Source organism: Actinosynnema sp. NPDC023794 (assembly GCF_040639675.1).
GTDB classification, from domain to species: domain Bacteria; phylum Actinomycetota; class Actinomycetes; order Mycobacteriales; family Pseudonocardiaceae; genus Actinosynnema; species Actinosynnema luteola.
This window is the reverse complement of the sequence record NZ_JBFAFR010000008.1, coordinates 170974-284392: the sequence shown is the minus strand read 5'-3', so window position 1 is coordinate 284392 and position 113419 is coordinate 170974. Positions and strand designations below refer to the sequence as shown.

At 71.9% G+C, this 113419-nt stretch carries 109 protein-coding genes and 3 pseudogenes (2 of these 112 running past the window's edge); 50 read left to right on the top strand and 62 right to left on the bottom strand.

Features of this window, described 5'->3' with window-relative positions; all coding sequences use genetic code 11:
• From AB0H12_RS20220 to AB0H12_RS20170, 11 genes are all read right to left on the bottom strand, one after another.
• On the bottom strand, positions 1-321 hold the beginning of the coding sequence (locus AB0H12_RS20220; protein ID WP_499624388.1) for a DUF885 domain-containing protein. Its footprint begins 1308 nt before the window's first position; the window shows 321 of its 1629 coding nt (coding positions 1-321); it begins with the start codon at positions 319-321; its stop codon lies beyond the left edge, outside the window.
• Between the two features lie 53 nt (positions 322-374).
• Entirely contained in the window at positions 375-1022 is a 648-nt protein-coding gene (locus AB0H12_RS20215; protein WP_230567391.1) for a LuxR C-terminal-related transcriptional regulator, read from the bottom strand.
• The gene (locus AB0H12_RS20210) at positions 974-2251 is read right to left on the bottom strand and encodes a sensor histidine kinase (RefSeq protein ID WP_499624387.1); all 1278 of its coding nucleotides are present in this window, start codon (positions 2249-2251) and stop codon (positions 974-976) included. Before AB0H12_RS20210 ends, AB0H12_RS20215 begins: the two co-directional genes overlap by 49 nt.
• A 58-nt stretch (positions 2252-2309) precedes the next feature.
• Positions 2310-3185 (bottom strand): pyrroloquinoline quinone biosynthesis protein PqqB, encoded by an 876-nt coding sequence (pqqB, locus tag AB0H12_RS20205; RefSeq protein ID WP_499624386.1) that lies wholly within the window; start codon positions 3183-3185, stop codon positions 2310-2312.
• Positions 3186-3354: 169 nt separating this feature from the next.
• Complete coding sequence (gene pqqE, locus AB0H12_RS20200) at positions 3355-4425, bottom strand: pyrroloquinoline quinone biosynthesis protein PqqE (protein ID WP_499624385.1); 1071 nt, start codon at positions 4423-4425, stop codon at positions 3355-3357.
• Positions 4418-4687, bottom strand: coding sequence for a pyrroloquinoline quinone biosynthesis peptide chaperone PqqD (pqqD, locus tag AB0H12_RS20195; RefSeq protein WP_499624384.1), 270 nt, complete (start codon positions 4685-4687; stop codon positions 4418-4420). Before pqqD ends, pqqE begins: the two co-directional genes overlap by 8 nt.
• Positions 4684-5385 carry a pyrroloquinoline-quinone synthase PqqC gene (pqqC, locus tag AB0H12_RS20190; protein ID WP_499624425.1) on the bottom strand — a complete coding sequence of 234 codons (702 nt, stop codon included), beginning with the start codon at positions 5383-5385 and terminating at the stop codon, positions 4684-4686. The genes pqqD and pqqC overlap by 4 nt, the downstream gene beginning before the upstream one ends.
• 104 nt (positions 5386-5489) lie before the next feature.
• Positions 5490-5585, bottom strand: coding sequence for a pyrroloquinoline quinone precursor peptide PqqA (pqqA, locus tag AB0H12_RS20185; RefSeq protein WP_077008179.1), 96 nt, complete (start codon positions 5583-5585; stop codon positions 5490-5492).
• A 78-nt stretch (positions 5586-5663) separates the two neighbouring features.
• Entirely contained in the window at positions 5664-6833 is a 1170-nt protein-coding gene (locus AB0H12_RS20180; protein ID WP_499624383.1) for a polysaccharide deacetylase family protein, read from the bottom strand.
• Positions 6834-6894: 61 nt separating this feature from the next.
• Positions 6895-7596 carry a class F sortase gene (locus tag AB0H12_RS20175; protein WP_499624382.1) on the bottom strand — a complete coding sequence of 234 codons (702 nt, stop codon included), beginning with the start codon at positions 7594-7596 and terminating at the stop codon, positions 6895-6897.
• Positions 7597-7610: 14 nt separating this feature from the next.
• A complete protein-coding gene (locus AB0H12_RS20170) occupies positions 7611-9032 on the bottom strand; it encodes an MSCRAMM family protein (protein WP_499624381.1) in 1422 nt (473 codons plus the stop codon).
• 249 nt (positions 9033-9281) lie between these two features.
• Between AB0H12_RS20170 and AB0H12_RS20165 the strand changes: the two genes are divergently transcribed.
• Entirely contained in the window at positions 9282-10082 is an 801-nt protein-coding gene (locus tag AB0H12_RS20165) for a Bax inhibitor-1/YccA family protein (protein ID WP_499624380.1), read from the top strand.
• 177 nt (positions 10083-10259) lie between these two features.
• On the opposite strand, the gene AB0H12_RS20160 is transcribed toward AB0H12_RS20165, so the two are convergent.
• From AB0H12_RS20160 to AB0H12_RS20150, 3 genes are read right to left on the bottom strand one after another with little or no spacing between them, the layout of a single operon-like run.
• The gene (locus AB0H12_RS20160; RefSeq protein WP_499624379.1) at positions 10260-10472 is read right to left on the bottom strand and encodes a hypothetical protein; all 213 of its coding nucleotides are present in this window, start codon (positions 10470-10472) and stop codon (positions 10260-10262) included.
• Between the two features lie 55 nt (positions 10473-10527).
• On the bottom strand, positions 10528-11748 hold the full coding sequence (locus AB0H12_RS20155) for an acetyl-CoA C-acetyltransferase (protein ID WP_499624378.1): 1221 nt from the start codon (positions 11746-11748) through the stop codon (positions 10528-10530).
• 56 nt (positions 11749-11804) lie between these two features.
• Positions 11805-12584: an SGNH/GDSL hydrolase family protein gene (locus AB0H12_RS20150; protein WP_499624377.1), complete on the bottom strand. Its 780-nt coding sequence runs from the start codon at positions 12582-12584 to the stop codon at positions 11805-11807.
• Between the two features lie 98 nt (positions 12585-12682).
• Here AB0H12_RS20150 and AB0H12_RS20145 point away from each other — a divergent pair, with 98 nt between their 5' ends.
• From AB0H12_RS20145 to AB0H12_RS20135, 3 genes are all read left to right on the top strand, one after another.
• Positions 12683-14053, top strand: a complete 1371-nt coding sequence (locus AB0H12_RS20145; protein WP_499624376.1) for a cystathionine beta-synthase — start codon at positions 12683-12685, stop codon at positions 14051-14053.
• 161 nt (positions 14054-14214) lie between these two features.
• Entirely contained in the window at positions 14215-15294 is a 1080-nt protein-coding gene (locus AB0H12_RS20140; RefSeq protein ID WP_499624375.1) for an RDD family protein, read from the top strand.
• Positions 15295-15380: 86 nt separating this feature from the next.
• Positions 15381-16532, top strand: a complete 1152-nt coding sequence (locus AB0H12_RS20135; RefSeq protein ID WP_499624374.1) for a cystathionine gamma-synthase — start codon at positions 15381-15383, stop codon at positions 16530-16532.
• Positions 16533-16756: 224 nt separating this feature from the next.
• Here the strand turns inward: AB0H12_RS20135 and AB0H12_RS20130 are convergent, their stop codons facing one another.
• The 3 genes from AB0H12_RS20130 to hppD all read right to left on the bottom strand — a co-directional run bounded on the left by AB0H12_RS20130 (position 16757) and on the right by hppD (position 18667).
• Complete coding sequence (locus tag AB0H12_RS20130; protein WP_230567376.1) at positions 16757-17029, bottom strand: DUF2277 domain-containing protein; 273 nt, start codon at positions 17027-17029, stop codon at positions 16757-16759.
• Between the two features lie 31 nt (positions 17030-17060).
• Positions 17061-17291 (bottom strand): hypothetical protein, encoded by a 231-nt coding sequence (locus AB0H12_RS20125; RefSeq protein ID WP_230567375.1) that lies wholly within the window; start codon positions 17289-17291, stop codon positions 17061-17063.
• A gap of 194 nt (positions 17292-17485) precedes the next feature.
• Positions 17486-18667: a 4-hydroxyphenylpyruvate dioxygenase gene (hppD, locus tag AB0H12_RS20120; protein ID WP_499624373.1), complete on the bottom strand. Its 1182-nt coding sequence runs from the start codon at positions 18665-18667 to the stop codon at positions 17486-17488.
• 75 nt (positions 18668-18742) lie between these two features.
• On the opposite strand from hppD, the gene AB0H12_RS20115 reads away from it, so the two are divergent.
• Positions 18743-19237: an Lrp/AsnC family transcriptional regulator gene (locus tag AB0H12_RS20115; protein ID WP_499624372.1), complete on the top strand. Its 495-nt coding sequence runs from the start codon at positions 18743-18745 to the stop codon at positions 19235-19237.
• Positions 19238-19322: 85 nt separating this feature from the next.
• Here AB0H12_RS20115 and greA read toward each other — a convergent pair whose 3' ends face one another.
• Entirely contained in the window at positions 19323-19817 is a 495-nt protein-coding gene (gene greA / locus AB0H12_RS20110; protein WP_053719387.1) for a transcription elongation factor GreA, read from the bottom strand.
• Between the two features lie 185 nt (positions 19818-20002).
• A complete protein-coding gene (locus tag AB0H12_RS20105; protein ID WP_499624371.1) occupies positions 20003-20413 on the bottom strand; it encodes a DUF4307 domain-containing protein in 411 nt (136 codons plus the stop codon).
• Between the two features lie 110 nt (positions 20414-20523).
• On the opposite strand from AB0H12_RS20105, the gene mca reads away from it, so the two are divergent.
• Both mca and AB0H12_RS20095 read left to right on the top strand, forming a co-directional pair.
• Positions 20524-21405 (top strand): mycothiol conjugate amidase Mca, encoded by an 882-nt coding sequence (gene mca, locus AB0H12_RS20100; protein WP_499624370.1) that lies wholly within the window; start codon positions 20524-20526, stop codon positions 21403-21405.
• A complete protein-coding gene (locus tag AB0H12_RS20095; RefSeq protein WP_499624369.1) occupies positions 21402-21701 on the top strand; it encodes a hypothetical protein in 300 nt (99 codons plus the stop codon). The genes mca and AB0H12_RS20095 overlap by 4 nt, the downstream gene beginning before the upstream one ends.
• Here the strand turns inward: AB0H12_RS20095 and AB0H12_RS20090 are convergent.
• Both AB0H12_RS20090 and AB0H12_RS20085 read right to left on the bottom strand, forming a co-directional pair.
• Entirely contained in the window at positions 21698-25171 is a 3474-nt protein-coding gene (locus AB0H12_RS20090; RefSeq protein WP_499624424.1) for a S1 family peptidase, read from the bottom strand. The two genes, AB0H12_RS20095 and AB0H12_RS20090, sit on opposite strands and share 4 nt — an antisense overlap.
• A 32-nt stretch (positions 25172-25203) precedes the next feature.
• Positions 25204-25976, bottom strand: a pseudogene (locus AB0H12_RS20085) (metallophosphoesterase); the annotation flags it as partial.
• A 68-nt stretch (positions 25977-26044) separates the two neighbouring features.
• On the opposite strand from AB0H12_RS20085, the gene AB0H12_RS20080 reads away from it, so the two are divergent.
• Together AB0H12_RS20080 and abmR are read left to right on the top strand one after the other, a co-directional pair.
• Positions 26045-28012 (top strand): thioredoxin domain-containing protein, encoded by a 1968-nt coding sequence (locus tag AB0H12_RS20080; RefSeq protein ID WP_499624368.1) that lies wholly within the window; start codon positions 26045-26047, stop codon positions 28010-28012.
• A 75-nt stretch (positions 28013-28087) separates the two neighbouring features.
• Complete coding sequence (abmR, locus tag AB0H12_RS20075) at positions 28088-28645, top strand: ATP-binding transcription factor AbmR (protein ID WP_499624367.1); 558 nt, start codon at positions 28088-28090, stop codon at positions 28643-28645.
• Positions 28646-28696: 51 nt separating this feature from the next.
• On the opposite strand, the gene trhA is transcribed toward abmR, so the two are convergent.
• Positions 28697-29368 carry a PAQR family membrane homeostasis protein TrhA gene (gene trhA, locus AB0H12_RS20070; RefSeq protein WP_499624366.1) on the bottom strand — a complete coding sequence of 224 codons (672 nt, stop codon included), beginning with the start codon at positions 29366-29368 and terminating at the stop codon, positions 28697-28699.
• An 82-nt stretch (positions 29369-29450) separates the two neighbouring features.
• Between trhA and AB0H12_RS20065 the strand changes: the two genes are divergently transcribed.
• Complete coding sequence (locus AB0H12_RS20065; protein ID WP_499624365.1) at positions 29451-30230, top strand: isoprenyl transferase; 780 nt, start codon at positions 29451-29453, stop codon at positions 30228-30230.
• Between the two features lie 107 nt (positions 30231-30337).
• Here AB0H12_RS20065 and AB0H12_RS20060 read toward each other — a convergent pair whose 3' ends face one another.
• Together AB0H12_RS20060 and AB0H12_RS20055 are read right to left on the bottom strand one after the other, a co-directional pair.
• Positions 30338-30697 carry a hypothetical protein gene (locus AB0H12_RS20060; RefSeq protein WP_499624364.1) on the bottom strand — a complete coding sequence of 120 codons (360 nt, stop codon included), beginning with the start codon at positions 30695-30697 and terminating at the stop codon, positions 30338-30340.
• 330 nt (positions 30698-31027) lie between these two features.
• Positions 31028-31345 carry a hypothetical protein gene (locus tag AB0H12_RS20055; RefSeq protein WP_499624363.1) on the bottom strand — a complete coding sequence of 106 codons (318 nt, stop codon included), beginning with the start codon at positions 31343-31345 and terminating at the stop codon, positions 31028-31030.
• 233 nt (positions 31346-31578) lie between these two features.
• Between AB0H12_RS20055 and AB0H12_RS20050 the strand changes: the two genes are divergently transcribed.
• The gene (locus AB0H12_RS20050) at positions 31579-32817 is read left to right on the top strand and encodes a DUF885 domain-containing protein (protein WP_499624362.1); all 1239 of its coding nucleotides are present in this window, start codon (positions 31579-31581) and stop codon (positions 32815-32817) included.
• 494 nt (positions 32818-33311) lie between these two features.
• Positions 33312-34601 carry an RNA 5'-3' helicase PhoH2 gene (phoH2, locus tag AB0H12_RS20045; protein ID WP_499624361.1) on the top strand — a complete coding sequence of 430 codons (1290 nt, stop codon included), beginning with the start codon at positions 33312-33314 and terminating at the stop codon, positions 34599-34601.
• On the opposite strand, the gene AB0H12_RS20040 is transcribed toward phoH2, so the two are convergent.
• From AB0H12_RS20040 to pdxR, 4 genes are all read right to left on the bottom strand, one after another.
• Positions 34589-35311 carry a Pr6Pr family membrane protein gene (locus AB0H12_RS20040; RefSeq protein WP_499624360.1) on the bottom strand — a complete coding sequence of 241 codons (723 nt, stop codon included), beginning with the start codon at positions 35309-35311 and terminating at the stop codon, positions 34589-34591. The genes phoH2 and AB0H12_RS20040 overlap by 13 nt on opposite strands.
• A 154-nt stretch (positions 35312-35465) precedes the next feature.
• Complete coding sequence (locus AB0H12_RS20035; RefSeq protein WP_499624359.1) at positions 35466-36905, bottom strand: GuaB1 family IMP dehydrogenase-related protein; 1440 nt, start codon at positions 36903-36905, stop codon at positions 35466-35468.
• 375 nt (positions 36906-37280) lie between these two features.
• Positions 37281-38816 carry an ATP-dependent DNA ligase gene (locus AB0H12_RS20030; protein ID WP_499624358.1) on the bottom strand — a complete coding sequence of 512 codons (1536 nt, stop codon included), beginning with the start codon at positions 38814-38816 and terminating at the stop codon, positions 37281-37283.
• A gap of 37 nt (positions 38817-38853) precedes the next feature.
• Positions 38854-40224: a MocR-like pyridoxine biosynthesis transcription factor PdxR gene (gene pdxR, locus AB0H12_RS20025; RefSeq protein ID WP_499624357.1), complete on the bottom strand. Its 1371-nt coding sequence runs from the start codon at positions 40222-40224 to the stop codon at positions 38854-38856.
• Positions 40225-40271: 47 nt separating this feature from the next.
• Between pdxR and AB0H12_RS20020 the strand changes: the two genes are divergently transcribed.
• Positions 40272-41186 (top strand): DMT family transporter, encoded by a 915-nt coding sequence (locus AB0H12_RS20020; RefSeq protein WP_499624356.1) that lies wholly within the window; start codon positions 40272-40274, stop codon positions 41184-41186.
• Between the two features lie 55 nt (positions 41187-41241).
• On the opposite strand, the gene AB0H12_RS20015 is transcribed toward AB0H12_RS20020, so the two are convergent.
• Positions 41242-42633 (bottom strand): class II fumarate hydratase, encoded by a 1392-nt coding sequence (locus AB0H12_RS20015; RefSeq protein WP_499624355.1) that lies wholly within the window; start codon positions 42631-42633, stop codon positions 41242-41244.
• A 79-nt stretch (positions 42634-42712) separates the two neighbouring features.
• Between AB0H12_RS20015 and AB0H12_RS20010 the strand changes: the two genes are divergently transcribed.
• Positions 42713-43684: an NAD(P)/FAD-dependent oxidoreductase gene (locus tag AB0H12_RS20010; protein WP_499624354.1), complete on the top strand. Its 972-nt coding sequence runs from the start codon at positions 42713-42715 to the stop codon at positions 43682-43684.
• On the opposite strand, the gene AB0H12_RS20005 is transcribed toward AB0H12_RS20010, so the two are convergent.
• The 8 genes from AB0H12_RS20005 to AB0H12_RS19970 form a co-directional block, all read right to left on the bottom strand.
• Positions 43681-44112 (bottom strand): L,D-transpeptidase, encoded by a 432-nt coding sequence (locus AB0H12_RS20005; protein WP_499624353.1) that lies wholly within the window; start codon positions 44110-44112, stop codon positions 43681-43683. The two genes, AB0H12_RS20010 and AB0H12_RS20005, sit on opposite strands and share 4 nt — an antisense overlap.
• Before the next feature lie 56 nt (positions 44113-44168).
• Positions 44169-44534, bottom strand: coding sequence for a L,D-transpeptidase (locus tag AB0H12_RS20000; RefSeq protein WP_499624352.1), 366 nt, complete (start codon positions 44532-44534; stop codon positions 44169-44171).
• A gap of 355 nt (positions 44535-44889) precedes the next feature.
• On the bottom strand, positions 44890-45657 hold the full coding sequence (locus AB0H12_RS19995; RefSeq protein ID WP_499624351.1) for a S1 family peptidase: 768 nt from the start codon (positions 45655-45657) through the stop codon (positions 44890-44892).
• A gap of 154 nt (positions 45658-45811) precedes the next feature.
• On the bottom strand, positions 45812-46867 hold the full coding sequence (gene glpX, locus AB0H12_RS19990; protein ID WP_499624350.1) for a class II fructose-bisphosphatase: 1056 nt from the start codon (positions 46865-46867) through the stop codon (positions 45812-45814).
• Positions 46868-46921: 54 nt separating this feature from the next.
• A complete protein-coding gene (locus AB0H12_RS19985) occupies positions 46922-47131 on the bottom strand; it encodes an exodeoxyribonuclease VII small subunit (RefSeq protein WP_053719410.1) in 210 nt (69 codons plus the stop codon).
• The gene (locus AB0H12_RS19980) at positions 47128-47535 is read right to left on the bottom strand and encodes a sugar ABC transporter substrate-binding protein (RefSeq protein ID WP_499624349.1); all 408 of its coding nucleotides are present in this window, start codon (positions 47533-47535) and stop codon (positions 47128-47130) included. The genes AB0H12_RS19985 and AB0H12_RS19980 overlap by 4 nt, the downstream gene beginning before the upstream one ends.
• Positions 47516-48817: an exodeoxyribonuclease VII large subunit gene (xseA, locus tag AB0H12_RS19975; RefSeq protein ID WP_499624348.1), complete on the bottom strand. Its 1302-nt coding sequence runs from the start codon at positions 48815-48817 to the stop codon at positions 47516-47518. Before xseA ends, AB0H12_RS19980 begins: the two co-directional genes overlap by 20 nt.
• Positions 48814-49311: a lipid droplet-associated protein gene (locus AB0H12_RS19970; RefSeq protein ID WP_499624347.1), complete on the bottom strand. Its 498-nt coding sequence runs from the start codon at positions 49309-49311 to the stop codon at positions 48814-48816. Before AB0H12_RS19970 ends, xseA begins: the two co-directional genes overlap by 4 nt.
• Positions 49312-49375: 64 nt before the next feature.
• On the opposite strand from AB0H12_RS19970, the gene AB0H12_RS19965 reads away from it, so the two are divergent.
• Positions 49376-50320 carry a 4-hydroxy-3-methylbut-2-enyl diphosphate reductase gene (locus AB0H12_RS19965; protein ID WP_230567347.1) on the top strand — a complete coding sequence of 315 codons (945 nt, stop codon included), beginning with the start codon at positions 49376-49378 and terminating at the stop codon, positions 50318-50320.
• Here AB0H12_RS19965 and AB0H12_RS19960 read toward each other — a convergent pair.
• Together AB0H12_RS19960 and AB0H12_RS19955 are read right to left on the bottom strand one after the other, a co-directional pair.
• Positions 50317-50661, bottom strand: a complete 345-nt coding sequence (locus AB0H12_RS19960) for a hypothetical protein (RefSeq protein ID WP_499624346.1) — start codon at positions 50659-50661, stop codon at positions 50317-50319. The two genes, AB0H12_RS19965 and AB0H12_RS19960, sit on opposite strands and share 4 nt — an antisense overlap.
• Positions 50662-50685: 24 nt before the next feature.
• Complete coding sequence (locus tag AB0H12_RS19955; protein WP_499624345.1) at positions 50686-51012, bottom strand: hypothetical protein; 327 nt, start codon at positions 51010-51012, stop codon at positions 50686-50688.
• Positions 51013-51441: 429 nt separating this feature from the next.
• Here AB0H12_RS19955 and AB0H12_RS19950 point away from each other — a divergent pair, with 429 nt between their 5' ends.
• Positions 51442-53325 carry an ABC transporter ATP-binding protein gene (locus tag AB0H12_RS19950; protein ID WP_499624344.1) on the top strand — a complete coding sequence of 628 codons (1884 nt, stop codon included), beginning with the start codon at positions 51442-51444 and terminating at the stop codon, positions 53323-53325.
• Between the two features lie 286 nt (positions 53326-53611).
• Complete coding sequence (locus tag AB0H12_RS19945; RefSeq protein ID WP_499624343.1) at positions 53612-56482, top strand: AfsR/SARP family transcriptional regulator; 2871 nt, start codon at positions 53612-53614, stop codon at positions 56480-56482.
• A 71-nt stretch (positions 56483-56553) separates the two neighbouring features.
• Here the strand turns inward: AB0H12_RS19945 and AB0H12_RS19940 are convergent, their stop codons facing one another.
• From AB0H12_RS19940 to AB0H12_RS19930, 3 genes are all read right to left on the bottom strand, one after another.
• Positions 56554-57516: a PLL family lectin gene (locus AB0H12_RS19940; RefSeq protein WP_499624342.1), complete on the bottom strand. Its 963-nt coding sequence runs from the start codon at positions 57514-57516 to the stop codon at positions 56554-56556.
• 146 nt (positions 57517-57662) lie between these two features.
• Positions 57663-60542: an AAA family ATPase gene (locus AB0H12_RS19935; protein WP_499624341.1), complete on the bottom strand. Its 2880-nt coding sequence runs from the start codon at positions 60540-60542 to the stop codon at positions 57663-57665.
• The gene (locus tag AB0H12_RS19930) at positions 60539-61681 is read right to left on the bottom strand and encodes a metallophosphoesterase family protein (protein WP_499624340.1); all 1143 of its coding nucleotides are present in this window, start codon (positions 61679-61681) and stop codon (positions 60539-60541) included. Before AB0H12_RS19930 ends, AB0H12_RS19935 begins: the two co-directional genes overlap by 4 nt.
• A gap of 97 nt (positions 61682-61778) precedes the next feature.
• On the opposite strand from AB0H12_RS19930, the gene AB0H12_RS19925 reads away from it, so the two are divergent.
• Both AB0H12_RS19925 and AB0H12_RS19920 read left to right on the top strand, forming a co-directional pair.
• On the top strand, positions 61779-62717 hold the full coding sequence (locus AB0H12_RS19925) for a DNA recombination protein RmuC (RefSeq protein ID WP_499624338.1): 939 nt from the start codon (positions 61779-61781) through the stop codon (positions 62715-62717).
• Positions 62718-62754: 37 nt separating this feature from the next.
• Positions 62755-63552, top strand: a complete 798-nt coding sequence (locus AB0H12_RS19920; RefSeq protein WP_499624336.1) for a DUF6542 domain-containing protein — start codon at positions 62755-62757, stop codon at positions 63550-63552.
• Positions 63553-63589: 37 nt separating this feature from the next.
• On the opposite strand, the gene AB0H12_RS19915 is transcribed toward AB0H12_RS19920, so the two are convergent.
• Entirely contained in the window at positions 63590-64096 is a 507-nt protein-coding gene (locus AB0H12_RS19915; protein WP_499624334.1) for a methylated-DNA--[protein]-cysteine S-methyltransferase, read from the bottom strand.
• Positions 64093-65361 carry a bifunctional transcriptional activator/DNA repair enzyme AdaA gene (locus tag AB0H12_RS19910; protein ID WP_499624332.1) on the bottom strand — a complete coding sequence of 423 codons (1269 nt, stop codon included), beginning with the start codon at positions 65359-65361 and terminating at the stop codon, positions 64093-64095. The genes AB0H12_RS19915 and AB0H12_RS19910 overlap by 4 nt, the downstream gene beginning before the upstream one ends.
• Before the next feature lie 80 nt (positions 65362-65441).
• On the opposite strand from AB0H12_RS19910, the gene ychF reads away from it, so the two are divergent.
• On the top strand, positions 65442-66521 hold the full coding sequence (ychF, locus tag AB0H12_RS19905; RefSeq protein ID WP_499624330.1) for a redox-regulated ATPase YchF: 1080 nt from the start codon (positions 65442-65444) through the stop codon (positions 66519-66521).
• A gap of 193 nt (positions 66522-66714) precedes the next feature.
• Positions 66715-66840: pseudogene (locus AB0H12_RS19900) on the top strand (Fic family protein); the annotation flags it as partial.
• A gap of 23 nt (positions 66841-66863) precedes the next feature.
• On the opposite strand, the gene AB0H12_RS19895 reads toward AB0H12_RS19900, so the two are convergent.
• Positions 66864-67157: a hypothetical protein gene (locus tag AB0H12_RS19895; RefSeq protein ID WP_499624428.1), complete on the bottom strand. Its 294-nt coding sequence runs from the start codon at positions 67155-67157 to the stop codon at positions 66864-66866.
• Positions 67158-67596: 439 nt separating this feature from the next.
• On the opposite strand from AB0H12_RS19895, the gene AB0H12_RS19890 reads away from it, so the two are divergent.
• Positions 67597-68811 carry a mannosyltransferase gene (locus tag AB0H12_RS19890; protein ID WP_499624328.1) on the top strand — a complete coding sequence of 405 codons (1215 nt, stop codon included), beginning with the start codon at positions 67597-67599 and terminating at the stop codon, positions 68809-68811.
• Here the strand turns inward: AB0H12_RS19890 and AB0H12_RS19885 are convergent.
• Positions 68767-69060, bottom strand: coding sequence for a 4a-hydroxytetrahydrobiopterin dehydratase (locus AB0H12_RS19885; RefSeq protein ID WP_498774268.1), 294 nt, complete (start codon positions 69058-69060; stop codon positions 68767-68769). The two genes, AB0H12_RS19890 and AB0H12_RS19885, sit on opposite strands and share 45 nt — an antisense overlap.
• A 137-nt stretch (positions 69061-69197) precedes the next feature.
• On the opposite strand from AB0H12_RS19885, the gene AB0H12_RS19880 reads away from it, so the two are divergent.
• The 3 genes from AB0H12_RS19880 to AB0H12_RS19870 are packed head-to-tail and all read left to right on the top strand — an operon-like array spanning position 69198 to position 72768.
• The gene (locus AB0H12_RS19880; protein ID WP_499624326.1) at positions 69198-70232 is read left to right on the top strand and encodes a thiamine ABC transporter substrate-binding protein; all 1035 of its coding nucleotides are present in this window, start codon (positions 69198-69200) and stop codon (positions 70230-70232) included.
• The gene (locus AB0H12_RS19875; protein WP_499624324.1) at positions 70208-71797 is read left to right on the top strand and encodes an ABC transporter permease; all 1590 of its coding nucleotides are present in this window, start codon (positions 70208-70210) and stop codon (positions 71795-71797) included. Before AB0H12_RS19880 ends, AB0H12_RS19875 begins: the two co-directional genes overlap by 25 nt.
• Positions 71797-72768, top strand: coding sequence for an ABC transporter ATP-binding protein (locus AB0H12_RS19870; protein ID WP_499624322.1), 972 nt, complete (start codon positions 71797-71799; stop codon positions 72766-72768). The genes AB0H12_RS19875 and AB0H12_RS19870 overlap by 1 nt, the downstream gene beginning before the upstream one ends.
• Positions 72769-72825: 57 nt before the next feature.
• On the opposite strand, the gene AB0H12_RS19865 is transcribed toward AB0H12_RS19870, so the two are convergent.
• The 4 genes from AB0H12_RS19865 to AB0H12_RS19850 are packed head-to-tail and all read right to left on the bottom strand — an operon-like array spanning position 72826 to position 76387.
• A complete protein-coding gene (locus tag AB0H12_RS19865; RefSeq protein ID WP_499624320.1) occupies positions 72826-73380 on the bottom strand; it encodes a GNAT family N-acetyltransferase in 555 nt (184 codons plus the stop codon).
• A gap of 15 nt (positions 73381-73395) precedes the next feature.
• On the bottom strand, positions 73396-74229 hold the full coding sequence (locus AB0H12_RS19860; RefSeq protein WP_499624318.1) for an ABC transporter permease: 834 nt from the start codon (positions 74227-74229) through the stop codon (positions 73396-73398).
• Positions 74226-75251, bottom strand: coding sequence for an ABC transporter ATP-binding protein (locus AB0H12_RS19855; protein WP_499624316.1), 1026 nt, complete (start codon positions 75249-75251; stop codon positions 74226-74228). Before AB0H12_RS19855 ends, AB0H12_RS19860 begins: the two co-directional genes overlap by 4 nt.
• The gene (locus AB0H12_RS19850; RefSeq protein ID WP_499624314.1) at positions 75248-76387 is read right to left on the bottom strand and encodes a LolA family protein; all 1140 of its coding nucleotides are present in this window, start codon (positions 76385-76387) and stop codon (positions 75248-75250) included. The genes AB0H12_RS19855 and AB0H12_RS19850 overlap by 4 nt, the downstream gene beginning before the upstream one ends.
• A gap of 139 nt (positions 76388-76526) precedes the next feature.
• Here AB0H12_RS19850 and AB0H12_RS19845 point away from each other — a divergent pair, with 139 nt between their 5' ends.
• From AB0H12_RS19845 to AB0H12_RS19835, 3 genes are read left to right on the top strand one after another with little or no spacing between them, the layout of a single operon-like run.
• Positions 76527-77261: a response regulator transcription factor gene (locus AB0H12_RS19845; protein WP_053723208.1), complete on the top strand. Its 735-nt coding sequence runs from the start codon at positions 76527-76529 to the stop codon at positions 77259-77261.
• Positions 77258-78544: a sensor histidine kinase gene (locus tag AB0H12_RS19840; RefSeq protein WP_499624312.1), complete on the top strand. Its 1287-nt coding sequence runs from the start codon at positions 77258-77260 to the stop codon at positions 78542-78544. Before AB0H12_RS19845 ends, AB0H12_RS19840 begins: the two co-directional genes overlap by 4 nt.
• 25 nt (positions 78545-78569) lie before the next feature.
• Positions 78570-79388, top strand: coding sequence for a (deoxy)nucleoside triphosphate pyrophosphohydrolase (locus AB0H12_RS19835; RefSeq protein ID WP_499624310.1), 819 nt, complete (start codon positions 78570-78572; stop codon positions 79386-79388).
• A gap of 152 nt (positions 79389-79540) precedes the next feature.
• Here the strand turns inward: AB0H12_RS19835 and trpS are convergent, their stop codons facing one another.
• Positions 79541-80506, bottom strand: coding sequence for a tryptophan--tRNA ligase (trpS, locus tag AB0H12_RS19830; protein ID WP_499624308.1), 966 nt, complete (start codon positions 80504-80506; stop codon positions 79541-79543).
• Positions 80507-80699: 193 nt separating this feature from the next.
• Here trpS and AB0H12_RS19825 point away from each other — a divergent pair, with 193 nt between their 5' ends.
• Positions 80700-80999 carry a YciI family protein gene (locus tag AB0H12_RS19825; RefSeq protein ID WP_499624306.1) on the top strand — a complete coding sequence of 100 codons (300 nt, stop codon included), beginning with the start codon at positions 80700-80702 and terminating at the stop codon, positions 80997-80999.
• A gap of 46 nt (positions 81000-81045) precedes the next feature.
• Here AB0H12_RS19825 and AB0H12_RS19820 read toward each other — a convergent pair whose 3' ends face one another.
• Positions 81046-81264, bottom strand: a complete 219-nt coding sequence (locus tag AB0H12_RS19820) for a hypothetical protein (RefSeq protein WP_499624304.1) — start codon at positions 81262-81264, stop codon at positions 81046-81048.
• A 147-nt stretch (positions 81265-81411) separates the two neighbouring features.
• On the opposite strand from AB0H12_RS19820, the gene typA reads away from it, so the two are divergent.
• On the top strand, positions 81412-83313 hold the full coding sequence (gene typA / locus AB0H12_RS19815; RefSeq protein ID WP_499624302.1) for a translational GTPase TypA: 1902 nt from the start codon (positions 81412-81414) through the stop codon (positions 83311-83313).
• A gap of 615 nt (positions 83314-83928) precedes the next feature.
• On the opposite strand, the gene AB0H12_RS19810 is transcribed toward typA, so the two are convergent.
• Positions 83929-84135 (bottom strand): hypothetical protein, encoded by a 207-nt coding sequence (locus AB0H12_RS19810; RefSeq protein ID WP_499624427.1) that lies wholly within the window; start codon positions 84133-84135, stop codon positions 83929-83931.
• Here AB0H12_RS19810 and AB0H12_RS19805 point away from each other — a divergent pair.
• The 9 genes from AB0H12_RS19805 (at position 84050) to AB0H12_RS19765 (ending at position 93928) form a co-directional block, all read left to right on the top strand.
• Entirely contained in the window at positions 84050-85438 is a 1389-nt protein-coding gene (locus AB0H12_RS19805) for an ABC transporter substrate-binding protein (RefSeq protein WP_499624301.1), read from the top strand. The two genes, AB0H12_RS19810 and AB0H12_RS19805, sit on opposite strands and share 86 nt — an antisense overlap.
• Before the next feature lie 291 nt (positions 85439-85729).
• Entirely contained in the window at positions 85730-87550 is a 1821-nt protein-coding gene (locus tag AB0H12_RS19800) for an ABC transporter family substrate-binding protein (protein WP_499624299.1), read from the top strand.
• Positions 87551-87704: 154 nt separating this feature from the next.
• Positions 87705-88703 (top strand): ABC transporter permease, encoded by a 999-nt coding sequence (locus tag AB0H12_RS19795; protein WP_230567456.1) that lies wholly within the window; start codon positions 87705-87707, stop codon positions 88701-88703.
• Positions 88696-89649: an ABC transporter permease gene (locus tag AB0H12_RS19790; protein ID WP_230567317.1), complete on the top strand. Its 954-nt coding sequence runs from the start codon at positions 88696-88698 to the stop codon at positions 89647-89649. The genes AB0H12_RS19795 and AB0H12_RS19790 overlap by 8 nt, the downstream gene beginning before the upstream one ends.
• Positions 89646-90833: an ABC transporter ATP-binding protein gene (locus AB0H12_RS19785; RefSeq protein WP_499624297.1), complete on the top strand. Its 1188-nt coding sequence runs from the start codon at positions 89646-89648 to the stop codon at positions 90831-90833. Before AB0H12_RS19790 ends, AB0H12_RS19785 begins: the two co-directional genes overlap by 4 nt.
• Positions 90830-91897, top strand: coding sequence for an ABC transporter ATP-binding protein (locus tag AB0H12_RS19780; protein ID WP_499624296.1), 1068 nt, complete (start codon positions 90830-90832; stop codon positions 91895-91897). The genes AB0H12_RS19785 and AB0H12_RS19780 overlap by 4 nt, the downstream gene beginning before the upstream one ends.
• A gap of 78 nt (positions 91898-91975) precedes the next feature.
• Positions 91976-92815: an N-acetyl-1-D-myo-inositol-2-amino-2-deoxy-alpha-D-glucopyranoside deacetylase gene (gene mshB, locus AB0H12_RS19775; RefSeq protein WP_499624294.1), complete on the top strand. Its 840-nt coding sequence runs from the start codon at positions 91976-91978 to the stop codon at positions 92813-92815.
• On the top strand, positions 92812-93204 hold the full coding sequence (locus AB0H12_RS19770) for a hypothetical protein (protein WP_499624293.1): 393 nt from the start codon (positions 92812-92814) through the stop codon (positions 93202-93204). Before mshB ends, AB0H12_RS19770 begins: the two co-directional genes overlap by 4 nt.
• On the top strand, positions 93185-93928 hold the full coding sequence (locus tag AB0H12_RS19765; RefSeq protein WP_499624291.1) for a hypothetical protein: 744 nt from the start codon (positions 93185-93187) through the stop codon (positions 93926-93928). Before AB0H12_RS19770 ends, AB0H12_RS19765 begins: the two co-directional genes overlap by 20 nt.
• On the opposite strand, the gene AB0H12_RS19760 is transcribed toward AB0H12_RS19765, so the two are convergent.
• Positions 93904-94641: a GNAT family N-acetyltransferase gene (locus AB0H12_RS19760; protein ID WP_499624290.1), complete on the bottom strand. Its 738-nt coding sequence runs from the start codon at positions 94639-94641 to the stop codon at positions 93904-93906. The two genes, AB0H12_RS19765 and AB0H12_RS19760, sit on opposite strands and share 25 nt — an antisense overlap.
• A 145-nt stretch (positions 94642-94786) precedes the next feature.
• On the opposite strand from AB0H12_RS19760, the gene fdxA reads away from it, so the two are divergent.
• From fdxA to AB0H12_RS19745, 3 genes are all read left to right on the top strand, one after another.
• On the top strand, positions 94787-95113 hold the full coding sequence (gene fdxA, locus AB0H12_RS19755) for a ferredoxin (RefSeq protein ID WP_053716290.1): 327 nt from the start codon (positions 94787-94789) through the stop codon (positions 95111-95113).
• A complete protein-coding gene (gene dapC, locus AB0H12_RS19750; protein WP_499624288.1) occupies positions 95110-96204 on the top strand; it encodes a succinyldiaminopimelate transaminase in 1095 nt (364 codons plus the stop codon). The genes fdxA and dapC overlap by 4 nt, the downstream gene beginning before the upstream one ends.
• A gap of 215 nt (positions 96205-96419) precedes the next feature.
• The gene (locus tag AB0H12_RS19745) at positions 96420-98879 is read left to right on the top strand and encodes a tetratricopeptide repeat protein (RefSeq protein ID WP_499624287.1); all 2460 of its coding nucleotides are present in this window, start codon (positions 96420-96422) and stop codon (positions 98877-98879) included.
• Positions 98880-99026: 147 nt separating this feature from the next.
• On the opposite strand, the gene dapD is transcribed toward AB0H12_RS19745, so the two are convergent.
• Positions 99027-99998, bottom strand: a complete 972-nt coding sequence (dapD, locus tag AB0H12_RS19740; protein ID WP_499624286.1) for a 2,3,4,5-tetrahydropyridine-2,6-dicarboxylate N-succinyltransferase — start codon at positions 99996-99998, stop codon at positions 99027-99029.
• Positions 99999-100023: 25 nt separating this feature from the next.
• Here dapD and dapE point away from each other — a divergent pair, with 25 nt between their 5' ends.
• On the top strand, positions 100024-101112 hold the full coding sequence (gene dapE, locus AB0H12_RS19735) for a succinyl-diaminopimelate desuccinylase (protein WP_499624285.1): 1089 nt from the start codon (positions 100024-100026) through the stop codon (positions 101110-101112).
• A complete protein-coding gene (locus AB0H12_RS19730) occupies positions 101109-101873 on the top strand; it encodes an LOG family protein (RefSeq protein ID WP_499624284.1) in 765 nt (254 codons plus the stop codon). The genes dapE and AB0H12_RS19730 overlap by 4 nt, the downstream gene beginning before the upstream one ends.
• A gap of 73 nt (positions 101874-101946) precedes the next feature.
• On the opposite strand, the gene AB0H12_RS19725 is transcribed toward AB0H12_RS19730, so the two are convergent.
• The 3 genes from AB0H12_RS19725 to AB0H12_RS19715 all read right to left on the bottom strand — a co-directional run bounded on the left by AB0H12_RS19725 (position 101947) and on the right by AB0H12_RS19715 (position 104967).
• Positions 101947-102990, bottom strand: a complete 1044-nt coding sequence (locus AB0H12_RS19725) for a DNA glycosylase AlkZ-like family protein (protein WP_499624283.1) — start codon at positions 102988-102990, stop codon at positions 101947-101949.
• Complete coding sequence (locus AB0H12_RS19720) at positions 102983-103354, bottom strand: DUF3224 domain-containing protein (RefSeq protein WP_499624281.1); 372 nt, start codon at positions 103352-103354, stop codon at positions 102983-102985. Before AB0H12_RS19720 ends, AB0H12_RS19725 begins: the two co-directional genes overlap by 8 nt.
• A gap of 101 nt (positions 103355-103455) precedes the next feature.
• Entirely contained in the window at positions 103456-104967 is a 1512-nt protein-coding gene (locus AB0H12_RS19715; protein WP_499624280.1) for a CocE/NonD family hydrolase, read from the bottom strand.
• 132 nt (positions 104968-105099) lie between these two features.
• Between AB0H12_RS19715 and folP the strand changes: the two genes are divergently transcribed.
• Both folP and AB0H12_RS19705 read left to right on the top strand, forming a co-directional pair.
• On the top strand, positions 105100-105969 hold the full coding sequence (gene folP, locus AB0H12_RS19710) for a dihydropteroate synthase (RefSeq protein ID WP_499624279.1): 870 nt from the start codon (positions 105100-105102) through the stop codon (positions 105967-105969).
• Complete coding sequence (locus tag AB0H12_RS19705) at positions 105969-106871, top strand: glucosyl-3-phosphoglycerate synthase (RefSeq protein ID WP_499624278.1); 903 nt, start codon at positions 105969-105971, stop codon at positions 106869-106871. Before folP ends, AB0H12_RS19705 begins: the two co-directional genes overlap by 1 nt.
• A 197-nt stretch (positions 106872-107068) precedes the next feature.
• On the opposite strand, the pseudogene AB0H12_RS19700 reads toward AB0H12_RS19705, so the two are convergent.
• From AB0H12_RS19700 to AB0H12_RS19685, 4 genes and pseudogenes are all read right to left on the bottom strand, one after another.
• Positions 107069-108193 (bottom strand): annotated as a pseudogene (locus tag AB0H12_RS19700) (ATP-binding cassette domain-containing protein); the annotation flags it as partial.
• A 59-nt stretch (positions 108194-108252) separates the two neighbouring features.
• Positions 108253-109758 carry a thiol reductant ABC exporter subunit CydD gene (cydD, locus tag AB0H12_RS19695; RefSeq protein ID WP_499624276.1) on the bottom strand — a complete coding sequence of 502 codons (1506 nt, stop codon included), beginning with the start codon at positions 109756-109758 and terminating at the stop codon, positions 108253-108255.
• Entirely contained in the window at positions 109745-110590 is an 846-nt protein-coding gene (locus tag AB0H12_RS19690) for a cytochrome d ubiquinol oxidase subunit II (RefSeq protein WP_499624275.1), read from the bottom strand. The genes cydD and AB0H12_RS19690 overlap by 14 nt, the downstream gene beginning before the upstream one ends.
• Before the next feature lie 10 nt (positions 110591-110600).
• Positions 110601-111767 (bottom strand): cytochrome ubiquinol oxidase subunit I, encoded by a 1167-nt coding sequence (locus AB0H12_RS19685; RefSeq protein WP_499624274.1) that lies wholly within the window; start codon positions 111765-111767, stop codon positions 110601-110603.
• An 89-nt stretch (positions 111768-111856) separates the two neighbouring features.
• On the opposite strand from AB0H12_RS19685, the gene AB0H12_RS19680 reads away from it, so the two are divergent.
• The 4 genes in view from AB0H12_RS19680 to AB0H12_RS19665 are tightly spaced (at most 28 nt apart) and all read left to right on the top strand, a layout consistent with a single transcriptional unit that may run on beyond the window.
• Entirely contained in the window at positions 111857-112195 is a 339-nt protein-coding gene (locus AB0H12_RS19680) for a PadR family transcriptional regulator (RefSeq protein ID WP_053716277.1), read from the top strand.
• Positions 112177-112854, top strand: a complete 678-nt coding sequence (locus AB0H12_RS19675; protein WP_499624273.1) for a permease prefix domain 1-containing protein — start codon at positions 112177-112179, stop codon at positions 112852-112854. Before AB0H12_RS19680 ends, AB0H12_RS19675 begins: the two co-directional genes overlap by 19 nt.
• 28 nt (positions 112855-112882) lie before the next feature.
• The gene (locus AB0H12_RS19670) at positions 112883-113251 is read left to right on the top strand and encodes a DivIVA domain-containing protein (protein ID WP_499624272.1); all 369 of its coding nucleotides are present in this window, start codon (positions 112883-112885) and stop codon (positions 113249-113251) included.
• A protein-coding gene (locus AB0H12_RS19665; protein WP_499624271.1) for an SRPBCC family protein crosses the window boundary here: on the top strand, positions 113238-113419 show its beginning. 232 nt of this gene lie beyond the right edge of the window; 182 of the gene's 414 nt are visible here — the first part of the coding sequence; its start codon is at positions 113238-113240; the stop codon falls past the right edge of the window. The genes AB0H12_RS19670 and AB0H12_RS19665 overlap by 14 nt, the downstream gene beginning before the upstream one ends.

Below are 113419 nucleotides of genomic sequence, written 5' to 3'. Positions count from 1 at the left end.
CATGATCGACAGCAACTCGCCCGCCGGTGCGAAGAACGAGTCGGTGATCGTGTACTCGACGCCGAGCGCGTCGATCTCGTCCACGATCGCCTCGGCCTGTTGCACGACCACCGCACGCGTCACCGGGTCGTCGTCCGCGGGCAGGGCGCGCGCCCGGTCGGCGATGTCCACCGCCCGTGCCCGCGCGGACTCCTCGGCCTCCGCCCGGTGGTCGGCGAGCAGGTGGTCGTACCCCGGCACGCCGTAGGCGGTCGCGCCCAACGGCGCCCGCGAGAACATCAGGTCGAGCAGTTCGTCGGCCAACTCCGCCGTCGTGCCCATGCGCACCCCCTGGTCGTCGTGAAACCAAGATGGTACTTAGCCTAAGAAACGATTTACACCCGGTCCAAATAGGCCAGCACGGCGAGCACCCGCCGGTTGTCGTCCTCGGACATCGGCAGGTCCAACTTGCCGAAGATGTTCGCGATGTGTTTGCCGACCGCTTTCTCGGTGACGAACAGCCGGCCCGCGATCGCGCCGTTCGAACGGCCCTCCGCCATCAACGACAGCACTTCCCGCTCACGCGGGGTCAACGTGGTCAGCGGCTGGTCACGAGCGCCGCGCGCGAGCAGTTGGTCGATGACCTCGGGGTCCATCGCGGTGCCGCCCGCGGCGACCCGGCGAATGGCGTCCACGAACTGCTTGACGTCCGACACCCGGTCCTTGAGCAGGTATCCCACCGCGCCACCCCGGTCGGACAGCAGTTCCCGCGCGTAGAGCTGCTCCACGTACTGCGAGAGCACCAGGACCGGCAGGCCCGGCACCCGCTTGCGGGCCTCGATCGCGGCGCGCAGCCCCTCGTCGGTGAACGTCGGCGGCAGCCGGACGTCGACCACCGCCACGTCCGGGCGGTGGTCGACCAGGGCCTTGAGCAGGGCGGGACCGGAGTCGACGGCCTCGACCACGTCGAAGTCGTAGGCCTCCAGGAGCCGGATCAGCCCGTCCCGGAGGAGGACGAGGTCTTCACCGAGGACAACTCGCACGGCAGCTCCATGGTCACGATGGTCGGCCCGCCCACCGGGCTCGCGATGCCGAGTGTGCCGTCGAACGCGGCGAGCCGGCGCTCGATCCCGCGCAACCCACCGTTCTCCGACGGCTCCGCGCCGCCGCGCCCGTTGTCCCCGATCATCAACGACAACCGGCCGTCGTCGTGCCGCACCCGCACCCACGCGCTCGTCGCCCCGCTGTGCTTGGCCACGTTCGTCAACGTCTCGGCCACCGCGAAGTACGCGGCCGACTCGACCGGCGCCTCCGGCCGGCCGGTCAGCTCCAGGTCGACCTCCACCGGCAGCGGGTGCGCCAGCGCCAACGCGCGCAGCGCGCCGTCCAGCCCGCGATCGGCCAGCACCGGCGGGTGGATGCCGCGCACCAGGTCCCGCAGCTCGGCCAACGCCTGGGAGGACGACTGGCGCGCCTCGGCCAGCAGCTCCTGCGCCGCCTGGGGGTCACGGGCCAGCAGCTCCTCGGCCATGCCGAGGCTCAGCCCGAGCGCGACCAGCCTGGCCTGCGCGCCGTCGTGCAGGTCCCGTTCGATCCGGCGCAGCTCGGCGGCCTGCGCGTCGACCGTGTCGGCCCGCGTGTCGGCCAGCACGCGCACCCGGTCGGTGAGGGCGGCGTTCGCGCTGGGCGCGAGCAGCCACTTGGCGACGGTCGCGTGCAGCCGGGCGGCGCGGGGCGTGGCCCACCACGCCAGCACCAGGAAGCCGATGCCCAGCAGCGGCGCGAGCACGAAGTTGCCCGGGGTGTCGCGGTCGATCACGACGTACTCGGCATTCCCTTGGTCCAGCCAGATCAGCGGCATCACGAACCCCAGCACGCCGTTGATCCAGAACCCGGCCGGCAGCACGCCGCAGAGGATCCCGGTGATCGCGTTGACGGGCAGGAACGCCAGGTCGCGCCACGTCGCCGGGTCGGTCGCCACGGTGCGGACCCTGGTCATCGGGCCCCGGTTCGCCGGCACCCGGTACGGCGCCGGGATCTCCACCTCCAGCACCCGCGAGGCCCACCAGCGGAAGAAGCCCGCGTAGCGGCGGGCCAGCGCGGTGAACAGCAGCAGCAGCGGCACGCCGACGGTCACCAGGATCAGCGGGTAGGCGTAGAGCTGGAGCGGGATCAGCAGCAGCCCCGCCACGCACAGCGGCGTCCGAGCCAGCCCCAACCCGGCCTGCGTCAGCCGGGTGCGGGCGGCTCGTACCAGGTCGCGGTCCGTCATGGCGTCGATTCTTGCGGCTGCCCCCCGGCAAATCGGTGGGTTTAACCCCCCAATGCGCTCAGAGATCGATCACGGTCCCGTCCGCGACGACCTCCACGCCCGCCTCGGCGATCTTCGCGTGCTCCGGCGACGCCGGGTCCAGCACCGGGTTGGTGTTGTTGAGGTGGGTGTAGATCCGCCTGGTTGATGGATGCCCGCGCAGCTCCGGCAGGCTGTGCGCGATCGGCAGGTGGCCCATCGCGGCCTGCCCGCTCGGCCTGCCGGTGGCCGCGCCCATCTCCGACGGCGCGTAGAACGTGCCGTCCAGCAGCACCACATCGGCTTCCGCCACCAACGCGTCGAACCCGGACGGCCAGGACGCCAGGCAGGGGGCGTACAGCAGCACCCCGCCGGTGGCCGGGTCCTGGAACCGGTAGGCCACCACCCAGTGGCCCGCCACCGGCGAGTCGACGGCGTAGCGCGGGCGCTTGCCGCTCACCGGGAAAGCGGTGACCTCCAGCCCACCCGCGAGCACGACCGCCTGCTCCGGCTCCACCTGCCGCCACGACCACTCGCCGTACGTGGCCAGGACGGCACGCGTGGGCGCGAGGGCGTGCAGCACGGTCGCGGGGGCGTGGACCCGCAGTCCCGGCGCGCCGCGCAGCACCGCCAAGCCCAGCGTGTGGTCCAGCTCGGCGTCGGTGAACAGCACCCCGCGCACCGGCGTGTCCCGCGGGCCGGGGCCGGGTGCGAGCTCGGGCGTGGCGGCGAGCTGCGTGCCGATGTCCGGCGAGGCGTTGACCAACCACCAGTCCGCGCCGTTCGCGCTCACCGCCAACGCGTCCTGCGTGCGCACCGGCAACCGACCAGCCCGCACCGCCTCGCACGGCCCGCACGCGCAGTTCCACTGCGGCGCACCACCCCCGGCGGCCGTCCCGAGCACAACCGCCTTCACCGCTCACCTGCCCGCTTCTCTCCCGCCGGGCGCGGTCCGCACCCTCGGAAGTGCCCGAAATGTCGTACCCCTCGGGCAGGATAAGAGCAGGGGTCCCCTTGGCGAGGACCCCTGCGGAGCGCGCCCGAGACCGCCGCGTCCGAGACCGCCGTGCCCGAGACCCGCACCCTCACCGCACGACCGCCCGGTGCTCCACGTCGGCGGGAGGGCCCGCGAGGATCAGGTCGACCAAGCCCCGGTGCGGCGAGAGCGTGCACACCGGGTCGGTCGCCGACGCGTCGCCCGTCAGCTGGAACGCCTGGCAGCGGCACCCGCCGAAGTCCAGCTCACGGCGCGCGCACGAACGGCACGGGTCGCGCATCCAGTCGAAGCCCCGGAACGCGGTGAACGCGGGCGAGGTGTGCCAGATGTCGGCCAACGACCGGTCCTTCACGTTCTCCACCCCGAGCCCGTCGATCACCCCGGCCGCCGGGCACGGCAGCACGTCGCCGTTCGGCGCCACGGTCAGCTGCCGCGCCCCCCACCCGTGCATGCACGGCTTCGGGTGCGCCTCGTGGTAGTCGGCGATCACGTACACGATCTCCATCGCCGACCGCGCCTGCGCGGCGGCCACCACCTCACCCGCCCGCGCCAGCTGCTCCCTCGTCGGCAGCAGCGCGGCCCGGTTGCGCAGCGCCCAGCCGTAGTACTGGGTGTTGGCCAGCTCCAACCGGTCCGCCCCCATGCGCTCCGCGAGCGCGACGATCTCGCCCACGTGGTCGAGGTTGAGCCGGTGCAGCACCACGTTCACGGTCAGCGGCAGCCCCGCGTCCCGGATCGCCTCGGCGGCGCGGAGCTTCGGCTCGAACGCCTTCACCCCGGCGATCCGGTTCGCACCGGCCTCGCTCGCGTCCTGCACGGACAGCTGCACGTGGTCGACACCGCGCAACCCCGCGAGCCGCTCGGGGGTCAGCCCGAGCCCGCTGGTCACCAGGTTCACGTAGCAGCCGAGCCCGGCCGCGTGCTCGACCAGCTCCGGCAAGTCCTTGCGCGCCAACGGCTCGCCGCCGGACAGGTGGACCTGCAGCACGCCCAACGCGCGGGCCTGGTCGAACACCTCGCGCCACGACGCGGTGTCCAGCTCGTCACCCCGGCCGACCAGGTCGACCGGGTTGGAGCAGTACCCGCAGCGCAGCGGGCACCGGTGGGTCAGCTCGGCGAGCAGCCCGAACGGCGCGTCCGTCCTGGGCGCCTCACCCATCGACGTCCACCACCCGGCGCGCCACCAGCCGTGCGACGAGCTCGGCCACGTCGTCGGCCTCCACCCCGTCGAACTCCTCGGTCAGCCGGCGCGCGATGCCCTCGACGGACGTGCGCCCGTCGCACAGCGCGACCACCGCCGCCGCGGTCTCGTTGAGCACCAGCACGCCTTCCGGGAACAGCACCACGTGGCTGTCCCGCGTCTCGTCGTACGCCGTCTTCACGCCCCGGCGCAGGCGCGGCACCGCGTCGAGAGCGGTCATGAGTAGTAGTCCACGGCGTCCAGCACCGCTCGCAGCACGTCGCACTTGAACGCCAGCGCGGCGACCGCCGCCTCCTGCTGCTCCCGCGTGCGGCAGTTGCGCACCACGATGTCCACAGTGGACTTCCCTTCGTCGGCGATCACCTCGAGCCGGGCGGTGAAGTATGCGAAGCCCTCCTCGGCGATCCACGGGTAGTGCTCGCGCATGTCCACCAGCCGGCGCGCCATCAGCCCGCGGGAGAACATCTCGGTCAGGCCGGACGCCACCGCCTCCACCCACGGACGCGTGCGGGCGAACGTCACGTAGGCGTCCACGGCGAACCGCACGCCCGGCAGCACGTGCCGCTCGTCCAGCACCTCCTCGCGGGTCAGCCCGACGGCCTCCGCCAGGCGCAGCCAGTTCTCGACACCGCCTTCTCCGGGCCGGCCCTCGCCGTGTCCGCCTTCTCCGGGCGCGCCGCCGTCGTGCCAGACGATCCGCTCCCGCCACGCCCGCCGGACCTCGACGTCGGGGCAGTTGGCCAGGATCGCGGCGTCCTTGCGCGGTATCGCCTGCTGGTAGTACCAGCGGTTGGCCGCCCAGAGCTGCAGCTCGTGCTTGCTCAACCGGCCCTCGTGCAGCCGGAGGTGGAAGGGGTGGCGGTCCCAGTAGCGGGGCGCCAGGGCGTGCAGGCGCGCGGTGAACTCGTCCGGCGTCAACGTCGACGAGCCGGACGTCTCGGGTGTGGGCACGGCGGCGGGCACCTCTCGGTACGCGGGCGCCGCGCCCGCCGACGCGCGGCCGGCGGGACGCGGCGGCGGGCTCAACTGCGAGCGGCGTAAGCGGTGACTTCCATGGGGGTGTCGACGTCCCGGAAATCGGGCTTGACCCAGGTGCGCTTCTCGGGCTCGGTGGTCATGCGCTCTACTCCTCGGATGGGTGGTGCTTCTCCGTGGGGCGGCGGTAACCCACCGTAGAGCTTGCGGCGGCTACCGCGCTAGTTCCAGTTCCGCGCGGCGGGCATGCGCCTCAACTGTTCCAGCACCACCGGATCTTGCAACTGCATCCACTGGATCACCTCCGTGTAGGTGGCGCACACCGTTTCGGGCTTGACGCACACCTCGCCGAGGAACCCCTCCACCGCGTTGCTGAACGCGCCGCCGGCCCACTCGTTGAAGTGGTTGCCGATCACGATCGGCGCGCGGTTGCCGTTGAACGCGGACTGGTACACCGAGCGGTACGTGTCCAGCACGATCCGGGTGTAGTCACCGGCCTTGTCGGGCTCCTCCTTGGCGCCGTTGAGCGCGAACCAGAGGTTGAAGTCCATCATCACGACCTGCTTGCCCAGCGCGGGCACGCGGACCTCCGGCATGGGGAACTCCCACAGGCCCTCGTGCACGAACGGCCACACCACCCCGAGGCTCACGTGGCTGGTGTCGTAGGCCAGGCCGTGACCGAGCATCGCCGGGAACGCCTGGCCCCACTGGCCCTCCAGGCAGGGCGTGCGCCCGCCGCGCACGGCCGCCGGGTCCAGCTTGAACCCGCGCTGCCTCGCCTTCTCCACGATCGCGAAGAACTGGTCGAGCTCCCGGTTCCACTGGTCGGTGTTCCAGGTGCCGACGTTCGGCTCGTCGCCGAGGCAGTAGTGGCCGTTGTAGTGCGTGCCGATCTCGTGGCCCGCGTCGATGGCCGCGTTGAGGTAGCCGATCCGCAGGTCCACGTCCGCGCGGCTGCCGCCGAACCCGATGGAGGAGTAGCCCGTCCGGTGGCCGGGGCCGGTGTAGGTGCGGCCGTCCTCGTCCGGCACCAGGTACACGCCCGACAGCAGGCCGGTGACGTGCGCGTTCGCCTGCTTGGCGATCGGCATGATCCGGTCCCAGTGCGGCTTGGAGGCGGCGCCGTCGAACGAGAACAGCACGAACTGCGGCGGCTTCTCACCGGGCTGCATGCGCCGCATCCACGCCGGGGGAGAGGCCGCGGCGGGCACGGCCGGCGCGGCGGCGGCGCTGGTGCTGCTGGTCGCGCGCGGCGCCATCGGCAGCGGCGCGGCCAGGTCGCCCACGTCGTTGCCCGGTCTGGGTTCGCGGGCTCCCAGGACGGCCAGCACCACCAGGGTGAGTGCCAGCGCGACGCCCGTGCTCAGCCAGCCCCATCGCTTCACAACCACAAGACGACGGGACGTAGCCGGAGGTTGCCTCTTCGTGACGTGACTACCAGGCGTGGCCGCGTCACGACACGGGCGTCGCGGTCACGACCTGGTTCTCCTCGTAGCCGGTGTCGCCGCCGACCCACCGCCCGCCGCACGTCACCAGCACCAGCCGGTGCCCGCCGCGCGGACCGAACAGCTCGACCGCCCGCGACGGCAGGGCGTCCTTGCGGACCGCCTCGACCCGGCTGACCCGGAACTTGAACGTCCGGCCCGCCGTGTCGACCACGGTCACCTCCTGACCGACCGCCATGCGCCACAGCTCGTCGAACGGCCCGGTCACGCCCTTCCAGTCCACGTGCCCGGCCAGCACCGTCGCGCCCTCCACCGCGCCGAGGTCGACGCCCCACCACGTGGCCTCGCCGACGCCCTCCGGGATCGGCAGCGCGCCGTCCGCGGTGACCTCCTCGCGCACCAGCGTCGCCAACCCGCCCTCGGGCAGCCGCACGGTCCCCGGCTGCTGCTTGGGCGGTTCGGCGGGCGGCGGAGGAGCCGTGGTGGTGGTCGTCGCCGGCGGAGGTGACGCGGGCGGGTTCGCGCCGGCCGGCATGCCCGCCAGGTCGACGCCGCGCCCGGAGCGCGCGCTGTCGCCCAACGGGTGCGGCACGACCGCGTCACCGGGGATCGGCAGGCCGGCCGCCACGACGTCCGGCGGCCGGGTGGCGACGAGCGCGGCGGAGGCGAGCAGGGCCGCCACCGCCGCACCCGTCAGCAGAGCCTTCATCACGGACGTGGACCTCACCGGCGGGCGGTCGCCCGTCGCCGCACGAGCAGGCCGACCAGCGTCGCGCCGATCAGGACCACACCGCCGAACCCGACCAGCGCGCCAGTCGACACCTCGGTGGTGTACGCGGCCTTCGCGACCACGCCGGTGCCCTGGGAACCGGCGGGGATCGTGATCGGGACGACCGGTTTGTCCGGTTTGTTGGTCAATGCCAACGCCAGCGTCTGGCCCGCTTCGACGGTCCCGCACACCTTGGGCGGCGCGTTGGGGTCGAAGAACTCCTCGTAGCCCTTGACCGGTGCGACCTCGACCACGCAGATCTCCTGAGGCGTGCGCAGGTCGGGCACGGCCGCGGTGCCGTCGGCGGCGGTCTGGAGCACGACCGGCGTGCCCTCGGGCCCGGTCAGCGCGGTGTCGTCCTGCCGCTTCGCGGGCGTCTGGCCGTCGGCCCCGGTCACCTTCAGCGCCACGCCCGCGATCGCCTTGCCGGTCTCGGCGTCGGTCTTGGCGACCTTCACCGCGCCCGGCGCGGTCTTCGCGGTCGTCGACGCGTTCGCGGTCAGCTTCTTCTCGCCGCCGGTGGTGACGATCCGCTGCATGTCGTTGTCGGCCGGCACGTGGACCTTGGGCCGGTCGGCCGGGCTGTCCAGCTTCACCGTGACCGACGGGTTCGGCCCGGTCGGCACGACCTGCACCGCCAGCGCCTTGCCGTCGGTGGAGGTGGTGAGCTCACCGGTGGCGGCGCCGGACTCCAGCGTCGCGTCGGCCAGCTCCACGCTCACCGGCGCGCCGGCCACCTGCCCGCCGTCGCCCTTGGTGATGTCCACCACCCACGTGTCGGGCGTGCCGATGACCTGCTCCTTCTCCGGAGCGCTCACCTTGGCCGCCCACGGGCCGCGGTTGGCCGCCGCCTCCTCCTCCAGCCGCTTCACCGCCTGCTGGGCCTGGCCGAAGCGCCCGAGCTGCTGGAAGTGGAAGTCGGCGTTGTAGGCGATGTGCCGGAAGTCGCTGTTCGGGTCGAGGGAGATGCCCTTGGCGGGGTCCTCGTAGGCCGTCCACGTGTGCAGCAGGTGGGCCAGCGCCGCCGCCTCGTCATTCGACTGGGTGTTCGCGTACCTCAACAGGAGGTACGAGATGCTGCCCGCCACGTCGTCGGACAGCCGTGCGCCGCCCTTGGAGAGCAGTTCGTCGCCCTCCTTGTACTCCACCTTGCTGTCCGGCGCGAGCAACGAGTACTGCACGCACCACACCAGCTGGCCACGCCACTTGTACGCGCCGAGCCAGTCGCCGCCCGCCGGTTTGTTGCGATACCCCTGCGCGTCGGTCTCGTGCCCCGGACCCTTCTCCACCAGCGAGGGCTGCGCGCCCGCGGCGGGTGCGGCGAGCAGGGCCAGACCGGTCGCGAGCACCGCGCCGGCGAGTCGTCTCCACACCATGATGTCCTGAACCCCTCGGGCGCGCCGGTGGGCGTCGCCGGTCGGTGAGAGCTGCCGGCACTGAGCCTTACGGGTCCGAGATCACGTCGACAAGCCACCAGCGGGGTGGAACGCCGACTACCCTCCGCAGCGCGGGGTGTGGATTCGAGATCGACAGCCCGAGTAAAGTCGCTTTTACCCGACGGGAACCGATCGACTCGTGTGGTCGTTGAACCCCGTGACGGCGTCAGCACGCCACAGGAGGACGAGGTGCGTACCACCAGCAACCCCGCGTTCCGCAACCTGCCGACCAGCGGCGGTGGCGGTAACTACGCAGGCTTCGGCCAGCCCTACGAGGCGCAGCAGCACGGCGGCTACCAGGGCGCGCCGCCGACCACCGGCGAGCGCCCCATCACGATCGACGACGTGGTCACCAAGACCGCCACGACGCTCGGTGTGGCCATCCTCACCGGGTTCGTCTCGGCGTGGCTGGTGCTCTCCGGCCAGGTCGCGCCGTTCGCGCTCGCCGTGCCCGGCATGCTCATCGGGCTGGTCCTGGCCCTGATCATCATCTTCAAGCGCACGCCCAGCGGTCCGATGGTGCTCGCCTACTCGGCGGCGGAGGGCGTGTTCCTCGGCGCCATCACCGGCGTGTTCGAGGCGATCTTCCCCGGCATCGCCTGGCAGGCGATCCTGGGCACGTTCGGCGTCTTCGGCGCGATGCTCGTGGTCTACAAGACGGGCGCGATCCGCGTCACCCCGCGCCTGACCAAGTGGATCATCGGCGCCACCGTCGGCGTGGTCGTGCTCATGCTCGGCAACCTGGTCATGGGCCTGTTCGGCGTGAACATGGGCCTGCGTGACGGCGGCACCCTGGCGATCATCTTCAGCCTGGTGGTCATCGGCATCGCGGCGTTCAGCTTCCTGCTGGACTTCGAGGCGGCCAACGAGATGATCCGCGGCGCGATGCCCGCCAAGTACGCCTGGCTCGCCGCGTTCGGCCTGATGACCACGCTCGTCTGGCTGTACCTGGAGATCCTGCGCCTGCTGTCCTACTTCCAGAACGACTAGCACCACCCCGCACGCGCGAAGGGCGCCCCGGCCACCGCCGGCGGCGCCCTTCGCGCGTGTCGAACCTCCATGCCCCGAGAGTCCTACGTTCAGGCCCCGAGAGTCCTACGTTCAGGCCCCGAGAGTCCTACGTTCAGGACCCCCGAGTTCAACGCTCAGAACGCGCGGGCCGGGTGATCAGTCGCGCCAGGTGTGGTCGTCCTCCAGCGCCGAACCGACCTCGACCAGGCACGGCACGCACAGCGTCCCGGCCCGCGACCGCAGCACGTGCTCCGGCGGCACGGAGTGGGCGCAGGCCGCCTCGAAGTACGCCTCCGAGGCCTGTTCCACGGCGAACGCGTGGCACAGCCGGTCGTACCCGCTGTGCCACCACACGTACGGCATCGTCACCCGCGACCTCCCTACTCAAGGGTAGGACGACGGGTAACGGTAACTGTGACGCGGTTCAGCTCAACCGTTCGACGACCATCGCCATGCCCTGGCCACCGCCGACGCACATGGTCTCCAGGCCGAACTGCTTGTCGTGGAACTGCAGCGAGTTGATCAACGTCGTGGTGATCCGCGCGCCGGTCATCCCGAACGGGTGACCCACGGCGATCGCGCCGCCGTTGACGTTGAGCCGGTCCAGGTCGATGCCGAGGTCCCGGTACGACGGGATGACCTGCGCCGCGAACGCCTCGTTGATCTCCACCAGGTCGATGTCCGAGACCGACATCCCCGCCAGCGCCAACGCCCGCTTCGACGCCTCGACCGGTCCGAGCCCCATGATCTCCGGCGACAGCCCGGACACGCCGGTCGACACGATCCGCGCCAACGGCGTGATGCCCAGCTCCTTCGCCTTCACGTCGCTCATGATCACGAGCGCCGCCGCGCCGTCGTTCAACGGGCAGCAGTTGCCCGCCGTCACGCGGCCGTCCGGCCGGAACACCGGCTTGAGCCCCGACACGCCCTCGATCGTCACGCCGGGACGCGGGCCGTCGTCGGCCGACACGACCGTGCCGTCCGGCAGCGTCACGGGCGTGATTTCGCGCGCCCAGAAGCCGTTGGCGATGGCCTTCTCGGCGAGGTTCTGCGACCGCACGCCGAACTCGTCCATCTCCTGCCGCGTCACGCCCTTGGCCAGCGCCAGGTTCTCCGCCGTCTGACCCATGGCGATGTAGATGTCGGGCACCTGCCCGTTCACCCTGGGGTCGACCCACTCCGACGCGCCGGACTCCGCCACGGCCGCCGTGCGGGCCGCCGCGTCGGCGAACACCGGGTTGTGCGTGCCCGGCCACGAGTCGGACGACCCGCGCGCGAAGCTCGACACCGTCTCCACGCCGGCGCTGATGAACACGTCGCCCTCGCCGGCCTTGATCGCGTGCAGCGCCATCCGGGTCGTCTGCACGCTCGACGCGCAGTAACGGGTCACCGTCGTGCCGGGCACGTTGTCGTACCCCGCCAGCACGGACACCACGCGGCCCATGTTGAAGCCCTGCTCGCCGCCGGGCAGGCCGCAGCCGAGCATGAGGTCGTCGATGTCGTTCGGGTCGAGCTGCGGCACCTTCGCCAGCGCGGCTTTGAGGACCTGCACGGTCAGGTCGTCGCCACGCACGTCCTTGAGCGAGCCCTTGCCCGCGCGCCCGATGGGCGACCGGGCGGTGGAGACGATCACGGCCTCAGGCATTACGGAACTCCTTTGTTTCGCCGCAACGTGTGACGTGCAGCCTAGTTAACGCCCGTTCAGCGCGGCCACCACTCGTGACGAAGGACGCCGCACAACGGCGCCAGCAGGATCGAGGTCGCCGCCTCGTACCCGGCCGCGCTCGGGTGGAACCGGTCCCGGCTGAAGTAGTCGGCGTGCCGCGCCCGGAACTCCGCCGCGAGCAGGTCGCCCATCGCCACCGCCACGCCGCCCGCCCGTTCCACCTCGACCCGCTGCGCCCGCGCCAACCGCCGCGACCACTCCCGCGCCACCGACCGCGCCGGTTCCGCGATCGGCCGCACCGTGCCCAGGTCGGGACACGTGCCGACGACCACGCCGACCCCCGCCGCACGCAGCCGCCGCACCTGCGCGCCCAGCAACGCCGCCGACCCCGCGATCGACAGCCGCGTCGTCACGTCGTTCGCGCCGATGATCACCAGCGCCACGTCCGGCGGGTCGGCCACCACCCGGTCCACCTGCGCCGCCAGGTCACGGGACGTGGACCCGGAGATCGCGTACGTCTCCAGCCGCACGGGCACGCCCACCTCGTCGGCCATCCCGGTCGCCAGCACCACGCCCGGCAGCTCGGCCGGGTCGTCCACCCCCAGCCCGGCCGCCATCGAGTCGCCGAGCACGGCGAACCGCACCGGCGTCCCGTCGCCGTCCCCGTACACGGCGTCGGCGCGCAACGGCGGCGCGTGGGGCGCCCCGATCACCACCCGCGCCCGCCGCGACTGCTCCGTGACCAGCCCGTACGCCACACCGGTCAACCCGCCCAACGCCCCCGCGACCACCGCGAGGAGCCGAAACCCCCGCATCGGACCCTCCGCTCTCCCGATGCCCATCGTCCACCCGGCCGAACACCGCGCCACCCATATACGCTCAGCGAGTCATCTCAAGAAGTGGAAGGTCCGTCGTGGAGTACGTCGAGAGCGTCGTAGACCTGGTCGGCAACACGCCGCTGGTGAAGCTGAACGCGGTGGCCGAGGGCCGCCGGCCGCTCATCCTCGCCAAGGTCGAGTACCTCAACCCCGGCGGCAGCGTGAAGGACCGCATCGCGCTGCGCATGGTCGAGGCGGCGGAGCGCAGCGGCGAGCTCAAGCCCGGTGGCACGATCGTCGAGCCCACCTCGGGCAACACCGGCGTCGGCCTCGCGCTCGTGGCCCAGCAGAAGGGCTACAAGTGCGTCTTCGTCTGCCCGGACAAGGTCAGCGTGGACAAGCGCAACGTGCTCAAGGCCTACGGCGCCGAGGTCGTGGTGTGCCCGACCGCGGTCGCGCCGGAGCACCCCGACTCCTACTACAACGTCTCCGACCGCCTGGTCGCCGAGATCCCCGGCGCGTGGAAGCCCAACCAGTACGCCAACCCCGAGAACCCGGCCAGCCACTACCACGGCACCGGTCCGGAGGTGTGGCGGCAGACCGAGGGCCGGATCACGCACTTCGTCGCGGGCGTCGGCACCGGCGGCACGATCTCGGGCACGGGCAAGTACCTCAAGGAGGTCTCCGAGGGTCGGGTGAAGATCATCGGCGCGGACCCCGAGGGCTCGGTCTACTCCGGAGGCACCGGCCGGCCCTACCTGGTGGAGGGCGTCGGCGAGGACTTCTGGCCGGACGCCTACGACCGGGACGTGTGCGACGAGATCGTCGCGGTGAGCGACGGCGACTCGTTCGAGATCACCCGGCGCCTGGCCCGTGAGGAGGGGCTGCTCGTCGGCGGCTCGTGCGGCATGGCCGTCGCGGCGGCGCTGCGGGTCGCCGAGACCGCGGGCCCGGACGACGTGATCGTCGTGCTGCTGCCCGACGGCGGGCGCGGCTACCTGTCGAGCGTGTTCAACGACAAGTGGATGGCGCAGTACGGCTTCCTGTCGCCCGACACGTCCGGCGCGACGGTCGGCGACGTGTTGCGGCGCAAGGACGGCACCGTGCCCGACCTCGTGCACGGCCATCCCAACGAGACGGTCGCCGAGGCGGTCGCGATCATGCGCGAGTACGGCGTCTCCCAGATGCCGGTCGTCAACGCCGAGCCGCCCGTGATGGCGGCCGAGGTGGCGGGCGCGGTCAACGAGCGCGACCTGCTCGACGCGCTGTTCACCGGCAAGGCGCAGCTGACCGACCGGCTCGACCGGCACATGTCGTTGAAGCTGCCCACGATCGGCGCCGGCGAGTCGATCAGCTCCGCCATGTCGGCACTGTCCTCAGCGGACGGTGCGCTGGTGCTGGAGGACGGCAAGCCGGCCGGAGTCGTCACCCGGCAGGACATCCTGGGTTTCCTCGCCGGTCGCTGATCGGCCGCCGGCCGGCTCCCGGAACGCGGTCGACGTGTCCTGTTCCTCATCGCGGATCGGGACAGGTTGACCGGTTGTGCGTGGCCGGGGGGGCGGCATCCGCTAGCGTTGGCCACCGACTCATACACCTACGGCCCGTGCCAAGGGGGTTGGAAACTCCGATGAACGCTCCGCAGCCGCCAGGGAACCAGCAGTTCGGCGGTCAAAACCAGCAGGAGCAGGGGCAGGGTGCCCAGCCCCCGAACGCCGACGCGACGCAGGTCGTGCCAGGCGGCGGCCAGCCCCCTGCTTTCCCGCCGCCGGAGGCGACCCAGGTCGTGCCCTCCGGACCGCAACCCCAGTCGAACCCGGACGCGACCCAGGTCGTGCCGCCGGGCGCGACGCAGCAGCCCGGGTCCAACCCGTACGGTCAGCCGGCGCAGCAGCCCGGCTCCGGCGCGTTCCCGGCCCAGCAGCCGCCCCAGTACGGCCAGCAGCAGCCCGCCCAGTACGGCCAGCAGCAGGCGTACGGGCAGCAGCCGCCGTCCAACCCGTACGGCCAGCCGCAGCAGCCGCAGCAGTACGGCCAGCAGCAGCCCAACCCGTACGGCCAGGCGCCCGCGTCGAACCCGTACGGCCAGCCGCAGCAACAGCAGCAGGCGTGGGGCGCCCAGCAGGCGTACGCCGCGCAGCCCGCTTACGGTGCGCCGTCAGGGGGTTACGCGGAGTGGGGTAGCCGGGCGGTCGGCGCGCTGATCGACTACGTCGCGCCGGGCGTGATCGTCGGCATCCTGGCCGGCATCGGCGCGGCCAGCGGTGACCCGACGCTCGCGTTGATCCTCAGCGGCATCGGCTACGTCGGCCTCATCGGCTTCATGATCTACAACTCCTGGTACCTGGCCGGCACCACCGGCCAGTCGATGGGCAAGAAGGTCGCGAAGATCAAGCTCATCAAGGAGGAGACGGGGCAGCCGATCGGTTTCGGCAACGCCTTCGTGCGCCACCTGTGCCACTTCGTCGACTCGCTTCCCTGCTACGCGGGCTGGTTCGCGCCGTTGTGGGAAGCGAAGAAGCAGACGTGGGCCGACAAGATCCTGGGCACCATCGTGGTCAACGCCCCCGCGGGCGCGGCTCCCGGCGGCTACCCGGGCGGCTACGGCCAGCAGCAGGCCAACCCTTACGGCCAGGCGCCCGCGTCGAACCCGTACGGCCAGCCGCAGCAGCAGAACCCGTACGGCCAGCAGCCGCCGCAGCAGTGGTGACTTAGGTCGGACACCGATTCACCCAACCGCCCGTCGGCCTTCCGGTCGACGGGCGGTTGCGTTTTCGGCCGCCGTACCCTAGACGCATGACGGACACCGGCCACTACGGTTTCGCGACCAGGGCTATCCACGCCGGGCAGGACCCCGACCCGACCACGGGCTCGGTCATCGTGCCGATCCACGCCACTTCCACGTACGCGCAGGACGGCGTCGGGGGGCTGCGCGGCGGTTTCGAGTACTCCCGCACCGGCAACCCGACCCGTGCCGCGCTGGAGGAGTGCCTGGCGGCGCTCGAGGGCGGGCGGCACGCGCGCGCGTTCGCCTCGGGCATGGGCGCGACCGACACGGCCCTGCGCGCGATGTGTCGTCCCGGCGACCACGTCGTCATCCCGAACGACGCGTACGGCGGCACGTTCCGCCTGATCGACAAGGTGATGTCGCACTGGGGCGTCGAGCACACGCCGGCCGCGCTGTCCGACGTCGACGCGGTGCGCGCGGCGATCCGGCCGAACACCAAGGTCGTCTGGATCGAGACGCCGACCAACCCGTTGCTCAACATCGCCGACATCGCGCTGCTCGCGCAGGTGGCGCACTCGGCGGGCGCGCTGCTCGTGGTCGACAACACGTTCGCCTCGCCGTACCTGCAGAGCCCGATGGAGCTCGGCGCGGACGTCGTGCTGCACTCGACGACCAAGTACGTCGGCGGGCACTCGGACGTCGTCGGCGGGGCGTTGATCACGTCGGACGACGAGCTCGACGCGCAGTTCGGCTTCCTGCAGAACGGCGCGGGCGCCGTGCCGGGGCCGTTCGACGCGTGGTTGACGTTGCGGGGCATCAAGACGCTCGAAGTGCGCATGGAGAAGCACTCGGACAACGCCGAGAAGGTCGTCGAGGCCCTGGTCCGGCACCCGAAGGTGACGCGCGTGTACTACCCGGGCCTGCCCGAGCACCCCGGCCACGAGGTCGCGGCGAAGCAGATGCGCCGGTTCGGCGGGATGATCTCGTTCTGCGTGGCGGGCGGCGAGCAAGCGGCCCTCGACGTCTGCTCCCGCACCCGCCTGTTCACCCTGGCCGAGTCGCTGGGCGGTGTCGAATCCCTGATCGAGCACCCCGGCCGCATGACCCACGCCAGCACGGCCGGCTCGCTCCTGGAGGTCCCCGCCGACCTGATCCGCCTCTCCGTGGGCATCGAATCGGCCGACGACCTGGTCGCCGACCTCCTGACCGCCCTCGACTAACCGCGAGAGTCCAACCTCCGGCCCTCGAGAGTCCTACGTTCAGCACGCGCGTGTCCTACGTTCAGCACACCCGAACCCCGCGCTCAGCCACCGCGGGCGCGGGGTTCGCGCTGTGCTGAGCGTTCAACTCGGGGGTCCTGAACGTAGGACTCTCGCGTGCTGGACGTAGGACACGCGCGCTCTGAACGTAGGACTCTCGCGGGGTGAACGTAGGACTCTCGCGATCAGCGGGGGCCGAAGCGGGCGGCCGAGCGTTCCTTGGCCTTGGCGGCCTCGACCTCGCGGTCACGGGGTGGAGCCTGCGTGACCAGCGATTCGAGCAGCACGCGAGTGGCCTCTGCCACCGCCTCGACGGCCGCGTCGAACGCCGCCTGGTTCGCCGCCGACGGCCGCGTCGACCCGCTCACCTTGCGCACGTACTGAACGGCCGCCGCACGGACCTCGTCCTCGGTGGCGGGCGGTTCGAAGTTGTGGAGCACCCTGATGTTGCGACACATGGGTCCACTATCGCCCACGCGCCCGCGAACGTCAGGGCTTGACGTCGTACCGCGCGTTCTCCACCCGCGGCACGGCGGGCAGGTCGTGCCCGTCCACGCACCCGCCGACGAACTCCACCACGCCGTCGCGCTCCACGAACCGGCCCGTGTCCGCGCACCCCGCGTGGGCCACGGTGAAGAACGCCGCGCCGGTCAACGCCACGGCCGTGGCCACCGCTCCGACGAGCGGGAGCACCGCGGTGACCCGTGCCGCGAGCGCCATGCCACCCTCCAGGTGAATGCTGTGTGAGCTAGCCCCGCACCGAGAGTACCGGTCCCGGCGCGTGCGGTACGGGCATCGTCAGCGTTCCGACAGGATCCGACGCGAAAGGCCGGCCCGGGGGTGCCCGGACCGGCCCGTCGCCGTCACAACGCGAGACGTCGCCCGACGGTTCCCGCCGCGGCGTCGCCGAGGGGTCAGAGGTTGCCCCGACGCTCCTGCTCACGCTCGATCGCCTCGAACAGCGCCTTGAAGTTGCCCTTGCCGAAGCCGAGCGACCCGTGCCGCTCGATCAGCTCGTAGAACACGGTCGGCCGGTCGCCGATCGGCTTGGTGAAGATCTGGAGCAGGTAGCCGTCCTCGTCCCGGTCGACCAGGATCCGGTGCTCCTTGAGCACCTCGATCGGCACGCGCACCTCACCGATGCGCGCCCGCAGCTCCGGGTCGTCGTAGTACGAGTCGGGCGTCTCCAGGAACTCCACACCCGCCGCGCGCATCGCGGTCAACGTGGCCACGATGTCGTTGGTCGCCAGCGCGATGTGCTGCACGCCGGCGCCCTCGTAGAACTCCAGGTACTCGTCGATCTGCGACTTGCGCTTGGCCACGGCGGGCTCGTTGAGCGGGAACTTCACCCGGTGGTTGCCGTTGGAGACGACCTTGCTCATCAACGCCGAGTAGTCGGTGGCGATGTCGTCGCCGATGAACTCCGCCATGTTCACGAAGCCCATCACCCGGTTGTAGAACTCCACCCAGTGGTCCATCCGGCCGAGCTCGACGTTGCCCACGCAGTGGTCGACCGCCTGGAACAGGCGCTTCGGCGCGCCCGCCGGTCGCACGACCGTGCTCTTCCGCGCCTCGTACCCGGGCAGGTACGGCCCGCGGTAGCCCGACCGGTCGACCAGCGTGTGGCGGGTCTCGCCGTAGGTCGCGATGGCCGCGACCCGGACGGTGCCGTGCTCGTCGGTGAGGTCGTGCGGCTCTTCGAGGACGGTCGCGCCCTGTGCACGCGCGTGCTCGACGCACCGGTCCACGTCGACGACCTCCAGCGCGAGGTCCACCACGCCGTCACCGTGCTTGCGGTGGTGGTCGAGCAGCGGGCTGTCCGGCCGCACGCCGCCGTTGATCACGAACCGCGCCGAGCCGGACTTGAGCACGAAGGACTTGTGGTCCCGCTGCCCGGTCTCCGGCCCGGAGTACGCGACGAGCTGCATCCCGAAGGCGACCTGGTAGAACCAAGCGGTCTGGGTCGCGTTGCCGACCACGAAGACCACGGCGTCCATCGAGCGGACGGGGAACGGGTCGCGCGTCCCGTCGTAGTCGACCAGGCCCACGAGTTGGCGGAGCTGGTCGTAGCTCACGTCGTCAAGCTGCTGCGTCATACCTCACAGCATGTGGAATGCTGGTCAGGGTGAGCAACAGTCCGGTGTTCCACTGGTCATCTTGTACAGTGGTTCATGGCTTCGGACCCGCAAACTGAACACTCTGACCAGGCCGTCGACGCTCTGGACGCACGGCTGTTGCTGCTGCTCACCGACGAGCCCAGGCTGGGGGTGCTGGAGTGCTCACGGCGCCTCGGCGTGGCTCGCGGCACGGTGCAGGCCCGGCTGGACCGGCTGGTGGCGCGCGGCGTGCTGACGGGCTTCCCGCCCGCGCTCGACCTGGCCGCGATGGGCTACGGGCTGACCGCGTTCGCCGTGCTGGAGATCGCCCAGGGACGGCGGCACGAGGTGTCGCAGGGGTTGGCCGCGATCAACGAGGTGTGCGAGGTGCACGCGACGACCGGCCCGGGTGACCTGTTCGCGCGGGTCGTGGCCCGGTCCAACGCCGACCTGCAACGGGTGATCGACTCGATCGTGGACGTGCCGGGCGTGCAGCGGCTGTCCACGTCGATCGCGCTCTCCACACCCGTCCCGCCCCGCGTGCGGCCCCTGCTGGAACGCGTCACGTGACCGGGTCAGGTGACACGACAACAGGTGACACGACAGCAGAAGGGCGGCCACCCCGCGTGGTGGCCGCCCTCCTGGTGTCTGGGGGTCAGCCGGCGTACGGCACGGCCTTGATCAGCGTGACTTTCATCGTGCTGCCGTTGGGCAGCTCGTACTGACGCGCCTCGCCCTCCTTCGCGCCGAGCAACGCCTTGCCCAGCGGCGACGACGGGGAGTAGACCTCGAGGGCGCCGTGCGCGCCCTCCTCACGGGTGGCGAGCAGGAACTCCTCGGTCTCGTCATCACCGTCGTAACGCACGGTGAGCACCATGCCGGGCGCCGCGACGCCCGTCACCGTGGGCGCCTCGCCGACCTTGGCGACCCTCAGCAGCTCCTGCAGCTGGCGGATGCGGGCCTCCTGCTTGCCCTGCTCCTCGCGGGCCGCGTGGTACCCGCCGTTCTCGCGGAGGTCACCCTCTTCGCGACGCGCGTTGATCTCCGCAGCAATGACCGGGCGATTCTCGATCATCTCGTCCAGCTCCCCCTTGAGCCGGTCGTAGGCCTCCTGGGTCAGCCAGGTCACCTCAGTGTCGCTCACGGTCACCAACTCCTCGTCTTGCTCCGGCCCACGGCGTGGGCTGGCAGTTCCCGGGCGCACCAGCCCGGAACGGAAAAACACGGCCCGCGTCGGGGCCGTGCTGAAAGGCCAGAGTAACAGACCCAGAACGTTCGGCGACGGCGTTTTGTTCCCGGATCCGCCACTAAACCCGCAGATCACCCGCTTGGCCGCTACCTCGTGGACAGGTACGCCGGAACCTGGTAGGAGCAGCCGAAGACCTCACCGGTGACCGGTGGTTTGGACGTCCGCAGCACGGTCGTCGCGCGCACCGTGTCGGCTCCCGGCGCGATCAGGACCTCCCGCCGCCCGGCCTCGTCGCCGTCCTGGGAACGCGCGCGCACGATGCACACCACGGGCTGCTCCGGAGTCTGCCTGACCACCTCGAACGTGATCTCGACCGTGCTGTCGTCGACCACGGTGAACGCGGTCTGCTTGGCCTCGACGGGCATCGTGCCGAGGTTGCGGTAGCCGACCCACGCGACGACCCCGCCCACCAGCACTGCGATCACGGGGAGTGACCACCGCGCCCACCTGGGCAGGGACCTGCGCGGTGTGCCGTACCGACCCTCCGGCAGTGCCACTGTCCAAGACCTTCCCGCCCGTGGGGAACAATGTCCCTCGACCACCGCGTTGAGTGTCGCAGGGGCTGGACCAGACAGGTTCGGCAGGGGCGAGGAGGAGCACCACCGTCATGGTTGAGAAGCTGCGCCTGATGGCGGTGCACGCGCACCCCGACGACGAGTCCAGCAAGGGCGCCGCCACGATGGCCCGCTACGTGGCCGAGGGCCACGAGGTCATGGTCGTGACCTGCACGGGCGGTGAGGCGGGCAGCATCCTCAACCCCGCCATGGAGCGCCCGGACGTGCTGGAGAACATCGCCGAGATCCGCCGCGACGAGATGGCCCGCGCCGCCGAGATCCTCGGCGTGCAGCACCGCTGGCTCGGTTTCGTCGACTCGGGCCTGCCCGAGGGCGACCCGCTGCCGCCGCTGCCCGAGGGCTGCTTCGCGCTCGTGCCGCTGGAGGAGTCCACGCCGCCGCTGGTCGAGGTGATCCGCGAGTTCCGCCCGCACGTGATCGTCACCTACGACGAGAACGGCGGCTACCCGCACCCCGACCACATCCGCTGCCACGAGGTGTCGGTCGCCGCGTTCGACGCGGCCGGCGACCCCGAGCGCTACCCCGAGCTGGGCGAGCCGTGGCAGCCGCTGAAGCTGTACTACTCGCACGGCTTCTCCCGCGCGAAGCTGATGGCGTTCCACGAGGCCCTGATCGCCGTGGGCGAGGAGTCCCCGTACGCCGAGTGGCTGGCGGGCTGGGACGCCGACAAGCCGGACGTGATCGAGCGGGTCACCACCCGCGTCGAGTGCGCCGACTTCTTCCCGGTGCGCGACGAGGCCCTCAAGGCCCACGCCACCCAGATCGACCCTGAGAGCCGCTGGTTCGCCGTGCCGCTGGAGATGCAGCGGTCGGTGTGGCCGACGGAGGAGTACGAGCTGGCGCGGTCGCTGGTCGACAGCACGGTGCCGGAGGACGACCTGTTCGCGGGCGTCCGGGAAAGGGTGACCGCGTGACCTCGTTCGACCCGATCCCGTGGGAGCAGACCACGGCGATCGTCCTGGCCCAGCAGCCGCCCTCCACGGACAAGGACCCGGGCGGCCAGCAGGAGGACTTCGGCAAGTCCTCCCCGCTGGGCCTGCTGGTGCTGGTGCTGTTCTTCATCGCCGTGGTGTTCCTGGTCAAGTCGATGAGCAAGCACCTGAAGAAGCTGCCCGCGTCGTTCGACGAGCCCGAGCCCGACGCCAAGCCGGAGGCCAAGCCCGAGGCGAAGGCGGGCAACGGCAACGGCGGCGCGAAGAAGGACGACTAGCCGAAGTCGAACCGGAGCACCCCGGACCGGCACCACACCACGAGCGTGCCGTCCGGGTGCCAGATCAGGTCGGTCACCGGCGAGTCCAGGTCGACCGCCGCGAGGGTGCGGGCCCGGCCACCGGGCGGGCAGGACCACACGGCCACCCTCCCGCCGTCGTCGCCGATCGCGACGAACGCCCGACCGCCGCGCAACGCCGTCGCCGCCTTGGTGCTCGGCCCGGCGACCCCCGCCCACGGTGGAGCCCACGGCGTCAAGTCGTGGCCGGTCCACGTGCACAACGCGATCCGCGCGGTGACGGGGATCCAGTCGGGGTCGACGGCGGCGAAGTCCACGTGCTCCGCCAAGGGGACGAGTTCGCGCGGCCGGCCGTGGTCGGGCAGGGCGAACAGCCGGAGTTCCGGCCCGCCGCGGTGCGAGCGCGGCCCTGCGACGTCTCGTCGCATGAACCGCCGCCACGACGCCGTGCGCAGCGGCGGCAGCCCCGGCTCGGCCAGGACGGCGTGCGAACCGTCCCACCAGGGGGTCGGCGCCGCCGCGACCCGTCCGTCGTCGGTCGTGAAGAGCACCACCGATGGGAGCATCGCCGTCGGCGGCAGGGGAGGGCGGCGCTCGTCCGGCTCCGGTGGGTCGTCGTCCACTTCCCACAGGTGGACCCGGTGGTCCGCGTCCACCGACAGCACCACGGGACGTCCGCCCGGGCCGAGGCCGGCCGCGATCTTGCCGACGCCGATCGCGTCGTTGCGCCAGACCGGGCCGACCTGGCTCAGGTCGTCGCCCAGCGCCCAGACCGAGATGGCGCCGAACTCGTCCCGGATCGCCACGACCACCCGCCCGTCGGCCAACCGCGCGTCGGCGAACTCGCCCGCGAACAGCCCTGGGACCGCCGATTCGTGGATCAGGCCGCGGTCGCCGACCCCGTAGCAGGTCACGCGCGCCTCTCCCGCCCACAGGAGCAGCAGGCGACCGTCGGGGCGGGTGACGAACCGCAGCGGGTACGGCCGCCACGTGCTGTCGAGCGGCTCCCCGACCGGCGTCAGCCGGTCGTCCGCCACCCGGTACAACCGCAGCGCGGTGTCGCCCTGGTGCACCACGAACACCGCGCCGTCCTGGACACTCATCGCGACGAGCCCGGACACCGCGTCGCGGACGACGACCCGGTCCACGACGACCGGCGCGTCGGCGGTCCAGTCGACCAGGAGCACCCCCTCCCGCTCGGCGACGACCGCGAGCAGCCGGTCGCCCGAGCAGGCCGCGGCCAGGCTCCGCGCGTGGACGGCGTCCAGCGAGCCGCGCACCCGCAGGCCGCCGGCGAACGACCACTTGCGCAGCTCTCCGCCGAAGGAGGCCGTCAGGGCGAACTCCGCCCCGTCCTCGCGCACCACGTGAGCGGTCGCGCGGGGCAGGATCCCGACGTGCGCGGGCGCTTCCGACACCGGGACCAGCCGGTGATCGCGGAACCGGTGGAGCACCGCGCGGTCGCGGTGGAGGGAGAACGCGGCCGGCTCACCGGAAGCGTCGAGCCACAGCATGACGTCGTCGGCGGCCGGCAACCGGGCGAGCACCTGCTGGGAGCCCTCGGCCGCCCACCCCAGCACGTCCGCCCGCCACGGCGGCTCGAACCGCTCCACGAGCCGGTCGGCGAAGCTCCGGTACCCCGACTGCCGGGCCGTCAGCGCGAGACGTGCCGCGCGCTCACGCGGGTCGAGGTCGGCGAGGTGGTGACTGGCCTTGCGGTAGACGCGCCCGTGCACGCGCGCACGCTCGGAGGTCACGCGCGCCAGGTGCGGCACGAGCCGTTCCGGCGGCACGACGACCAGGAACCCGGGGTCCTCCACCAGTTCGTCCAGCCGGCCGGCGGCGACGGCGTGCTGGGCCAGGTGCGTCCGCACGTACTCCGGCGCGTCCTCCCACTCGGTGACCTGCGCGCGCAGCGTCCGGTAGACCACCGGCTCCACTCCCGGCCGCTCGGCGCGGAACGCGTCGTCCAACGCCTGGTGGAACAGCCGGTACGAGCCACCCACCTGCTCCACCAGGTAGCTCGCCGCCGACGTCAGCACGGCACGCAGGTCCCGGGGCGTGTAGTCGGCCGCACCCAGGGCATTGGCCAGCGCCAACCACAACGGACCTTCGGGCAGGCCGCCGCCCTCGGCGTGGGCGAGGGGCAGCAGCAGGTCACGCGCCACCTGCGGCTCCTCGAAGCGCACGGTCAGGTAGTCGTCCACGGCCGCGCCGACGCTGGTCGGCAACCGGTCGGAGTCGGTCAGGCACGCCAGCTGCGCGATCAGGAAGTTGCCGCCCGCGTGCGCCGCGATCGCCGCCGCACGCACCGGGTCGCCGACCCGCCGTTGCGCGTAGGCGACCACGTCCCGGTGGTCGAGGTAGGTCTCGGAGTCGAGGTCGAGCACCACCGGGTTGCCGAGCCTGGCCTGCAACGCGTGCGACGCCGACCCCCGCGCGCCCACCCGCGTGCCCACGACGACGTGCCGTTCGGGGTGCGCGGCCAGCCGGTCGAGCAGGGTGGCGATGGCCGTCGGCGCGGTGCCGGCGGCCTCGTCCAGCGCGTCGACCACGACCGACACCGGTCCGCAGCGCTGGAGCAGCTGGGCCGCGTCGACGGCCTCCACCTCGGCCGCGTCGGCGATCGCCCGCACCACGTCGGCCAACGTCCTGCCGCGCGCGTGCACGGCCACCGTCACGCTGCCGACCGGCGGCAGCGCGACGTCGGGCGGCAGGCTGTCCGGCGGCACGAGGGGCCGGCCCGTGCGGTCGGCCAGCACGACGGTCCGGGCGATCACGGCGCTCTTGCCGCTGCCCGGGGCGCCGACCACCGCGCGCACCCGGCCGTCGGGCGGTCCGCCCAGGTAGCGCGCCAGCTCGGTCAACGCCCGGCGCCTGCCGACGAAGTGCCACACGTCCGTCGGCTCGTGCGGTTCGACGCCCCGCGCCCGCGGCAGCCAGTGCGTGTCGAAGGCGTCGTCCAGGTCGACCCGCCAGCCGGTGAACCCCGCGGCGGGCGGCCACCTCCGGGTGATCTCCTCGACCGGGACCAGGTTGCCGCCGCCCACGGCCGCGTGCGCCGTCACGACGATGCCCACCACGGCGCGCAGCACGTCGTCCCACACCGGCGCGCCGGAGAACCCGCGGTCGATCCGGTGGCCGGACGTGTGCTCCAGCTGCACCCAGCCCGGACCGACCCGGCCGCCCAGCCGCCCGCGCGACTCGGTGTGGTGGCCGCCCGCGAACCCCTGCACCACGTACGGGTGGTCGCTCAACGCGGACGGCGCGCGCAGCGGCGCGCACACCGCGTCCACCGGCCGGTCCAGGCGCAGCACGGCCAGGTCACCGTCGTCGTCCCGGAACTCGACCGACGCGGCGACCGCCACCCCGGCGTGGACCAGCGTCACGTCCACCTGGTCCTGCGGCACGACGTGCGAGCAGGTGAGCACCAGCTCCGGTGCGACGAGCACGCCGGCGCCGATGTCACCCACCCGGGCCAACCAGGGCGGGCGCTCCCGGTAGCTCGCGCGCACCCCGTCGACCTTACTGCTCGTACCAGGTCCGACGGGCGGGAACGGAGACCAGTTCCCGCTCGGGGTAGCGCAGCGCGGTGAGCCTGCCGCCGAACACGCAGCCCGTGTCCAGGCACAGCGTCCCGTTCACCCACTCCGGTTCCTCGACCGGCGTGTGTCCATAAAGGACCATGGCGGCGCCGCGGTAGTCCTGCGCCCACGGGTAGCGGACGGGGAAGCCGCGCGAATCGCGCTCGCCCGTGCTGACGCCCCACAGCGCCAGCGACCGCATCCGCGCCGACTCGCGGCCGTGGTAGCGCTCGGGCAGCCCCGCGTGGGCGATGACGAGCTTGCCGCCGTCCAGGACGTAGTGCGGCACCAGGGAGTCGCAGAACGCCAGCACCTCGGCCCGGAACTCCGCGGTCTCCCGCGCCAGTTGGTCCAACGAGTGCTCCAGGCCGTGGCTGACCTGGACCTGGTGCCCCTTCAACGCGCGCACCAGCTTCTCCTCGTGGTTGCCGCGCACGGAGACGGCGTTGCCGGCCGCCACCATGGCCATCACGAGCCGCAGCACGCCCGGCGTGTCCGGGCCCCGGTCCACGAGGTCGCCGAGGAACGCCACCTTGCGCCCCTCCGGGTGCGTCCCTTCGGCGGAGTAGCCCAGTTCGCGCAGCAGGTGGACGAGCTCGGTGTGGCACCCGTGCACGTCGCCGACCACGTCGAACGGTCCGGTCTCGTGGCGCAGGTCGTGCGGCGGCGGCTCGGGGGAGGGCTCCATGACCCCAGTCTGATCGACGAGTCCGGCGGTTGTCCGGGATTTACTGTGGAGCCATGACGAACCGGCTCGCGTCCTCGACCAGCCCGTACCTCCTCCAGCACGCCGACAACCCGGTGCACTGGCGCCCTTGGTCGCCGGAGGCGTTCGAGGAGGCGCGCGAACGGGGCGTGCCGGTGCTGCTCTCGGTCGGGTACGCGGCGTGCCACTGGTGCCACGTGATGGCGCACGAGTCGTTCGAGGACGAGGCCACCGCCGCGTACATGAACGAGCACTTCGTGAACGTGAAGGTGGACCGCGAGGAGCGGCCGGACGTGGACGCGGTCTACATGGCCGTCACGCAGGCGCTCAGCGGGCACGGCGGCTGGCCCATGACGTGCTTCCTCACGCCCGACGGCGAGCCGTTCTACGCGGGCACGTACTACCCGCCGTCGCCGCGCCAGGGCATGCCGTCGTTCCGCCAGGTGCTGGAGGCCATCGACCACGCGTGGCGCGAGCAGGGCGACGAGGTGCGCGAGTCGGCGGCGGGGATCGTGGCGCAGTTGGCGTTCAAGCCGCTGCCGCAGTCCACAGTGGACGATGAAGTGCTCTCCGGCGCGGTGGTGTCGTTGCTCGGGCACTTCGACCGGACCAACGCCGGTTTCGGCGGCGCGCCGAAGTTTCCGCCGTCGATGGTGCTGGAGTTCCTGCTGCGCCACCACGAGCGGACCGGGTCGGTCGAGGCGCTGTCGATGGCGCGGACGACGTGCGACGCGATGGCGAACGGCGGGCTGTACGACCAGCTGGCGGGCGGGTTCGCGCGGTACGGCGTGGACGCGGCGTGGGTGGTGCCGCACTTCGAGAAGATGTTGTACGACAACGCTTTGCTGCTGCGCGTGTACACGCATTTGAGTCGCCGTGACGACAACCCGCGTTACCGCCAAGTGGTCCGTGAGACGGCCGAGTTCCTGATCCGCGACCTCGGCACGGCGGAGGGCGGGTTCGCGGCGTCGTTGGACGCGGACACCGACGGCGTCGAGGGGTCGACGTACGTGTGGACGCCCGCGCAGCTGGTCGAGGTGCTGGGGTTGGCGGCCGGGGCGCGCGCCGCCGAGCTGTACGGCGTGACGGACGAGGGCACGTTCGAGCACGGCACGTCGACGTTGCGGATGCTCGGGGTGCCGGACGACGGGATCGCGGCGAAGCTGCTGGCGGCCCGCGACCGCCGGCCGCAGCCGGGACGTGACGACAAGGTCGTGACGGCGTGGAACGGCATGGCGATCGTGGCGCTGGCGGAGGCGGGCGCGGTGTTCGGCGAGCCGCGGTGGGTGGTGGCGGCCGTGCGGGCGGCGTCGCTGGTCCTGGACGTGCACCTGGTCGACGGTCGGCTCCTGCGCACGTCGCGCAACGGTGTCGCGGGCACGGCGGCGGGAGTGCTGGAGGACTACGGCTGCTTCGCCGACGGCCTGCTCGCCCTGCACCAGGCGACCGGCGACGTCGAGTGGTTCACCGCCGCCTGCGGATTGCTCGACACCGCGTTGGCCCGGTTCACGGGGGAGGAGCCCGGCGTCTACTACGACACGGCGGACGACGCGGAGGCGTTGGTGCAGCGGCCGTCGGACCCGTCGGACAACGCGAGCCCGTCCGGCGCGTCGGCGCTGGCCTCGGCGCTCGTCACGGCGTCCGCGCTGGGCGGGCCGTCGAGCTACCGCGACGCCGCCGAGGCCGCTCTCGGCCGCGCCGGCCTGCTGGCCGCTCGTGAACCCCGGTTCGCCGGGCACTGGCTGAGCGTGGCCGAGGCGTTGGCGCTCGGACCGGTGCAGGTCGCCGTCGTCGGTGACGCGTCGGAGCTGGTCAGCGCGGCGTGGACCGGTGTGCACGGCGGTGGCGTGGTGGTGGCGGGCGCGCCGGGCTCGGCGCCGTTGCTGGCCGACCGGCCGTTGGTGGACGGGGGTGCGGCGGCCTACGTGTGCCGTGGGTACGTGTGCGACCGGCCCGTGACGTCGGTGGCCGAGCTGACCGAGGCCCTGGCCGTCCACCGGTAGCGAACCGCTCTTCCGCTGCCTCGTCACCGGCGTAACGTCTACATCGTCGTAATCATGTAATCGAGGTGGTGCGAGATGCGACGTGGATGGGGAGGCCGGGGCGGCTGGCAGCAGGCCGAGCAGCCGCCGGCGGACGACGCGGCGGGTTGGTTCGGCGGCAGGCTGCCCGACGGCTGGTTCACCGAGGCGCCGGTCGTGACGGTGGACCGGGAGGAGATCCTGGTCGTCGGCACGCTGCCCGCGCTGGAGGGCACGTTCGCGGACGACGCCGAGCGCGCTGCGGCCGAGTCGGGCCGGATCAGCCGGTTCCGCGAGCAGACCAGGGACGAGCGGATCGAGATCGCCCGCCAAGCCGAACACCGCTACCGGCGCAAGGTCGCGTGGGGCGCCCGGCTCGGTGGCACGGAGGAGCTGTTCACCACGTTGTCGGTGCCCGTGATGACGCGCCTGCGGCAGCCCGAGCGGATGGTGCTGGACACGCTCGTCGCGGCGGGTGTCGCGCGGTCGCGGTCCGAGGCGCTGGCGTGGGCCGTGCGGCTGGTCGGCGAGCACGCGGACACGTGGCTGACCGAGCTGCGTGCGGCGATGACCAGGGTGGACGACCTGCGAGCCCAAGGCCCCGACCTGGCGTGACGAACACCCGTTTCCCGGCGGCTCGGGAAACGGGTGTTCTCGAATCGCGGGTCAGGAGTAAATGGCGAACCAGATGGCGATGTAATGGCACAGCGCCGCCAGCACGGTGGCCGCGTGGAAGAACTCGTGGTAGCCGAAGACCTCCGGCCAGGGGTTCGGCCAGCGGGAGGCGTAGAAAACGGCGCCGACGGTGTAGAGCAGGCCGCCCACCAGGAGCAGGACCAAGGCCGCCACGCCGACGTGGTGCAGCAGGTCGGGCAGGACGAAGACCGCCACCCAGCCCAGGGCGATGTAGATCGGCACCCCGAGCCACCTCGGGGCGTGCGGCCACGCCAGTTTCAGCGTCACGCCGCCCAGGGCGCCGAGCCAGACCACGAGCAGCACGACGGTGCCCGTGTCCGGCGGCATCGCCAGCAACGCGAACGGGGTGTAGGTGCCGGCGATGAAGACGAAGATCATCGAGTGGTCGAGGCGCTTCATCCACGTCCGCGCCCGCACGCTGACCCAGTTCACGCGGTGGTAGAGGGCGCTCACGCCGAACAGGCCGAGCACGGTCGCCCCGTACACGGACGTCGCCAGCGCCGCCTTCGCCGACACGGTGGCCGCCGCCAGCGCGATCAGCGTCGCGCCGGTCGCCACGGACACCACGAACGACCAGAGGTGCAGCCACCCCCGCAGGCGGGGCCGCAGCGCGGCCTGCGGGCTATGAGTCGACGCGGTCACGCACCTGAGGTTACGGGAGCGTAGGTGACCCGGTCAGCACACGACGGCGTGACCGCGCCCACCCGGCGTACGCTCTTCCAGCGTGGGTCTTCGCGAACAGGTCAAGAGCGTCCTGCTCAAGGGTTACGAGTTCCGCCTCAACCGATGGCTCGACGGCAAGCAACGACCACGTCACGTCGGCGTCGTGCTCGACGGCAACCGCCGGTGGGCCAAGGAGGCGGGCTTCGACGACGTCGCGCACGGCCACCGGGCCGGCGCGCGCAAGATCCTCGAACTGCTGAGCTGGTGCCGCGAGGCCGAGGTCGAGGTCGTCACGCTGTGGATGCTATCCACGGACAACCTCAACCGGCCGGCCGAGGAACTGGACCCGTTGCTCGGCATCATCGCCGACATCGTCGACGAACTCGCCGAGCCCGGTAACCCGTGGCGCATCCGGCACGTCGGCGCGCTGGACATGCTGCCGACCGAGACCGCCGCCCGGCTGTCCGCGGCGGCACTGCGCACCAAGGGCCGCACCGGCCTGGAGGTCAACGTCGCGGTCGGCTACGGCGGCCGGCAGGAGATCGCCGACGCGGTCCGCAAGCTGCTGCAGAAGCACGCCGAGTCCGGCGGCACGATCGAGGAGCTCGCCGAGGTCCTGGACGTCGACCACATCGCCGAACACCTCTACACCTCCGGCCAACCCGACCCCGACCTGCTCATCCGCACCTCGGGCGAGCAGCGGCTGTCCGGCTTCATGCTGTGGCAGTCGGCGCACTCGGAGTTCTGGTTCACCGAGGCCTACTGGCCCGAGTTCCGCCGCACCGACTTCCTGCGCGCCCTGCGCGACTACGCCGTCCGGCACCGCCGCTTCGGCTCCTAGCGCCGGGCCGGGCGACGCCTGGTCGCCGCCCGTGCGCTCGTGGGGAACGCCCGAGGGCGGCACCCCCCGACTGGGAAGTGCCGCCCTCGAGTGCACCGGTGTGGGACTCAGTCCTCCGAGTGGTTGTCCCCGGCGTCTTCCGAGTCGTTGTCGTCGTTGTCCGTCGCGATGCAGTAGTTCTCGTCGTTGTTCGAGAGGATCGGGATCGCCAGGATGTTGACCTCGACCTCGCAGATGTTGACCTGGCTCAGCAGGTCGGAGTCGTTGCCGAAGTTGATGAGACCGAACTGGTCGGCGACGGTGTCCTCGTCCGAGTCGTCCTCGAAGTACTGCTGGTTGTGGTACTCGCCGACGGCGGTGTAGTGGCCGTCGTCGTAGTCCCCGCCGTGCGGCGTCGCGAACGCGGGGGAGCCCAACAGCATCAGACCGGCCGCGGCGATGGCGACGGCACCTGCCTTCTTGAACATGTGAACACACTCCTCTAGTGGGGAATTGATGTGACGCCCATAACCTTGCTCGCGCGATCCGAGCATTCGGGGAGTCTGCGGCTCAGGCGGTTTGCCCTCGCTCAGGTAATTTACTGGCTGGCGTTGTGGATTGCATCCGGATGAACACCATCGTGTGAATGATGTGTATTCGGCATGGCGTTCGGGCTCGAAATCCGGACATCGCGCCCACGTACTCGCGTCGACGTATCAACGGTATTGCGCGCTATCCGGTTATTCGGCGGTGCGCCCGCCGTCGGTCGTCGCACGGCGACCTCGACGCGCCCGTCGGCTTGGCGGCAGGGAAGAGCGTCAGCTGCCGTCGTCGTCCGCGACGGCGCACAGGCTCTCGTCGTTGTTCGACAGGATCGGGATGCCGAGCACGGCGTTGACCTCGATCTGGCAGACGTTCAGGCCGCTCGCGGCATCGGAGTCGTTGCCGAAGTTGAGCAGGCCGAACTGGTCGACGACGTTCCCGCTGCCGTCGTCGTCGTTCACGAGGGTGAAGCCCTGCTCGGATCCGTGGCCGTGCTCCTCCTCGTGGGGTTCGCCGCTCACGGCGAACGCCGGGGCGCCGACCAACGTCAATCCGGCCACGATCGCGGTGAGCGTACCTGCCTTCTTCAGCACTTCACACTCCTCTTTGCGGGTTTCCCCGGTCGATCCAGCGCTGTTCGGAAGCCCGGACTCGCTGTCTGATCGGCAAAACTACCGAACATCCGCCCCCGTGTGGATCTCGATAACACGATTGTGTGATCCACCGAACGTGGGTGTCCCCCATTGTGGTGTCTTTTCGGGTCAGAATTCGTCGGCACGGTTCGGCTGTGGTAAACCAGCCGGTCATCTCGTATGGTCTTCAGTCCGTGGACGGCGACCGGATCGTGCGTGAGTACCTGCTGCTCGGGCTGAGGCTGGACCGGCTGTCGCCGGGGCTGGTCGACTCGTTCACCGGTGACCGGGCGCTGCGCCGGGCCGTCGACGTCGAGCCGAGGCCGCACCCCGTGGCGTTGACCGAGCGAGCCGCGCTGCTGCGCCGCGAGCTGCCCGGCGCCGACTTGGACCCGGCGCGCAAGCGCTTCCTGGACGCCCACCTGGTGGCGGCCGAGACGATCGCGCGCAAGCTCGCCGGCGTGCGCGTCGGCTTCGTCGAGGAGGTCCGGGCGTACTTCCAGGTCGACATCCGCCCCGGTCACCCGGACAACTACCGCCGCGCGCACGCCGCGCTGGACGAGCTGCTGCCCGGCTCCGGCTCGCTGGCCGAACGGCTCGCCGACCACCGCGCGCTCGACGAGGTGCCCCCGAGTCGGCTCAAGGACACGGTGCACGCGCTGTCCAGCGCGCTGCGCGACCTCGTTCGGCAACGGTTCGAGCTGCCCGCGAACGAGGTGGTGGAGTACGAGGTCGTCACCGACAAGCCGTGGAGCGGCTTCAACTACTACCTGGGCGGCTTCCGGTCACGCGTGGCGATCAACGCCGACCTCGGCCACCGGATGTCGAACCTGCCGCACCTGGTCGCCCACGAGTCCTACCCCGGCCACCACACCGAGCACTGCCGCAAGGAGGTGGGCCTGGTCGGCAAGCGCGGGCACGCCGAGCAGGCGTTGTTCCTGATCAACACGCCGCAGTGCCTGATGGCCGAGGGCATGGCCGAACTCGGCCTGCACGCGGTGGTCGGCGCCGGCTGGGGCCGCTGGGCCGAGGAGATCATGGCCGACCTGGGCCTGCGGATGGACGGCGACCTGGCCGAACGGGTGGAGAACGCCCTCTCCGGGCTGCTCACCGTGCGTCAGGACGCCGCCCTGATGCTGCACGACCGGCGTGCCCATCCGGATGACGTGGTCGACTTCCTGTGCCGGTGGCTGCTGGTTCCCGAACGCCGTGCCCGCCACATGCTGCGCTTCCTCGGTGACCCTCTGTGGCGGGCGTACACGACGACGTACGTCGAGGGTGTGCGGCTGGTCCGCGCGTGGCTCGACCTCCGCGCCCGCACGGACACCTTGAGCGACCGGTATCTGAGACTTCTTGACGAACCACTGGTGCCGGCGGCGTTGGCGGAGGAGGTCGCGGCCGGGGTGCCCTGGTTGTCCCGCGACCCTGGGTGACGGACCGTGCCACGTCCGGCCGCAAGTGCTCTGAGCTGCGTGGACGACGTCGTGCTGCGCCGATGCGACGGCCCGGGGTCGTCCGCGCGCACCCGCTGAGCCCGTCTTTCGCCAGTTTGCGACGGGGTGACGAATTGACGAATCACCTGTGTGGCTGCCTGCATAAGAGGGACCTGCGGAGGTAACTTCCGGTTGGCGGGACGCGTCCACTGCGGACCGCGCAGGGAGGCCCTGATCGTGGCTGTCGTCGTATCGCCGGTTCCGCCGGCGGTGATGAGCGCGAGGGGGCCGGCACCCGGCCCTCGTGACCGGCGCGCCTCCAGCTAGCGGAGGCGGTCCGGTCGATCGGGGTGGTGCCTGGCCCAGCGAGGAGCGGACGCGGGTGCCGCGTTCGTGAGGGAGTTGCCGTGAACGCACGACGACCCGCGAGCCGTTCCTCAGGCTCATCGCGCAGCACTTCCCGGCGCCGTGGCGCGCCGACGACCAACACGTACGTGGTGGACACGTCCGTGCTGCTCTCCGACCCCCTGGCCACGACGCGGTTCGCCGAGCACGAGGTCGTGCTGCCGCTCGTGGTGATCAGCGAGCTGGAGGGCAAGCGGCACCACCCGGAGCTCGGTTGGTTCGCGAGGGAGGCGTTGCGCCTGCTCGACGACCTGCGACTGCGGCACGGCCGGCTGGACCACCCGGTCCCGATCGGCGAGAGCGGCGGCACGCTGCGCGTGGAGCTCAACCACTCCGACCCGGAGGTGCTGCCCGCGGGTTTCCGCACGGACTCCAACGACGCCCGCATACTGGCCTGCGCGCTCAACCTCGCGGCCGAGGGCAACACCGTCACGCTGGTCACCAAGGACATGCCGCTGCGGGTCAAGGCGGGCGCGGTCGGCCTGGCCGCCGAGGAGTACCGGGCGCACGACGTCACGCTGTCCGGTTACTCCGGGATGTCCGACGTGGACGTCGACCAGGCCGTGGTGGACGCGCTCTACCGCGACACCGTGATCGACCCGGCGCTGTTCGACCTGGCGCACGTGGCCGAGCTGCCGTGCCACAGCGGGTTGCGGCTCCTGGCGGGCACGTCGAGCGCGTTGGGCCGGGTCACGCCGGACAAGCAGCTGCGGCTGGTGCGCGGCGACCGCGAGGCGTTCGGGCTGCACGGTCGGTCGGCCGAGCAGCGCGTGGCGCTGGACCTGCTGCTGGACACCGAGGTCGGCATCGTCTCGCTGGGCGGACGAGCCGGCACCGGCAAGTCGGCGCTCGCGCTGTGCGCGGGCCTGGAAGCGGTCATGGAACGCCGCCAGCACCGCAAGGTCGTGGTCTTCCGCCCGCTGTACGCGGTGGGCGGCCAGGAACTGGGCTACCTGCCCGGTTCCGAGAGCGAGAAGATGCAGCCGTGGGCGCAGGCGGTGTTCGACACCCTCGGCGCGCTGGTCAGCCAGGACGTCGTCGAGGAGATCATGGACCGCGGCATGCTGGAGGTCATGCCGCTGACCCACATCCGCGGCCGGTCCCTGCACGACTCGTTCGTGATCGTGGACGAGGCGCAGTCGCTGGAGCGCAACGTGCTGCTGACCGTGCTGTCGCGGTTGGGCGCCAACTCGCGGGTGGTGCTCACGCACGACGTGGCGCAGCGTGACAACCTGCGCGTCGGGCGGCACGACGGCGTGGCGGCGGTCATCGAGAAGCTGAAGGGCCACCCGCTGTTCGCGCACGTCACGTTGACGAGGTCGGAGCGCTCGCCGATCGCCGCGCTGGTCACCGAGATGCTGGAGGACTACGCCTCCTGACGGCTCGACGACGAGGCCGCCCCGGTCGCCGTGACCGGGGCGGCCTTCAGCTTGTGGTCGACGACCTTCGCGAGCCAGGCCAGCACCGCGGCGGCGAGCAGCACGAACAGGGCGTTGCGCAGCGCGGCGCCGAAACCGAGCTCGGTGACGTCGAGGAACGGGTACGGGTACCAGTCCGAGATCGCGCCGTGGGCGAACGTGTAGGCGATCCACAGGACCGGCCAGATCAGCAGCGCCTTGGCGACGGTGGCGCGGTCGACGCGCGGTCGGGGGCCGAACAGCAGCCAGCCGAGCACCGCCAGCACCGGCGACAGCTGGTGGAAGCCGAGGTTCACCCACCAGGCGACGCCGACGGGGTTCGTCAGCGGGGCGAGCACGAGGGCGAACACGATGCCGGTGATCGCGATGCCGAGCAGCGCGTCCAGGCGGGCCACCCGCCAGCCGGGGCCGTCCCGGGTGGGGTTGGACGCCAGCGTGATGGCGACGACGAGCACGAACAGGTTGCTCTGGATGGTGAAGTAGCTGAACAGGCGGACGAGGCGGACACCGAGCGTCACGTGGGTCGTGGTTTCGTCGGCGTTGACGTCCGTCCCACCGGTGAACAGCAACACCAGTTGGGTGATCAGGGACGCGGCGATCACGGCCGCCAGCACGCCGTGCCACACCCGTGAGCCGGTGTGCCAGGCGGTGGGGCGCGATGCGGTGCTCATCGCCAGATCATCGGGTCGGGGCCGCGGTCCCGCTGGTCGAGCCGGCCGCGCTTCCCACCAGGGCCGCGCCGGACGTCGGCGGGCCCTGGTGGTCAGCGTGCTCCGCGGTGGTCGTCCACGGCGGTAGCGGTCGACCCGATCGGGTGGGGCGGGATCACCAGCCCGAGGGGAGCGGGCGGCCTTCGGCGAAACCGGCGGCGCTCTGCACGCCGAGGGTCGCCTTGGCGTGGAACTCCTCCAGGGTCTGGGCGCCGGCGTAGGTGCAGGAGCTGCGGACGCCCGCCGTGATGGCGTCGAGCAGGTCCTCCACGCCGGGGCTCGTCGGGTCCAGGCGCATGCGCGAGGTGGAGATGCCCTCCTCGAACAGGCCCTTCTTGGCGCGGTCGAACGCGTTGTCGGTGCGGGTGCGGGCGGACACGGCGCGCTTGGACGCCATGCCGAACGACTCCTTGTAGAGGCGACCCTGCTCGTCGCGCTGGAGGTCGCCGGGTGACTCGTAGGTGCCGGCGAACCAGGAGCCGATCATGGCGCTGGACGCGCCGGCGGCGAGGGCGAGGGCGACGTCGCGCGGGTGGCGGACGCCGCCGTCGGCCCAGACGTGCTTGCCGAGCCTGCGCGCTTCGGCGGCGCACTCGGCGACGGCGGAGAACTGAGGGCGGCCGACGCCGGTCATCATGCGGGTGGTGCACATCGCGCCCGGGCCGACGCCGACCTTGACGATGTCCGCGCCCGCTTCGACCAGGTCGCGGACGCCTTCGGCGGTGACGACGTTGCCGGCGACGACCGGGACGGTGGGACGTGCCTCGCGGACGGCTTTGAGGGCGGCGAGCATCTTCTCCTGGTGGCCGTGGGCGGTGTCGACGACGAGGGTGTCGACGCCGGCTTGGAGGAGGTGCTCGGCCTTGGCGGTGACGTCGCCGTTCACGCCGATGGCGGCGGCGACGCGGAGCTTGTTCGCGTGGTCGAGGGCGGGTTGGTAGACGTCGGCGCGCAGGGCGCCCAGGCTGGTCATCACGCCGCGGAGGCGTCCGTCGGCGTCGACGCCGAGCGCGACCCGCTGGGTGCCGCCGTGGAGCCGGTCGAAGACCTCACGCGGACGGGTGTCCAACGGAAGGGTGACGATGCGGTCGTCCGCCACGTCGTGCAACCGGGTGAACCGGTCGACGCCCGCGCACGCCGCCTCGTCCACGACCCCGATGGGCCGGCCGTCGTCGTCGATCACGACGACCGCGCCGTGCGCCCGTTTGTGGAGGAGGTTGACCGCGTCGGCGACCGAGTCGCCGGGGTGCAGCGTCAACGGGGTGTCCCACACGGTGTGCCGTGCCTTCACCCACTGCACGATCTCCGCGACCGCTTCCGGCGCGACGTCCTGCGGGAGGATCACGAGCCCGCCACGTCGCGCCACGGTTTCCGCCATCCGGCGTCCCGCCACCGCGGTCATGTTCGCGACCACGATCGGGATCGTCGCCCCCGTTCCGTCGGAGGTCGACAAGTCGACGCCGAACCTCGAGTCGACGGCCGATCGGCCGGGCACGAGGAAGACGTCGTCATAGGTCAGGTCGTAGCTGGGCCGATGCCCTTCGATGAACCGCACGAGGACTTAACGGTACTCGCGTCGGGGGGAGTTCGCCCTGGTTGTCCGCACCATCGGGGGGATCGATACGTGGTCTGCGGTTGTAGCTTCCTCCAAGCCCGCGGTCCTGCGGCCGTCTGTCACCTGCCTCGGGCCGTCCGTCACCTGCCGGCGGGCGTTCGCCACTTCCCGGCGGGCGTTCGTCACCTGCCGGCGGGGACGCCCGCTTGGACCACCTTCGCCGGCTATGTGCGCGCGGGCCCTCGTCGGCGGTGTGGTTCACGGCTGACCCGGCGGGGTTGGTGGGTGGTTGCGGCGCGTGCCGGGGTTGGTTGGTCTCCTCCTCGTTTCAACCGAGGACTGGTAACAGTGTTTCCGTACATTGTCGGCCCATGATCACTCGATCGTGTTCGATGGGGGCGTCGTGCGCTGGGGCAGGAGGGCGCGGACCGCGTCGATCGTGTCCGCCTCGCCCGCGTCCTTGTCCGGCCGGTAGCGGAGCACCCGCGCGAAGCGCAGGGCCACGCCGCCCGGGTACCGGGGGCTGACCTGGACGCCGTCCAGCTCGATCTCGATCACCATCTCCGGCCTGACCACCACCCAATCGGTCTTCTCCGTCGCGATCGCCATCAACTCGCGCGTCTGCCACGCCAGCAACTCGTCCGTCAGCCCCTTGAACGTCTTGCCGACCATGATCGGCGCGCCCCCGTCGGGATCACGCGCGCCCAAGTGCAGGTTCGACAGCAGCCCCCTCCGCCGACCGCTGCCCCACTCCACTCCGAGCACCACCAGGTCGAGCGTGTGCACCGGCTTCACCTTCTGCCACGCCCGCCCACGCCGGCCCGCCGCGTACACCGACCCGAGCGACTTCACCATCACGCCCTCGTGCCCGCCGGCCAACGCCTCGTCCAGCACCCGCGCCGCCGCCTCCTCCGAGGGAGGCGACACCACCCCCGGGATCACGTGCGACCCCGCCACCCGCCGCAACGCCTCCAGCCGCACCGCCAGCGGCTCGTCCAGCAGGTCCACGCCGTCCACGTGCAGGCAGTCGAAGAAGAACGGGCTGAGCAGCAGCTCCCGGACGTCCTGCGCCCCGAACCGGCTCATCGTCTCCTGGAACGGCCGGGGTTTGCCGTCGTCGTTCAGCGCCAGCGTCTCGCCGTCGAGCACCACCGACGCGCACGGCAGCGCCCGCACCAGCTCCACCAGCTCCGGCACGGTGCCGGTGATCTCGCGCAACGTCCGGGTGAAGATCCGCACCTCGTCACCCGACCGGTGCACCTGGATCCGCGCGCCGTCCAGCTTGTGCTCCACCACGCACGACCCCAGCTCCGCCAACGCCGAGGACAGCGACTCCGCCGGCGACGCGAGCATCGGCCGCACCGGCCGACCCACCTCCAGCCGGAACGCGGCCAGCGCCGCCGACGCGCCCTCACCGCTCATCGCCGCCACCGCGGTCTCCGGCAGCGAACCCGACAGCATGAACGCCCGCCGCACCACCTCGCCGGGCACGTCGCCCGCCCGCGCGATCGCGTCCACCATCACCCCTTCGAGGGCGCCTTGACGCAGCTCACCCGTCAGCAGCCGACGCAGGAAGTCCTGCTCGGCCGCCGTGGCCCGGCCGAACAGCGAGGTCAGCGCCTCGACCCGCCGCGAGGCGGAACCCTTCCCGCCGATCGACGCGAACGCGCCCAACGCCGCGTCCACCTCGGACACCGTCAGCGAAGGCGACGGCGCGGGCGGGACGTCCAGGTCGAACACGGTGCGCCACCCCGCGCCGATCCGACCCTGGCTGGGCACGCCGACCAGGAACGACACCACCGCGGGCGTGCTCATCCGGCGCACCAGCTCCGCCAGGGCGGCGACCTTGGCCAAGCGGGAACGCGTCGCCGCCACCGCGGCGGACGTCTCGACGACTTCGGCGAACAACACGACGACCATGGTGCACCCGGGCACCGACAAAAACCGGTCAGACGGCCGCGCGCAGCTCCGCGACGGCCTCCCGCAGCCGGTCCGGCGTCAACGCCGCGTACCCGAGCACCAGCCCGGGGAACGTCGGCGTGCGCGCGTAGTCGGCCAACGCCGGCGCGTTCACCCCGCGCCGCGCCAGCCGCTCCCGCAACGCCACGTCGTCCGTCCCGGCCGGCAGCCGCACGACCACGTGCAGCCCGGCCGCCACCCCGATCGGCTCCCACTCCGGCAGCACGGCCCGCAGCGCGCCCAGCAACGCGTCCCGCCGCGCCCGGTACAGCTGGCGCGTGCGCCGCAGGTGCCGGTCGTACCCGCCGCCGCCGAGCAGCCGGGCGAACGCCGCCTGGTGCAACGTCCCCGTGCCCAGGTCGTCCAACCGCTTGCGGTCCACGACCACGTCGCGCAACGCGGGCGGCAGCACCAGCCACCCCAGCCGCAACGCGGGCGCGAGCACCTTGCTCGCACTGCCCTGGTACACCACCCGCGTCGGGTCGAGCGCCTGCATCGCGCCCAGGGCCGGCCGGTCGTAGCGGTGCTCGGCGTCGTAGTCGTCCTCCACCACCAACCCGTCGCACGCGCGCGCCCACGCCAGCAGCGCGCGCCGACGTTCGGGGTGCAGCACGACGCCCAACGGGAACTGGTGCGCCGCCGTGACGAACACCGCGCGGCAGTCCGTCGTGGACAGGAGGTCGACGCGCAGCCCGTCCGAGTCGACGGGGATCGGCCGGATCGCCAGGCCGTGCGACGCCAGCATCTCCGAGGCGCCGAAGTGGCTGGGTTCCTCGACGGCGACGCTGCGGTGCCCGGCCGCGTGCAGAACCCGGCCCAGCAACGAGATCCCCTCCGCCGCGCCGTTGGTGATGACCACTTCGGACGGTCGCGCCGCCACCGCGCGCACCCGGCCCAGGTAGTCCGCCAGCTCACGCCGCAGCGGGCCGAAGCCTGCCGGGTCGGGGTAGCCGAGGTCGTCGGTGGACAGGTCGGCCAACGCCGTCTTCTGCGCCTGCGACCACTCGTCGCGGGGGAACGCGCTCAACGCGGGCACGCCGGGCTTCAGGTCGTACCGGAACCTCGGCGCGGGCTCGGCTTCGGACGCGGCGGCGCCCGGCCACGTGACGGTGGCCGTCACGGTGGTGCCGGAGCCGCGCCGCGCGGTCAGGTAGCCCTCGCCGATGAGCTGGGCGTACGCGGACGTGACCGTGCCGCGGGCGACGCCGAGCTGGGCGGCCAGGTCGCGGCTGGACGGCAGGCGGGTGCCCGGCGCGAGCCGCCCGTCGCGCACGGCGCGGCGCAGCTCGGACTCCACCGCGCGCCTGCCGTTCGGGGCGGGGAGGAGGAGTTCGCGGTAAGTGGTCCAGTTCGCGGGCATCGAAGTGGAGCTTAAGACTGGACCACTGGTGCGTGAGAGTCCAGGGCATGAGAAAAGGTGGAACCGCGATCGCGGCAGGGGCGATGTCGTCGGTGATCGTGGGCGCGTCCGTGCCGGTGACGGGCATGCTCCAGGCGTATCCGCTGCTCACGGGGCAGGCGATGCGGTACGCGCTGGGCGGGGTGGCGTTGCTCGTGTGGATCCGGCTCCGGGGCGGGCGGCTGGCGGTGCCGGGGCGGCGGGACTGGCCCGCGCTGATCGGGCTGGTGGCGACGGGGATGCTCGGGTTCAACGCGTGCGTGCTGTACGCGCAGCGGTACGCCGAGCCGGGGTTCGTCGCGGCGGTGCTCGGGGCGAGTCCGCTGGTGCTGGCGCTGGTGGCGCCGTTGGTGGCGGGGCGGAAGCCGGCCGTGGCGGCGGTGGTGGGCGCGGTGGTCGTGGTCGGCGGGGTGGTGGTGCTGTCGGGCGGTGGGTCGTGGCACGGGCCGGGATTGCTGCTGGCGTTGTTGACGATGGCGGGTGAGGCGTCGTTCACGCTGTTCGCGGTGGGTGTGGTGCGGCGGATGGGCGGGTTGGCGGTGGCGACGTGGTGCTGCCTGATCGCGGCGGCGGTCGGCGCGGTGGTGGGCACGGTGTTCGGCGGGTGGCAGGCGCCGACGGTGCGTGAGGGCGTGGCGCTGGTGGTGCTGGGGGTGGTGCTGACGGCGGTGGCGTTCGGGCTCTGGTACTTCGCGGTGGCGCAGCTGGGCGCGGACCGGGCCGGTGTGCTGATCGGGCTGATGCCGGTGGCCGGGCTGGTGGCGTCGGTGGCGTTGGGCGCCCAGGCGTTGACCGCGGTGGCGTTGGCGGGTGCGGTCGCCGTGGCGGCGGGGTGCGTGATCGGGTTGCGGGGGCGGGCGGCCGAGGTCGACCACCCGCCCCTGGTCGAGCCGATCGCCCAGGTCGCGCGTTCTGAGCGTTGAACTCAGGGGTCCTGGACGTAGGACTCTCGCGACGCGAACGTAGGACTCGCGCGGGTTAGTGGGGGTTGGCCATGCGGAGGACGTCGAGGGCGCGGTCCAGGTCGGCTTCGGAGAGCTTCGAGGGGACGTGGCCGCGCTCCAGGACGACCTCGCGGATGGTCTTGCGCTCGCGGAGGGACTGCTTGGCGATCGAGGCCGCTTCCTCGTAGCCCAGATAGCGGTTGAGGGGGGTCACGATGGACGGCGACGACTCCGCGTACTCGCGCATCCGGTCGATCTGCGGTTCGGCGCCGGTCAGGACCTTGTCGGCGAGCAGGCGCGCGACGGCGGCCAGCAGGCGGGACGATTCCAGGACGTTGCGGGCGATCACGGGCAGCATCACGTTGAGCTGGAAGTTGCCCTGCGACCCGGCGAACGCCACCGCCGCGTCGTTGCCGATCACCTGCGCGACCACCATCATCGTGGCCTCGGAGATCACCGGGTTCACCTTGCCCGGCATGATCGACGAGCCCGGCTGGAGGTCGGGCAGCGCCAGTTCGCCGAGCCCGGCGCGCGGGCCGGAGCCCAGCCACCGCAGGTCGTTCGCGATCTTGTAGAGCCCCACGGCGGTGGCCCGCAGCTGCCCGGAGATTTCCACCACGCCGTCCTGCGTGGCCTGGGCCTCGAAGTGGTCGCGGGCCTCGGTCAGCGGCAGGCCGGTGACGGCGGCCAGCTCCGCGGCGACGGCCGTGCCGAAGCCCGCCGGCGCGTTGAGGCCGCTGCCCACCGCCGTGCCACCGATGGGCAGTTCCGCCAGGCGGGGCAGTGACGAGGTGAGGCGCTCGACGCCGTAGCGGACCTGGGTGGCCCACGCGCCCGCCTCCTGGCCCAGGGTGATCGGCACGGCGTCCATCAGGTGCGTCCGACCCGACTTGACCAGGGACGTCCAGTCGGCGGCACGGGCGTCCAGCACCGAGAGCAGGTGCTCCAGGGCCGGGATGACGTCGCGCGCCACCGCTTCGGTCGCCGCGACCCGCAGCGTGGTCGGGAACGTGTCGTTGGACGACTGCGACGCGTTGACGTGGTCGTTCGGGTGCACCTCGCGGCCCAGCGCGCGGGTGGCCAGGGTGGCGATGACCTCGTTGGCGTTCATGTTCGACGACGTGCCGGAGCCGGTCTGGAACACGTCGACCGGGAAGTGCTCGTCGTGCTCGCCCGCCGCGACGGCGTCGGCGGCCGAGGCGATGGCCGCGGCGACTTCGGGTTCCAGTACCCCCAGCCGCTCGTTCACCCGCGCCGCGGCGGCCTTGAGCAGGCCGAGCGCGCGGATCTGGGCGCGCTCCAGGCCGCGCCCGGAGATCGGGAAGTTCTCCACCGCGCGCTGCGTCTGCGCACGCCACAGCGCGTCGACCGGAACCCTGACCTCGCCCATCGTGTCGTGCTCGACGCGGTACTCCTGTTCAGCCATACCACCGAGTTTGGACCGATCGCCGCGACAGGGCACAAGAGGAGTGGGAAGAGTGGCGTTGAACACCTATGGTCGGGGTATGGAGCTTGAGGTCGACCTGCTGATCGTCGGTGCGGGCCCCACGGGGCTCTTCGCGGCGTACTACGCGGGGTTCCGGGACCTGTCCGTCGCGCTGGTCGACGCGCTGCCGGAGGCGGGCGGCCAGATCACCGCGATGTACCCGGAGAAGATGATCTTCGACGTGGCCGGGTTCCCGGCGGTGCGCGGGCGCGAGCTGGTGACCGCGCTCGTGCAGCAGGCGGACCAGTGGCAGCCGACCTACCTGCTCGGCCGCCAGGCCCGCACGTTGTCCGATGTAGACGGTCGGCTGGAAGTCGGGCTGGCCGACGGCGGGGTGGTGCGCGCCGGCGCGGTGCTGATCACGGCGGGCATCGGCGAGTTCCGGCCGCGTCCGCTGCCCGCGGGCGACGGCTGGCTGGACCGGGGCGTGGTGCACTTCGTGCCCAAGCTCAACGTGCACACCGGCCAGGACGTGGTGGTCGTGGGCGGCGGCGACTCGGCGTTCGACTGGGCGCTCGCGCTGCACCCGATCGCGGCCAGCGTCACGCTGGTGCACCGCCGCGCGACGTTCCGGGCGCACCCGCCGACCGTGCGGCAGGTCCGCGAGCTCGGTGTGGAGATCATCACCGACGCCGAGGTGCTCGAGCTGCGCGGCAACCCGGACCTGGCCGAGGTGGAGCTGGGGCTGAAGGGCGGCGACCGCAAGGTGCTGCCCGCGCAAGCCGTGGTCGCGGCGCTGGGCTTCACCGCCGACCTGGGCCCGATCGAGTCGTGGGGCCTGGAGCTGGACCACCGGGCGGTGCTGGTGGACACCACCATGCGCACCGCCCGGGATCGCGTCTACGCGGCGGGCGACGTCGCCCAGTACCCCGGCAAGGTGAAGCTGATCGCCACCGGGTTCGGCGAGGCCGCCACCGCGGTCAACAACATCGCCGTGCTGCTCAACCCCGAGGCGCACCTGTTCCCCGGGCACTCCAGCAACGCGAGTTAGGGCACTACCTGCACTTGCTCGCCCGGGAACAGGTTGTCGTAGAACACCAACGACTCCTGCGGGCCCAGGCGCACGCAGCCGTGCGACTGCGTGTTCGTGTCACCCTGGTGGAACGCGATGCCGTTCGTGGTGAAGTACACCGAGTTCGGCATCGGCCCGTTGTAGGGCGCGCTCCAGTCGTCCTTCACCTTGCGCAGCACGGGATAGGTGCCGACCGGGGTCTCGTAGCCGGGCATCCCGTGCGACACCCGGACCGGCCCGTAGCTGGCGTTCCCGTCGTAGATCAGCCACGCCTGGTTGGTGGACAGCTGCACGCACGCGCCGTTCTGCACGGAGCACGGCGTGCCGGTCGAAGCGGAAGCGGGAGTCGCGAGGCCGAAGGTCAGGGCCGCCGCGGCTAACGCCGTCGTGCCGAGCGTCTTCCTCATCGCTATCACTCCTCGGTGTCAGGATTACCCACCGAGGAGTGATCCGACACACCGCGTTACGCCGTCACCTGGACCTGGTCACCCACTCGGAGGGTGTGGAAGTACTTCGCCGCCGCTTCGCGTGACAGGTGGATGCAGCCGTGGGACGGGTCCGTGAGGCTGCCCTCGTGGAACGCGATGCCGTTGCTGACGAAGTAGGTGGAGTACGGCATCTCGGCCATGCCGAAGTCGCGGCTGTAGTCGAGCTCGACCTTCCACAGCACCGAGTGGTAGCCGACCGGGGTCTCGTAGCCGGGCATCCCGGACGTCGTCGGCACCGGCCCGTAGCTGATCTTGCCGCCGCTGATCAGCCACGACTCGTTGGTCGACAGCCGCACGCACGCGCCCTCGGTGATGTCGCACGGCGTGCCGGGGACGGTCACCGGCGGGGGCGGCGGAGCGGGCTGCGGGTCCGGGGTCTTGGTGGTCTCCGTGGGCGGAGCCGGTGACTCCGACGTCGGTGCGGCGGAGGAAGACGCCGAAGACGACGAGGAGGAAGTCGGAGAAGGAGGGGACGCGACCGGGCCCGAGGCCTCGGACGTCCCGCAAGCCGTTGCCAGGAAAGCGATTGCCACCAGTGCTGCTCTGCGCATCGCGCAAACCCCCCAGAGATCGTGCTGTGTGCTGACCCTGGAGACGCCGTCCTGGAGGCTCCGGTTGCAGGCCCCTCGGTAACGAATTGGGAAGGGCCGCCCCACCCGGAGGAGGGACGGCCCTTCGAACGCGAGGACGAGCGGCCTAGACCGCGCCCGCGTACTGCCCGATCCACGAGCGGAACGCCGGCACGTCCATGTAGATCGACGGGCCGGTGGCGCAGGTGGAGCTGTTGTTGCCCGCGCGGCTGGTGGCGCCGATCAGCTGCCACACGCCGTTCACGGACTTGACCTGCGGGCCGCCCGAGTCGCCGTAGCAGGCGCCCGAGTTGCCGTTCGGGTTGTTCGTGCAGATCTCCACCGAGCCGTAGATGCCCAGGCAGCGGCTGTCCGCCACGATCGACGTGTTCAGCTCCTGCAGGGTGACCGGCGCGCCGCAGCCACCGCGCGGGGCGCACGTCTGGCCCCACCCGATGATGCGGGTGGCCGTGCCGGTCGCGCCGGACGTCGACGCCACCGCGATCGGCGTCTGGCTCACCGAGGTGGACAGGCGCACCAGCGCGATGTCGTACGACGAGTGGGTCACGACCTGGGCGCCGGTCGCGACCGTGCCGCCGCTGGTGCGGTTGGTCGTGCCGATGCGCGCCCGGATCGAGGACGCCGACCGGCCTTGCACGCAGTGCTTGGCCGTGACGACCCAGTTGGCCTTGATCAGCGAGCCGCCGCAGAAGTGGCTGCCCGTGGTGCTCTGCAGGGAGACCATCCACGAGTAGGTCTGCGTGGCGTTGCCGCCGCCCACGATGAACGGGGTGACGCCGCCGTCGGTCGCCGGGGCCGCCGCCGCCCCGGCCGCCGAGGCGAGTGCCGCGCCGACCGCCACCGCGAAGGCGGTGAACAGGGTACGAACCTTCATCGCTTCCTCTCCGTCCCCGGCGCAGGGTGCTCGGGGACGGATCGGAAACTAGGGATGAACGCGGCGTGATCACCACAGCCGATCGGCCGGTAACGCTGGGTTCACAGTTGACAGCGCTCGGTGGCAACCGGACCGAGGTCGGCTCCGGGGTCGATCAGGGGAGGGGCGGCAGGGCGTCCTCGCCGGTCGACGGGATGTCGAAGTCGACCGACGAGTACTCGCGCAGCTTGGTCAGCCGGTGGAAGCCGTCGATCATCCGCACCGTGCCGGACTTCGAGCGCATCACGATCGACTGGGTCGTGCAGCCGCCCGCCCGGTAGTGCACGCCGCGCACCAGGTCGCCGTCCGTCACGCCGGTCGCGCAGAAGAACACGTTGTCGCCGCGCACCAGGTCGTCGGTCAGCAGCACGCGGTCCAGGTCGTGGCCCGCGTCCAGCGCCTTCTGCCGCTCCTCGTCGTCCTTGGGCCACAGCTTGGCCTGGATCGCGCCGCCCATGCACTTCAGCGCCGCCGCCGCGATGATCCCCTCCGGCGTGCCGCCGATGCCGACCAGCAGGTCGATGCCGGTGTTCGGCCGGGCGGCCGAGATCGCGCCCGCCACGTCGCCGTCGGAGATGAAGTGGATCCGGGCGCCCGCCGCGCGCACCTCGCCGACCAGCGACTCGTGCCGCGGCCGGTCCAGGATGCACACCGTCACGTCGGAGACGTCGCTGTGCTTGGCCTTCGCCACCCGGCGGATGTTCTCCGCGATCGGCGCGGTGATGTCGATGACGTCCGCCGCCTCCGGCCCGGTGGCGAGCTTCTCCATGTAGAACACGGCCGACGGGTCGAACATCGCGCCCCGCTCGGCCACCGCGAGCACCGCGAGCGCGTTCGGCATGCCCTTGGCCATCAACGTCGTGCCGTCGATCGGGTCGACCGCCACGTCGCACTCGGGGCCGTTGCCGTCGCCGACCTCCTCGCCGTTGAACAGCATGGGCGCCTCGTCCTTCTCGCCCTCGCCGATCACCACCACGCCGCGCATGGACACGGTGCCGATCAGCTTGCGCATGGCGTCCACCGCCGCGCCGTCGCCGCCGTTCTTGTCGCCGCGGCCGACCCAGCGCCCGGCGGCCATCGCGGCCGCCTCGGTCACCCGGACGAGCTCCAGCGCGAGGTTCCGATCGGGTGCTTCGCGACGACGCTCGGACGGGCTGCTGGCTGTGACCATGAGGTTCCTCCTGCGACTGCGACTACCGGCCGGTAGACCAATCCTCGCACGTCATCACGCCTCGGCCACGTCCTCCTCGGTCACACTGAGTGCTTGATCGATCCGTTCCCGGGCGCCCGCCAGCTGCCGCTCGCAGGTCTTCGCCAGGGCCTCGCCGCGTTCCCACAGCGCCAGCGACTCCTCCAGCGACAGGCCGCCCGCCTCCAGCCTGCGGACCACCTCCACCAACTCGTCCCTGGCCTGCTCGTAGCCCGGCTCGCTCACGTGGACAACTTCCCCAATCGGTTCTGGACGTGCACCACGACGGTCGCGACCGCCTGGTCGTACCCGATGAACGCCTCGGCGAACTCCGCGCCGTCACCTTCGCGCACGGCGTCGTCGATGCGGTGCTCGGCGTCGGCGACGCGCCTGCGGTGCACCGAGCCGTGGCCCAGCCACCACCGCATCCCGGCGTAGCCGGAGGTCGCCTCGGACAGGTCGTGTAAGCGGTTGATCAACGTCTGCCTGCCCGAGGTGCAGCCGGCCACCAGGGACAGCCAGCAGTCGGCGGCGGCCTGGTCGGCCGACACGGCGCGGCTGCGCACGGCGCTCACGCCCTCGTCGTCGGCCTCCCCCGCGGCCGCCACCGTCAAGGGCAGGAACGTGGGCTCACGTGCGGGGTTCGGCACCACCGCCTCCTTCTCGCGCCTCGGTGCCGTCCCCGTCGGAGGTGACGACCGCGTGCACGGCGCCGTCGGCCACGCGCACCCTCAGCAGGGTGCCCGCGGGAGCTTGGGAGGTCGAGCGGAGCACACCGTCGACCCCGTCGGGGGTGAGGAGCTGGACCACCGCATACCCCCGCGCCAGCGTGGCGGCAGGCCCGAGGGTCGTCAAGCGCGCCGTGGTGGCGATCAGCCCGGACGTCTCCGAATCGAGACGGTTGCGCACCGCGCGCCGGGCGCGTTCCCGCAGCCGGTCGACGTCCTCCGCGCGGCGGTCCAGCGGACCGTGCGGGTCGGCGAGCGCGGGTCGCGTGCGCAGCGCCGCGAGCAGCTTCCGCTCCCGGTCCACCCAGCCGTGCAGGGCGCGCCTGCTGCGATCGCGCAGCTGGCGGATCCTCTCGCCCTCCTCCGCGACGTCCGGGACCACCCGCTTGCCCGCGTCGGTCGGCGTGGAGCACCGCAGGTCCGCCACGTGGTCCACCAGCGGGGTGTCCGGCTCGTGCCCGATCGCGGACAGCACCGGCGTGCGGCACTGCGCCACCGCCCGGCACAGCGCCTCGTCGGAGAACGGCAGCAGGTCCTCCACGCTGCCGCCGCCGCGGGCCAGCACGATGACGTCCACTTCGGGGTCGCGGTCCAGAGTCGACAGTGCGGTGAGGATCTGCGGCACGGCCAAGGCCCCTTGCACCGCAACGTTGACCACCCGGAACCGGGCGCCCGGCCAGCGGGCGTGCGCGTTGGTCAGCACGTCCCGCTCGGCGGCCGACGCGCGCCCCGTGACGAGGCCGATCTTGTTCGGCAGGAACGGCGGCTTGCGCTTGCGCCGCGGGTCGAACAGGCCCTCGGCGTTGAGGAGCTTGCGCAGGCGTTCGATCCGGGCCAGCAGCTCGCCGATGCCGACCTGCCGGATCTCGTCCACGCGCAGGCTCAGCGTGCCGCGGTTGGGGAAGAAGTTGGGCTTGCCGTGCACCACCACCCGGCTGCCCTCGGACAGCTGCAGCTCGCGGACCATGCCCACGGGCGCGGTCAGCTGCATCGACATGTCCACGGACGGGTCGCGGAGGGTGAGGAACGCCGTCGCGGTGCCCGGACGCGCGCTCAGCTGCGTGACCTGGCCCTCCACCCACACGTCGCCGAGCCGGTTGATCCAGTCGAAGATCTTGCGCGCGACCGTGCGCACCGGCCACGGGTTCTCCGGGCTCGATCTGTCGACCTGGGACTTCGCGGTGCTCGTCTGCTCCGGGTTCACTGGGTCTTGAGGTTCGCGATGCGGCGGGTGAGCATGCCGGTGAACTCGGGGCGGGCGGCGTGCGTGCGCTCGTGCGCCAGCAGCTCCTCGAGGTCTTCCGCGGTCAGGGTGCGCAGACGTGCCCTGAGCTGCGCCAACGACAGCTCGTCGTAGTTCGGCAGCACGGCGGGCGGCTCGGCGGCCAGGGCCTGCTCCTCCACCGCCCACGGGTCGTCGGCGTCGGGATCGGTGTCGGCGGTGGTGGCGATGCCCTCGTCCTCGTCGAACGTCGCCCACTCGGGCTCCTGCTCCACCGGCCGCAGCACGGACAGCACGTCGTCACCCTTGATTGCGAGTTCCGTCACCCGCTGCTGGAGCCGCATGGACAGCTGCAAGGCCTCACTGACCACGGTGACCGGGAGTCCCGCGAGTTGCCCCGGCAGCTTCCGGGCCTGCTCGACGGCGGTGACCGCCAGTCCCGCGGCGAGGCGGACGGACAGGGGCAGTGGCTTCATGCCCTACAGCCTGCCGCAGTCGGCCGTCGGATGCCTACATCCGGCACGCCGTACCCTGGTCGTCATGGACAAGCGAGTGCTCCTGGCCAAGCCGCGTGGCTACTGCGCCGGCGTGGACCGTGCCGTCGTGACCGTGGAGAAGGCGCTGGAGCAGTACGGCGCGCCGGTCTACGTGCGCAAGGAGATCGTCCACAACAAGCACGTCGTGGAGACGCTGTCCCGGCGTGGCGCGATCTTCGTCGACGAGACCGACGAGGTGCCCGAGGGCGCGCTCGTGGTGTTCTCGGCGCACGGCGTGTCGCCCGCGGTGCACGAGGAGGCCGCTTCGCGGCAGCTGCGCACGATCGACGCCACCTGCCCGTTGGTGACGAAGGTCCACAACGAGGCCAAGCGGTTCGCCCGCGAGGACTACGACATCCTGCTCATCGGCCACGAAGGGCACGAGGAGGTCGAGGGCACGTACGGCGAGGCGCCCTCCCACATCCAGCTCGTGGACACCGCCGAGGACGTCGACAAGGTCGTGGTGCGCGATCCGTCCAAGGTGGTCTGGCTCTCGCAGACCACGCTGTCGGTGGACGAGACGATGGTGCGGGTGCGGCAGTTGCAGGACCGGTTCCCTGATCTGCAGGAGCCGCCGTCGGACGACATCTGCTACGCGACGTCCAACCGGCAGACCGCGGTGAAGACGATGGCGCCGGAGTGCGACCTGGTGCTGGTGGTCGGGTCGAAGAACTCGTCGAACTCGGTGCGGCTGGTCGAGGTGGCGCTGCAGGCCGGCGCGCGGGCGGCGTACCTGATCGACTACGCGCGCGAGGTGGACCCGGCGTGGCTGGAGGGCGTGACGACGGTCGGCGTGACGTCGGGCGCGTCGGTGCCGGACATCCTGGTGATGGAGCTGCTGGAGCACCTGGCGACGCAGGGCTACGGCGACGTCGAGGAGATCACCACGGCGAACGAGAAGATCGCGTTCGCCCTGCCGCGCGAACTGCGCAAGGACATGGTCCGCTAGGACGGTTCGTTTCGACGGAAGCGCCCCACGCCGGTCCCGGCGGGGGCGCTTCGTCGTTCCTCGTCACGCCGGGCCGTCGGACCCGCCGTTCTCGGCGGCCACGCCACGTCGCCGTCCTTGTACCAGATCGGTGTGCACTCGGCCCGCTGCGCGCACGCCTTCGCCCGGTCGCGCCACCCGGCCATGGCCGGCAGCCCGGCCTTGTCGCCGCGCCACAGCACGTCGTTCCAGCTGGAGACGAGGTCCACGGTCCGCTGGCCCATGGGCGCGTGCTCGCCGTGGTACTCCGAGTTGTAGTGGTTGAGCCCCAACTGGTGCCCGAGCTCGTGCACGACCTTCATCCCGATCTGGTGGCGGGCCCTCCGTCACGCCGGCGAGGCTGCGTTCGACGATGCGGTCCCGCGTCGAGAGGTGCGCGAAGCTGATGGTGCCGCCGGTGTAGACCAGGCCGCGGTGTTGGTCTCCAGCACGATGGTCGACATGACGTCGTCGAAACCTTCCAGCCACCGATCCTCCTGCCGCAGGCGCGGGTCGTCGGCGGGCAGGCCGCGGCGGTCGCGGTAGAGCTTGACCGGGTGGTGGTCCATCAGTTCGTAGTAGGCCGGGTTGGCCAGGCCGCGCATCTGGGTGAGGTTGAACCCGTACGGGTTCTCCAGGCCACCCGCATCGCCGGGTGCCGGGTCGACCAGCATCTTGTCCGGCTGGTGGGGCGTGCGGCCGAGGGACGGGTGGTACGGCGGCCGTTCGACGAGGCGGGCACGGTCAGCACCGCCGTCACCAGCACCGCCGCGAGGGCGGCCGCACCGAGGCCGGGAATCGTGCGCATGACAATTCTCCATTCGCCGATTTGTGCGCGCGCCGAAAGCGCGTGGAAAGCGGAAGAGAGCCCTGGTCGTGGGGACGGCGGCGCTTTCGCCCGGGGTCATCCCGCCTGTCGGAGGAGGTCGGCCGTGCGTTAGCGGTTCGTCGCGGAGGGTTTTGGTTCCATTTCGGGCGGCGCCTTCGCGAAGCCCCGGCTGATCCTCGCACGGCGGTACGACAGTTCGGCTCCCCCGAAGCGCTGAGCTGCGCTGATCGTGAACGTGGTTGGCGGCGGGGTGAAGTTCGCGTTTCCTGGAACGATGAGCACCGTGCTGATCGGGGTGGAGAACGTCGCCACCCCCAAGTGGGCCCGTCGTCGTGGTGGGACGTCGGTGAGCTTGGGCAAGGCCCTTAAGAGCCTGCCGTCGGCGGTGGCGATGGTGGTTCGGCTCGCCTGGCGCACGTCGCCCCGGCTGACCCTGATGGCCGGTGTGGTGCACGTGCTGTCCGGCGGCGTGACCGCGTTCGGGCTGCTCGCCACGGCCGACGTGTTCTCCGCCCTGCTCCGGGACGGGCCCACGCCGCAGCGGGTGGTGGAGGCGCTGCCCGCGTTGGCGGTGGTGGTCGGGTCGTTCGTGGTCCGCGCGCTGCTCGACACGGCGGTCGCGGCGGTGGAGAGCTCGCTCAGGCCGAGGGTCACGCGTGAGGCGAACGACGAGGTGACGGCGGTCCTGGTCCGCGCCCAGCTCCTCGCGTTCGAGGACGCCGACTTCCGCGAGCTGGCCCGGCAGGGCGGCCGGCGTGGCGTCCGCTCGCTGGAGAGCAGCCTGCGCTACCTGGCGGACCTGCTCTCCGGCGGCATCTCGCTGATCGCGGCTGTGGTGACGGTCGGGTTGCTCAACCCGTGGCTGGCGCCGGCGCTGCTGCTGGCCGCGTTCGCGAACGCCTGGGCGTCGGCGCGGGCGTCCAAGCTGCGCTACGAGCACTTCCTCGACTCGGTGACCCGCAACACGCGCAAGGGCGTGGTGGAGGAGGTCGCCACCGACCGGGACTTCGCGCTGGAACGGCACGCCCTGACGTTGCAGGAACGCCTGCTCGGCGAGCACCGGCGCATCGCGGAGAGCCTCATGGCCGACGAGATCCGGATGGCCCACCGCACGAACATGGTGCGGTTGACCGGACGCGCGCTGGCCGGTGTCGGCACCGCCATCGCCTACGTCGTGCTCGGCCTCCTGCTGCACACCGGCGGCATGGAGCTGGCGTTGGCGGGCACGGCGGTGCTGGCCATGCGCACCGGCTTCTCGTCGCTGGCGTCGACGACCCGCGCGGTCAACTCGCTGTACGAGGACTCGTTCTACATCGACTTCTACCGCAAGCTGCTGGTCGAAGGCGCGGAACGGGCCCAGGGCAGCTCGCCGGTGAAGGCGCCGGAGGACCCGGAGGAGATCACGCTCACGGACGTCTCGTTCACCTACCCCGGCGCGCCGAAGCCCGCGTTGCGGGAGGTGAACCTGACCGTGGCGCGGGGCGAGGTCATCGCGCTGGTGGGGGAGAACGGGTCGGGCAAGACGACCCTGGGCAAGGTGCTGACCGGCCTGTACCCCGCGTCGTCGGGCACGGTCGCGTGGGACGGCGTCGACCTGGCCGAGGCCGACCCGAACTCGGTGCACTCGTCGATCGCGGTGATCGCGCAGGACCCGGCGCAGTGGCCGATGACCGCCCGGCACAACGTGGCCGTCGGGCGGCTGGAGCGCGAGGACGACGAGGCGTGGCAGGAGGCGGTGGCGAAGTCGGGCGCGGACGAGGTGCTGGCGAGCCTGCCCGCCGGGCCGGACACCGTGCTGTCGCGGCAGTTCAACGACGGGCAGGACCTGTCCGGCGGGCAGTGGCAGCGGATGGGCATCGCGCGCGGGATGTACCGGGACGCGGCGGTGCTGGTGGCCGACGAACCGACGGCCGCGCTGGACGCCAAGGCGGAGGCGAGGGTGTTCGAGGGCCTGCGCGAGGCGACCGCGCGGCGCACCACGATCCTGGTGACGCACCGGCTGGCGAACATCCGCAACGCCGACCGGATCGTCGTGCTCGACCAGGGCCGGGTTGTCGAGCAGGGCACGCACGAGCAGCTCATGGCGTTGCGCGGGCACTACTTCGAGCTGTTCGAGCTGCAGGCCTCGGCGTACCGGGGCGGGCTGCTCGCGTCCTAGCCCGCGCCCGCTCGGACGTGCCGGTGATCATGACGGCCGCCGGCGCGAAGCGGTGGACGCCCACCACGACCGGGCGGCGGGTGGAGGGTGCCGCCCGGCGCCCGCCACCCGGTCGGGTCGTGGCTGTGGCCCTCCCCCCTAGTGAAGGTCACAGCCGGTGAACCGCGCCAAGCCTGGCGGACGCCGGTACAGCGGCGGTACAGCGGCGGTCCACGACCGGGCGCCGGTGGTGCGCTACCTTCGGTGCCGCCTCGGCCGTGGGGCCGTGGCGCGGGGAGTGTGCCGAGTGCTGTTCCGGGTCCTGGGCGCGGTCGACGTCGTGCGGTCCGACGGTGTGCGGATTCCGGTCGACGCCCGGAAACCGCGGGTGCTGCTGGCCACGCTGCTGCTGCACGCGGGCGAGTGGGTCAGCGTCGAGCGGCTGGTCGAGGCCCTCTGGCCGGAGGGCGCGCCGCCGTCGGCGGAGAAGAACACCAAGACCTACGTCTGGCAGCTGCGCCGGCTGCTCGCCGATGAGCGGATCGACGGCGGCCGGGCCGGCTACCGGGTCCGGGTGGCGGAGGACGAGCTCGACGCGCACCGGTTCGAGGACGCGGTCCGCGCGGGACGGCGGCACGGGGACGCGGGCGCGCACCGGCAGGCGGTGGCGGCGTTCGCCGAGGCGTTGCGGCTGTGGCGCGGCGACCCCTTCCGCGACCTGGCCGGCCCGGACGCGGACGCCGTCAAGGCCCGGCTCGTCGAGCGCAGGCTCACGGCGCTGGAAGGGCACGCGGCGGCGTTGTCCGCCCTGGGGTCGCACGAGGAGGCGGTGGTCGCGCTGACCGGGTTGGTCGCGCAACACCCGTTCCGGGAACGGTTGCGCGGCGCGCTGATGACCGCGCTGTACCGGGCGGGCCGCCAGGCGGAGGCGCTGGACGTCTACGACGAGGGGCGCGTGCTGCTCGACCGGGAGCTGGGGCTGAGGCCGGGGGAGGAGCTGCGCCGGCTGCACCTCGACATCCTCAACCAGGACCCGACCCTGGCGGTCGGGCGGGAGGCGGCCCGGGTGTGCCCCGCGCAGGTGCCCGCCGCCGTCGCCGGGTTCACCGGACGCGCCGAGCACGTGGAGCGGCTCGACAGCCTCCTGTTGCGCGCGGACGACGGGCAGCCGCCGCCGATCGCGGTCATCACCGGCACGGGAGGGGTCGGCAAGACCGCGTTGGCGCTGCGCTGGGCGCAGCGCGTGCGGAACCGGTTCCCCGACGGGCAGCTCTACGTCAACCTCCGCGGGTACGACCCGGACCTGCCGGTCGGCCCGGGTGACGCGCTGTCGGGCTTCCTGCGCGCGTTGGGCGTCGACTCCCGGGACATCCCTCAGGACCTGGCCGAGCGGTCCGCGGCCTTCCGGTCGCTGCTGGCGGGCAGGCAGGTGCTCGTGGTGCTCGACAACGCCCGCACGGCCGCCCAGGTCCGGCCGCTGCTGCCCGGGTCGCCGGGCTGCGTGGTGCTGGTGACCAGCCGCGACTCGATGCGGGGGCTGATCGCGAAGGACGGCGCGACCCGCGTCCGGCTCGACCTGCTGCCCGTCGACGAGGCCGGCGACCTGCTGCGCGCGTTGATCGGCGAGCGCGCGTCGGCGGACCCGCGTGCGGTGGACGTCCTGGCGGCGCTGTGCGCCAGGCTGCCGCTGGCCCTGCGCCTGGCCGCCGAACTGGCCACCGGCCGCCCCTCGGCGTCGCTGGCCGACCTCGGCCGCGAGCTGACCCGGGAGCAGGACCGGCTGGACCGGCTGGACGACGACGCCGACCCCCACGCGGCGCTGCGGTCGGCGTTCTCGTGGTCCTACCGGCACCTGCCGCCCGCCGTCGCGCGGGTGTTCCGGCTGCTGGGGGCGCACCCGTGCCGGGAACTCGGCATCCCCGCCATCGCCGCGCTGACCGGCTCGGACGACGCGGCGGCCCGGCGGCACGTCGACGCCCTGGTCCAGTCGCACCTCGTGGAGCCCACGGCCGACGGCCGGTTCCAGATGCACGACCTGCTGCGCACCTACGCCCGCGGCCTCGCCGCCGAGGTGGACGGCGACGAGGGGCGGGACGCGGCGCTGCGCGCGCTGGCGGGCCACTACGTGCGCGAGGCGGCGGTCGCGATGGGGCTGTTCGACCCCGTCGACCACGCCGGGCGGCCGGCCGCGCCCCCGTCGACCTGCCTGAGCACCCGTGCCGACGCGGTGGTGTGGCTGGAGTCCGAGCGGGCGAACCTCCTCGCGGTGGCCGAGCACGCGGCCCGGCACGGCGACGCCGAGCACGCCGAGGAGCTGACCGCCGCGCTGTGGCCCTACTTCCACGTCCGCGGCCACCACGACGAGTCCCTCGCCCTGCACACGCACGCCCTCGTGGCCGGCCGCAGGCGGGCGGACCGCGCGGCCGAGGGCGCCGCGCTCACCGGCTTCGGCGTGGCGTGCGAGCGGCTGGGGCGTTACGAGGAGGCGTTGCGCCACCACGAGCAGGCCCTCGCGGTCGGGCGGGAGACCGGTGACGTGAGCTTCACCGGCCGGGCGCTGAAGAACCTGGGTGTCGTGCTGCGCCGCCTCGGTCGGCACGAGGAGGCGGAGCGGAGCTTCCGGGAGGCGCTGTCGATCGCCAGGGCCATCGGCAACCGGCGCGGCGAGGCGGCCGTGCTGTGCAGCCTGGCGCTGGTGCACGAGGCGTCGGGGCGTCACGAGGAGGCGTTGCGGCACATGGACCGGGCCGTGGCGGCCGTGCCGGACGTCGACAACGACCACGCGCTGGTGGGCCACCTGCAGGCGAACCTGGGGCTGGTCCACCTCCGGCTCGGCCGGTGGGAGGTCGCCGCGAAGCACCTCGGTGAGGCGCTCGCGGGCGCGCGGGCGACCGGCAACCGCGACCTGGAGGCCGAGGTGCTGGACACGCTGGGTGAGCTGGCGACCGCCTGCGGCGACCCGGGGCGCGCCGTCGAGCACCACCACGAGGCGTTGGCGCTGACCCGCCGCACGGGCGACCGGCACGAGGAGGCGCGCGCCCACGACGGTCTCGCCCGCGCCTACGCGGCCTGGGACAGGCCGGACGACGCCCGCCGGCACCGGCTGCTCGCGACGCGCCGTGCGCCCGGGGCACGTCCGGTCGACGGCTCCCAGGTGAAAGTCGACAGCAGGGGTTGAGGGCGAACGCCGACTCCCTTCCCCGACGGGCGGGAAAGGGAGCGGTTCTCACGGGCGGTGTTCAGCGGTAATCAGTACCACGCTTTGTGGTAGACGTGGTTGTTCGTGCCCTCGACGAAGACGTCGATGCGGTTCGGTCCCCACGAGACGGCCGCCGGGTTGTGCAGGAAAACGCCGCCGAGGTTTTCCCAACCGGACCAGGACGACCCGTTCCACCACTTGTGCCAGAGTTGGTTGTCGGTGCCCTTGGCGAACACGTCGAGCCGGTTGGCCGACCACGACGACACGGCCGGGCCCGCGGTGATGACGCCGCCGAGGTCTTCCCAGCCCGACCAGGACGACCCGTTCCACCACTTGTGCCACAGGTGGTTGTTCAGGCCCTCGACGAAGACGTCGATGCGGTTCGCGCCCCACGACACGGCGGCCGGGTTGTCGATGAACACGCCGCCGAGGCTCTCCCAGCCGGACCACGAGCCGTTCCACCACTTGTGCCACAACGCGCCGTCCGAGCCCCTGACGAACACGTCGAGCCGGTTGGCCGACCACGACGACACGGCCGGACCTGCGGTGATGATGCCGCCGAGGTCTTCCCAGCCCGACCAGGACGACCCGTTCCACCACTTGTGCCACAGGTGGTTGTCCGTGCCGCGGCCGAACAGGTCGATGCGGTTCGGCCCCCACGAGACGGCGGCCGGGTTGTCGATGATGTTGCCGCCGAGGCTTTCCCAGCCCGACCACGAGGAACCGTTCCACCACCGGTGCCAGACGGCCGAGTCGGTGCCGCGGGCGAACACGTCGAGTCGGTTCTCGGACCACGACGACACGGCCGGCCCCGCGGTGACCACGCCGCCGAGATCGGTCCAGCCCGACCATTGTCTGTCCGCCGCCTGCTCGGGTTCCGCGACGGCCGCGGTCGCGCCCGTCGAGAACAGCGCCACCAGCACGGCGATCAACAACCTGGTGAATGAGGTATTCATCGGAAGATCTCCTCGGAGTTCGACGTTTAAAACTTCGAACACGAGGGAATCTAGCACGCAGGGGTGGTTTCCCAATGGTTGAAAAACCGTTGGGCCACTACGGTCGGGGATCTCCGCAGAAATTGTGCTTCACTCGGCCGAGTGGTTACGTGACGTCAATTCTCCGGCGCGCATAATGCTGTCGGGCGACCCTCGATCGTGAATCAGGCGGTGAGTTCCAGCGAGGAGCCCTCGCGGGCCTTGCGGACGCGCAGCCGGGTCGGGATGCGCTGCCGCAGCTCCTCGACGTGCGAGACGAGGCCGACGACCCGGCCGCCTGCGCGCAGTTCGTCCAGCGTCGTCATCACCAGCTCCAGGGTCTCGGCGTCGAGCGTGCCGAAGCCCTCGTCGATGAACAGCGTGTCGAGCACGGCGCCCGCCGCGACCACGTCGGCCAGGCCGAGGGCCAGGGACAGCGACGCCAGGAACGACTCGCCGCCGGACAGCGTCTTCGCCGGCCGCTGCTGCCCCGAGTAGTCGTCCATGACGTCGAGGCCCAGCCCGCCCCTCGTGCCGCGCGGACCGGCCTCGGTCGAGTGCACGAACCGGTAGCGGCCCTGGCTCATCCGCTCCAGCCGGGCACTGGCGGCCACCGCGACCTCCTCCAGCCGGGCGGCGAGCACGTACGTGCGCAGGGTCATGCTCCTGGTGTTCTGCCCCGACCCGTTGATCACGTCGGTCAACGCGTCCAGCTCGGCGAACTCGGCCTCCACCGGCTCCAGCCGCAGCCACGCGTCCCGGAGCTGCTCGGCCAGGTCGGCGGCGCGCGCGGCCCTCGTGCGGGCGTTCGTCAGCGCCGTGGCGGCCTCGGTCGCGGCGTCGCTCGCCGCTCGGAACCGCTCCTCCGCGCCCGCCACGTCGACCTCGGCGTCCGGGTCGGTGCCGGGCAGCTCGGCCAGCGTGCTCTCGGCCGCGGTCCTGGTCTTCTCGACGTCGCGGATCCGGGTCTCCAGCTCGGCGACGGCGGTGGCCGGGCGTGCCGCGGCGAGGGCGTCGGCCACGTCGGCGAACCCGGCGAGCGAGGCCAGCCGCGCCACCTCCAGCCGCTGGTCGGCCAGCCGTTCCTCGTGCTCGGCCACGGCGGCGCGCCGCGTGGCCAGCTCGGTCAGCGCGTCGGCCAGGTCGCTGAGGTGCGCGCGGCGCGTGACGACGTCCGGGAAGTCGCCGCGCGCCTCCTCCAGCCGCGCGCCGCGCTCCTCGACGGCCTCCACCAGCTGCGCCCGCTGCGCGCCCGCCTCGGCCAGCTCGCGTTCCAGCGCGCCACGCTGGTCGAGCGCGCGCTGCACCTTGGTCTCCAGCTCGGCCAGCTCGGCCTGCCTGCTCTCCCACTGCTCGGCGCACGCCGCCACGGACCGGTGCTCGCGCTCCAGCTCGGCCGGCGGCCGGTCGCCCAGCTGCTCGCGCAGCAACGCCAGCCGTTCGCCCAGCCGGTGCGCCTCCTGCTCGGCCCGCTGCCGCCGGTCCAGGGCGCGCTGGTCCTCGTCGGCGGCGCCGTCCTCGTCCAGGGCCGTCACCGCGTCCAGCATCGGCTGCGCGGGCGACGGGTGCTCGGCCGACCCGCACACCGGGCACTCGTGGCCCGCGCGCAGCCGACCGGCCAGCTCGACCGCCATCCCGTCCAGCCGCTCCCGGCGGATCCGGAGCAGCTTCTCGCGGGCCTTCTGCTGCGCGTCCACCGCGTCCCGCCGCGCCTCGTCCGCCTCCCGGAACGCCCGCTCCACGCGCGGCAGCTCGGCCGCGGCGGCGGCCAGCCCCGACACCTGCGGCAGCCGGGCCGCGGCCTCCGCCGACTCCTCGACCGCGCCCCTCGCGGCGGCCAGCCGGTGCGGCACCTCGTCCAGCTGCGTGACCAGCGTGGCCAGCCGCTGGGACGTGGTGGCGACGTCGCGGTCCAGCTGCGCGATCCGCCGCTGGTCCGCGCGCTGCCGCTCGGCCTCGGCGGCCAGGCTCGTGAGCCCGCCCGCCTCCTCTCGCAGGCGTTCGCCGTCACCGCGCAGGTCGGCGCCGTCGTAGCCGAGGGCGGACACGGCGACGGCCGCCGCCCGCTCCTGCGCGACGGCGGCGTCGAGCTCGCGCGCCAGCTTCACCGCGCGTTCGTGCGCGGGCGCCACGACCGCCGCCTGCCGGGCCGCGTCACGTTCGGCGACCCACGCCCGCAGGCTCGGCTCCACCTCGGCGTACCGGTCGAGGTGGCGGCGCGCGTCGCGCACCCGGCGGACCCGCTCGTGCCGCGCCCGCGCCTCCTGCCAGTCCCGCTCGGCGACGGCGCGCCGCCCGGACGCCTCGGCCGAGAGCCGCTCGGCGTCGCGCTCGTCCTCGTCCAGCCGCTTGAGCAGGGAGCTGAGCCACTCCTGGTCGCCGCCGCCCTCGGGCAGCTCCTCCAACGCGACCTCGGCGACCTTCAGCACCAGGTCGCGGTGCTCCTGGCCGAGCTGCGCGACCTCGCGCCTGCGGTCCGCGCGGCGTTCCCGGAACCACTTCTCCACGTCCAGGAACCGCTCCGTGCCGAACAGCTTCTCCAGCAGCTTCTCCCGCTCGGCGGTCTCCGCGCGCAGGAACCGGGCGAACTCGCCCTGCGGCAGCAGCACCACCTGGAAGAACTGCTCGGCCGTCATCCCGAGCAGGCCCTCGACCTCGCGGGCCACGTCGTCGATGCGGCTGTGCCCCTCTCCGGTCCACCCGCCGACCCACGTCAACGACACCTGCGCCTGCTGGCGGGTCGCGCCGTCGCCGCGCTTCTTCGGCCGCTCGTACTCGGGGCTGCGCTTGATCCGGAACCGCCGGCCGCGCACGGTCAGCTCCAGCTCCACGTACGTGGGCGTGTCGCGGTCGGCGTAGTCGCAGCGCAGGCGCTTCACGTCGCCGCGCGCGCCGGGGACCTTGCCGAACAGCGCGAACGCCACCGCGTCGAGCAGCGTCGTCTTGCCCGCGCCGGTGTCGCCGTGCAGGAGGAACAGGCCGTCCGCGCCGAGCAGGTCGAAGTCGACCTCCTCGCGCCGCGCGTACGGGCCGAACCCGCTGACCGCCAACCGGTGCAGCTTCACGACTCGTCCTCCCGGGCAGCCGCCGCGAACGCCTCGCGCAGCAGGTCCAGCTCGCGCGGGCCGGGCTGGTCGCCGCGCACGTCCTCGACGAAGCAGCAGGCGATCTCCTCGTCGCTGCGACCGCGCACCCGTTCGGCGAACCGCAGCTCGCCGGTCCGCCCGCCCTCCGGCCGCCACTCCACGTGCACCGCGTGCGGGAACCGCCGCTGCAGGCGGCGCAACGCGTCCAGCGGGCGCACCCGGTCGGTCAGCGTGACGGAGAGGAAGTGGTCCTCGACCGGCTCGTGGTCCGGGTCGAGCAGCAGGTCGTCCAGCGAGCCGCTCACCGTCGACAGCGCGCGGGGCACCGGCAGGGAACGCCGTTCCACCCCGGCCAGCCCGCCCGCGTCCAGCTCGACCAGCCACACCGACTTGTGGTGCCGCGCCTCGGAGAACGAGTACGCGACCGGGCTGCCCGAGTACCGCAGGTGCTCCGCCAACGTCTGCTGACCGTGCAGGTGGCCCAGCGCCACGTAGTCGACCCCGGCGAACACCGCGCCCGACACGTCCTGCACGCCGCCCACCGCGATGGTGCGCTCCGACTCGCACGGCTCGCCGCCGGTCACGAACGCGTGCGCCATGACCACCGATCGTGTGTTCTCCCGCGCCGCGAGGTCCAGCTTGATCCGCCGCATCGCCTCGGTGAGCACGCCGCCGTGGCCCTTGGCCTCCACGCCGAGCGCGTGCCGCGCCGTCTCGGGTTCCAGGAAGGGAACCCCGTACACCGCCACCGGGCCGTGCTCGTCGGCGAACAGCACCGGGTCGTGCAGCTCGGCCACGCGCGTGCGCAGGTGCAGGCCGCCCGCCTCGGCGAACGCCCCGAGGAAGCCCAGCCGGGCCGCCGAGTCGTGGTTGCCCGGCGTGATCACGATCTTCGCGCCCGCCTCGCGGATGCGCTTGAGCACCCGGGAGCACACGGCGACGGCTTCCGCGTTCGGCACGGCCCGGTCGAACAGGTCTCCCGCCACGACGACCGCGTCGACCCGCTCGTCCGCCACCGTGTCGGCGAGGCCGCCGAGCACCGATTCCTGCTCTTGCAGCAGGTCACGGCCGTGGAAGGTGCGCCCCACGTGCCAGTCGGACGTGTGCAGGATCAACACGTCGGCCACGCTAGGGCCGGCAGGCCGCCTGATCGTCCAACCCGCTCGGCGTGTCGCTCGAACGTGTGGTCGGACACGTGTGCGCGATGATCGGGGGATGACGGCGGTCCTCAGCACGGCGGCGGTGGTCGTGGCGCTCCTGCTCGCGGGCGCGTTGGTGTTCCTCTGGCGGCTCTACCAGGACAGCGTCCGGCGCACCGACGCCGCGCTGGCCGCGGTGCGGGCCGAACGGGAACGCGGCGACGCGCAGTGGGCGGCGTTGCAGCGCTACGAGGTGGCGTTCTCCTCGGTCAGCGGGCGCGGCGAGCTCGGCGAGAAGGTGCTGGTGGAGACGGCGCGGGTGCTCGGCCTGCGGGAGGGGATCCACTTCGACCTCCAGGTGGACGTGGCCGGCGGCGGCTCGGTGCGGCCGGACCTGGTGCTCAACGTCGGCGGCGGGCGGCGGGTGCCCGTCGACGCGAAGATGAGCATGGCCACGTGGGCGGAGGCGGTGGAGACCGACGACGCGACCGAGCGCGTCGACGCGCTGCGCGTGCACGTCCGCAACATCCGGGCGCGGGCCGCGGAGCTGGCGGGCAAGGGCTACCAGCGGTGGGCCGACGCGATCTACGGGACGATCATGTTCGTGCCGAACGACGGCGCGGTGGTCGCGGCCCTGGACACCGACCCGGAGCTGCTGCGGTGGCTGCTCGACCGGCGGGTGTTCCTGTGCGGGCCGACCGGGTTCGCGGTGATCGCGTCGGCGGCGATGTTCGCGGTGACCGACCGCGCGCTGGCCGACGACGTCGAGCAGGTCAGGGCGGCGGCGTCGCGGGCGCACCGGGCGGCGGACGGCGCCATCGACGCGGTGAACCTGTCGAGCACGCACCTGCAGCGGTTCCTGTCGGCGCGGCGGCGCGAGCTGGACGCGTTGGAGGGTTTCCGGGCGGCCGTCGAGCCGTTGAGCAACGCGTCGTCCGACGTCACACCCCTGCCGCTGGTGAGGCGGGCGGACGAGGCCGGCCTCGGTGCACCCTTGGACGCCCGGGAGGCGTAATAGAGTGTGCCGGGACTGAGCCGAACGAGGAGTGTGCGTGACCGCTGCAATGCGTGACGACTCGCGCAGCGAGCCGGAGGACGACGAGTTCGCCGCCGTCCGCTGGAACGACCGCGCCATGTTCGGCAGCTTCCGGGGTCTGCCCTGGTGGGCGGCCGTGCTCATCGCGTTCGTGGTGGCCATCGTCGGCACGTTCGTCGACGTGAGCTCGGCCACGAAGACCGTGGGCTGGGTGTTCGCCATCACGTTCTTCGTGGGCTGCGTCGGCGCGGTGGTGTTCGTCGAGCGGCGCTCGATGTTCGGCCCGATCGTCCAGCCGCCGCTGGTGCTGGCGATCGTGGTGCCGATCCTGGTCATGCTGACGCAGGGCATGCCCGGCGGCGGGCTGGCGACGATCGGCCTGGCGCTGGGCAAGCCGTTGATCGACGGTTTCCCGGCGATGGCGATCACCACGGCGTGCACGGTGATCATCGGCATCGTCCGCGTGACGACGCAGAAGGACCCGAACCGGCTGACCAAGGACGAGAAGCGCGAGGCGAAGGGCAAGCCGGACAAACCGCGCCGCGCCGACCGCGCCGACCGCTCCGCCGACCGCTCCGCTGACCGCCCGGACCGCGCCGAGAAGCCGCAGCCGGAGGACCGCCCCAAGAAGCGCCCCCGAGCCGACCGCGCCGAAGCGTCCGCCGACCGCCGCCGCCCGGCCCCGGCCGCCGACGAGGACCGCCCCAAGCGCCCCCGCCCCCCGGCCGGCTCCCCGGACCGCCCCCGCCGTCCCGCCCCGCCCCGTGAAGGCGGACGCCCCCCGCGCCGCCCCCGCCCGCGCGACGAGGACTGATCCGAGGCTCCCGGTCTGACGACGCGGTGGACGACGGTCACGCGACCCGGGACTCGTGGTCCAGCAGCCACCGCTTCACGTCCGCGCCCCACCTGAAGTTGCCGATCGCGCCGCCCGTGCGGATCACCCGGTGGCACGGCACGAACAGGGTGGCCGCGTTGCGGGCGCACGCGGTGGCAGCGGCGCGGACGGCGGACGGCCTGCCGGCCAGCAGGGCGTAGTCCGCGTAGCTGACCGGCTTGCCCGCCGTGACGGTGCGCAGCGCCTCCCACGCCTGCTGCATGAACTCGCCCCCGCGTTGCCGGACCGGGACGTCGGCGATCGCGTCCAGGTCACCGGCGTGGTAGGCGCGCACGGCCCTGGTGACCGCGCCCAGGTCGCGGCGGTGCGCGAGGGTCGTCGGGCGCAGCGACGGCGAGACCTGCGGCAGCAGCTCGTCCACGTCCGCGGTCCACCCGCTGGCGAGGACGGCGCCGTCCATGGCGACGACGGCGGTGAAAGGGCTGATCGGGGTGTCGGTGGTCGACACGTGGCCGGTGCTCACGCGGTCCTCCTCAAGTGCATCGCGGCGTACGAGCGCCACGGGCGCCACGCGATGTTGTCGCTGGTCAAAGGGATGTCAGGGGCGCCGAGCACGCGCATCACGACGTACGAGGCGACCTGCGGGCCGACGCCGGGGAACGCCGACAGCTCGGCGTGCAGCTCGTCCGCGTCACGGCCGACGTCGACCCGCAACGTGCCGTCGGCCAACGCGCGCGCCACCGGCGAGTCGATCGCCGACGGCGCCGGGTACAGGTGCGTCACCGGACCGTCGGGCTGCTCCAACGGCTCGCCCGGCGCGTCGTGGCCGAGCGCCCGGAGCAGGGTTTCCGCGCCGTCGACGCTCCCCGGCAGCCGCACGCCCGGCCGGGCGACGACCGACGGCCGCAACGCCGGGTCGGCGGACAGGAAGTCGTCCACGGCCACCGGGTCGGCGTCCAGGTCCAGCAGCCGCCGCACCCGGCTCACCGCGCTGCCCAGGTCACGCAGGTCGGTCAACCGCAACGTGCACGACACGTGCCCCGACGCGGGCTCCAGCAGCACGGTCGCCTGGCCGTGCGGCAGGCGCAACGACCGCGCGTAGGAGCGGTCCGTCACGTGCTCCACGCCCGGGATCGCGTGCGCCCGGAAGTACGCCAGGAGCCCCGCCGCGTCGAACGGCGGCCGGTACGGCAGGCGCAGCGTGATGCGGCCCGGCGTGGTCGCCGCGGCACGGGTCGAGCGCATCGCCGACGGCGTGGCCGCGAACACGGCCCGGATCGTGTCGTTGAACTGCCGCACGCTGGCGAAACCGGCCGCGAACGCGATGTCCGCGAACGACAGGTCCGTGGTCTCGATCAGCAACCTCGCCGAGTGCGCGCGGTGCGCCCGTGCCAGCGCCAGGGGGCCGGCGCCCAGTTCGGCGGCCAGCACGCGGGTCAGGTGGCGTTCCGAGTAGCCGAGCCGCGCCGCGAGCCCCGGCACGCCCTCCCGCTCCACCACGCCGTCGGAGATCAGGCGCATGGCGCGGGCGGCCAGGTCGGCCCGCAGGTTCCACTCCGGCGAGCCGGGCACGGCGTCGGGCAGGCACCGCCGGCACGCCCGGTAGCCGGCCGACTGCGCCGCCGCCGCGGTCGGGTAGAACTCGGCGTTGCGGCGCTTCGGCGTCACGGCGGGGCAGGACGGCCGGCAGTAGATCCGGGTCGTGCGCACCGCGAGGATGAAGCACCCGTCGAAGCGGGCGTCGCGGGCGGCGACGGCCCGGTAGGCGCGTTCGTCGTCGAGGAGCATGCGACCTACTCTGCCAGCGGCGGGAGGTGCGGTCTCGCGGGAATCGGACACGGCGTTGGGGGCGCGTAGACTCACCCACCGTGAGTTTGACCCTCGGTATCGTCGGCCTGCCCAACGTCGGCAAGTCCACCCTGTTCAACGCCCTCACGCGCAACGACGTGCTGGCGGCGAACTACCCGTTCGCGACCATCGAGCCGAACGTCGGCGTGGTGCCGCTGCCGGATGCCCGCCTGGCGAAGCTGGCGGAGATCTTCGGCTCCGAGCGCGAAGTGCCGGCGGTGGTGTCGTTCGTCGACATCGCGGGCATCGTGAAGGGAGCGTCCGAAGGCGCGGGGTTGGGGAACAAGTTCCTCGCCAACATCCGCGAGGCCAACGCGATCTGCCAGGTCATCCGGGTGTTCGACGACTCCGACGTGGTGCACGTCGACGGTCGGGTCGACGCGGCCGCCGACATCGAGACGATCAACACCGAGCTGATCCTGGCCGACCTCCAGACGCTGGAGAAGGCCATCCCGAGGCTGGAGAAGGAAGCCCGCACGCAGAAGGACCGCCGTCCGGCGCTGGAAGCGGCGCAGAAGGCGCGCGAGGTCCTCGACGGCGGGCGCACGCTGTTCGCCGCGCAGTCCGAAGTGGACGGTGAGCTGCTGCGCGAGCTGAGCCTGCTGACCGCGAAGCCGTTCCTGTACGTGTTCAACGCCGACGAGGCCGTGCTCACCGACGAGGCGAAGCTCAAGGAGCTGCGCGAGCTGGTGGCGCCCGCGGACGCGGTGTTCCTCGACGCCAAGGTCGAGGCGGAGCTGCTGGAGCTGGACGAGGAGTCCGCCCGCGAGCTGCTGGAGTCGATCGGTCAGCACGAGCCGGGCCTGTACTCGTTGGCACGGGCGGGCTTCCACACCCTGGGCCTGCAGACCTACCTGACCGCCGGCCCGAAGGAGTCGCGGGCGTGGACGATCCCCCAGGGCGCGACCGCGCCGCAGGCCGCCGGCGTGATCCACACGGACTTCGAGCGCGGCTTCATCAAGGCCGAGGTGGTCTCGTTCGAGGACCTGGTGGAGGCGGGCTCGATGGCCGCCGCGAAAGCCGCCGGCAAGGTCCGCATCGAGGGCAAGGACTACGTCATGGCCGACGGCGACGTCGTGGAGTTCCGCTTCAACGTCTGACCGGCTGATCGGAGAAGGAGGTCGGACAGCTCGTCCGGCCTCCTCGACATGCCTCGCCGTCCCCCGCGGTGGTACGACGTCCCGTGCCGAAGAAGGGGTGCCCGCCGTGTCCATCGCAAGACGCTCGCCCGATCAACAGGCTCATCGACGAGCTCGTCGTCGTCGCGGCCCGCTGCCACTGCTGATCCGCTTCCAACCCCGGTCGTCGCCGATGGGGCAGGACGCGTACGAGGGCGTGCACGAGAAGGCCGCCGTGCTGCTGGAGTCGGTCCTGCGCCGCCACCCGTTGACCGACGGGAACGAGCGGCTGGGGTGGATGCGGAGTTCCGGCTCGAAGGGTGATCACCGACCCGGCACGAGCTCGGCCAGGTCGATGTCGATCTCGAACGGCACGGTGACGTGCGGCGAGTCGCGGAACAGGCCGGTCGGGACGCAGGCCTTGGTCGGCTCGTCCAGTTCGTGGACGTGCACGACCGGCCCGACGGCCTCGCCCTCGACCAGCCAGTAGTGCCGGGTGAAAGCGAGCGCTCCGTCGATCAGTTCGGTGTGCCGGGGCGCCTGGGGCAGTCGGTCCAGATCCTCCGCGAACCAGCCTTCCTCGCGCGGTGGGCGCATCCAGTCGGGCAAGTCGGTCATGTCCTCACCGCACTGAGATTCGACGACTTCAGCAGCGATCACGGGTGCTCGACTCCTCGGCGTGGTGTCGATCAAGGACGCTGGGCGCCGGTCCGGCGCCCGGGTAGTCGCACGATGGCATGGCGCGACCGCGCGGTGGACCGCCGGTACCGGGAGCACAGGCCCCTGAACAGACCTCGGGGCGGTGCGCTCAGGTGAGCGCACCGCCCCGAGGTACTGTGCTGAAGGCGTCAGCGCACCTGGTTGCGGCTGTGGCGGGCCAGGGCGAAGACGCCCCCCGCGGTGGCGAGCATGGCCAGGGCAGAGACGGCGAACACGACGATGTCGGTGGTCATGCGATTTTTCCCCTTGCGTTGATCTCCCACTCGTCTTGACGTCCGGGTACCCGGTTTCGTGGCCCGACAGTCGTGTAATTCACACGATCGTGGAGGTAGATGCAGTGGGACTGCGTGCACTTGAGGGGCGGGTGCTCGCCTTCGCGCCGTGGATCCTGGCCGTGTCCCTGCTCGGGCACCTGGCGATGGTCGCGTTCCAGGCGAAGATGACCATGGTGGACCTGATGGTCTACCGGAACGCCTCACCCGAGCTGTTCACCGGTTTCCTCTACGACTGGCGGCTCAAGGAGTTCTCCGACCAGTTCGCCCTGCCGTTCACCTACCCGCCGTTCTCCGCGCTCGTCTTCGTGCCGCTGTCGTGGGTGCCGTGGGGCCTGGCCCGCTGGGCCTGGCAGCTCGCCTGCCTCGCCTGCCTGTGGTTCGTCACCCGCAAGTCCCTCCAGCTCGTCGGCAGCAACGACCCGCGCCGCGCGATGCTGTGGACCGGCCTGTTCGTCTGGGTCGAGCCGGTCCGCACGACCCTGAACTACGGCCAGATCAACCTGGTCCTGGCCGCCCTCCTGCTCGGCACGATGGTCAGCGCCCGCAGCTGGAAGCAGGGCGCGGGCGTCGGCGTCGCGGCCGGGTTGAAGCTCACGCCCGCCATCTCCGGCCTGTACTTCCTGCTCACCCGGCGCTACAAAGCGGCCGTGTGGTCGATCGCCGCGTTCTTCGGCACGGTCGGGCTCGGCTACCTGATCTCCCCGCGCCTGTCGACCGAGTACTGGTTCCACCTGCTCGGCGACGCCTCCCGCGTCGGCCCGGTCGGCTCGGCGATCAACCAGTCGCTGCGCGGCGCGCTGTCCCGCACGGTCGGGTACGACATCGGGACCGGGCCGATCTTCCTCGGCGCCGTCGTGGTCGCGGCCGTGCTCGCGGGGTTCGCGCTGCACGCGTCGGTGAAGGCCAAGGACACGCTGGCGATGATCGTGTCGGTCCAGTTCCTCGGCCTGCTCGTGTCGCCGATCTCGTGGAGCCACCACTGGGTGTGGGCGGTGCCCGCGCTGATGTGGCTCGTCCACGCGGCCAAGCACCGGCTCGCCACCGCCACGGCCGTCGCGTGGATCCTGGCGATCGGCAGCTACCTGATCTCGTTCCTGCTCAAGACGCAGCCGTCGATCTGGATCGTCTCGCGCCCCTGGTACTACTCGGCGCTGGGCTGGGTGTACCCGGCCGTGGGCGTGCTCACGCTCGTCACGGTCGCCGTGGTGCTCCGGCAGCGGGCGTCGTCGACGTCACAGGAAGACGTCGAGCACCCCGTCGATCTCCTCCGCGAGTGACACGTCCAGCGCCGTGATCCCGCCGCTGGAGTGCGTGCCGCAGCGGAACGTGAGCGTGCGCCAGCGGATGTCGATGTCGGGGTGGTGGTTGTCGTTCTCCGCGATCTCCGCCACCCGGTTCACCACCTGCAGCGCCTGGGCGAAGCTCTCCAGCTCCACCGTGCGCACCAGCGCGGCGTCCTTCGCCTGCCACGAGGGCAGCGAGGTCAGCGCGGCGGTCACCTGGTCGTCGGTCAGCAGCTCGGCCATGGCCCTGATCGTCCCACCGAGCGGGGTAAGCTGCGCGTTCGCCACGGGAGTCCGGTGCTGCGCCGGGCTGAGAGGAAGGCGCGCGAGCCTTCGACCGTCCACACCTGATCCGGGTCATGCCGGTGTAGGGAGAGATGATGTTCCGACGAGTGCTGCCCGCCGTGACCGCGTTCGCGCTGCTCACGGCCTGCTCGGTGACCACGTCCAGCACACCTCCGCCGGGGGAGCGGGTCGTCACGCTGGTGACGCACGACTCGTTCGCGCTGAGCCCCGAGCTGCTGGAGAAGTTCAAGACCGACACCGGCATCACGATCAAGCCCTTGGCCAGTGGCGACGCCGGAGAGGTGACGAACAAGCTGGTCCTGACCAAGGACGCCCCGATCGGTGACGTCGCCTTCGGCGTGGACTCCACGTTCGCCTCCCGCGCCCTGAAGGAAGGGGTGTTCGCCGAGTACGCGAGCCCCGAGGCGCAGCAGGGCGCGCAGCGCTACCAGCTCGACCCGCCGAACCGGCTGCACGCCGTCGACGTCGGCGACGTGTGCCTGAACATCGACGTCGCGGCGTTCAAGGACGTCGGCGAGCCGAAGCAGTACGCCGACCTGGCCGACCCGAAGTACAAGGACATGCTGGTGGTCGAGGACCCGGCGACGTCCTCCCCGGGCCTCGCGTTCCTGCTCGGCACCATCGCCGCGTTCGGCGAGGAGAACTGGCAGAACTACTGGGGTCAGCTCAAGGCCAACGGCGTGAAGGTCGTCAGCGGCTGGGAGGAGGCCTACACGCAGGACTTCTCCGGCTCCAGCGGCAAGGGGCCGCGGCCGATCGTGGTGTCCTACGCGTCGTCGCCGTCGGCGGAGCTCGGTGACGACGGCACGCCGCGCACCAAGGCGCTGCTCGACACGTGCTACCGCCAGGTCGAGTACGCGGGCGTGCTGAACGGCGCGAAGAACGCCGAGGACGCGAAGAAGGTCCTGGACTTCCTGCTCGGCGAGCAGGTGCAGGCCGACGTGCCGGGCCAGATGTACGTCTACCCGTCGCGGGAGGGCGTCGCGCTGCCGGAGGCGTGGACGAAGGCCGCGCCGCTGCCCGCCTCCGCGCGGTCGCTGCCCGCCGCCGAGGTCGACGCGAACCGCGAGCGGTGGGTGCGGCAGTGGCGCACGTTGGTCCAAGGCTGACCTGGACGCTCGCCGCGCTCCTGCCGCTGGCGTTCCTGGGCGTGTTCTTCGCCTGGCCGGTGCTCGCGATCGTCGCGCTCGGCCTGGACGAGGGCGGCGTGCTGCCGGTCCTGGCCCGGGCCGACACGTGGGACCTGGTCGGGTTCACCCTCGGTCAAGCCGCCGCGGCGACGGCGTTGGCGCTGGTCACGGGCCTGCCGGTGGCGTTCCTGCTGGCCCGGTGCCGGGTGCGGGGCACGGGGCTGGCGCGTGCGGCGGTGATGGTGCCGTTCGTGCTGCCGACCGTGGTGGTGGGGCTGGCGTTCCGGGCGTTGTGGCCCGACGGCGGCGTGCTGCCGATCGTGCTGGCCAACGCGTTCTTCAACGTCGCCGTGGTCGCCCGCACGGTCGGCGGCCTGTGGGCGCGGGTCGACCGGCGGGCGGAGGACGCGGCACGGGCCCTGGGCGCGTCCCGCGTCCGCGCGTTCACGTCCGTCGTGCTGCCGTCGTTGGCGCCGGCGATCGGGTCGGCGGCGTCGGTGGTGTTCCTGTTCTGCGCCACCAGCTTCGGCGTGGTGCTGGTGCTCGGCGGCGCGCGTCACCGCACCTTGGAGACCGAGATCTACCTGCGCACGGTGGAGCTGTTCGACCTGTCGGGCGCCGCCGCGCTGTCGTTGATCCAGTTCGCCGCCGTGATCGCGGTGCTCGTGATCGGCGGCCTGGCCCGCCGCAAGCGCGAGAAGTCCCTGTCGCTGCGGATCGAGCCACCCCGTCGGCCCACCGGCGGCGAGTGGGGCGTGGTCGTCGCGGCGTGGCTGGTCGTGGCGGCGCTGCTCGTCCCGGTCGTGGGACTGGTCGCCAGGTCCCTGGCCACCGACGACGGCTGGAGCTTCGCCGGGTACGCGGCCCTGGCGGGCACGGGTGAGCGGGGCACGCTGGCGGTCTCCGGCCTGGACGCGGCGCTGAACTCGGTGCGCACGGCCACCGACGCCACCCTCCTCGCGCTGCTGGTCGGCGTGACGTCCGCGATCGTCCTGGTCGGGCTGCGGCGGCACGGGTCCTGGTTCGCGGAGACCCTGGACACCGCGCTGATGCTGCCGCTGGGGGTGTCCGCCGTGACGCTCGGCTTCGGCTACCTGATCACCATGGACGCCCTCCCCGGCGATTTCCGCACCTCACCGCTCCTCGTTCCGCTGGCGCAGGCGTTGGTGGTGACGCCGTTGATCGTGCGGATCGTGCTGCCGGTGCTGCGCGCGGTGGACGAGCGGCTGCGGCAGGCGGCGGCGACGTTGGGCGCGAGCCCGTGGCGGGTGTGGCGCGAGGTGGACCTCCCGCTGGCGTCGCGGTCGCTGCTGGCGGCGGCCGGGTTCGGGTTCGTGGTGGCGTTGGGCGAGTTCGGCGCGACGAGCTTCCTGGCCCGGCCGGACGCGCCGACGTTGCCGGTGGTGATCGCGCGGCTGATGTCCCGGCCGGGTGAGCTGAACAGCCAGATGGCTTACGCCGCGTGCGCGTTGCTGATGGTGGTGACCACGCTGGCCGTGCTGGTGATCGAGCGGCTGCGCGTGCCGAGCGGCGGGGAGTTCTGATGTCGTTGCGGGTCGGCGGGTTGAGCGTGGCCTACGGTCCGGTGACCGCGGTGTCCGATGTGGACTTGGCCATCGCGGACGGCGAGGTGGTGGCGCTGCTCGGGCCGTCCGGGTGCGGGAAGTCGACGTTGCTGCGCGCCGTGGCCGGGTTGGAACCGCCTACCGCGGGCGTCGTGTCGTGGGACGGCGTCGACCTGGCCGGCACACCCGTGCACCGGCGGGGTTTCGGGTTGGTGTTCCAGGACGGCCAGCTGTTCCCGCACCGCGACGTGGCGGGCAACGTGGCGTTCGGGCTGCGGATGCGCCGGGTGGAGCGGGAGGCGCGCGAGAAGCGGGTGGCATCGCTGCTGGACCTGGTCGGCCTCGCGGGCTACGCCGACCGTCGCGTGACCGAGCTGTCCGGCGGTGAGCAACAGCGCGTGGCCCTGGCCCGCGCCCTCGCACCACGCCCCAAGCTGCTCCTGCTGGACGAACCGCTGTCCGCCCTCGACCGGGCGTTGCGGGAGCAACTGGCGGTGGACCTGGCCCGGCTGCTGCGTGACACGGGCGCGACGGCGCTGGTGGTGACCCACGACCACGACGAGGCGTTCACCCTGGCCGACCGGGTGGCGGTGATGCGGGCGGGCCGGATCGTGCAGGTCGGCGTGCCCACGCAGGTGTGGCAACACCCGGTCGACGTCGACACCGCCCGCTTCCTGGGCTGCGGCAGGATCCTGCACCCCTCCGCCGCCGAACACCTGGTGGGCGTGCACGCGCGGGTCGGCCTGCGTGCGACGGCACTGCGCGTCGACCCGTCCGGCGCCATCGAGGCGGAGGTCGTGGAACGCGTCCACCGCCGCGACCACGTGCGGCTGCTCGTGCGGCTGGCGGGCGAGGACTTCGAGGCGGTCGCCCCGGTCGCCGAGCCACCGTCACCAGGCGACCGCGTGACGCTGTCCGTGGACCACGACGGCGTCGCCATCATCGGCTGACTCGTCAGGTGACCGCGCCCGGCACAGCGGTCGCGGAGGGCGGCTGACCTACCACCGTCACCGACCCAGGTCGAGTGCGTACTCCACATCACCGTGCTCAGCGCCCTCGATGTAGTCCGGCCACTCCTCGTGGAACGTCCGCACGTACTGCAGCCCGACCTTCTCCAACACCCGCCGCGACCCGGTGTTCACCGCCATCGCGTACGCCACGATCCGCGTCAACCCCGTCGCACGCCCGTGCTCCACCAGCGCGGACGCCCCCTCGGTCGCATAACCACGCCCCCAGAAGTCGGGGTGCAGCCGATAGCCCAACTCGGCCACACCACCGCCCACCCCGCTCAACTCGAACCACCCTATGAACGCCCCGGCTCCGGCCTCCCCCGACACCGAGGCCCTCGACGCCCCCGCCCCCTTGAGCCGGGCCGCCCACCACCCCCCACCCGTCACCTTCGGCAGCACGACCCGCTCCACGTCCGCCCGCGACACCGGCTTGCCGTCCTCGATGTGCCGCATCACCCGCGGCTCGCCGAGCAACCACGCCACCGCGTCCACATCGGACTCCACGACCCCGCGCAGCACCAACCGCCGGGTCTCCAGCGTCACCACGTCCACGTCGCCGATTCTCGGCTAGTTGTCCTTGGTCGCCAACCGCATTGCCGCCAACGACATCCCGATCAGGATGTAGCACCCGGCCAACGCCGTGCTGCGCCACAACCCCTCGGTCGGCAACGGGTCGCGCATCACGTCGATCAAGCCGTCCCACGCGGACGTGAGGAGGTACGGGTGCAGCCAGTCCAACGCGCTGAACACGCCCAGCACGGCGAACACGATCACACCGGCCATCGTCGCCGCCATCACCACCAACGGGTGCTCGGTGCACGCCGAGATCGCCATCGCGATCGCCGCCACACCCCACACCTGCACGGTGACCAGCAGGATCGTCAGCACGATCCGCCCGAGCGCCGCGCCGAACGACAGCGTGGACCCCGACAGCGTGAGCATCCCCTCGCCGCCGAACAGCACCACACCGGTGATCGCGCCGACGAACGCGATCAGCGTCACCGCGAACAACGTCATCGTGGCCACGCCGAACGCCTTGATCCCGAGCAGCCGCAGCCGCCCCACCGGCGAGATCATCAGCCCGCGCAACGTGCCGTGCTGCGCCTCACCGGCCAACCCGTCCGCCGCCCAGATCGCGCCGACCAGCGGCAGCAGCAGCGGCAGCGCCAGGAACAGCGTGAACACCGGCAGCACGAGCCCGTTGCCCGCGATGATGGCGGCCAGACCCGGCCCCGCGGCGCCGTCGTCGTCCACCGCGAACCACAGCCCGATCCCGGCCAGGACCGGCACCAGGCACAGCGACGCCAGCCCGATCACCGTCCGCGGCCGGCGCACGATCCAGCGCAGCTCCGAGCGCAGTTGCCTGCCCAGCGGAGCGCGCGTGGCGACCAGCGCGCTCATCGGGCCCCCTCCTCGATCGTGTCCACGGCGGACAGGTTGTGCTCGGACTCCTCGGCCTCGGTGAGCCGGGCGAACAGATCTTCCAGACCGGTGCGGTGCCGACGCGCCTCGTGCACCTCGACCCCCGCGTTCACCAGCGTCTGCACCACCACGGGCGCGGTCGTGCCGATGAGCTCGACCCGCACGCCCTCCTCGATCGGGCGCGCCGAGATCCGACCGGCGCGCAACGCGTTCAGCGCGTCGTCCACGTCCGGCGTGACGACCAGCAGCGAACTGCTGTCCGCGTGCAGCAACTCGGCCAGTTCCCCTTGCGCCACCACGGTCCCCCGGTGCAGCACGGCGACGTGCGTGCACGTCGCCTCGATCTCGCTGAGCAGGTGCGACGACACGACGACCGTGCTGCCCGCCTCGTGCAGGTCCGCGATCACCTTGCGCACCTCGCGCGTGCCCGCCGGATCCAGACCGTTGGTCGGCTCGTCCAGCACGATCAGCTTCCGCTTCACGAGCAGCGCCGAGGCCAGCCCCAGCCGCTGCTTCATGCCCAGCGAGTACCCCCGGTAGCGCCGGTGCGCGGCGGCGGCGAGGCCGACCCGCTCCAACGCGTCCTCGACGGCCTGCCTGATGTCGCCCGAGGCGAGCAGCGGCTCGAAGGCCGCCGCCCGCCGCAGGTTCTCCCGCCCCGACAGGAACGGGTGGAACCCCGGACCCTCGACCAGCGCGCCCACGTGCGGCAACGCCTCCGCGACGCCGTCGGGCAACGCCTTGCCGAGCAGCTCGACCTCGCCCTCGGTCGGCCGCACGAGCCCCAGCAGCATGCGGATCGTGGTGGTCTTGCCCGACCCGTTGGGGCCGAGCATCCCGAGCACCGCCCCCCGCGGCACGTCCAGGTCCACCCGGTCCACCGCGACCGTGCGCCCGTACACCTTGCGCAGTCCCCGCGTCCGGGCCGCGAAGACCGGGGTGGAGCCGGCGGTCCCGGACGGGGACGCCGACTCCACCCGCGCGCTGGTCGAGGAGGTCACTTGACCTGGCCGATCGCGTCCACGAGCACCTGCTCCGGCACCGCGCCCGCGGCCACCCGACCGTCGTCGGCGATCAGCACGCCACCGACGCGCGTGGTGATGAGCGTGCCCGAGCCCCAGTCGCCGCTGACCTGCTTGCCCAGCTGCTTGATCAGGCCCTGCACGTCGACGTCACCACCCTCGCCGCGCTCCTGCCACCGGCCCTCGCGCTGGCCCTGCTCCCGCTGCGCGTCCGCGAGACCGGTCAGGGCGTCGTCCGGCACGCGCGCGGCCAGCACGACGTCCCAGCCCTCGCCGATGACCTGCGGGTTCGCCTCGGTGAACGCCTGCTCGGCGGCGGCCTTGTCCTCGGCCGACGGCGCGTCGACCTCGGGCTCGGTCACCTTCGCGCCGGCGGGCGGCGTGAACGCGAACAGCGACGCGTCCTGCGGGCCGACGTTCAGCTCGGAGAACCCGACCTGCACGGCCGGCGCGTCCGTGCCGTTGGTCAGCACGGCCACCCGCAGCGGCACCCGCAGCTCCGAGTCGACCGCGACGCGCACCTCGCGCAGCACCGTCTTCTCGGTCGGCTTCGGCGTCAGCACCAGCTCGTACACCGGCCGGTTCGCCACCCGGGCGGTGCCGTCGACGGTGACGTCGCTGTACTCCTGGATCGCCGCCACCACCTGGCGCGACAGCGTCACCGGGTCCGTCGGCACGGCCTGCTGCTCGCCGCCGAGCTCCGGCTCGTGCTGCTCGAACGCGCCGTGCGGCATCTTCGTCACGGTCTGCTCGGCGGAGTCCCACAGCCACGCGGTCCGGCCGTCGTCGACGAACGTGCGCTCGGAGTCGCCGCCGGGCAGCTGCACCCGGAGCTTGCCCTGACCGTCGGTCCAGACGCGCAGGTTGCTGGCGCCGTCCGACGCCTGCGGCACGCCCGCGATCGCCGGGATGCCCAAGTCGTTGTTCACGTCCACCGTGCCGCCGAACGCGGCCGGCTGGGCGTTCAGCACGGACTCGACCAGCGCCTCGGCGCTCACGTCCGGCAGCACCGGTGCGGGACCGGCGCCGGCGGGCATCGCGAGGAGCCCGAGCCCGGTCGCACCGGCGACCACGCCTGCCGCCGCCGCCACGACGGTCACCCTTCTCCGGTTCATGTGTCCCTCCTCCTACCGGGCAGCCCCTTGCGACCCGACAACCCAGACACTCCTCCGCGAGCCCTGAGATCGAGCTGAGAGCGGCCCGGACGCTGAGAGCGACCTGAGACTCCCGCGCCGATTGTCCTCCTCACGGGGCATGCTGTGGGACGTGAGACCACGGGTGCTGGTTGTGGACGACGAGATCGGCGTACGACGCGCGTTGGAACGCGGCCTCTCCGCGGAGGGCATGGAGGTGGTCACCGCCGCCGACGGCCCCAACGCCCTGCGCGTGGCGTTGACCGGCGCGTTCGACGTGGTGCTGCTGGACATCATGCTGCCCGGCCTGTCCGGCTACCGGGTGTTGCAGCGGATGCGTGCCGAGGGGGTGCGCACGCCCGTGCTGATGGTGTCGGCCAAGGACGGCGAGGTCGACCAGGCCGACGGCCTCGACCTCGGCGCGGACGGCTACCTGGTGAAACCGTTCTCGTTCGTGGTGCTGGTGGCGCAGGTCCGGGCGTTGCTGCGGCGCAACTCCGCCGACCTGGCGCGGCGCAGGCTCAAGCTGGGCGAGCTGGTGGTGGACCGCGCCATGCGCGAGGTGAGCTGGGCCGGCGAGCCGGTGTCGCTGTCGCCGCGCGAGTACGCCGTGCTCGACGTGCTGGCCAGCCGGGCCGGATCGGTCGTGACCAAGGACGAGCTGCTGCGCACGGTGTGGGGCGACGAGCAGGCCGCCACCCGCAACGCGGTCGAGGTGTACGTCGGCTACCTGCGGCGCAAGCTCGACGCGATGGGCGCGGGCGAGGTCGTGCGCACCGTGCGCGGCCACGGCTACCTGGCGTCCACGCCCGACCTCGACGCGGCGCTGGGTTCGGCGGGGACCAGGCGCAGGTGAACCTGCGCCGGTGGTGGCCGCCGCGCCGGTGGTGGCTGCGGCGGACGCTGAGGTTCCGCATCACCGTCGTGGCGACCGGCGTGGCCCTGCTGTGCCTGCTCGCGTTCACCCTCCTCGCACCCCAGCTCATCGGGTACGTGCAGGTCAACGCCGTAGACCGGGAGCTGGCCAAGGCGGAGCACGCACGCGTGCTCGACACCGCGGGCAACCCGCTGGACGGTGGGCCGAAACCCGACCTGACCGCGGCGGAGGTCCGCGCGCTCAAGGCGGGCGAACCCGTGCTGCGGATCGACGGCCCCAGCGCGCACCGGTGGATCGGCCGGGTGGAGTTCGCCGCGGACGGCACCCCCCGGCTGCACGTCGCCGGCGACACCCTGGTCGGCTACCGCGAGGCGAACCAGCTCGGCACGCGGTGGCTCGCGGTGGCCGCGGTGCTGGTCGCGGGCCTGGTCGGGATCGCGACGTGGCTGGCCGTGCGGTCGTCGTTGCGGCCCGTGGAGCGGATGCGGGTGGCCGCGGCGGAGCTGCCGCGCGGCCAGCGCCTGCCCGTGCCGGCCGCGCGGGACGAGCTGCAAGCGCTCGCGGAGGCGTTGAACGCCCTGCTGGCCCGCCGCGACGAGGCCACCGAACGGCTGCGCCGGTTCACCGGTGACGCGGCGCACGAGCTGCGGTCGCCCGTGACGTCCGTGCGGGCGCAGGCCGAGGTGGCGGTCGCGCACCCCGACCCGGACTTCTCCATCGAGGTGCTCGAATCGGTGGTGGAGGAGTCGGAACGGCTGTCCGCGCTGGTGGACGCGTTGCTGATCCTGGCGCGCGCGGACACCGGCGAGCTGCCCCGCGCCGAGCCCGTCGACGTGGTGCTGCAGGCGCAGGCCGCCGTCGACCGGTTGGGGGAGACGGAGCTGCTCGTGCAGCTGGCCGCGCCGATGAGCGCGTGCCTGATCTCCGCCGCGGGCACGGAGGTCGAGCTGGTGCTGGACAACCTGCTGCGCAACGCCGCCCGGTACGCCCGGACGTTCATCCGGATCTCCGTGCTGCCGGCCGTGCGCGAGGTGCGGTTGCTGGTGGACGACGACGGGCACGGCATTCCCGAGGAGCACCGGGAGAAGGTGTTCGACCGCTTCTACCGGGTCGAATCGGACCGGGGACGGGCCACCGGCGGGTTCGGGCTGGGGCTGGCGCTGGTGGCGCACCTGGTGCGGCGGCGGCGCGGGACGATCCGGGCCGGCGAGTCGCCGGAGGGCGGCGCCCGGCTGGAGGTGCGCTGGCCGCTCTACCGGTGACGTCGGGGTGGCAGGATCGACGACCGTGCCCGAGCTGAGAACCACCACCCTGGTCGACGCGCCGCTGCGGACCGTCGCCGCCGCGTTGCTGGACGCGCGACTGCTGGCGCGTGCCGTGCGGGGGCTGGGCGTGCGGATCACGGGTGGCGCGCCGGTGCTGTTCGTGGGTGCTTCGCTGGCCGGGTCCGTGGGGCCGGTGAACGGGACGCTGGTCGTGACGCGGGCCGACACCACGGGCGTGTCGGCGGAGCTGGTCGGTGGGCCGTTGCCGCGGTTCACGCTGGTCACGGACCTGCTGCACACCGGCGGCGGCACGATGGTGGTCGACTCCGTCGAGTGGTCCACGCCCGGCGGCCCGTTCGGGCGGCTGGCGGACGTCCTGGTGGGCCGCGGCTTGGCGCTCAAAGTCCTGGAGGCACGTGCCGCCGCCGTGGCCGCGCGCAGCATCGACCTGCTGAGCGCGCGCGTAGTAGTAGGTGCCGCGATCATCCGCGACGGCCTGCTCCTGGCCCAGCAGCGCAGCTACCCGCCCGAGGCCGCCGGCAAGTGGGAACTGCCGGGCGGACGCGTGGAACCGGACGAGACCGACCACGCCGCCGTGATCCGCGAGTGCTCGGAGGAACTGGGCGTGACCGTCACCCCGGGCGACCGGATCGGCCCGGACGTCCCCCTGCGCTCCGACCTGATCCTCCGCGCCTACACGGCCACCCTGACCTCCGGCACCCCGATCCCCACCGACCACCAGGCGATCCGCTGGCTGACCTCCGCCGACCTGGACACCGTCGACTGGCTCCCCGCCGACCGCGTCCTCCTCCCCTCCCTCCACCCCCACCTCCTTTCTTGACCCCCGCGCGTGTCGAACACTCAGGTCCCGCGTGTCGAACACTCAGAACGGCCGTGTCCTACGTTCAGGACCCCCGAGTTCACCATTCGGAACGTTGAACTCGGGGGTCCTGAAGGTTCGACACGCGCGACCTGAGTGTTCGACTCGCGGAGTCAGCCCAGGCCGGACATGCGCAGGGCGGCGTCGAGGCGGTGGGTGCAGCGTTCACGCGAACGTTCCGCGCCGTGCGCCCGCGCCCGGTCCAGCTCGGCCGGGTCGTCGAGCAGCCCCTGCGTCACCTCGCGCACGGACCGCAGCTCCTCGACCACCGCGTCCGCCGCGGCCTCCTTCAACTCCGAGTAGTCCTTCACCGATCCCGCCAGCTCCTGCGGGTCCTTCCCCGTGCACGCCGCCAGGATCTCCAGCAGGTTCGCCACGCCCGGCTGCTCCTCCGGCGCGTAACGCACCTCACCCCGGTCGTCGGTCACCGCACGCCGGATCTTGCGCCGCACCAGGTCCGGCGGGTCGAGCACGAACACCGTGCCCGCCGCGTCCTTCGCCGTCTTGGCCATCTTCCGCGACGGATCGGCCAGGTCACGGATCCGCGACGCGGTCGGCGGCACGACGGACCGCGGCATCACGAACACCTCGCCGTACGTGCCGTTGAACCGACGCGCCAGCACCCGCGCCAGCTCCACGTGCTGCCGCTGGTCGTCACCGACCGGCACCTCGTGCGCGCCCTGCAGCAGGATGTCGGCGGCCATCAGCACCGGGTAGGTGAGCAGGCTCAACCGGACCGACGACCGGCCCGCCGACTTCTCCTTGAACTGGATCATCCGGGCCGCCTCGCCGTAGGTGCAGGTGCACTCCAGCACCCACGTCAACGCGCCGAGCTCGCGGACCAGGTCGGACTGCACGGCCACCGACCGCGGGTCGACGCCGGCGGCGATGAGCACCGCCAACTGCTCCCGGGTCAGTGATCGCAGTCGTGACGGGTTGTGCGACGTCGTCATCGCGTGCAGGTCGCTGATGAAGTAGACGTCCTCTTCGGTGCCCTCGGCGGCCCACCGCCTGATGGCGCCGAGGTAGTTGCCCAGCTGGACCGGACCGGACGGGGTGATCGCGGACAGCCTGATCATGGTGATCCCTTCGGGGTGTGCCCGCTCGACGTGACCCCCGAAAGCACGAAGGCCGCCCCAGCGGGCGGCCTGCGTTCGTCTGACGCGCAGTTCTCAGGGCCGCCGGAAGGCGGACCACCAGAACGGGTAAAGAGTGCGCATAGCCGCGATTCTAGCGTGTTACCCGGGTGTGTCACGGGTCTACATTTCATCTATGTACGTCGTGCTGCTGGAGTACACCGCACCGCTGGACGAGGTCGACTACGCGCTCCCGGACCACGTGGAGTGGCTGAAGAAGCAGTACGAGGCCGGGCACTTCCTGGCCTCGGGCCGTCAGGTGCCCCGCGTGGGCGGCGTGATCATCGCGCGGCCGATGCCGCGCGGGAAGCTGGACGCGCTGCTGGCGACCGACCCGTTCGCGACCGCCAAGCTGGCGAAGTACCAGGTGGTGGAGTTCACGGCCACCCGGACCGCGCCGGAGCTCGCCAGGATCAACGAGGCGGTGATGGGCTAGCCCGCGGGCGGCCCCGTCCCACCCGGCGTCGGCCGGGCGGTGGCCCTCACGCGGCCACCTCCTTCTTGCCGGCCTTCTTGCCGGCCTTCTTCCCGTCCGCCTTCCGGGCCTTCTTGCGCTCCTTGCGCTCCTGCTTGGCCGCCTTCTTCGCGGCCTTCTCCCGCGCCTTGAGCAACACCACGACCGGACAGCTCTTGCACCTCGGCGTCGAACGGCAGCACTTCTTCTTGACCTTGACCTTGCCCACGCGGCGTGCTCCACTCATCCGGGTGTCCTCAGAGTAGGTGAGGCTGACCTCACCTGCCGTCCCTGTGTGGTAAGGGCGCTGCGCCCGGTAAGCTGTAGTCAGGCTGCGCGCGATCCAACGTCCGGCGCCTGGCTTCCCTCGCACAGACTGCTCTAGGAGTTCCGCGTGCCCACGGCCACCGCGTCGATCAAGGAAACGCTGGTCCGCAACGACCTGCGCAACGTCGCGATCGTCGCGCACGTTGACCACGGCAAGACGACCCTCGTCGACGCCATGCTCCGCCAGTCCGGGGCCTTCTCCGAACGTGCCGAGCTCGTCGACCGGGTCATGGACTCGGGCGAGCTGGAGCGTGAGAAGGGCATCACGATCCTGGCCAAGAACACCGCCGTGCGCCGCCACACGCCCGACGGTCCCGTCACCATCAACGTGGTCGACACCCCCGGGCACGCCGACTTCGGCGGTGAGGTCGAACGCGGCCTCTCCATGGTCGACGGCGTCGTGCTGCTCGTCGACGCCTCCGAAGGCCCGCTGCCGCAGACCCGGTTCGTGCTGCGCAAGACGCTGGCCGCAGGTCTGCCGGTGATCCTGGTGGTGAACAAGGTCGACCGCCCCGACGCCCGGATCTCCGAGGTCGTCGAGGAAGCGCACGACCTGCTGCTCGACCTGGCCAGCGAGGTCGGCGCCGACGACTCGGTGCTCGACCTGCCGGTCGTCTACGCCTCGGCGCGCGCCGGCCGGGCGTCGCTCAACCAGCCCGAGGACGGCGGCCTGCCCGACGAGGAGAACCTCGACGTGCTGTTCGAGGTCCTGTTCCGCCACATCCCGGCCCCGCTGGGCGACTCCGACGCGCCGCTGCGCGCGCTGGTGACGAACCTCGACGCGTCGTCGTTCCTCGGCCGGATCGCGCTGTGCCGCATCGAGGCGGGCACCATCCGCAAGGGCGAGACGGTGGCCTGGTGCCGCGAGGACGGCACGATCCAGAAGGTCCGCATCACCGAGCTGCTGATCACCGAGGCGCTGGACCGCGTGCCCGCCGAGCAGGCGCGCGCGGGCGACCTGGTCGCCATCGCCGGCATCCCGGACATCACCATCGGCGACACGCTCGCCGACGTGGACAACCCCGAGCCGCTGCCGCGCATCACCGTGGACGAGCCGGCGATCTCGATGACCATCGGCGTCAACACCTCGCCGCTGGCCGGCCGCGGCGGCGGCACCAAGCTGACCGCGCGGGTGCTCAAGGCCCGGTTGGACTCGGAGCTGGTCGGCAACGTGTCGGTGCGCGTGCTGCCCACCGAGCGCCCGGACACGTGGGAGGTGCAGGGCCGCGGTGAGCTGGCGCTGGCCATCCTCGTCGAGCAGATGAAGCGGGAAGGCTTCGAGCTGACCGTCGGCAAGCCGCAGGTGGTCACCAAGACCGTCGACGGCAAGCTGCACGAGCCGTTCGAGCGGTTGACGATCGACGCGCCGGAGGAGCACCTGGGCGCCATCACCCAGCTGCTGGCCAACCGCAAGGGCCGGATGGAGAACATGTCCGGCCACGGTTCCGGGCGGATCAAGCTGGAGTACGTCGTGCCGTCGCGCGGCCTCATCGGCTTCCGCACCGAGTTCCTGACCGAGACGCGCGGCACCGGCATCGCGAACGCGGTGTCCGAGGGCTACGCGCCGTGGGCCGGTGAGATCCGGACCAGGCACAACGGCTCCCTCGTCGCCGACCGCTCGGGTCAGATCACCGCGTACGCGATGATCCAGCTGGCGGACCGGGGCACGTTCTTCGTCGAGCCCGGCGCCGAGGCGTACGAGGGCATGGTCGTCGGCGAGAACCCGCGTGCGGAGGACCTGGACGTCAACGTCTGCCGTGAGAAGAAGCTGACGAACATGCGCACGTCGACCGCCGACGTGATGGAGACCCTGGCCCGGCCGCGGAAGCTGTCGTTGGAGGAGGCGCTCGAGTTCTGCGCCCCCGACGAGTGCGTCGAGGTCGCGCCGGAGGTCGTGCGGGTGCGCAAGGTGATCCTGGACGCGAACCAGCGGGGCCGCGAGCGCAGCCGCAACAAGTTGCGGGGCTGACCGCTACTCCTTATATATAGGGTCTGCTGAACGGGCACCTCGGGCTTCGGCCGGAGGTGCCCGTTCTGCTTTGCCGGCCACCCCACCCGTGACTGCCAAACACGACCGGGTGAACATTGGCCAAGAATGTACGGTAACACTGTTACCTCCCCTCGGTTGGAACATGAGGAAACCGACCGACCGCCCCGACCCCGACCACCCCACCACCCACCCCGCTTCCCACACCCACCGGCTTCCCCCACCCCCGCCTGCCACCCCCACGGCCCGCCCGCCACCGGGACCCGGCGGCCCGCCGGGCCCGCCTGACCCGCCTGACCCGCCGGGCCCGCCGGGCCAGAGGCGCCGGCAGAGAAGTGGCGGAGTGGCGTGAGGGGAGTGGGGGAGGTCGCGGTGGGGGAGTGGTGGGGTTGGGCGTCAACTGTCAGCGCCGTCTGGCACGCTCGTACCCATGGGGACGCGGACGGTTCTTGCGGTGTTGGCTGCGCTCGCGCTGGTCGCGGCGGGTTGCACGGCCACACCGCCGCCGCCCCTGGTGCCGTCGACGCCCGGCATGACGGTGGTCCCGAAGGAGAAGCAGAACGAGATCGTCGTCGGCATGGACGACGTCAAGGGCGGCTACAACCCGCACACGCTGGCCGGCCAGAGCACCGTCACGACGGCGTTGGCCGCGTTGCTGCTGCCCTCGACCTTCCGCACCGACGCGGACGGCAGTCCGCGGCTCGACCTGGACCTCCTGGTGAGCGCCGAGGTGACCAGCGCGGAGCCGTACACGGTCACGTACGCGTTGCGCCGTGACGCCAGCTGGTCCGACTCGGCGCCCATCGCGGCCGAGGACTTCGTCTACCTCTGGCAGCGGATGCGGGAGGAGCCCGGGGTGATCGACCCCGCCGGGTACCGGCTGATCGACGACATCGCCAGCCGTGAGGGTGGCAAGGTCGTCGAGGTCGCGTTCAGCAAGCCGTACCCCGGCTGGCGGAGCCTGTTCCGCAACCTGCTGCCCGCCCACCTGCTGAAAGACGCCCCCGGCGGGTGGAGCGCGGCTCTCGCGGACAGCTTCCCGGCCACGGCGGGGCCGTTCGCGGTCCGCACGCTGGACCAGCCGCGCGGCGAGATCGTCCTCGAGCGCAGCGACCGCTTCTGGGAGGCGCCGCCCGCGCTCGACCGGGTGATCCTGCGCCGCGCGACCCAGCACGACACGGTCGAGGCGTTGAACACCGGCGACGACCAGGTCGCCCTCATCCGCGCGGACGCCATCGCGGTCAAGGACATCGACGAACTGGCCAAGACCACGTCGCTCGCCAGCGTGGTCGTGCCGCGTCCGGAAGTCGTCCAACTCCTCCTCCGCCCCGCGTCGCCGCGAATGCAGGACCTCCGCGTCCGCACCGCGGTGATGAACCTGCTCGACCGCGACGACCTGATCGCCGCCGGCACCCGCAGCGGACCCAGTGCGAACCTCCGCGCGGACGCCCAGGTGATCCCCCCGAGCAAGCCCGGCCACACCCCGACCATGCCCGCCAAGGCCGGTGACCCGGCGCTACTGCTCACCGAGGCGGGTTACACCCGACCGGATGATGGGCAGTGGGGGCGGGACGGCAAGCCGCTCGAGTTGACCATCGCCGCACCGGCCGGGGTCGAGCCGTACGTGACCGTCGCGAACCGGGTTCAGCGTCAACTGTCATTGTCCGGAATCGCCGCACGCGTCCTGACAACGCCGCCCAATCAGTTGTTCGGCCAAGATCTGTCGGATACCGCCGCTTCCAATGAGCCCGTCGACATTGCCGTCGTGCCCCAGGTCGACACCGGCGATTCCGCGGCCGTTCTGGCATCCACATTCGGGTGTCGCCCGTCACCCGAGGACGGCGGTACACCCATTCCGGCGAATCTGTCCGGTTTCTGCGACCAGACGGTCCAGCCGGTGATCGAACAGGCCCTCAGCGGGCAGGTGCTGCTCGCCGACGCCCTCAAGACCATCGAACCGGTGCTCTGGCAGCAAGCGGTCTCGATGCCGTTGTTCCAGGTAGCGGACCTGCTGGTGGTCCTACCGGAGGCCGACGGCGTCACCGCCGGTGCTCCGTTCGCCGGTCCGCTGAGCACCGCGCGCACCTGGCGGCGTGAAGATCGTTGACCGTTGACCCGGACGAAACACTGGCTTCAAGATGCGTTCGCGGTGCAGTATTGACAGTATTCTCGTCGTCCGGTTAACGAACGCTCCCGCCCGGTAACGACGGAGTCGCGTGCTGCGACCAACGTGTCACCCTTTGGTCACGATCGGCCGATGGGCAGTGACCGTGCCGCGCACTGGTTCTTATCGTGCTGCAACGGTGTGTCGGTTCGGGGCGCGTTTGGCACATCACGGTTATGGGTGGAAGTCGGCCCAAACGGTCGCTCCAACCCAGTGCTAGGAGGGCACGTGTCGATGAGGAGATCAAAGGCTGTCACGGCGTTCGCGCTGCTGACCTCGGCCACGCTCGTGTTGAGCGCGTGCGGCGGCGGCGGCACGAGCGGCGACCAGGGTGGCCAGCAGAACGCCGACCCAGGCAAGATCGGCGCGCAGGACGAGGTGTTCCAGCGTCCGAAGGTTGACGACATCGGCGAGATCGCCATCGCCGTCGAAGAGGGCTTCGACGACTACCAGAACTACATCGGTGCGTCGAACAGCTTCGCCAACACGATCGCGTTGTCGAATGTGATCCCCTCGCCCTACTTCACCGACTTCGTCGACGGCAAGCTGGTCATCAAGGTCGACGGCGACCTGATGGAGTCGATCAAGGTCGTCTCGAGCGACCCGCAGGTCATCGAGTGGAAGGTGCGGAAGGAGGCGGTCTGGTCCGACGGCGAGCAGATCGACTGCGACGACTTCTACCTGAAGTGGCTGGCCGCGACGAGCAAGGCCACCATCAAGGGCGAGGACGGCACCGAGGTCTCGATCTGGGACGCCACGCCGACCGGGTACGAGAACATCGAGAAGATCGAGTGCTCGGACAACGACAAGACCGTCAAGACCTCCTTCTTCAAGGACAAGCCGTACGCCGACTACCGCGGCATCTTCTCCACCCCCGGTAGCGACGGTCTCCTCCCGGCGCACGTCCTGGAGAAGCAGACCGGCATCGCCGACATCATGAAGGTCACGCCGGAGCAGAACGACGACCAGGTCAAGAAGGCCGCCGAGTTCTTCACCAAGGGCTGGCGCGGCTACAACAAGGACCTGTCGCTGTCCGGCAGCGCCTACATGATCGAGTCGACGGACCTGAAGGACCAGACGGTCCTCGTCCGCAACCCGAAGTGGTGGGGCAACCCCGGTGGCCCGGCGCGGGTCATCCTGAAGACCAACACCGACTCGCAGTCGGCGACCCAGCAGCTGCAGAACAAGGAAGTCGCCGTGATCGCGCCGCAGGCCGACCCGGCGGTCGCCCAGCAGCTGCGCGGCGACAGCGCGTTCACCGTCTTCGCGGCCGGTGGCCAGACCTTCGAGCACGTCGACTTCAACATGTCGCTGCCCTTGTTCAAGAACAACAAGGAACTGCGGCTGGCGATCGGGCAGTGCTTCGACAACCAGGGCCTGGTCGACAAGCTGATCAAGGACGTCGACCCGAACGCCACCCCGCTGGGCAGCCTCGTGATGATGCCCAACGAGGTCGGCTACGAGGACCACTACAGCGACCTCGGCAAGGGTGACGTGGCCGCGGCCAAGAAGACCCTCGAGGACGCCGGCTGGAAGCAGGGCGCCGACGGCATCTACGCCAAGGGCGAGTTCCGCGCGTCGTTCAAGCTGGGCCACAAGATCGTCCAGCGTCGTGCCGACACGGTCCGCATCCTGCAGGACAAGTGCAAGCAGGCCGGTATCGAGATCATCCAGGACCAGGCTGACGACTTCAACTCCAAGCGGCTCACCGCGAGCGAGTTCGACGCGGCGCTGTTCGCGTGGGTCGGCCAGCCCCTGAAGGCCGGCGCCTACGGCAACTACGCGTCGAAGGACGCGGGCGGCTCGGGCAACTACAACCTCTACTCGAACAAGCAGGTCGACGAGAAGTGGAAGGCCGCCAACGGTGAGCTCGACTACCAGAAGCGCCTGACCATGATGAACGAGGTCGACAAGCTGATGCGGGACGACCTGCACAGCATCCCGCTGTTCCAGCTGCCGGACTTCGCGGCGAGTGACGCGAACATCGGCCCGATCGCCTACGTCGGCGTCGGCGGCGGTGTCACGTGGAACCTGTTCGCGTGGCAGAAGAAGTAGGTTCGGCGCGGTTCGCTTGAGTTGTAGAAGATGAGTCCGGCCCGGGGGGTCGGTGCCGACCGCACCGACCCCCCGGACGGTGTCCGCGTTCCGGTGGGTGGGATCGCCGGCTGTCGCAGGCGGCTGGCCTGCCTGGGAAGACAAGAGACTTGTCATGTTCCGTTACATAATCCGGCGGTTGTTGATCGCGATTCCGCTGCTGATCGCCGCCTCGTTCCTCTGCTTCGGACTCACCGCCGCGATGGGCGATCCCCTGGACGAGTGGAAGCTCCAGAAGCCGCGGACCCCGGCCGAGGTCGCCCTCGCCTACGAGCGCACGGGCTACAACAAGCCGTTCGTCGAGCGCTACGTCGACTGGGCGGGCAAGTTCGTCACCGGTGACTGGGGCGAGTCCGTCGTCCCCGGCAACGCGGGCAAGCCGGTCAAGGACGACCTGTTCAAGGCCTTCACCGTCACGCTGCGCCTGATCGTCGCGGCCGAGTTGATCGCGCTGATCCTCGGCATGGCGATCGGCGTGATCGGCGCGGTCAAACAGTACTCGATATTCGACTACACAGCGACCGGAATAGCGTTCGCGATGTTCTCGATGCCGCTCTTCTGCGTCGCCCTCATCCTGAAGGCGGGCGGCATCCAGCTCAACAACTGGCTGGAGTCGATCGGCGGGGACCGGTGGATCATCACCGCGGGACCGCCGGGTGACGGCTTCAAGGGCAGCTTCGGCGAGCAGGTGTTCCAGTACAGCGGCGCCTACATCCTGCCGACGATCTGCCTGGTGGTGATCCAGTTCGCGCTGTACAGCCGGTTCCAGCGCGCGTCCATGCTGGAGACTCTCAACGCCGACTACGTGCGCACGGCGCAGGCGAAGGGCATCTCGCAGGGGCGGTCCATCTTCCGGCACGCGTTCCGCAACGCCCTGATCCCGATCATCACCGTCTCGTCGTTGAACATCGGCGCCGGCTTCGGCGGCGCGGTGATCACCGAGACGGTGTTCGGCTGGTCCGGCATGGGCAAGTTCCTGATCGACGCGATCACGAAGAAAGAGCCATACCAGGTGCTCGGCTTCATGATGGTGACCGCGGTGTTCATCATCGTGTTCAACCTGATCGCGGATGTCCTTTACGCCTACCTGGACCCGAGGATTCGCCTTGACTGAGATCGGTTCGCCTGTGGCGCAGGCTCCAACGCCCAACTCAGCCGAGGCCAGTCAGTTCGACACCACCTCGGCCCGCAAGCAGTGGCAGGTCATCCTGCGCCGCTTCCTGCGACACCGCGCCGCCGTCGTCGGCCTCGCGCTGTTCGTCGTGCTCGTGCTGTTCGCCTTCCTCGGCGGCCTGATCTGGAAGTACTCCTACACCGACCTGGGCTTCCAGCGGTACCTGCCGCCCAGCGGCGACCACCCGTTCGGCACCGACCGGCTCGGCGGCGACATGGTCGCCCTGATCATCCGCGGCTCGCAGTTCTCGTTGCAGATCGCGATCGTGGTCGCCCTGGTGTCCACGGTGATCGGCGTCGTGCTCGGCGCGCTCGCCGGGTACATGCGCGGCTGGGTCGACAGCCTGATCAGCCGGTTCATCGACCTGCTGCTGGTCATCCCCGCGTTCGTGATCGCGGCGGTGCTGGTCCGCAACAGCTTCGTGCTCTCCGTGGCCGGCGGCAGCGGCAGCAACTGGCTCATCGTGGCGCTGTACCTCGGCCTGATCGGCTGGCTGTCGATCGCCCGCGTGATCCGCGGCATGGTGCTGTCGTTGCGGGAGAAGGAGTTCGTGGAGGCGGCCCGCGCGCTGGGCGCGTCCACGACGCGGATCGTCTTCCGGCACATCCTGCCCAACACGGTCGACGTGATCATCGTGAACGCCACGCTGGCGGTCGCCCAGGCGGTGCTGCTGGAGGCCGCGCTGTCGTTCATCGGCCTCGGCGTGCAGCCGCCGGACACCTCGCTCGGGCTGATGATCAGCCTGAACAAGAACGAGCTGACGCTGCACCCGTGGTTGTTCTTCATCCCGTTCGCCTTCATCGTGCTCATCTCGCTGTCGGTGAACTTCATCGGCGACGGTCTCCGGGACGCCTTCGACCCGCGGCAGAAGAGGGTGAAGGCATGAGTGAGGTGGACGTGATGGGTGCGCCCGAGTCGTCGGCGTGGCAGAACACCGCCGGCAGCGGCGAGAAGCTGCTGCGGGTGGAGAACCTGTCGGTCGACTTCCCGACCGACGACGGCACCGTGCACGCCGTGCGCGACGTGTCGTTCACCCTCGGCCCCGGCGAGGTGCTCGGCATCGTGGGCGAGTCGGGTTCCGGCAAGTCCGTGTCGTCGATGGCGATCATGGGCCTGCTGCCCAAGACCGCGAAGGTCGGCGGGTCGATCAAGTTCAAGGACCGTGAGCTCGTCGGCCTGGACTACAAGCAGATGCAGCCGGTGCGCGGCAACGGCGTCTCGATGATCTTCCAGGACCCGATGACCTCGATGAACCCGGTCTACACGGTGGGCTGGCAGCTCGCCGAGGCGCACCGGGCGCACCACGACGTGTCGAAGAAGGCCGCCTGGGCCAAGGCCGTCGAGGCGCTGGAGCTCGTGGGCATCCCGCAGCCGGACCGCCGCGCCGCGCAGTACCCGCACGAGTTCTCCGGCGGCATGCGGCAGCGCGCGATGATCGCGATGGCGATCATCAACGACCCGGACGTGATCATCGCCGACGAGCCGACCACGGCGCTGGACGTGACCGTGCAGGCGCAGATCCTGGACACGCTGCTGCGCATCCGGGACGAGACGAGCGCGGGCATCATGGTCATCACGCACGACCTGGGCGTGGTGGCGGGCATGGTGGACCGCGTGCAGGTCATGTACGGCGGCACGGTCGTCGAGCAGGGCTCCGTGGACGAGGTCTTCGAGGCGCAGCGGATGCCGTACACCGTCGGCCTGCTGGGCTCGATCCCGAACCCGAACATGCTGGGCAAGCGGCTCACGCCGATCAAGGGCGCGCCGCCGTCGCTGATGAACCTGCCGCGCGGCTGCTCGTTCTCGCCGCGCTGCCCGTTGGCGATCGACGAGTGCCGCGAGACCGAGCCGCTGCTGCTGGAGACCGACCGGGCCGGCCACTTCGCGCGGTGCCACCGCTCCGCGCACCTGGCGACCATCGAGAACCCGCAGCGGCTGTTCGTCCACGACGAGATCGGCGTGGTCGAGAACCCCGCGTCGCTGACCATGGCGAACCCGGACATCCCGGTGAGCGAGGACCTCGACGTGGTCGAAGCTCGGTTGCACGAAGAGGAGAAGCCGACCTCATGACGTCGACTGACATCAATCCCCAGGCCGGTGGCCTCGCTTCGGGCGGACGTCCGGGCGAGACCCCGCTGCTGGAGGTCAAGGACCTGGTCAAGTCGTTCCCGGTGCGCGGCGGCGGCATCATCCCGCGCACGGTGGGGCAGGTCCAGGCGGTGTCCGGGGTGAGCTTCGACCTCTACCCGGGCGAGACGCTGGGCCTGGTCGGCGAGTCCGGCTGCGGCAAGTCCACCACCGGTCGGGCGATCCTGCAGCTGCACAAGCCGACGTCGGGCTCGGTGAAGTTCGAGGGTCGCGAGCTGACCACGTTGCGGGGCAAGGGCCTGCGGTCCGTGCGCCGGGACATGCAGATCGTGTTCCAGGACCCGTACGCGTCGCTGAACCCGCGCTGGCAGATCAACGAGCTGATCTCCGAGCCGTTCAAGATCCACGGCGTGCCCGGGGGCGGCGGCACGGACGTGCAGCACCGGGTCAACGAGCTCATGGAGCTGGTGGGCCTGAACCCGGAGCACCGCAACCGGTACGCGCACGAGTTCTCCGGCGGCCAGCGCCAGCGCATCGGCATCGCCCGGGCGCTCGCGCTCAACCCGAAGCTCGTGGTGCTGGACGAGCCGGTCTCCGCGCTGGACGTGTCGGTGCAGGCGGGCGTGGTGAACCTGCTGGAGGAGCTGCAGGAACGCCTCGGTCTGGCGTACCTGTTCGTGGCGCACGACCTGTCGGTCGTCCGGCACATCTCCGACCGGGTCGCCGTGATGTACCTCGGGAAGATCATCGAGATCGGCGACCGGGAGGACATCTACGCCCGGCCGATGCACCCCTACACGCAGGCGCTGCTGTCCGCGGTGCCGGTGCCTAACCCGAAGGTGGAACGCGGGCGTCAGCGGATCGTGCTCACCGGTGACGTTCCGTCGCCGGTGAACCCGCCGTCGGGCTGCCGCTTCCGCACCCGGTGCTGGAAGGCGCAGGACATCTGCGCCGTCGAGGAGCCCAAGCTGGAACGGCGCGGCGACGGCGACGGCACGCTCTCCGCGTGCCACTTCGCCGAGGTGGTCCCCGCCCTCGTCGGCTGAGTTCGGGTTCTCGGCCGCTGCTCCGCAGACCGCGACCTCGCGGCTGGGTGCGGAGCAGCGGCCAACTACTCTGATCCGGTGACGCTCACCGCTCCACCACGGTTGCTGCTGGTACACGCACACCCCGACGACGAGAGCCTGTGGACAGGCGGCACCATCGCCCGCTACTCGGCGATGGGCGTGCACGTCACCGTGGTCACCTGCACCCTCGGCGAGGAGGGCGAGATCATCCCGCCCGCGCTCCAGGAGCTGACCGCGGACGCCGCCGATCAGCTCGGCGGGTACCGGGTCGCGGAACTGAGATCCGCCTGCGCGGCGCTCGGCGTGACCGACCACCGGTTCCTGGGCGGCATCGGCCGCTGGCGGGACTCCGGGATGGCGGGCGTCGAGGCGAACGGCCACCCTCGCGCGTTCGTCAACGGCTCGCCCGACGAGCAGACCGCCGCCCTGGCGGAGATCATCGCTTCGGTGAAGCCGCAGGTCGTGGTCACCTACGACGCTTTCGGCGGCTACGGGCACCCCGACCACATCCGGGCGCACGAGATCACCATGGCGGCGGCGACGGACGTCGACCGCGTCTTCCACGCCGTGACGTCCCGCGCCGCGACCGAAGCGGGCGCGGCGGCGTTGGCGGAGATCCCCGACCTGCCGTGGCGGCTGCCCGCCGAGGGCGAGCTGGCGGTCACCGACGACGCCGCGATCACCACCACGATCGACATCTCCGAGCACCTGGTCGCGAAGCTGAGGGCGTTGCGCGCGCACTCCACGCAGATCAGCGTGTGGCAGGACGGCTCGGGCCGGGCCGCCTACGCGCTGTCCAACGGCATCGCGCAGCCCGTCGTGCAGGCCGAGCACTACGTGCTGGCCAAGGGGCCCGCGGAGGGCGCGGAGACAGACCTGTTCGGAGGGCTCGATTGACCGATCGCCTGGCTCTCGTCGGGATCGCGCTCGCGGCGTTCGTGCTCGCGGTGCTCGAGCTGTTCTTCCTGCCGATGCGGCTGGACGGCACGCTCCTGCCGCGGGTGGACGACCTGCCGTTCCCGATCACGGTGGTGCTCGCGATCGTGACCACGCCGCTGCTGGTCCTCGCCGCCTCACGGCACGCGCGCCGCGGCCTGGCCGCGGTGTCGCCGCTGCTGGTGTGGATCGGCACGTTGCTGCTGTTCGGCCTGTTCGGCCCGGGCGGTGACGTGGTACTCCTCAACGACTGGCGCACCCTGGTGCTGTTCGCCGGGGGCGCGTTGCCGGGCGCCATCGCGGTGGGCGCGCACATGGGGAGGACGGCAGGTGCCGGAGACGATCACTGACCGGGACGTGGTGCGGGCCCTGCGCCCGTTCGTGCGGGCGACCGGGCCGCTGCTGGACACCCTGCGCGACGTGAACCTGCTCGGCCTGCGCGACCGCGAGGTGGAGCGCGACGCCGACCGCAAGCTCGTCGACAAGCTCTGGGACCAGCTGGCCGCGGTGAAGGTGCCGGGCACGGCCGCGTGGACGCGGATGGACGTGCTCCAGCGCGACGAGTTCTGGCTCAACCGGGTCGGCCGGGTGGTGTCGCTGGTCGCCGCGCTGCCCGGCATCGGCGGCGTGCTGGCCGACCGGCTGCCGATCCAGTCGGCGCTCGGCGCGGCGGGGCAGGGGCTGCTGCTGTCGGCGATCGCGGGCGAGCACGGGTTCACCTCGACCGAGGACCGGGTGCGGCTGCTCGCGCACGTGCTGTTCCAGCGGGAGGTCGACGGGCTGCCGGTCGACCGGCTGCCCGGGGAGACGCGCACCGAGGACGAGCAGACCGCGCTGCTGACCGAGGAGCTGCGGGAGCGGTCCACGTTCCGGGCGATCGGCGCGACGATCTGGAAGCTCGCCAAGGTCCTCTGGAAGCTGGAGGACGAGCTGGACAAGCGCCCGCAGGGCCGGCTGTACCACCAGGCGCTGGGCATGCTGCCCGTCGTCGGCGTGGTGGGCGACTACTTCGGCGAGCGCTCGGCGTTGAAACGGGTCCGCAAGGCCGCCTACGCGTGGTTCGACACCCAGTAGCGGTAGCGGTGGTGCTCGACGCAGCCCAGCGACTCGTAGAGCGTGATCGCGGGCTTGTTGTGCTCGGCCACCTGGAGCGCGCACGTCGTCGCGCCGCGCTCGACGCCCCACGCCGCCAGCGCGCCCATCAGCCGTCGTGCCAGGCCGAGCCGGCGTGCCTCGGGGCGGACGGCGAGCCGTGCCACGTGGAGCAGGTCGCCGACGACGGCGCCGCGCACGGCGGCGAGCACCCGGCCGTCCCCGACGACCGCGCCGAAACCGATCTGCCCGCCGGACGCGAGCACGTGCCGTTGCGCGGGGGTGGGGTCGGCTTGCGCGGCCAGCTCCCACCATCCGGGAGAGGGGCGGTCCGAAATGTCCACGTCGGCTTCCTTCGGGGTGGCGAACCCAGCCGTCCGGCCGGTCATCACCAGCGATTCCGCGCCCCCCGGGTGCTCGACGTCGATCCGCCATCCGGCCGCTTCGACCTCGGCCTCGGCCGGTGCGCCGATCACCACGTGCGCGGCCGGCTCGATGCCGTTGGCGGTCGCGAAGTCGATCACCTCGGTGAGCGCGTCGGCGACCGGGATCCCGGGATCGCCCGTGGTCAGGGCGCTGTTGGCACGTCCGGTGAAGCCGCCCGCGGCGCGCAGCCGCCACTGCCCGAGCGGCCGGTCGACCAGCGCCGGCCACGCGTCGGCGCACCGTTGCTCCAACTCGGTGACGTGCTCCACCCCCGCATCGTGCACCGCGCAGGTGAGCGGCGGTCTGTGAGCTGGAGCACGGTGCCGATAAGGCAAGCCTGCGCGTTGGACAATCGACTCCGCCGCGTACTCTCCGGCTTGCGCGGTGTGGACCAGAAAAGAGCAGGAGAGCGCAGTGACCTATGTGATCGCCCAGCCGTGCGTGGACGTGCTCGACAAGGCGTGCATCGAAGAGTGCCCCGTCGACTGCATCTACGAAGGCGACCGGATGCTCTACATCCACCCGGATGAGTGCGTCGACTGTGGTGCTTGCGAGCCGGTGTGCCCCGTCGAGGCCATCTACTACGAGGACGACGTGCCGGACGAGTGGAAGGAGTACACGAAGGCGAACGTGGACTTCTTCGACGAGCTGGGGTCCCCCGGCGGCGCCTCCAAGGTCGGCAAGGTCAGCGCCGACCCCGCGTTCATCAAGGCTCTGCCCCCGCAGGCGTCGCACGAGTGACGTTCAGCAGGAGGCTCCCGGACTTCCCCTGGGACTCGTTGGCCGACCACGCCGCCAAGGCGCGCACGCACCCCGGCGGCGTGGTCGACCTGTCCATCGGCACGCCGGTGGACCCGGTCCCGGAGCTGATCCGGCAGGCCCTCGGCACGGTGGCCGACGAGCCGGGCTACCCGACCACGCACGGCACGCCCGCGTTGCGCGAGGCGGTCGTCGGCGCGTTGGCGCGGCGGCACGGCGTGCTCGGGCTCGACCCGGTGGCGGTGCTGCCGACCATCGGGTCGAAGGAGCTGGTGGCGTGGCTGCCGACCTTGCTGGGCCTGGGGCCGGGCGACGTGGTGGCCATCCCGGCGTTGGCGTACCCGACGTACGAGGTGGGCGCGCGGCTGGCGGGTGCTTCGGTGGTGCGGCTGGCCGACGGCGAGCCGCCGCCGTCCGGGACCTCGCTGGTGTGGCTGAACTCGCCGTCCAACCCGACCGGTCGGGTGCTGTCCGAGGGGCAGTTGGCGCAGGCCGTGGCCGACGCGCGGGCGGTCGGGGCGGTCGTCGCGTCCGACGAGTGCTACCTGGCGCTGGCGTGGGACGCGCAGCCGGTGTCCGTGCTGCTGCCGTCGGTCAACGGCGGTTCGCTGGACGGTGTGCTGGCCGTGCACTCGTTGTCGAAGTCGTCCAGCCTGGCCGGGTACCGGGCGGGGTTCGTGACGGGCGGTCCGGCGCTGGTGGCGTCGTTGCTCGAGGTGCGCAAGCACGCGGGGATGATCGTGCCGCGGCCCGTGCAGGCGGCGATCACGGCGGCGTTGGACGACGACGCGCACGTGGCGGAGCAGCGCGAGCGGTACCGGGCGCGGCGTGACGTGCTGCTGCCCGCGTTGACGGCGGCCGGGTTCACCGTCGACCACTCGGAGGCCGGCCTCTACCTGTGGTCGACCCGTGACGGCGAGAACGCCTGGGACACCATCGGCTGGCTGGCGGACCGCGGCATCCTGGCCGCCCCGGGCACGTTCTACGGCCCGACGGGCGACCGGCACGTCCGCATCGCCCTGACCGCCACCGACTCCGCCATCACCACCGCCACCACCCGCCTCACCTCTTAACCGCCTCCGCCGCCCGCCGTAACGTCCCGCCGCCACACCCGATGGTGAGGTGGACGGTGCTCGGCACAACGGCGCCGTGGGTCACCGGAACGACGGGGACGAGCGTGGCACACGAATCGACAGGACAGAACCTCCGCTTACGGCGTGACGGCGGGTCCGGCAAGCACGTTTGGCGCTGGTCTGCCGCCGCGGTGTTCGTGGCGGGCGCCGCGGTCGTGCTCACGCAAGTGACGCCGGCCGACCTCGGCAACGGGTGGACGGGGTCGGCTCCCCAGGTCAGCGCCGCCGCGGCCACGTGCGCCATGGTCATCGCGCTGCTCACGTTCGTCGTCGTGCAGGTGCGGGAGACCCGTAAGGAGAGGCGCGAGCGGCGGGCGCGGGAGAGTGCCGAGCGGACGAGCCTGCGGGAGCACATCCACTTGTTCGTGGACGGCCGTTGTCCGAAGGTGCGGGAGGTCACCGACCACGCTGCGGTGGGCGTGACCAGATCGCTCGAACTGCGCGGTGACGGTGAAGCGGCCGCGTACGTGCCGCGTGACCTTGACGAGAAGCTGGTCGCGCTGCTCAAGGAGTCCGCTTTCACGCTGTTGCTCGGGGAGTCGAAGGCGGGCAAGACGCGGACAGCGTTCGAGGCGGTCCGGGCCGCGCACCCCGATCGGGCGCTGGTCGTGCCGCGCACCCCGGGATCGCTGGACAAGCTGATCTCCTTGGGAGTCGACTTCAGCGACTGCGTGGTGTGGCTCGACGACTTGGACCGCTACCTGGGCGCCGGTGGCGTCTCGTTGCAGACCATCACCGCGTTGACCGCCGGAGGATCCGGCACCTGCTGCGTCGTGGCCACCATGCGGAACAACGCCAAGAGGGTCTACGCCCCGGCCAACGGGCAGGACACCCCGGAGTGGCGGGTCATCCAGCAGGCCGAGTCCCGGTCACTGGACCGGTTGCTCACCGAGAGCGAACTCGACCGGATGGTCGCGGTGCTGCCCCACGTCACACCGTCCGCGCTGGCGAACCGGGGACTGGCGGAGTACCTGTCCGCGGCGCGCGACCTGGTCGACCGCTTCGACGACGCCGCCTCGGCCCACCCGTGCGGGCACCACCTGGTCCTGGCAGCGGTCGACCTGACGCGCTGCGGGCTCCGCGCACCCGCTACGGACCACCTGTTCGCGGTAGCCCGGGCGATCCGGCCCGCCACCGAGCCCGAGTGGTCCGACGACGACCTGACCGAGGCGTTGCGCTGGGCGTGCGAGGCGGTCTACGGCACCAGTTCGCTGGTGCGTTTGACCGACACGGGTCTCCGGGTTTTCGACTACCTGATCGACGAGGTTGACAGCCGCGATGAGGGCGTCCGCGACGAGGCGTGGGAATTCGCGCTGGCCGTGGCCGAGGAGGTCGAGCAGGTCGATGTCGCGCGAGCCGCCATCGCCTACAACCGAGTGGACATCATCGTGTCGCTGTGCCGCCGGTTGGCGGCCAGTCCCGATCCGGCGCGTGCGGGTAACGCCCTGTACAACCTGTCGATCCACGAGTACGGCGGCGGTGACAAGGCGGAGGCCCTGCGGCTGCTGCGCGAGAGCCAGGCGCTCGACTTCCCGTACGCCTACTACCGGGAGGCCGTGTGGGAGCTGCGGGCCAAGCACTGGAGGAAGGCCGACCGGCTCGCGGAGAAGGCCTTCAAGCTGGGCCACCCGGAGATCGCATCCATGATGGGGCACAACGCGATGCGCCGAAAGGACATGGTCCGGGCTCGGCTCTGGTTGGCGCGTGCCGCCGACCAGGGCAACCGCGACTGCCTGCGGCACCTGGTCGGCATCGAAGCCGAGCTGGGCGCGTCGCCGACCGCCCGGATCCGGATCGAGGAAGCGGCGCGTGACGGTGATCCGTTCAGCAGGCTGGCGTTCGCCGAGATCCTGCTGCACGAAGGACACCGGCGTGCGTCCCGCGCCCTGCTGCGCGACCTGCCGTTCGACGACGAGGCCTACCAGCGGCACGCGATGTTCATCGGGCGGATCCATGCCACGATGGGCAGCACAGCGAAGGCGGTGAAGTGGTACCGGCTGGCCGTCGCGGAGGGCGTCGAAGCTGCTCGGGTGGACTTGGCGATGCTCCTGCTCAAGGGGCCTGCCGAGTCGGAGGAGGCCTGGGACATCCTCCGGGGGGAGGCGGCGGGCGGATCGCGCAAGGCCAAGCGGGTGCTCGCGCGGGAAGCTGTGCGCCGCCGTGACTGGGCCGAGGCGGAGCGGTGGCTGGTCGAGCTGTCCGACGGCGACGACGCGCGGTCGACGCACGACCTCGCCCGCCTCTACCAGGTGACCGGCCGCCTGGACGAGGCCGAGACGTTCTTCACGCGTGCGTTCAAGCAGGGGGATCAGCACTGCGCCGACCACGTGGCCATGCTGGTCCTCACCCGGCGCGGGTATGAGGAGGCCCGCGTCTGGTTGGAGCGGGTGGCGCGCGGGTCGACGTCGATGGCGCGGTTGATCCCCGTGATCGACGAGCAGTCGGCACCGTTGATCGCCAGGATCACCCGCTGGCAGTTCACGCCCCTCGGCCTGCGGGTACAACGGCTGCTGTGGTCGTCGCCGCTGCTGGGCCGCGTGCTGCGGAAAATGACCGAGACCATGGACGTCCGCCTGTCGGACGTCAAGCTCGTCGCCTTCCACACCGACCACTGACCCCGCGCGAGTCGAACCTTCAGCGCCCGCGTGTCGAACGCTCAGGACCCCCGAATTCCACACTCAGGTCGACGGTGCCGTGCCTGGATGTAGAACTCGGGGGTCCTGAAGGTTCGACACGCGGGACCTGAGCGTTCGACACGCGGGTTAGTCGTTGGAGTGCAGGGCGGCGTTCAGTTCGACGCCCGTGCCCTTGCGGGGCAGGACCTTGACCACGCCGGTGGTCGAGTCGCGGATGAACAGCAGGTTCGACATGCCGGACAGCTGACCCGCCTTCACGACCGCGCCGTCCGCGCCGGTGACCTTCGTCCCCGCCGTGATGTAGAGGCCGGCCTCCACGACGCAGTCGTCGCCCAACGAGATGCCCACGCCGCCGTTCGCGCCGATCAGGCACCGCTCCCCGACCGAGATGACCTGCTTGCCGCCACCGGACAACGTGCCCATGATCGACGCGCCGCCGCCGACGTCCGAGCCGTCGCCGACGACCACACCGGCGGAGATGCGGCCCTCCACCATGGACGTGCCCAGCGTGCCGGCGTTGAAGTTCACGAAACCCTCGTGCATCACGGTCGTGCCCGACGCCAGGTGCGCGCCCAGCCGCACGCGGTCCGCGTCCGCGATCCGGACCCCGGACGGCACGACGTAGTCCACCATCCGGGGGAACTTGTCGATCCCGTAGACGGTCACCGGACCACGCGCGCGCAGCCGCAGGCGGGTCTGCTCGAACCCCTCCACCGCGCACGGGCCGAAGTTCGTCCACACCACGTTGTTGAGCAGCCCGAACAGGCCGTCCAGGTTGGCGCCGTGCGGCCGCACGAGCCGCGACGACAGCAGGTGCAGCCGAAGCCACACGTCGTACGTCGAGGTGGGCCCGCCGGCCAGCGAGCCGATGCCGACCCGGACGCCGATGACCTCGACGTCGCGTTCGGCGTCCGCGCCGAGCTGCTTGGCGGCGGCCTCACCGAGCGCGGCCGAGACCTCCGCGGACGACAGCAGCGCCACACCGGGCTCCGCGTCCCCGAGGGACGGCGACGGGAACCACGTGTCCAGCACAGCGCCGGTAGGGGTGACGGTGGCGAGTCCGACGCCGTACGCGCCGGTGGGGTTTGCGGTGCTCACGGGTGCCAACGGTAACGTGCGCCGAGTGGCCGACACCTTGCACCTCGCCGCCGATCCCGTCGAGCTGACCGCCGCGCTGGTCGACACGCCCAGCGTCTCCGAAGACGAAGCCCGAATCGCCGACCTCGTCGAACGGTCCCTCAAAGACCAGACCACCCTCGAAGTCACGAGGTCCGGCAACGCCGTGCTGGCCCGCACGAACCTCGGCCGCCCGTCCCGCGTCGTGCTCGCCGGCCACCTCGACACCGTGCCGATCAACGACAACCTGCCGTCCCGCCTGGAGGACGGCGTCCTGCACGGCTGCGGCACCGTCGACATGAAGAGCGGCGACGCGGTGATGCTGCACCTCGCCGCCACGATCGCCGACCCGCGCCACGACCTCACGTTCATCTTCTACGACTGCGAGGAGATCGAGGCCGTCCGCAACGGCCTCGGCCGCATCGAGCGCGAACTGCCCGAGTGGCTGCACGGCGACCTGGCGATCGTGTGCGAGCCGTCCAACGGCGTGATCGAGGCGGGCTGCCAGGGCACCATCCGCGTCGAGCTCCGCACGAAGGGCGTCCGCGCCCACACCGCGCGCGGCTGGATGGGCGTGAACGCCATCCACGCCATCGGCGACGCCCTGAGCCGCCTGACGGCCTACGAGCCGCGCCAGGTCGAGATCGACGGCTGCCTGTACCGCGAGGGCCTGCAGGCCGTGAGGATCAGCGGCGGCGTCGCGGGCAACGTGGTGCCGGACGAGGCCGTGCTCACGGTCAACCACCGCTTCGCCCCCGACCGCACCCCCGAGCAGGCCGAACAGCACCTGCGCGAGTTGTTCGAGGGCTACGCCGTCACGGTCACCGACAGCTCGCCGGGCGCGCTGCCCGGCCTGACCGCGCCGACCACGCGTGAACTGGTCGAAGCCGCCGGCGGCACCCCCGTCGCCAAGCTCGGCTGGACGGACGTGGCCCGCTTCGCGGCCCTCGGCATGCCGGCGGTGAACTTCGGGCCGGGCGACCCGACGCTCGCGCACACGCAGCAGGAGCACGTGCCGGTGCACCAGATCCGGCAGTGCGTCGACGTGCTGCGACGCTTCCTCGGCCACGACGCGCCGCTAGACTCCGGCCAATGACGGACAGCGTGGACGAGCACCCCAGGGAGAAGCAGCGCGGACCGGTCGTCCTGCGCCGCGGGCGCCGCGACGAGCTGACCACCACGGACCAACGGCTGCTGGACTCGCGCGGTCCGAGCGACTGGGTGCACACCGACCCGTGGCGCGTGCTGCGGATCCAGGCGGAGTTCGTCGAGGGTTTCGGCGCGCTGGCCGAGGTGCCGAGCGCGGTGACCGTGTTCGGCTCCGCCCGCACCGGCCGCGACCACCCCGAGTACGAGACGGGCCGCAAGCTGGGCGGCGCGCTGGCCGAGGCCGGGTTCGCGGTGATCACCGGCGGCGGCCCGGGCGCGATGGAGGCGGTCAACCGGGGCTGTTCGGAGGCGGGCGGGTTCTCCATCGGCCTCGGCATCGAGCTGCCGTTCGAGCAGGGCCTGAACCCGTGGGTCGACCTCGGCGTGAACTTCCGCTACTTCTTCGTGCGCAAGACCATGTTCATCAAGTACTCGCAGGCGTTCATCTGCCTGCCGGGCGGGTTCGGCACGCTCGACGAGCTGTTCGAGGCGTTGACGCTCGTGCAGACGAAGAAGGTCACCAAGTTCCCGGTGGTCCTGTTCGGCAAGGCCTACTGGCAGGGCCTGTACGACTGGGTGCGCGACTCCGTGCTGGCCAGCGGCAAGGTCAGCGAGAAGGACCTCGACCTGCTGCACCTGACCGACGACATCGACGACGCCGTGCGCGTGGTGAACGACGCGCACAAGGCGTGGGCGGACGCGCACTGACCCCCGTGGGATCGACCGGTCCCGCCGACCTGCCCGGTCGTCGGGACCGTGCGCGAGCCCCTCGACGCCCCCGCTAAGCGACCCGAGCCTCCTCCAGACCTCGCGCGACGGCCAACGCCGTCGCCTCCTCCGCGAACATCCCCACGTCCAGCGGCACGAACGGCGACACCTTGACGTCCAGCCGCGAGCCCGTCGCCTTCGCCTGCCAGGTGCCCAGGATCTCGCCGTCCACGAGCAGCGCGCCACGTCGGCCCAGGATGCGCCACACCTGCTTCTGGTGCGCCTTGTCCGGCACGAGCAGGTCGCGGTCGCGGGCGTTCAAGTAGGGGTCCAGCGGCGGCAGCAACCGCACCACCTCGGGTTCCGGCGGGTTCTCGAAGGCCGCCATCCGATCGGCCGGCAACCACGCCCGCTTGGACACGGCGACCAGGTCGTCCGGCCACACGTCCTTCACCTCGCGCACCGGCGCGCCGAAGTAGTGCGCCACCTCGGACGGCCCGGCGGGACCGTGCAGCCGCAGGTAGTCCGCGATCAACGCCTCGAAACCCCGGCTCGCCCGCGGCACCTCGCGCCGGCCCTCCAGCGGCACGAACGTCACCGTCTTCTCCGCCGGGTCGAACCGCAGGCCGGCGGGCAGCACGGCGAGGCGGAAGATCGGGTCCAGCACGTGCGTGGCGTCGCAACCCCGGCACCACGCGGTGACGTCCGGGCGCACCTTCGCCGTGAGCCGGGACGACGCCTCGCCCTTCGTCATCGGCCCGGTCACCACCTCGCGCAACGCCGACGCGACCTCGTGCAGCACCGCCAGCCCGTCCTCCACCGGCGGCCGGTTCATCCGGGCCACCGCGTCGGCGTCGCTCAACGGCCACAGCCGAGCCGCCAACGCCGGCACGCCGTCCGCCCGGTGCCAGTGCGGCGCACCGCGCACGCTCCACGTGAGGGTGAACGCGTCCAGCTCCGGCACCCGCGCCAACCGCGCCGCCAACGCCGGCACCGCCGACCGTTCGGAGTCCTGCAGCCCGAGGTCGAACACCCGCAGCCCGGACGCGTCGGTGACGGTCCGGTCGAACTGGTGCGCCGCGACCCGGTAGGCGATCACCCGTTCGCGGTCAGCCAAGATCGGCGTCCAGGGTGATCAGCTCGTGCTCCAGCCGGGCCGTGCCGGAGATCCCGGCGAGCTCACCGGTGCCCGACCCGGGCACGATGTGGCCCCAGAACTGCGCCCCGTCCGGGGACATGATCGCGCCGTGCTGCAGGACGAACGTCCCGGTCTTCCCGTCGACCGCGCCGATGAACCTCTCGGTGCCCACGTACCCGGCGGCGCCGTCCGACGGCTGGCACATCGTCAACTCGGCGGTGCTGGTGCCCTCCATCGCGCCGCTGTACGCCTTGTCCACGAGCGCCCGGCCCAGCTGCGGCTCCGCCTCGTCGTAGACGGTCTGGTCCCATCGGGTGATCTTGAACGTCGCCTTCGCTTCCATGCGGGTGATACTCGCAGGAAAACCTGTCACCCGCTGTCAGGTACCCCTCCCTTCGCTCGGAGCCCGGCGCGCCCGCACCCTCGGACAGGCCCTCCAGCCGTTCACCCCCGTGGCACCTTCAACCACGAATCCGCGCCGAACGCCACCGTCGACCCCAGCACGCCGGACCCCTTGTACCGGGCGTCCACGGTGTCCACGACCAGCACCAACCGGTTCCCGGCCGCCACGTCCCACACCACCGGCTCCAGGTCCACCTCCACCACCCGCGCCCCGGTGCCCGCCACCGTCACCGGCTTGTGCGTGACCAAAGCACCCAACCCCACCGCGTTCACCTCGTACAGATACGCGTACAACGTCGTCCGAGCCGCACTGGGCGTCACCGTCAAGCGCACCCGGGGCGTCCCGCTCACCGTCGTGCCGCCCCACTCCACCGGCCCCCGCCACACCGCCGCCGCACCCCGGTCGATCAACGGCGTGGCAACCCCGACCGGCAACCGCAAGAACCCCTGCAACGCCCCCGACACCAGCACCACCCCGCTCTCCGCGACCGTCGGCCACCCGGCCGTGATCCGGTCACCACCGACGAACCGATCCGCCGCCAACGGCACCGTGTCCGTCCGGGCCGTCACCGCCGCCCACGACGCGAACGACCGCCAACCACCACCGTTGTTCGGCTTCACCCGCACGGGCAGCTCGCGCTCGATCCCGTTGGCCTCCCCCTTCAAGTGGTGGTCGAACCAACGCCCCACCGACGTCCAGATCTCGTTCGGCAACCCGGCCGCCCCGAACAACTCCGCCGTCGCGTGATCACCCGGCGACAGCATCAACCGCTTCGGCCCGGTCAACGCGCCGAAGAAGTCCGTGATCTGGCTCGGCGGGAACAGCCCGTCGTTCCACGCGTTGCCGATCATCACCGCCGCCTTGATCGACGACACGTGCGAAGCCGGTGACCTCGGCGGCGAGATCGGCAGCACGTCGGCGAACCGGTTCTCCCGATAGGCGGCCTCGGCCTCGCGCAGCACCGGCCCCGGCCGCCCGGTCAGCTTCCCCGCCGCCAGCAGCAGCTCCACCGCCTGCGCGCCCACCGTCTCGTTCGGGTACAGCGAGCGGCCCAGGTCGGTCCACGTGCTCAGCGCCGTCACCGCCTTGATCCGCGGGTCGCGCGCCGCGGCCAACAACGACTGCCCCGCCCCGTACGAGATCCCGCCGACGCCGATCCGCGCCGGGTCGCCGCCCGCGTGCGCCAAGCCCCAGTCGATCACCCGGCTGACGTCGGCCACGGTGTCCGGCCCGGCCACGTCGATCTCGCCCGCCGAGTCGTGGAAGCCGCGCGACGTGTAGCTGATCACCGAGTAGCCGGACTCGTAGGCCAGCTTCGCCGCCGCGCCGACGTACTCGATGTTGTTCACGCCCCAGCTCGACGGCAGCACGAGCAGCGGGAACGGTCCGCCGCCCCGGCCGGTCGGCGTGACGACGAACGCCTTCAACGGCGTGCCGCCCTCGCCGGGAACGGTCCGGTAAGCCACCGCGAACCCGGGCACGACAGCTTGGCCGGGCGGTGTCAGCACGAGTGCCACCACAGCGGCGAGCAGCAGGGGGAGTGATCGGCGCACGAGGTCCTCCTTGACCTTCACCGTCCACCGTGACCGGAATCACGCAGGACGCTACCGGTGAGTAAACACGAGACGTACTCGCCAGTAGCATCAACGTGTGACACGGATCACGTCGCCACCCGGCATGGCACGATGCCGCTCATGCGGTTCGGCTCACGAGAAGTCCCGGGGGATCGCGCGCTGGTGATGGCGATCGTCAACCGGACGCGCGACTCGTTCTACGACCGCGGCGCGACGTTCTCCGACGACGCCGCGATGGCCGCGGTGGACCGGGTCGTGGCCGAGGGCGCGGACATCGTCGACATCGGCGGGGTCAAGGCGGGCTCCAAGGGCGAGGTCGTGGACGCCGCCGAGGAGGTGCGCCGGGTCGCGCCGTTCGTCGCGGCGGTCCGCGAGCGGCACCCCGACCTGGTCATCAGCGTCGACACGTGGCGGCACGAGGTCGGCCGCGCGGTGTGCGAGGCGGGCGCGGACCTGATCAACGACACGTGGGCGGGCGCGGACCCGGCGCTGGCCGAGGTGGCGGCGGAGTTCGGCGTCGGCATCGTCTGCTCCCACACCGGCGGCCTCGAACCGCGCACCGACCCGCACCGCGTCCGCTACGCCGACGTGGTGGCGTCCGTGGTGGCGGAACTGGTCGAACGGGCCGAGCGGGTGGTGGCGCTGGGCGTGCCCGCCGAGGGCGTGCTGATCGACCCGACCCACGACTTCGGCAAGAACACGTGGCACGGCCTGGAGCTGCTCCGGCGGTTGGACGAGCTCGTGGCCACCGGCTGGCCGGTGCTGATGGCGTTGTCGAACAAGGACTTCGTCGGCGAGACGCTGGGCGCCGAACTCGACGACCGGGTCGACGGCACGCTGGCCGCCACCTCCGTGGCCGCGTGGACCGGCGCGAAGGTCTTCCGGGCGCACCAGGTGCGCCAGACGAGGCGGGTGGTCGAGATGGTGGCGAGCATCGCGGGCACGCGTCCGCCGGCGCGCGTGCTGAGGGCGCTGGCCTGATGACCGACTGGTTCGCGTCCAACACCTGGCAACGTCCACAGTGGACCGTCCGACAACTCCTCGCCCACAAGGCGGACCGCACCGTCAGCGTCGTCCTCCCCGCCCTCGACGAGGAAGCCACCGTCGCCGACGTCGTCTCCGCGGTGCGCCCCCTCCTCGGCACCCTCGTGGACGAACTCGTCGTCATCGACTCCGGCTCCACCGACAACACCGCCGAAGCCGCAGCCGCGGCCGGAGCGCGGGTCGTGCACCGGACCGACGTGCTGCCCGACCTGGCACCCCGCCCCGGCAAGGGCGAGGTCCTCTGGCGCTCGTTGGCCGCCACCACCGGCGACCTGGTCGTGTTCCTCGACTCCGACCTGGTCGACCCCGACCCGGAGTTCGTGCCCGCCCTGCTCGGCCCCCTGCTCACCCGCGACGACGTGCACCTGGTGAAGGGCTTCTACCGGCGACCGCTGCGGCTGGAGAGCACCGGCGGCGGCCGGGTCACCGAGTTGGCGGCACGGCCGCTGCTCAACGCCCTGCGGCCGGAGCTCGCGGGTGTCGTGCAGCCGTTGGGCGGCGAGTACGCCGGCACGCGCGACTTCCTGGAGTCGGTGCCGTTCGCGCCCGGTTACGGCGTCGAGATCGGCCTGCTGCTCGACGCCCACACCCGCTACGGCCTGGACGGGATCGCGCAGGTCAACCTCGGCGTGCGCAAGCACCGCAACCGCGACCTGCGGCAGCTCGGGCCGATGGCGGCTCAGGTCGCGGTCACCGCGCTGCGCCGCTGCGGCGTGCCGGTGGCGTCGTCGACGTTGACGCAGTTCGTGCCGTTCGACGGCGAGTGGCTGCCGTCGCCGGTGGACGTGCCCGCCGAGGACAGGCCCGCCATGCGCTCGGTGCTCCAGCGGTCGCGGTAGTACCCGTCGGCCGCCAGCAGCTCCTCGTGGGCGCCGTCCTGGCGGACGCGCCCGTCCTCGAACACCACGACGCGGTCGAAGTCGACCAGCGGCGCGAGCCGGTGCGTGACCAGCACGACGGCGCCGCGGGCGTGGTCGAGCACGCGGCGCAGCACGGCGTCACCGTGGTCGACGGGCAGACCCTCGACGGGTTCGTCCAGCAGCAGCACGTCCGGGTCGGCCAGCAGGGCACGCGCCAGCAGCAGGCGTTGCCGCTGACCGCCGGACAGCGCGTCGCCGTCCTCGCCGACGACGGTGTCCCACGGCACGTCCAGGTCCACCACCCGGGCGACCCGCTCCAGCTCCTCCCGCGACGCCTCCGGCCGGGCGAGCCGCACGTTCGCCTCCACGGTGGCGTGGAAGACGTGCGCGTCGTCCAGCACGCCCTTGGCGGCGCCGGGGTGCGCGGCGGCCAGCGCCCGCAGGAACGTGCTCTTCCCCGCCCCGCTCGCACCCACCACGCCGACCTTCCCCACCGGCAACTCCACGTCCGGCACCGGCGCCTCCACCGCCCGCAACGCCTCCCGCACCCGCCCGACCGACCCCCGCACCTCGGCCCACCGCTGGGCCGCCGCCGCCAACGGCAACGTCACCTCCAGCACCGCGATCGAGCCGAGCGCGACGTGCGCCGGCGCGCCGGACCGCAGGAGCGCCACCGCCACCCCGAACTGCACGACCACGGCCACCGCCGCCAACGCCGCCGCGCCGAACCCTCCCCGCCGCTCCCGTTCGGCCAGCGCGTCGACCACCCGGCCGGTCGCGTCCAGCTCGCGGTCCAGGGCGCCGAAAGCCGTCAGCTCCGCGGCGCCGTCCAGCAGCACGACGGTCCGCTCCGCCAACTCCGACCGCAACGGCGCCAGCGCCCTCAAGTGCCGCACCGCGAGCCCGTGCGCGGCCCACGGCACGAGGATCACCGTCACCGCCAACCCGATCGCCAACGGCCACGCGAAGCCCGTCGCGACCAACGCCACCACACCCACCACGACCGCCACCGCGCCGGGCAACGCACACCGCAACAGCGCGTCCTGCACGCCGTCCACATCGGACACCAGCCGCGTGAGCGCGTCACCCTTGGCGAGCGGACGGCGCAGCAACGCGTCGTACACCCGGCCGCGCACCTCCGCCAAGTGCCGCAACACGGCCGAATGCCCGGCCAACCGCTCGGCGTACCGCAGTCCGCCGCGCGCCAGGGCCAGCGTCCGCACCGCCACGATCGCCACCGTCAACGCCGACAGCGGCGGCTGCTCGGCGGCGCGCACGATGAGCCACGCGGCGGTGGTCATCAGCCCGATCCCGGCCAGTTCGGCGGCCACGCCGGCGACCACCGCGAGCACCAGTCGCCTCATCCGAACGCCACCACCCGGTCCACCTCGCCGAGCATCACGGGCCGGTGCGCCACGACGACCGCCGTCCGCCCGGACGCGAGCCGTCGCGTCGCCTGCAGCACCGCGTCCTCCGTGCCGCCGTCCAGCCGGGACGTCGGCTCGTCCAGCAGCAGCATCCGCGCGTCGTCGCGCGCCAACGCCCGCGCCAACGCGACCCGCTGCCGTTCGCCGGAGGACAACGGGTGCTCGGCGTCGACCAGGTGGGCCAACCCCATCTCGGCCGCGGCGGTTCCCACATCGCCCGACGATCCCAACGCGATGTTCTCGCCGACCGTGCCGGGGAACAGCGTCGGCCGCTGCGGCACCCACGCCACCTGCCGCAACCACGACTCGCGGTCGACCTCGCGCAGGTCGACCCCATCGACCAGCACCCGCCCCGACGCGGGTGCCACGAAGCCCATCAACACGGCCAGCAACGTGCTCTTCCCCACCCCGCTGGGCCCCACCAACCCGACCCTCTCACCGGCCGCGATCCGCAACGACATCGCGCCCAACGCCTCCCTGCCCGGATACCGGACCACGACCCGTTCCACCACGATCTCGGCCGTCCGCAGGTCGGGCGCGCGCACACCACCCACCTCGGTTCGCGCCGGGGCCCCCGGCACGGCCTCCAGCACGGCCAGGCCCTCGGCGGAGGCGTGGAACTGCGAACCCGCCGCCCGCAGCGGCAGGTAGGCCTCCGGCGCCAGCAGCAGCACCAGCAGCGCCACCTGCACCGTCACCCCGCCGTGCAGCAGCCGCAACCCCACCGGCACCGCCACCAGCGCCACCGACAACGTCGCCACCAACTCCAGCACCAACGCCGACAGGAACGCCACCCGCAACGTCCGCATCGTCGCCGCCGCGTGCGCACCCGCCATCGCCCGCACGGTCGCCGCTTGCGCCGCCGCCCGCCCGAACACCTTCAACGTGCCCAACCCGCGCACCACGTCCAGGAAATGCCCACCCACCACCGCCAACCCCGCCCACTGCGCCCGCGCCCGATCACGGGTGTGCCCGCCGACCAGCGCGGCGAACACCGGCACCAGCGGCAACGTCACCAGCACCACCACCGCCGACGTCAGGTCCGCGAACGACAACCGCGCCACCACCGCGACCGGCACCACCGCCGCCACCACCACCTGCGGCAGGTATCCGGCGAAGTACGGCTCCACCGCGTCCACCCCCTTCACCACCAGCGTGGCCACCGACCCTGAAGACCCCGGGGAACCGCAAGACCCCGAAGACCCGCGCAACACCCGCTTCCGCAACGCGGCCTTCATCGACATCGCGAAGCGCTGCGTCACCACCCGCCCGCCCCACACCACACCCCCGCGCACCAAGACCACCGCCACCACCCACCACGCCGACACCCCGCCCGCCACCACCGCCGCCAACACCTCGGCCTGCGCCAACACCACCGCCGCCGTCAGCACCGCCAACCCCGCCAAGACGACGACGTACCCCCGTTCAACGTGCCGCACGGGACATCCGCCAAGTCGCCCACTGGAACACCAGCACCAACGGCACCACCACGACCGCCGCCCACGTCAACACCCGCAACGTCGGCACATCCGCCATCACCGACACCGTCACCACCGACCGCGCCCCGAACACCCCCACCACGGGCACCGCGCACAGCACCGCGCTGCACGCGAAAGCCACCCGGTGCCGCCCCGCCCGCAACGCCGCCCACACGCCGCCCAACAACCCCGACGCGACCACCGCCGTCACCCCGAACGCGGGCGCCGGCACCGACCCGGCCGTCACCACCGCCGCCACCACGAACCCCGCGCCCGGCAGCACCAGGTACCCCGCGATCCGCAACGCCCGCGCCCGCAATTCGCCCGACAACCGCCAAGCCAGGAAAACCGCACCGTGCAACGAGAACAGCACCAGCATCCCCCCACCCCACAACCACACCGGTCCACCGAGCACCCGCCCCAGCAGCACACCCCACCCCACGGCGACCACCAGCGCGCCACCCACCAGCGGGAAGTCCCACCCGGGCGACCGCAACTGCACCGCCACCGTGAAGCACACCAACCCGGCCAGCAGCACCGCGAACACCGTGTGCTGCGACGACAGCAACTCGCCCTCCAGCCGGGGGAACGCGCCGAACAGCACGCCCACCGCCGCGACCAGCCACACCTCGTTGCCGAGGAAGAACGGCGTCACCGCGCGCAACACGGCCCGCCGCGACCGCTCGTCCCGCCCGACCAGCCGCAACACCACCCCGACCCCGTAGTCGAACCCGGCCAGCGCGAAGTAACCGCAGGTCAGGAACGCCAGCAGGACTACCCAGACACCTTCCACGACACACCCCTCACAGCGCCGGGACGAGCGGCGACACCGGCGCCTCGTCCGAGGAAACGGGCCCGCGCCGCGCCAGCCGGGCGATCAGCACCCAGTCGGCGACCGCCAGCACCGCGAACACGGACGTGAACGCGATGAACGACACGAGCATCTGCCCGGCGCTCACGTGCGACATCGCCTCCTGCGTGGTCAGCACCCCCTGGATCAGCCACGGCTGCCGCCCGATCTCGCGGAACAGCCACCCGCCGATCGCCGCCACGAACGGCAGCGGGATGCCGAGCACCATCAGGTACAGGGGGAACCGCAACCGCACCACCCAGTCGCGGAACAGCAGCGGCACGGTCGCCCAGCTCACCAGCAGCAGCGCGAACCCGATCTGGATCATGAACCCGAGGCCGATCCCGTCCGGCGCGCCGACCGTGTCGAGCTTCTCCGGCTGGTAGCGCTCCACGATCGGGAACTGCCCGAACCCGAACCCGACCAGCACCGGCGTGGCGAGCGCCGTCAGCACCACGCCCAGCCGCAGCGACCGGCGGAAGAAGTCGACCTCCGCCGTGCGGCGGATGAAGTGGTAGGCGCTCACGCCGGTCAGGAACACGCCGCCGACCGTCAGCGACGCGAAGCACACGTGCAGGAACGCCGTGCCGAACGTCGGGTTGGCCACCAGCGCCGAGAAGTCGACCAGCCGCAGCACGCCGTCACGCGCTTCGTGCCCCGCGGGGTTCTGCAGGAACGCGTTCGCCATCATGATCCAGAACGCGGAGGCGAACGCGGTCAGCGCGACCAGCCAGATCAGCGCCAGGTGCACCCACTTGCCCAGCCGGTCCCAGCCGAAGATCCACAGGCCCAGGAACGTCGACTCCAGGAAGAACGCCACCAGGGTCTCCAGCGCCAGCGGCGCGCCGAACACGTCGCCCGCGACCGTCGACAGGCCCGACCAGTTCAGCCCGAACTGGAACTCCATGACGATGCCGGTCGCGATGCCGAGCGCGTAGTTCACCACGTAGAGCCGACCCCAGAAGCGCGTCATCCGCGCGTGCACGGGGTCGGCGGACAGCGTGGCCCGGGTCTGCATCACCGCCACCGACGTCACCAGTCCGAGCGTCAGCAGCACGAACAGGAAGTGGAACGACGTCGTGGTGGCGAACTGGAGCCGGGCCAGTCCGAGAGCATCCATGAGTAGCGACGGTATATGTAGGCAGACAACTCAACATCGGGGATGTCCCCGATTCCCACCCCGGTCCCGGATCAGTAGAGTGGCTACTCGTGAAGTCCGACGCGTTGCGGGGGCATCTGGACGCGCTCCTGCTGGCCACGCTCGACGGCGGCAGGCTGCACGGCTACGCCATCATCGAGGCGTTGCAGCGGCGCAGCGGCGGCGCCCTCGACCTGCCCACCGGCACCGTCTACCCGGCCCTGCGCAGGCTGGAGACCGCAGGCCTCGTGACCAGCGAGTGGAGCACCGTCGGCGGCCGGCAACGCCGCACGTACCGGCTCACGAAGGCCGGCCAGCGCGCCCTGGCCGCCGAGCGCACCGCGTGGCGCGAGTTCACCACCGCCATCGAGGGCGTGCTGGGAGGTGGGCCGTGGCCGGCCCAGGCGTGATCGACGACTACGTGACCGCGCTGGACCGGCGGCTGCGCGGACCGGACCCGGTCAAGGACGACCTGCTCGCCGAGGCCAGGGACAGCCTCCACGACGCCGCCGCCGCGCACCGCGACCGGGGACTGGCGGAGGAGGACGCGCAACGCCGCGCCGTCGCCGAGTTCGGCCCGGTCGCCGCCATCGCCCGCGAGTACCAGGGCCTGCTCGGCCTCGCCTACGGCGCCCGCACGCTGCGGTCGGTGATGCTGGTGATCCCCCTCGCGTACGTGATGTGGGAGCTCAACCGCCGGTTCTGGATCGGGGCCTGGAACGACTTCGACGCCCCGCCGCCCGACTGGTACCTCCTCATCGCCCGGTTCAACGACACGTCGGCGTGGCTCGTGGCGGGCGTCGCGGTGCTCGCGCTGCTCGTCGGACGGCGGCTGGCCCGCACGGCGGTCAGCACGGTCACGCTGGCCCGGCTCGCCGGCGCCGTGGCCGTCGTCGCGGTCGGCGTGTCCCTGCTCGGCAACGTGGCGATCCTGGCCGCGACCGCCTACCTGGACGCGACGAGGCTGCTCATGTCACCCCCGGTGGCCGCCGCGACCGCGGTCTCGTTCGCCATCGCGCTGCGGCTCGCCGTGCTCGCCCGGCGCTGTGTGGTGTTCTCCTCGGTCTGACCGGCGGGGCATGTGTCACGATCGTCACGTGACCTCAGCGCTCATCTACATCGTCGTCATGGCGCTCGTCGCGGCCGTGGTCTTCCTGCTGGCCGCGTTGGTGTTCGGGCGGGGCGAGGAACTGGCGCCGCTGCCGCCGGGCGCGTCGCCGACCCGCCTGCCGTCCGACGACGTGACCCCGGACGACGTGCGCGACCTGAAGTTCCAGCAGGTCCTGCGCGGCTACAAGATGACCGAGGTGGACTGGGCGCTGGACCGCCTGGCCGGCGAGGTCGAACGGCTGCGCGACCGCGTCGCGGAACTGGAGGCCGAGCTGGGCGTCGACCGCCCGGCGGCCCCCGAACCCGACCAGGTGACGCCCGACGGCGAGCGGGAGCCGGAGCATGACCCGGCTTGACCTGCGCGTCGAGGTCGAGGCGCCGGCCGGGACGACCTGGGCGGCGCTGACCGACTGGGCACGGCAGGGCGAGTGGATGCTCGGCACCACCGTCCGCGTGACCAGCGGCGACGGCGCGAGCGAGGGCAGCGGGCTGACCGCGTTCACCGGCCTCGGCCCGCTCGGGTT

Bases quoted from the DNA above. Each gene is read 5' to 3' on its own strand.
- AB0H12_RS19970 (WP_499624347.1), bottom strand. From the start codon at position 49,311: ATGAAGCCACTGCCCCTGTCCGTCCGCCTCGCCGCGGGACTGGCGGTC.
- AB0H12_RS20060 (WP_499624364.1), bottom strand. From the start codon at position 30,697: ATGTTCAAGAAGGCAGGTGCCGTCGCCATCGCCGCGGCCGGTCTGATG.
- AB0H12_RS19810 (WP_499624427.1), bottom strand. From the start codon at position 84,135: ATGGGCGCCGAGTCGGACCAGCTGGCGTCACGGCGCAACGCGTACGTG.
- AB0H12_RS20175 (WP_499624382.1), bottom strand. From the start codon at position 7,596: ATGAAGGCTCTGCTGACGGGTGCGGCGGTGGCGGCCCTGCTCGCCTCC.
- pqqA (WP_077008179.1), bottom strand. From the start codon at position 5,585: ATGACCACCGAGCCCGAGAAGCGCACCTGGGTCAAGCCCGATTTCCGG.
- hppD (WP_499624373.1), bottom strand. From the start codon at position 18,667: ATGACGCAGCAGCTTGACGACGTGAGCTACGACCAGCTCCGCCAACTC.
- AB0H12_RS19795 (WP_230567456.1), top strand. From the start codon at position 87,705: ATGTTCCGTTACATAATCCGGCGGTTGTTGATCGCGATTCCGCTGCTG.
- AB0H12_RS19705 (WP_499624278.1), top strand. From the start codon at position 105,969: ATGACCGACTGGTTCGCGTCCAACACCTGGCAACGTCCACAGTGGACC.
- AB0H12_RS19925 (WP_499624338.1), top strand. From the start codon at position 61,779: ATGACGGCGGTCCTCAGCACGGCGGCGGTGGTCGTGGCGCTCCTGCTC.
- AB0H12_RS20210 (WP_499624387.1), bottom strand. From the start codon at position 2,251: ATGACGGACCGCGACCTGGTACGAGCCGCCCGCACCCGGCTGACGCAG.
- AB0H12_RS20010 (WP_499624354.1), top strand. From the start codon at position 42,713: ATGGAGCTTGAGGTCGACCTGCTGATCGTCGGTGCGGGCCCCACGGGG.
- pqqD (WP_499624384.1), bottom strand. From the start codon at position 4,687: ATGACCGCTCTCGACGCGGTGCCGCGCCTGCGCCGGGGCGTGAAGACG.
- AB0H12_RS20155 (WP_499624378.1), bottom strand. From the start codon at position 11,748: ATGCCTGAGGCCGTGATCGTCTCCACCGCCCGGTCGCCCATCGGGCGC.
- mca (WP_499624370.1), top strand. From the start codon at position 20,524: ATGGTTGAGAAGCTGCGCCTGATGGCGGTGCACGCGCACCCCGACGAC.
- AB0H12_RS19910 (WP_499624332.1), bottom strand. From the start codon at position 65,361: ATGCTCCTCGACGACGAACGCGCCTACCGGGCCGTCGCCGCCCGCGAC.
- AB0H12_RS20130 (WP_230567376.1), bottom strand. From the start codon at position 17,029: ATGTGTCGCAACATCAGGGTGCTCCACAACTTCGAACCGCCCGCCACC.
- AB0H12_RS19845 (WP_053723208.1), top strand. From the start codon at position 76,527: ATGCTGTGGGACGTGAGACCACGGGTGCTGGTTGTGGACGACGAGATC.
- AB0H12_RS19800 (WP_499624299.1), top strand. From the start codon at position 85,730: ATGAGGAGATCAAAGGCTGTCACGGCGTTCGCGCTGCTGACCTCGGCC.
- AB0H12_RS20150 (WP_499624377.1), bottom strand. From the start codon at position 12,584: ATGCGGGGGTTTCGGCTCCTCGCGGTGGTCGCGGGGGCGTTGGGCGGG.
- AB0H12_RS19995 (WP_499624351.1), bottom strand. From the start codon at position 45,657: ATGAAGGTTCGTACCCTGTTCACCGCCTTCGCGGTGGCGGTCGGCGCG.
- AB0H12_RS19720 (WP_499624281.1), bottom strand. From the start codon at position 103,354: ATGGAAGCGAAGGCGACGTTCAAGATCACCCGATGGGACCAGACCGTC.
- AB0H12_RS19785 (WP_499624297.1), top strand. From the start codon at position 89,646: ATGAGTGAGGTGGACGTGATGGGTGCGCCCGAGTCGTCGGCGTGGCAG.
- AB0H12_RS20080 (WP_499624368.1), top strand. From the start codon at position 26,045: ATGACGAACCGGCTCGCGTCCTCGACCAGCCCGTACCTCCTCCAGCAC.
- trpS (WP_499624308.1), bottom strand. From the start codon at position 80,506: ATGATCAGGCTGTCCGCGATCACCCCGTCCGGTCCGGTCCAGCTGGGC.
- abmR (WP_499624367.1), top strand. From the start codon at position 28,088: ATGCGACGTGGATGGGGAGGCCGGGGCGGCTGGCAGCAGGCCGAGCAG.
- AB0H12_RS19685 (WP_499624274.1), bottom strand. From the start codon at position 111,767: ATGGATGCTCTCGGACTGGCCCGGCTCCAGTTCGCCACCACGACGTCG.
- AB0H12_RS19880 (WP_499624326.1), top strand. From the start codon at position 69,198: ATGTTCCGACGAGTGCTGCCCGCCGTGACCGCGTTCGCGCTGCTCACG.
- AB0H12_RS19960 (WP_499624346.1), bottom strand. From the start codon at position 50,661: ATGAAGGTCGTGCACGAGCTCGGGCACCAGTTGGGGCTCAACCACTAC.
- AB0H12_RS19780 (WP_499624296.1), top strand. From the start codon at position 90,830: ATGACGTCGACTGACATCAATCCCCAGGCCGGTGGCCTCGCTTCGGGC.
- pdxR (WP_499624357.1), bottom strand. From the start codon at position 40,224: ATGCCCGCGAACTGGACCACTTACCGCGAACTCCTCCTCCCCGCCCCG.
- AB0H12_RS19825 (WP_499624306.1), top strand. From the start codon at position 80,700: ATGTACGTCGTGCTGCTGGAGTACACCGCACCGCTGGACGAGGTCGAC.
- pqqE (WP_499624385.1), bottom strand. From the start codon at position 4,425: ATGGGTGAGGCGCCCAGGACGGACGCGCCGTTCGGGCTGCTCGCCGAG.
- AB0H12_RS20170 (WP_499624381.1), bottom strand. From the start codon at position 9,032: ATGGTGTGGAGACGACTCGCCGGCGCGGTGCTCGCGACCGGTCTGGCC.
- AB0H12_RS20015 (WP_499624355.1), bottom strand. From the start codon at position 42,633: ATGGCTGAACAGGAGTACCGCGTCGAGCACGACACGATGGGCGAGGTC.
- AB0H12_RS20040 (WP_499624360.1), bottom strand. From the start codon at position 35,311: ATGAGCACCGCATCGCGCCCCACCGCCTGGCACACCGGCTCACGGGTG.
- AB0H12_RS20140 (WP_499624375.1), top strand. From the start codon at position 14,215: ATGAACGCTCCGCAGCCGCCAGGGAACCAGCAGTTCGGCGGTCAAAAC.
- AB0H12_RS20115 (WP_499624372.1), top strand. From the start codon at position 18,743: ATGGCTTCGGACCCGCAAACTGAACACTCTGACCAGGCCGTCGACGCT.
- AB0H12_RS20005 (WP_499624353.1), bottom strand. From the start codon at position 44,112: ATGAGGAAGACGCTCGGCACGACGGCGTTAGCCGCGGCGGCCCTGACC.
- AB0H12_RS19860 (WP_499624318.1), bottom strand. From the start codon at position 74,229: ATGAGCGCGCTGGTCGCCACGCGCGCTCCGCTGGGCAGGCAACTGCGC.
- AB0H12_RS19820 (WP_499624304.1), bottom strand. From the start codon at position 81,264: ATGAGTGGAGCACGCCGCGTGGGCAAGGTCAAGGTCAAGAAGAAGTGC.
- AB0H12_RS19850 (WP_499624314.1), bottom strand. From the start codon at position 76,387: ATGAACCGGAGAAGGGTGACCGTCGTGGCGGCGGCGGCAGGCGTGGTC.
- AB0H12_RS19955 (WP_499624345.1), bottom strand. From the start codon at position 51,012: ATGCTGGTCGACCCGGCACCCGGCGATGCGGGTGGCCTGGAGAACCCG.
- AB0H12_RS20125 (WP_230567375.1), bottom strand. From the start codon at position 17,291: ATGGCGCTCGCGGCACGGGTCACCGCGGTGCTCCCGCTCGTCGGAGCG.
- folP (WP_499624279.1), top strand. From the start codon at position 105,100: ATGCCGCTCATGCGGTTCGGCTCACGAGAAGTCCCGGGGGATCGCGCG.
- AB0H12_RS19870 (WP_499624322.1), top strand. From the start codon at position 71,797: ATGTCGTTGCGGGTCGGCGGGTTGAGCGTGGCCTACGGTCCGGTGACC.
- AB0H12_RS19965 (WP_230567347.1), top strand. From the start codon at position 49,376: ATGGACAAGCGAGTGCTCCTGGCCAAGCCGCGTGGCTACTGCGCCGGC.
- AB0H12_RS19885 (WP_498774268.1), bottom strand. From the start codon at position 69,060: ATGGCCGAGCTGCTGACCGACGACCAGGTGACCGCCGCGCTGACCTCG.
- AB0H12_RS19895 (WP_499624428.1), bottom strand. From the start codon at position 67,157: ATGACCGACTTGCCCGACTGGATGCGCCCACCGCGCGAGGAAGGCTGG.
- AB0H12_RS20135 (WP_499624374.1), top strand. From the start codon at position 15,381: ATGACGGACACCGGCCACTACGGTTTCGCGACCAGGGCTATCCACGCC.
- glpX (WP_499624350.1), bottom strand. From the start codon at position 46,867: ATGGTCACAGCCAGCAGCCCGTCCGAGCGTCGTCGCGAAGCACCCGAT.
- AB0H12_RS20020 (WP_499624356.1), top strand. From the start codon at position 40,272: ATGAGAAAAGGTGGAACCGCGATCGCGGCAGGGGCGATGTCGTCGGTG.
- AB0H12_RS19730 (WP_499624284.1), top strand. From the start codon at position 101,109: ATGACGGACAGCGTGGACGAGCACCCCAGGGAGAAGCAGCGCGGACCG.
- AB0H12_RS19950 (WP_499624344.1), top strand. From the start codon at position 51,442: ATGAGCACCGTGCTGATCGGGGTGGAGAACGTCGCCACCCCCAAGTGG.